The sequence below is a fragment of the Microbispora sp. H10830 genome (genome assembly GCF_014161375.1).
Classification (GTDB): Bacteria; Actinomycetota; Actinomycetes; order Streptosporangiales; family Streptosporangiaceae; genus Microbispora; species Microbispora catharanthi.
Genome location: NZ_JABBWX010000002.1, coordinates 787,601 through 897,408 on the forward strand (window position 1 = coordinate 787,601; position 109,808 = coordinate 897,408).

General features: G+C 70.9%; 115 protein-coding genes and 3 tRNA genes (2 of these 118 running past the window's edge). 55 read left to right on the top strand and 63 right to left on the bottom strand.

Annotation, left to right across the window (positions count from 1 at the left end; genetic code table 11):
• The 9 genes from HHX35_RS08565 to HHX35_RS08605 all read right to left on the bottom strand — a co-directional run.
• Positions 1–295 carry the 5' portion of a helix-turn-helix domain-containing protein gene (locus tag HHX35_RS08565; protein WP_182898275.1) on the bottom strand. Its footprint begins 245 nt before the window's first position, so only the first 295 of its 540 coding nucleotides appear in the window; it begins with the start codon at positions 293–295; the stop codon falls past the left edge of the window.
• Positions 296–353: 58 nt separating this feature from the next.
• Positions 354–1,094: an amino acid ABC transporter ATP-binding protein gene (locus tag HHX35_RS08570; RefSeq protein ID WP_182898276.1), complete on the bottom strand. Its 741-nt coding sequence runs from the start codon at positions 1,092–1,094 to the stop codon at positions 354–356.
• Complete coding sequence (locus HHX35_RS08575) at positions 1,091–1,930, bottom strand: amino acid ABC transporter permease (protein ID WP_182898277.1); 840 nt, start codon at positions 1,928–1,930, stop codon at positions 1,091–1,093. Before HHX35_RS08575 ends, HHX35_RS08570 begins: the two co-directional genes overlap by 4 nt.
• Positions 1,927–2,820: an ABC transporter substrate-binding protein gene (locus HHX35_RS08580; RefSeq protein WP_182898278.1), complete on the bottom strand. Its 894-nt coding sequence runs from the start codon at positions 2,818–2,820 to the stop codon at positions 1,927–1,929. The genes HHX35_RS08575 and HHX35_RS08580 overlap by 4 nt, the downstream gene beginning before the upstream one ends.
• 110 nt (positions 2,821–2,930) lie before the next feature.
• Positions 2,931–3,413, bottom strand: a complete 483-nt coding sequence (locus tag HHX35_RS08585) for a MarR family winged helix-turn-helix transcriptional regulator (protein WP_139578947.1) — start codon at positions 3,411–3,413, stop codon at positions 2,931–2,933.
• A gap of 35 nt (positions 3,414–3,448) precedes the next feature.
• Positions 3,449–4,270: a YceI family protein gene (locus HHX35_RS08590; protein WP_182898279.1), complete on the bottom strand. Its 822-nt coding sequence runs from the start codon at positions 4,268–4,270 to the stop codon at positions 3,449–3,451.
• Positions 4,267–6,846, bottom strand: coding sequence for an MFS transporter (locus HHX35_RS08595; RefSeq protein WP_182898280.1), 2,580 nt, complete (start codon positions 6,844–6,846; stop codon positions 4,267–4,269). Before HHX35_RS08595 ends, HHX35_RS08590 begins: the two co-directional genes overlap by 4 nt.
• Before the next feature lie 162 nt (positions 6,847–7,008).
• Complete coding sequence (locus HHX35_RS08600; RefSeq protein ID WP_139578945.1) at positions 7,009–7,500, bottom strand: YajQ family cyclic di-GMP-binding protein; 492 nt, start codon at positions 7,498–7,500, stop codon at positions 7,009–7,011.
• A gap of 54 nt (positions 7,501–7,554) precedes the next feature.
• On the bottom strand, positions 7,555–8,034 hold the full coding sequence (locus HHX35_RS08605; RefSeq protein WP_310738960.1) for a GNAT family N-acetyltransferase: 480 nt from the start codon (positions 8,032–8,034) through the stop codon (positions 7,555–7,557).
• Positions 8,035–8,183: 149 nt separating this feature from the next.
• Here HHX35_RS08605 and HHX35_RS08610 point away from each other — a divergent pair.
• Positions 8,184–8,268, top strand: a tRNA-Tyr gene (locus HHX35_RS08610).
• 439 nt (positions 8,269–8,707) lie between these two features.
• Positions 8,708–8,881, top strand: a complete 174-nt coding sequence (locus HHX35_RS08615; protein WP_182898281.1) for a hypothetical protein — start codon at positions 8,708–8,710, stop codon at positions 8,879–8,881.
• Between the two features lie 143 nt (positions 8,882–9,024).
• Here the strand turns inward: HHX35_RS08615 and arsM are convergent, their stop codons facing one another.
• From arsM to HHX35_RS08640, 5 genes are all read right to left on the bottom strand, one after another.
• Positions 9,025–10,272, bottom strand: coding sequence for an arsenite methyltransferase (gene arsM / locus HHX35_RS08620; protein ID WP_182898282.1), 1,248 nt, complete (start codon positions 10,270–10,272; stop codon positions 9,025–9,027).
• Between the two features lie 11 nt (positions 10,273–10,283).
• The gene (locus HHX35_RS08625) at positions 10,284–10,619 is read right to left on the bottom strand and encodes a helix-turn-helix transcriptional regulator (protein ID WP_182898283.1); all 336 of its coding nucleotides are present in this window, start codon (positions 10,617–10,619) and stop codon (positions 10,284–10,286) included.
• 90 nt (positions 10,620–10,709) lie between these two features.
• Complete coding sequence (locus HHX35_RS08630; RefSeq protein ID WP_182898284.1) at positions 10,710–11,117, bottom strand: arsenate reductase ArsC; 408 nt, start codon at positions 11,115–11,117, stop codon at positions 10,710–10,712.
• Positions 11,118–11,148: 31 nt separating this feature from the next.
• Complete coding sequence (locus HHX35_RS08635) at positions 11,149–11,892, bottom strand: MIP/aquaporin family protein (protein WP_182898285.1); 744 nt, start codon at positions 11,890–11,892, stop codon at positions 11,149–11,151.
• Positions 11,889–12,278 (bottom strand): metalloregulator ArsR/SmtB family transcription factor, encoded by a 390-nt coding sequence (locus tag HHX35_RS08640; RefSeq protein ID WP_182898286.1) that lies wholly within the window; start codon positions 12,276–12,278, stop codon positions 11,889–11,891. The genes HHX35_RS08635 and HHX35_RS08640 overlap by 4 nt, the downstream gene beginning before the upstream one ends.
• A gap of 124 nt (positions 12,279–12,402) precedes the next feature.
• Here HHX35_RS08640 and HHX35_RS08645 point away from each other — a divergent pair, with 124 nt between their 5' ends.
• The 4 genes from HHX35_RS08645 to HHX35_RS08660 all read left to right on the top strand — a co-directional run bounded on the left by HHX35_RS08645 (position 12,403) and on the right by HHX35_RS08660 (position 15,652).
• Positions 12,403–12,858, top strand: a complete 456-nt coding sequence (locus HHX35_RS08645; RefSeq protein WP_182898287.1) for an ArsI/CadI family heavy metal resistance metalloenzyme — start codon at positions 12,403–12,405, stop codon at positions 12,856–12,858.
• Positions 12,859–12,925: 67 nt separating this feature from the next.
• Positions 12,926–13,207 (top strand): GNAT family N-acetyltransferase, encoded by a 282-nt coding sequence (locus HHX35_RS45095; protein ID WP_396779930.1) that lies wholly within the window; start codon positions 12,926–12,928, stop codon positions 13,205–13,207.
• A gap of 399 nt (positions 13,208–13,606) precedes the next feature.
• Complete coding sequence (locus HHX35_RS08655; RefSeq protein ID WP_259404844.1) at positions 13,607–15,052, top strand: MFS transporter; 1,446 nt, start codon at positions 13,607–13,609, stop codon at positions 15,050–15,052.
• A gap of 57 nt (positions 15,053–15,109) precedes the next feature.
• Positions 15,110–15,652 (top strand): GNAT family N-acetyltransferase, encoded by a 543-nt coding sequence (locus HHX35_RS08660; RefSeq protein WP_182898290.1) that lies wholly within the window; start codon positions 15,110–15,112, stop codon positions 15,650–15,652.
• 265 nt (positions 15,653–15,917) lie between these two features.
• On the opposite strand, the gene HHX35_RS08665 is transcribed toward HHX35_RS08660, so the two are convergent.
• Positions 15,918–17,066 (bottom strand): NAD(P)/FAD-dependent oxidoreductase, encoded by a 1,149-nt coding sequence (locus tag HHX35_RS08665; protein WP_182898291.1) that lies wholly within the window; start codon positions 17,064–17,066, stop codon positions 15,918–15,920.
• Positions 17,067–17,236: 170 nt separating this feature from the next.
• On the opposite strand from HHX35_RS08665, the gene HHX35_RS08670 reads away from it, so the two are divergent.
• Positions 17,237–17,833 carry a TetR/AcrR family transcriptional regulator gene (locus tag HHX35_RS08670; protein ID WP_182898292.1) on the top strand — a complete coding sequence of 199 codons (597 nt, stop codon included), beginning with the start codon at positions 17,237–17,239 and terminating at the stop codon, positions 17,831–17,833.
• Between the two features lie 658 nt (positions 17,834–18,491).
• Complete coding sequence (locus HHX35_RS08675; RefSeq protein ID WP_182898293.1) at positions 18,492–19,496, top strand: serine hydrolase; 1,005 nt, start codon at positions 18,492–18,494, stop codon at positions 19,494–19,496.
• A 4-nt stretch (positions 19,497–19,500) separates the two neighbouring features.
• On the opposite strand, the gene HHX35_RS08680 is transcribed toward HHX35_RS08675, so the two are convergent.
• The 3 genes from HHX35_RS08680 to HHX35_RS08690 are packed head-to-tail and all read right to left on the bottom strand — an operon-like array spanning position 19,501 to position 21,639.
• The gene (locus tag HHX35_RS08680) at positions 19,501–20,724 is read right to left on the bottom strand and encodes an erythromycin esterase family protein (protein ID WP_220505125.1); all 1,224 of its coding nucleotides are present in this window, start codon (positions 20,722–20,724) and stop codon (positions 19,501–19,503) included.
• 6 nt (positions 20,725–20,730) lie between these two features.
• On the bottom strand, positions 20,731–21,255 hold the full coding sequence (locus HHX35_RS08685) for a GNAT family N-acetyltransferase (protein WP_310738963.1): 525 nt from the start codon (positions 21,253–21,255) through the stop codon (positions 20,731–20,733).
• Positions 21,256–21,267: 12 nt separating this feature from the next.
• Positions 21,268–21,639 (bottom strand): helix-turn-helix transcriptional regulator, encoded by a 372-nt coding sequence (locus tag HHX35_RS08690; protein WP_182898294.1) that lies wholly within the window; start codon positions 21,637–21,639, stop codon positions 21,268–21,270.
• 70 nt (positions 21,640–21,709) lie between these two features.
• Between HHX35_RS08690 and HHX35_RS08695 the strand changes: the two genes are divergently transcribed.
• Positions 21,710–22,168 (top strand): ArsI/CadI family heavy metal resistance metalloenzyme, encoded by a 459-nt coding sequence (locus HHX35_RS08695; RefSeq protein WP_182898295.1) that lies wholly within the window; start codon positions 21,710–21,712, stop codon positions 22,166–22,168.
• Here HHX35_RS08695 and HHX35_RS08700 read toward each other — a convergent pair.
• The 3 genes from HHX35_RS08700 to HHX35_RS08710 are packed head-to-tail and all read right to left on the bottom strand — an operon-like array spanning position 22,149 to position 26,854.
• Positions 22,149–24,431, bottom strand: coding sequence for a hypothetical protein (locus tag HHX35_RS08700; RefSeq protein ID WP_182898296.1), 2,283 nt, complete (start codon positions 24,429–24,431; stop codon positions 22,149–22,151). The genes HHX35_RS08695 and HHX35_RS08700 overlap by 20 nt on opposite strands.
• Positions 24,428–25,414 (bottom strand): hypothetical protein, encoded by a 987-nt coding sequence (locus HHX35_RS08705; RefSeq protein WP_139579889.1) that lies wholly within the window; start codon positions 25,412–25,414, stop codon positions 24,428–24,430. Before HHX35_RS08705 ends, HHX35_RS08700 begins: the two co-directional genes overlap by 4 nt.
• Before the next feature lie 9 nt (positions 25,415–25,423).
• Positions 25,424–26,854, bottom strand: a complete 1,431-nt coding sequence (locus HHX35_RS08710) for a hypothetical protein (RefSeq protein WP_182898297.1) — start codon at positions 26,852–26,854, stop codon at positions 25,424–25,426.
• A 218-nt stretch (positions 26,855–27,072) separates the two neighbouring features.
• Between HHX35_RS08710 and HHX35_RS08715 the strand changes: the two genes are divergently transcribed.
• Both HHX35_RS08715 and HHX35_RS08720 read left to right on the top strand, forming a co-directional pair.
• The gene (locus tag HHX35_RS08715; protein ID WP_182898298.1) at positions 27,073–28,476 is read left to right on the top strand and encodes a DUF4407 domain-containing protein; all 1,404 of its coding nucleotides are present in this window, start codon (positions 27,073–27,075) and stop codon (positions 28,474–28,476) included.
• Positions 28,466–29,833 carry a protein kinase domain-containing protein gene (locus HHX35_RS08720; RefSeq protein ID WP_182898299.1) on the top strand — a complete coding sequence of 456 codons (1,368 nt, stop codon included), beginning with the start codon at positions 28,466–28,468 and terminating at the stop codon, positions 29,831–29,833. Before HHX35_RS08715 ends, HHX35_RS08720 begins: the two co-directional genes overlap by 11 nt.
• Before the next feature lie 114 nt (positions 29,834–29,947).
• Here the strand turns inward: HHX35_RS08720 and HHX35_RS08725 are convergent, their stop codons facing one another.
• The 5 genes from HHX35_RS08725 to HHX35_RS08745 form a co-directional block, all read right to left on the bottom strand.
• Positions 29,948–30,670 carry a hypothetical protein gene (locus HHX35_RS08725; protein ID WP_220505126.1) on the bottom strand — a complete coding sequence of 241 codons (723 nt, stop codon included), beginning with the start codon at positions 30,668–30,670 and terminating at the stop codon, positions 29,948–29,950.
• Between the two features lie 78 nt (positions 30,671–30,748).
• A complete protein-coding gene (locus tag HHX35_RS08730; RefSeq protein ID WP_182898300.1) occupies positions 30,749–31,318 on the bottom strand; it encodes a TetR/AcrR family transcriptional regulator in 570 nt (189 codons plus the stop codon).
• A gap of 38 nt (positions 31,319–31,356) precedes the next feature.
• A complete protein-coding gene (locus tag HHX35_RS08735; RefSeq protein WP_182898301.1) occupies positions 31,357–32,331 on the bottom strand; it encodes a C4-dicarboxylate transporter in 975 nt (324 codons plus the stop codon).
• A gap of 112 nt (positions 32,332–32,443) precedes the next feature.
• Positions 32,444–33,058 carry a cadmium resistance transporter gene (locus tag HHX35_RS08740; protein ID WP_182898302.1) on the bottom strand — a complete coding sequence of 205 codons (615 nt, stop codon included), beginning with the start codon at positions 33,056–33,058 and terminating at the stop codon, positions 32,444–32,446.
• A 34-nt stretch (positions 33,059–33,092) separates the two neighbouring features.
• Complete coding sequence (locus tag HHX35_RS08745; RefSeq protein ID WP_182898303.1) at positions 33,093–34,181, bottom strand: serine hydrolase; 1,089 nt, start codon at positions 34,179–34,181, stop codon at positions 33,093–33,095.
• Positions 34,182–34,288: 107 nt separating this feature from the next.
• On the opposite strand from HHX35_RS08745, the gene HHX35_RS08750 reads away from it, so the two are divergent.
• The 7 genes from HHX35_RS08750 to HHX35_RS08780 all read left to right on the top strand — a co-directional run bounded on the left by HHX35_RS08750 (position 34,289) and on the right by HHX35_RS08780 (position 43,109).
• Positions 34,289–34,579, top strand: a complete 291-nt coding sequence (locus HHX35_RS08750; protein WP_182898304.1) for a DUF1707 domain-containing protein — start codon at positions 34,289–34,291, stop codon at positions 34,577–34,579.
• 9 nt (positions 34,580–34,588) lie between these two features.
• Positions 34,589–34,954, top strand: a complete 366-nt coding sequence (locus HHX35_RS08755; RefSeq protein ID WP_182898305.1) for a DUF2809 domain-containing protein — start codon at positions 34,589–34,591, stop codon at positions 34,952–34,954.
• A 3-nt stretch (positions 34,955–34,957) separates the two neighbouring features.
• Entirely contained in the window at positions 34,958–37,978 is a 3,021-nt protein-coding gene (locus HHX35_RS08760; protein ID WP_182898306.1) for a glycosyl hydrolase 115 family protein, read from the top strand.
• An 85-nt stretch (positions 37,979–38,063) separates the two neighbouring features.
• Positions 38,064–38,747, top strand: a complete 684-nt coding sequence (pnuC, locus tag HHX35_RS08765; RefSeq protein WP_220505127.1) for a nicotinamide riboside transporter PnuC — start codon at positions 38,064–38,066, stop codon at positions 38,745–38,747.
• Positions 38,744–39,856 carry an AAA family ATPase gene (locus tag HHX35_RS08770; protein ID WP_182898307.1) on the top strand — a complete coding sequence of 371 codons (1,113 nt, stop codon included), beginning with the start codon at positions 38,744–38,746 and terminating at the stop codon, positions 39,854–39,856. The genes pnuC and HHX35_RS08770 overlap by 4 nt, the downstream gene beginning before the upstream one ends.
• Before the next feature lie 121 nt (positions 39,857–39,977).
• Positions 39,978–40,889, top strand: coding sequence for a class A beta-lactamase (gene bla, locus HHX35_RS08775; protein WP_182898308.1), 912 nt, complete (start codon positions 39,978–39,980; stop codon positions 40,887–40,889).
• 72 nt (positions 40,890–40,961) lie between these two features.
• A complete protein-coding gene (locus HHX35_RS08780; RefSeq protein WP_310738965.1) occupies positions 40,962–43,109 on the top strand; it encodes a transglycosylase domain-containing protein in 2,148 nt (715 codons plus the stop codon).
• A 10-nt stretch (positions 43,110–43,119) separates the two neighbouring features.
• On the opposite strand, the gene HHX35_RS08785 is transcribed toward HHX35_RS08780, so the two are convergent.
• Entirely contained in the window at positions 43,120–43,461 is a 342-nt protein-coding gene (locus tag HHX35_RS08785) for an STAS domain-containing protein (protein ID WP_182898309.1), read from the bottom strand.
• 211 nt (positions 43,462–43,672) lie between these two features.
• Here HHX35_RS08785 and HHX35_RS08790 point away from each other — a divergent pair, with 211 nt between their 5' ends.
• Positions 43,673–44,200, top strand: coding sequence for a C40 family peptidase (locus tag HHX35_RS08790; protein WP_182898310.1), 528 nt, complete (start codon positions 43,673–43,675; stop codon positions 44,198–44,200).
• 29 nt (positions 44,201–44,229) lie between these two features.
• Positions 44,230–47,532 carry a BTAD domain-containing putative transcriptional regulator gene (locus tag HHX35_RS08795; protein WP_310738984.1) on the top strand — a complete coding sequence of 1,101 codons (3,303 nt, stop codon included), beginning with the start codon at positions 44,230–44,232 and terminating at the stop codon, positions 47,530–47,532.
• Here HHX35_RS08795 and HHX35_RS08800 read toward each other — a convergent pair.
• Positions 47,513–48,133 (bottom strand): hemerythrin domain-containing protein, encoded by a 621-nt coding sequence (locus HHX35_RS08800; protein WP_139579904.1) that lies wholly within the window; start codon positions 48,131–48,133, stop codon positions 47,513–47,515. The two genes, HHX35_RS08795 and HHX35_RS08800, sit on opposite strands and share 20 nt — an antisense overlap.
• Positions 48,134–48,278: 145 nt before the next feature.
• On the opposite strand from HHX35_RS08800, the gene HHX35_RS08805 reads away from it, so the two are divergent.
• From HHX35_RS08805 to HHX35_RS44550, 10 genes are all read left to right on the top strand, one after another.
• Positions 48,279–48,488 carry a transposase gene (locus tag HHX35_RS08805; protein WP_079313798.1) on the top strand — a complete coding sequence of 70 codons (210 nt, stop codon included), beginning with the start codon at positions 48,279–48,281 and terminating at the stop codon, positions 48,486–48,488.
• A 59-nt stretch (positions 48,489–48,547) separates the two neighbouring features.
• The gene (locus tag HHX35_RS08810; protein WP_182898312.1) at positions 48,548–48,991 is read left to right on the top strand and encodes a hypothetical protein; all 444 of its coding nucleotides are present in this window, start codon (positions 48,548–48,550) and stop codon (positions 48,989–48,991) included.
• Positions 48,992–49,083: 92 nt separating this feature from the next.
• Positions 49,084–49,156: transfer RNA gene (locus HHX35_RS08815), tRNA-Thr, on the top strand.
• A gap of 179 nt (positions 49,157–49,335) precedes the next feature.
• Positions 49,336–49,409, top strand: a tRNA-Met gene (locus HHX35_RS08820).
• 80 nt (positions 49,410–49,489) lie between these two features.
• The gene (gene rpmG, locus HHX35_RS08825; RefSeq protein ID WP_030510782.1) at positions 49,490–49,654 is read left to right on the top strand and encodes a 50S ribosomal protein L33; all 165 of its coding nucleotides are present in this window, start codon (positions 49,490–49,492) and stop codon (positions 49,652–49,654) included.
• 149 nt (positions 49,655–49,803) lie between these two features.
• On the top strand, positions 49,804–50,253 hold the full coding sequence (locus tag HHX35_RS08830) for a MaoC family dehydratase N-terminal domain-containing protein (protein WP_182898313.1): 450 nt from the start codon (positions 49,804–49,806) through the stop codon (positions 50,251–50,253).
• 2 nt (positions 50,254–50,255) lie between these two features.
• Positions 50,256–50,684, top strand: coding sequence for a MaoC family dehydratase (locus tag HHX35_RS08835; protein ID WP_182898314.1), 429 nt, complete (start codon positions 50,256–50,258; stop codon positions 50,682–50,684).
• Between the two features lie 70 nt (positions 50,685–50,754).
• Complete coding sequence (locus HHX35_RS08840) at positions 50,755–51,108, top strand: hypothetical protein (protein WP_182898315.1); 354 nt, start codon at positions 50,755–50,757, stop codon at positions 51,106–51,108.
• 40 nt (positions 51,109–51,148) lie between these two features.
• Complete coding sequence (locus HHX35_RS08845; RefSeq protein WP_182898316.1) at positions 51,149–52,213, top strand: UDP-N-acetylmuramate dehydrogenase; 1,065 nt, start codon at positions 51,149–51,151, stop codon at positions 52,211–52,213.
• A gap of 213 nt (positions 52,214–52,426) precedes the next feature.
• Positions 52,427–52,996: a TMEM165/GDT1 family protein gene (locus HHX35_RS44550; RefSeq protein ID WP_139579911.1), complete on the top strand. Its 570-nt coding sequence runs from the start codon at positions 52,427–52,429 to the stop codon at positions 52,994–52,996.
• Positions 52,997–53,022: 26 nt separating this feature from the next.
• Here HHX35_RS44550 and HHX35_RS44555 read toward each other — a convergent pair whose 3' ends face one another.
• Together HHX35_RS44555 and HHX35_RS08860 are read right to left on the bottom strand one after the other, a co-directional pair.
• Positions 53,023–55,887 (bottom strand): AAA family ATPase, encoded by a 2,865-nt coding sequence (locus tag HHX35_RS44555; protein WP_310738966.1) that lies wholly within the window; start codon positions 55,885–55,887, stop codon positions 53,023–53,025.
• A 132-nt stretch (positions 55,888–56,019) separates the two neighbouring features.
• On the bottom strand, positions 56,020–56,187 hold the full coding sequence (locus HHX35_RS08860; RefSeq protein ID WP_182898318.1) for a hypothetical protein: 168 nt from the start codon (positions 56,185–56,187) through the stop codon (positions 56,020–56,022).
• A 368-nt stretch (positions 56,188–56,555) separates the two neighbouring features.
• Here HHX35_RS08860 and HHX35_RS08865 point away from each other — a divergent pair, with 368 nt between their 5' ends.
• From HHX35_RS08865 to HHX35_RS08880, 4 genes are all read left to right on the top strand, one after another.
• Positions 56,556–57,116: a CGNR zinc finger domain-containing protein gene (locus HHX35_RS08865; protein ID WP_182898319.1), complete on the top strand. Its 561-nt coding sequence runs from the start codon at positions 56,556–56,558 to the stop codon at positions 57,114–57,116.
• 80 nt (positions 57,117–57,196) lie between these two features.
• On the top strand, positions 57,197–58,135 hold the full coding sequence (deoC, locus tag HHX35_RS08870) for a deoxyribose-phosphate aldolase (RefSeq protein WP_139579913.1): 939 nt from the start codon (positions 57,197–57,199) through the stop codon (positions 58,133–58,135).
• 15 nt (positions 58,136–58,150) lie between these two features.
• Positions 58,151–59,578, top strand: a complete 1,428-nt coding sequence (locus HHX35_RS08875) for an aldehyde dehydrogenase family protein (RefSeq protein WP_182898320.1) — start codon at positions 58,151–58,153, stop codon at positions 59,576–59,578.
• A 212-nt stretch (positions 59,579–59,790) separates the two neighbouring features.
• Positions 59,791–60,666, top strand: a complete 876-nt coding sequence (locus HHX35_RS08880; protein ID WP_182898321.1) for an aldehyde dehydrogenase — start codon at positions 59,791–59,793, stop codon at positions 60,664–60,666.
• On the opposite strand, the gene rho is transcribed toward HHX35_RS08880, so the two are convergent.
• On the bottom strand, positions 60,663–61,805 hold the full coding sequence (gene rho, locus HHX35_RS08885) for a transcription termination factor Rho (RefSeq protein ID WP_182898322.1): 1,143 nt from the start codon (positions 61,803–61,805) through the stop codon (positions 60,663–60,665). The genes HHX35_RS08880 and rho overlap by 4 nt on opposite strands.
• Positions 61,806–62,129: 324 nt before the next feature.
• A complete protein-coding gene (locus tag HHX35_RS08890) occupies positions 62,130–62,708 on the bottom strand; it encodes a hypothetical protein (protein WP_182898323.1) in 579 nt (192 codons plus the stop codon).
• A 172-nt stretch (positions 62,709–62,880) separates the two neighbouring features.
• Here HHX35_RS08890 and HHX35_RS08895 point away from each other — a divergent pair, with 172 nt between their 5' ends.
• Both HHX35_RS08895 and lipB read left to right on the top strand, forming a co-directional pair.
• Positions 62,881–63,096: a PspC domain-containing protein gene (locus HHX35_RS08895; RefSeq protein WP_030510798.1), complete on the top strand. Its 216-nt coding sequence runs from the start codon at positions 62,881–62,883 to the stop codon at positions 63,094–63,096.
• A 52-nt stretch (positions 63,097–63,148) separates the two neighbouring features.
• A complete protein-coding gene (gene lipB / locus HHX35_RS08900) occupies positions 63,149–63,787 on the top strand; it encodes a lipoyl(octanoyl) transferase LipB (RefSeq protein ID WP_182898324.1) in 639 nt (212 codons plus the stop codon).
• A 133-nt stretch (positions 63,788–63,920) separates the two neighbouring features.
• Here the strand turns inward: lipB and HHX35_RS08905 are convergent, their stop codons facing one another.
• Together HHX35_RS08905 and HHX35_RS08910 are read right to left on the bottom strand one after the other, a co-directional pair.
• Positions 63,921–65,480, bottom strand: coding sequence for an amino acid permease (locus tag HHX35_RS08905; RefSeq protein ID WP_182898325.1), 1,560 nt, complete (start codon positions 65,478–65,480; stop codon positions 63,921–63,923).
• 11 nt (positions 65,481–65,491) lie between these two features.
• A complete protein-coding gene (locus HHX35_RS08910) occupies positions 65,492–66,409 on the bottom strand; it encodes a choline/ethanolamine kinase family protein (RefSeq protein WP_182898326.1) in 918 nt (305 codons plus the stop codon).
• A 72-nt stretch (positions 66,410–66,481) separates the two neighbouring features.
• Here HHX35_RS08910 and HHX35_RS08915 point away from each other — a divergent pair, with 72 nt between their 5' ends.
• Positions 66,482–68,905, top strand: a complete 2,424-nt coding sequence (locus tag HHX35_RS08915) for an FAD-dependent oxidoreductase (RefSeq protein WP_182898327.1) — start codon at positions 66,482–66,484, stop codon at positions 68,903–68,905.
• Positions 68,906–68,909: 4 nt separating this feature from the next.
• On the opposite strand, the gene HHX35_RS08920 is transcribed toward HHX35_RS08915, so the two are convergent.
• Positions 68,910–69,788, bottom strand: coding sequence for a sugar kinase (locus tag HHX35_RS08920; RefSeq protein ID WP_182898328.1), 879 nt, complete (start codon positions 69,786–69,788; stop codon positions 68,910–68,912).
• A 67-nt stretch (positions 69,789–69,855) separates the two neighbouring features.
• Positions 69,856–70,401: a type 1 glutamine amidotransferase domain-containing protein gene (locus HHX35_RS08925; RefSeq protein WP_182898329.1), complete on the bottom strand. Its 546-nt coding sequence runs from the start codon at positions 70,399–70,401 to the stop codon at positions 69,856–69,858.
• 91 nt (positions 70,402–70,492) lie between these two features.
• Here HHX35_RS08925 and HHX35_RS08930 point away from each other — a divergent pair, with 91 nt between their 5' ends.
• Positions 70,493–71,263: a DUF72 domain-containing protein gene (locus tag HHX35_RS08930; RefSeq protein ID WP_139579926.1), complete on the top strand. Its 771-nt coding sequence runs from the start codon at positions 70,493–70,495 to the stop codon at positions 71,261–71,263.
• A gap of 34 nt (positions 71,264–71,297) precedes the next feature.
• Here the strand turns inward: HHX35_RS08930 and HHX35_RS08935 are convergent, their stop codons facing one another.
• Positions 71,298–71,846 carry a hypothetical protein gene (locus tag HHX35_RS08935; protein ID WP_182898330.1) on the bottom strand — a complete coding sequence of 183 codons (549 nt, stop codon included), beginning with the start codon at positions 71,844–71,846 and terminating at the stop codon, positions 71,298–71,300.
• Positions 71,847–72,069: 223 nt separating this feature from the next.
• Here HHX35_RS08935 and glnII point away from each other — a divergent pair, with 223 nt between their 5' ends.
• From glnII to HHX35_RS08965, 6 genes are all read left to right on the top strand, one after another.
• Complete coding sequence (glnII, locus tag HHX35_RS08940; RefSeq protein ID WP_182898331.1) at positions 72,070–73,083, top strand: glutamine synthetase; 1,014 nt, start codon at positions 72,070–72,072, stop codon at positions 73,081–73,083.
• A gap of 83 nt (positions 73,084–73,166) precedes the next feature.
• The gene (locus HHX35_RS08945) at positions 73,167–74,180 is read left to right on the top strand and encodes a glycerophosphodiester phosphodiesterase (RefSeq protein ID WP_310738968.1); all 1,014 of its coding nucleotides are present in this window, start codon (positions 73,167–73,169) and stop codon (positions 74,178–74,180) included.
• A gap of 135 nt (positions 74,181–74,315) precedes the next feature.
• On the top strand, positions 74,316–75,239 hold the full coding sequence (locus HHX35_RS08950) for a metal ABC transporter substrate-binding protein (RefSeq protein WP_310738969.1): 924 nt from the start codon (positions 74,316–74,318) through the stop codon (positions 75,237–75,239).
• Entirely contained in the window at positions 75,236–75,997 is a 762-nt protein-coding gene (locus tag HHX35_RS08955) for a metal ABC transporter ATP-binding protein (protein WP_182898333.1), read from the top strand. The genes HHX35_RS08950 and HHX35_RS08955 overlap by 4 nt, the downstream gene beginning before the upstream one ends.
• The gene (locus HHX35_RS08960; RefSeq protein WP_182898334.1) at positions 75,994–76,875 is read left to right on the top strand and encodes a metal ABC transporter permease; all 882 of its coding nucleotides are present in this window, start codon (positions 75,994–75,996) and stop codon (positions 76,873–76,875) included. The genes HHX35_RS08955 and HHX35_RS08960 overlap by 4 nt, the downstream gene beginning before the upstream one ends.
• Positions 76,872–77,699, top strand: coding sequence for a metal ABC transporter permease (locus HHX35_RS08965; protein ID WP_139579933.1), 828 nt, complete (start codon positions 76,872–76,874; stop codon positions 77,697–77,699). The genes HHX35_RS08960 and HHX35_RS08965 overlap by 4 nt, the downstream gene beginning before the upstream one ends.
• 17 nt (positions 77,700–77,716) lie before the next feature.
• Here the strand turns inward: HHX35_RS08965 and HHX35_RS08970 are convergent, their stop codons facing one another.
• The 3 genes from HHX35_RS08970 to HHX35_RS08980 all read right to left on the bottom strand — a co-directional run bounded on the left by HHX35_RS08970 (position 77,717) and on the right by HHX35_RS08980 (position 80,119).
• Positions 77,717–78,898, bottom strand: a complete 1,182-nt coding sequence (locus HHX35_RS08970; protein ID WP_182898335.1) for a zinc-dependent alcohol dehydrogenase — start codon at positions 78,896–78,898, stop codon at positions 77,717–77,719.
• Positions 78,899–78,948: 50 nt separating this feature from the next.
• Complete coding sequence (locus HHX35_RS08975) at positions 78,949–79,224, bottom strand: isoamylase early set domain-containing protein (protein WP_182898336.1); 276 nt, start codon at positions 79,222–79,224, stop codon at positions 78,949–78,951.
• Positions 79,225–79,300: 76 nt separating this feature from the next.
• The gene (locus HHX35_RS08980; protein ID WP_310738970.1) at positions 79,301–80,119 is read right to left on the bottom strand and encodes an SAM-dependent methyltransferase; all 819 of its coding nucleotides are present in this window, start codon (positions 80,117–80,119) and stop codon (positions 79,301–79,303) included.
• Positions 80,120–80,291: 172 nt separating this feature from the next.
• Here HHX35_RS08980 and HHX35_RS08985 point away from each other — a divergent pair, with 172 nt between their 5' ends.
• Positions 80,292–81,281: a zinc-binding dehydrogenase gene (locus HHX35_RS08985; protein WP_182898337.1), complete on the top strand. Its 990-nt coding sequence runs from the start codon at positions 80,292–80,294 to the stop codon at positions 81,279–81,281.
• A 6-nt stretch (positions 81,282–81,287) separates the two neighbouring features.
• Here HHX35_RS08985 and HHX35_RS08990 read toward each other — a convergent pair whose 3' ends face one another.
• The 3 genes from HHX35_RS08990 to HHX35_RS09000 form a co-directional block, all read right to left on the bottom strand.
• Positions 81,288–82,346, bottom strand: coding sequence for a sulfite oxidase (locus tag HHX35_RS08990; RefSeq protein WP_182898338.1), 1,059 nt, complete (start codon positions 82,344–82,346; stop codon positions 81,288–81,290).
• Positions 82,347–82,382: 36 nt separating this feature from the next.
• Positions 82,383–82,547: a hypothetical protein gene (locus HHX35_RS08995; protein WP_182898339.1), complete on the bottom strand. Its 165-nt coding sequence runs from the start codon at positions 82,545–82,547 to the stop codon at positions 82,383–82,385.
• Between the two features lie 94 nt (positions 82,548–82,641).
• Positions 82,642–82,977 (bottom strand): helix-turn-helix transcriptional regulator, encoded by a 336-nt coding sequence (locus HHX35_RS09000; protein WP_182898340.1) that lies wholly within the window; start codon positions 82,975–82,977, stop codon positions 82,642–82,644.
• A gap of 91 nt (positions 82,978–83,068) precedes the next feature.
• On the opposite strand from HHX35_RS09000, the gene HHX35_RS09005 reads away from it, so the two are divergent.
• The 3 genes from HHX35_RS09005 to HHX35_RS09015 are packed head-to-tail and all read left to right on the top strand — an operon-like array spanning position 83,069 to position 85,920.
• Entirely contained in the window at positions 83,069–84,166 is a 1,098-nt protein-coding gene (locus HHX35_RS09005) for an NADH:flavin oxidoreductase/NADH oxidase (protein ID WP_182898341.1), read from the top strand.
• Positions 84,167–84,195: 29 nt separating this feature from the next.
• Positions 84,196–85,161: an LLM class F420-dependent oxidoreductase gene (locus tag HHX35_RS09010; RefSeq protein WP_182898342.1), complete on the top strand. Its 966-nt coding sequence runs from the start codon at positions 84,196–84,198 to the stop codon at positions 85,159–85,161.
• A gap of 45 nt (positions 85,162–85,206) precedes the next feature.
• Positions 85,207–85,920, top strand: coding sequence for a dienelactone hydrolase family protein (locus tag HHX35_RS09015; protein WP_182898343.1), 714 nt, complete (start codon positions 85,207–85,209; stop codon positions 85,918–85,920).
• On the opposite strand, the gene HHX35_RS09020 is transcribed toward HHX35_RS09015, so the two are convergent.
• The gene (locus HHX35_RS09020) at positions 85,902–86,861 is read right to left on the bottom strand and encodes a sulfite exporter TauE/SafE family protein (protein ID WP_310738971.1); all 960 of its coding nucleotides are present in this window, start codon (positions 86,859–86,861) and stop codon (positions 85,902–85,904) included. The genes HHX35_RS09015 and HHX35_RS09020 overlap by 19 nt on opposite strands.
• Positions 86,862–87,146: 285 nt before the next feature.
• Here HHX35_RS09020 and HHX35_RS09025 point away from each other — a divergent pair, with 285 nt between their 5' ends.
• The 6 genes from HHX35_RS09025 to hypF all read left to right on the top strand — a co-directional run bounded on the left by HHX35_RS09025 (position 87,147) and on the right by hypF (position 95,544).
• Complete coding sequence (locus HHX35_RS09025; RefSeq protein ID WP_310738972.1) at positions 87,147–88,088, top strand: ROK family protein; 942 nt, start codon at positions 87,147–87,149, stop codon at positions 88,086–88,088.
• Positions 88,089–88,122: 34 nt separating this feature from the next.
• The gene (locus tag HHX35_RS09030; protein ID WP_182898344.1) at positions 88,123–90,093 is read left to right on the top strand and encodes a cellulase family glycosylhydrolase; all 1,971 of its coding nucleotides are present in this window, start codon (positions 88,123–88,125) and stop codon (positions 90,091–90,093) included.
• Between the two features lie 173 nt (positions 90,094–90,266).
• The gene (locus HHX35_RS44560) at positions 90,267–91,883 is read left to right on the top strand and encodes a SpoIIE family protein phosphatase (protein ID WP_182898345.1); all 1,617 of its coding nucleotides are present in this window, start codon (positions 90,267–90,269) and stop codon (positions 91,881–91,883) included.
• Complete coding sequence (locus HHX35_RS09040) at positions 91,883–92,944, top strand: B12-binding domain-containing protein (RefSeq protein ID WP_182898474.1); 1,062 nt, start codon at positions 91,883–91,885, stop codon at positions 92,942–92,944. The genes HHX35_RS44560 and HHX35_RS09040 overlap by 1 nt, the downstream gene beginning before the upstream one ends.
• The gene (locus HHX35_RS09045) at positions 92,944–93,270 is read left to right on the top strand and encodes an STAS domain-containing protein (RefSeq protein ID WP_182898346.1); all 327 of its coding nucleotides are present in this window, start codon (positions 92,944–92,946) and stop codon (positions 93,268–93,270) included. The genes HHX35_RS09040 and HHX35_RS09045 overlap by 1 nt, the downstream gene beginning before the upstream one ends.
• A gap of 12 nt (positions 93,271–93,282) precedes the next feature.
• The gene (hypF, locus tag HHX35_RS09050) at positions 93,283–95,544 is read left to right on the top strand and encodes a carbamoyltransferase HypF (protein WP_182898347.1); all 2,262 of its coding nucleotides are present in this window, start codon (positions 93,283–93,285) and stop codon (positions 95,542–95,544) included.
• 8 nt (positions 95,545–95,552) lie between these two features.
• Here the strand turns inward: hypF and soxR are convergent, their stop codons facing one another.
• Complete coding sequence (soxR, locus tag HHX35_RS09055; protein WP_182898348.1) at positions 95,553–96,020, bottom strand: redox-sensitive transcriptional activator SoxR; 468 nt, start codon at positions 96,018–96,020, stop codon at positions 95,553–95,555.
• An 80-nt stretch (positions 96,021–96,100) separates the two neighbouring features.
• Here soxR and HHX35_RS09060 point away from each other — a divergent pair, with 80 nt between their 5' ends.
• Positions 96,101–97,573, top strand: coding sequence for an MFS transporter (locus HHX35_RS09060; protein ID WP_310738974.1), 1,473 nt, complete (start codon positions 96,101–96,103; stop codon positions 97,571–97,573).
• 2 nt (positions 97,574–97,575) lie between these two features.
• Here HHX35_RS09060 and HHX35_RS09065 read toward each other — a convergent pair whose 3' ends face one another.
• From HHX35_RS09065 to HHX35_RS09145, 18 genes are all read right to left on the bottom strand, one after another.
• Complete coding sequence (locus HHX35_RS09065) at positions 97,576–97,899, bottom strand: hypothetical protein (RefSeq protein ID WP_182898349.1); 324 nt, start codon at positions 97,897–97,899, stop codon at positions 97,576–97,578.
• Positions 97,900–97,917: 18 nt separating this feature from the next.
• Positions 97,918–99,000 (bottom strand): hydrogenase expression/formation protein HypE, encoded by a 1,083-nt coding sequence (hypE, locus tag HHX35_RS09070; RefSeq protein WP_310738975.1) that lies wholly within the window; start codon positions 98,998–99,000, stop codon positions 97,918–97,920.
• A complete protein-coding gene (gene hypD / locus HHX35_RS09075; protein ID WP_182898350.1) occupies positions 98,997–100,121 on the bottom strand; it encodes a hydrogenase formation protein HypD in 1,125 nt (374 codons plus the stop codon). Before hypD ends, hypE begins: the two co-directional genes overlap by 4 nt.
• Positions 100,122–100,127: 6 nt before the next feature.
• Complete coding sequence (locus HHX35_RS09080; RefSeq protein ID WP_352241253.1) at positions 100,128–100,376, bottom strand: HypC/HybG/HupF family hydrogenase formation chaperone; 249 nt, start codon at positions 100,374–100,376, stop codon at positions 100,128–100,130.
• On the bottom strand, positions 100,351–100,758 hold the full coding sequence (locus HHX35_RS09085) for a hydrogenase maturation nickel metallochaperone HypA (RefSeq protein WP_182898351.1): 408 nt from the start codon (positions 100,756–100,758) through the stop codon (positions 100,351–100,353). The genes HHX35_RS09080 and HHX35_RS09085 overlap by 26 nt, the downstream gene beginning before the upstream one ends.
• Before the next feature lie 5 nt (positions 100,759–100,763).
• Positions 100,764–100,868 carry a DUF6893 family small protein gene (locus tag HHX35_RS45100; protein ID WP_396779912.1) on the bottom strand — a complete coding sequence of 35 codons (105 nt, stop codon included), beginning with the start codon at positions 100,866–100,868 and terminating at the stop codon, positions 100,764–100,766.
• On the bottom strand, positions 100,862–101,377 hold the full coding sequence (locus HHX35_RS09090) for a hydrogenase maturation protease (protein ID WP_182898352.1): 516 nt from the start codon (positions 101,375–101,377) through the stop codon (positions 100,862–100,864). Before HHX35_RS09090 ends, HHX35_RS45100 begins: the two co-directional genes overlap by 7 nt.
• The gene (locus tag HHX35_RS09095) at positions 101,374–102,651 is read right to left on the bottom strand and encodes a hypothetical protein (protein ID WP_310738977.1); all 1,278 of its coding nucleotides are present in this window, start codon (positions 102,649–102,651) and stop codon (positions 101,374–101,376) included. Before HHX35_RS09095 ends, HHX35_RS09090 begins: the two co-directional genes overlap by 4 nt.
• Positions 102,648–103,283 carry a DUF6084 family protein gene (locus HHX35_RS09100; RefSeq protein WP_182898353.1) on the bottom strand — a complete coding sequence of 212 codons (636 nt, stop codon included), beginning with the start codon at positions 103,281–103,283 and terminating at the stop codon, positions 102,648–102,650. Before HHX35_RS09100 ends, HHX35_RS09095 begins: the two co-directional genes overlap by 4 nt.
• A gap of 2 nt (positions 103,284–103,285) precedes the next feature.
• Positions 103,286–103,897: a DUF5947 family protein gene (locus HHX35_RS09105; protein WP_182898354.1), complete on the bottom strand. Its 612-nt coding sequence runs from the start codon at positions 103,895–103,897 to the stop codon at positions 103,286–103,288.
• The gene (locus HHX35_RS09110) at positions 103,894–104,376 is read right to left on the bottom strand and encodes a NifU family protein (RefSeq protein WP_182898355.1); all 483 of its coding nucleotides are present in this window, start codon (positions 104,374–104,376) and stop codon (positions 103,894–103,896) included. The genes HHX35_RS09105 and HHX35_RS09110 overlap by 4 nt, the downstream gene beginning before the upstream one ends.
• Positions 104,373–106,148: a nickel-dependent hydrogenase large subunit gene (locus HHX35_RS09115; protein ID WP_182898356.1), complete on the bottom strand. Its 1,776-nt coding sequence runs from the start codon at positions 106,146–106,148 to the stop codon at positions 104,373–104,375. The genes HHX35_RS09110 and HHX35_RS09115 overlap by 4 nt, the downstream gene beginning before the upstream one ends.
• 2 nt (positions 106,149–106,150) lie before the next feature.
• Positions 106,151–107,203 (bottom strand): hydrogenase expression protein HypE, encoded by a 1,053-nt coding sequence (locus tag HHX35_RS09120; protein WP_182898357.1) that lies wholly within the window; start codon positions 107,201–107,203, stop codon positions 106,151–106,153.
• Positions 107,190–107,879 (bottom strand): SIS domain-containing protein, encoded by a 690-nt coding sequence (locus HHX35_RS09125; protein WP_310738979.1) that lies wholly within the window; start codon positions 107,877–107,879, stop codon positions 107,190–107,192. The genes HHX35_RS09120 and HHX35_RS09125 overlap by 14 nt, the downstream gene beginning before the upstream one ends.
• A complete protein-coding gene (locus tag HHX35_RS09130) occupies positions 107,876–108,085 on the bottom strand; it encodes a HypC/HybG/HupF family hydrogenase formation chaperone (RefSeq protein WP_182898358.1) in 210 nt (69 codons plus the stop codon). The genes HHX35_RS09125 and HHX35_RS09130 overlap by 4 nt, the downstream gene beginning before the upstream one ends.
• On the bottom strand, positions 108,082–108,666 hold the full coding sequence (locus HHX35_RS09135) for an SIS domain-containing protein (RefSeq protein ID WP_310738980.1): 585 nt from the start codon (positions 108,664–108,666) through the stop codon (positions 108,082–108,084). The genes HHX35_RS09130 and HHX35_RS09135 overlap by 4 nt, the downstream gene beginning before the upstream one ends.
• Before the next feature lie 221 nt (positions 108,667–108,887).
• On the bottom strand, positions 108,888–109,160 hold the full coding sequence (locus HHX35_RS09140; RefSeq protein WP_139579959.1) for a GlsB/YeaQ/YmgE family stress response membrane protein: 273 nt from the start codon (positions 109,158–109,160) through the stop codon (positions 108,888–108,890).
• Positions 109,161–109,236: 76 nt separating this feature from the next.
• On the bottom strand, positions 109,237–109,808 hold the 3' portion of the coding sequence (locus tag HHX35_RS09145; RefSeq protein WP_182898360.1) for a response regulator transcription factor. 79 nt of this gene lie beyond the right edge of the window; the window shows 572 of its 651 coding nt (coding positions 80–651); the start codon falls outside the window, past its right edge; the stop codon is at positions 109,237–109,239.

Sequence of the window (109,808 nt, forward strand, 5' to 3'; positions counted from 1 at the left end):
GCCGGTCGAGGGAGCTGAGCAGGGTGCGCGCCGCGTCGTCGCCGGCGCGGCGCATCACCTGCGGTTCGTACAGCGGCGTCCGGGTGAGGTCGGCGAAGGACAGGTCGAGCGCCTCGGCCAGCCCCGCCAGCACCTCGACCGTGGGGTTGGCCAGCCCGCGCTCGATCTGCGACAGCAACGCCTTGCTGAAGCCGGAGCGGTCCGCCAGGTCGCGGATGCTGAGCCCGCGCGTGTGCCGCGCGTGCCGCACGTTGCTCGCGATCGCCGCCCGCACCTGCTCCGAGAGCGCGCCCACCCCGCCCATCCCCCTTGTCGAAGTACGCCATTGTTCCACGAAGGGGGCGCTCCGGGCGTCAGACGCCGGGGTGCAGCACGCGGCTCAGGAACTCGCGGGTCCGCTCGTGCCGCGGGTCGGCGATGACCTGCTCGGGCGGCCCGTCCTCGACGATCACGCCGCCGTCCATGAACACCACGCGGTCGGCCACCTCGCGGGCGAATCCCATCTCGTGGGTGACGACGAGCATGGTCATGCCGTCCTCCGCGAGCTTCCGCATGACCGACAGCACGTCGCCGACCAGCTCGGGGTCGAGGGCGGAGGTCGGCTCGTCGAACAGCATCAGCGAGGGGTTCATGGCGAGCGCGCGGGCGATCGCCACACGCTGCTGCTGGCCGCCGGACAGCTGGGGCGGGTAGGCGTCGATCTTCTCCAGCAGGCCGACCTTCTCCAGGTTCTCCCGGGCGACGCGGTCGCACTCGCCCTTGCTCCGCTTGAGCACCCGCTCCTGGGCGATCGTGACGTTGCGCCGCACGGTCAGGTGGGGGAACAGGTTGAACTGCTGGAACACCATGCCGACGTGCCGCCGGGCGGTGTCGATGTCGACGTCGGGGTCGGTCAGATCGACGCCGTCCACGACCACCGTGCCGGAAGTCGGCTGCTCCAGCAGGTTCACGCAGCGCAGCAGCGTGGACTTGCCCGAGCCGGACGGCCCGATCACGCAGACGACCTGGCCGCTCTCGACCGTGAAGTCGATGCCGCGCAGCACTTCGAGGCTGCCGAACGACTTGTGCAGGTTCCTGATCTCGACGGTGCTCATCGGCCCGCTCCCTGACGCGCTTCCAGCCGCCTCGCGACGTACCCGAGGGGAATCGTGATCAGCAGGTAGGTCAGACCGGTCGCGAGGATCGGCGTGGGGTTGGCGTACGTGGAGGACTGGTCGTTGCCGAACTTCGCCAGCTCCACCTGGGCGGCCGTGACGCCGAGGATCAGCACCAGCGAGGAGTCCTTCAGCAGCATGACGAGCTGGTTGGTGAGCGGCGGCAGCACGATCCGGATCGCCTGCGGGATGACGATCGACACCATCGCCCGCATGTGCGGCATGCCGAGCGACCGCGCCGCCTCCATCTGCCCCTTCGGCACCGCCTGGATGCCCGCCCGGAAGTTCTCCGCCATGTACGCCGCCGAGACGACGCCGAGCCCCAGCGCGGCGCTGCCGTACACGCCGCCGGGCAGCTCGAAGCCGGGGAACGCCAGCGGGAGGCTGCCGATCATCAGGAAGATGAGCAGGATCGGCAGGCCACGGAAGATCTCGATGTAGATCACCGACAGCCACCGGTAGGGCGCGACCGAGGACAGCCGCATCAGGGCCAGCACCAGACCCAGGACGAAGCCGAGGGCGAAGCCCGACAGCGTGTAGATCACGGTGTTGCGCAACGCCACCGTGAACAGGTCGGGCAGGCCCTCGCCGGCGACCTTGAGGTTGAGGAACGACTCGCCGATCGCCTTCCAGTCGGCCAGCGCGACCAGGACGACGAGGATCACCACCAGTACGGCGTACTGGATGACCCTGCTGATGCGCTGCTTCTTGCGCGGGCTGAGCCCCTTGCGGGGCTCAGCCGGGGAGGGCGCCTGCTGCTCGCTCACAACACTCATGATCCGGCGGCGGGCGACTCGGTTCCGGTCTCGGCACCCGAACCACCGCCCGACGCGCCGCCGGGCTCGGTGCCGAACCACTTCTTGTAGATCTCGTTGTAGGTGCCGTCGGACTTGGCGGCGGCGAGGACCTCGTCGACGACCTTCTTGAGCGCCGTGTTGTCCTTCTTCATGCCGATGCCGTACTGCTCACCGGTGTCGAGGCTGGCGACCTGCTCGAACTTGGCGCCGACGTCGGACTTCTTCAGCCAGGTCAGCACGACCGGGAGGTCCTGCACGATCACGTCCGCCTGACCGGTCTGCAGGCCGAGCAGCTCCTTGGGCGAGTCGGCGAACTCGATCGGGTCGAGGCCCTGCTTCTTGACGTAGTCGAGGCCGGTCGTGGACGCCTGCGCGCCCAGCTTGAGGTTCTTGGCCTTGACGTCGTCGAGCGAGGTGATCCCGCTGCCCTTCTTGGCCATCAGCGCCTGGGTGGCGTCGAAGTACGGCTCGGAGAAGAGCAGGTTCTGCTGCCGCTCGGGAGTGATCGTCATACCGGCGGCGGCCACGTCGCACTTGCGGGCGTTCAGGGCGGCGCCGCTCTTGATCGCCGCGAAGTCGATGTCCACGATGTCCTGGGTCACGCCCAGCTTCTTCGCGACCAGGTCGACGATGTCCACGTCGAACCCGACGACCTTGTCGCCCTGGTTGAACTGGAACGGCTCGTACGGGATGTTCGTGCAGGTCGTGATCTTTCCGGCGTTCACGAGGGCGACACCGCCGGGGGCGGCCGAGGCCGTCGCCGTGCCCGAGTCGGCGGAGTCGCTCCCGCAGGCGGTGACGGTCAGCGTCGCCGCCAGCGCCACCGCCCCGATGCTCGCCGCTTTCCGATAGGTGGACCAGGGAGCCACACCGGCCTCCTTGCTGTGGTGCGAAAACGTCTGAGGCGCAGTTTAAGCGTCCCTTATGACGGTTTGGCCACCGCATGGAACGGAGGGAGTAACGCCTGTTACCTCTGGTGTCAGGGTTGCATGCCTTCGGTGAGCATGTTGAAGCGTTCGAGCATGCGCGCGAGCAGCCGTACGTCCTCCTCCGGCCAGGCGGCCAGCAGCGTGCGCAGCTGGCCCTCGCGCGCGACCCGCGCGTCGTCGAGCCGCCTGCGGCCCTCGGGAGTGAGGGCCAGCAGGTGAGCCCGGCCGTCCTCCGGGTCGGGGCTGCGGCTGATCAGCCCCAGCTCCTCCAGCACCTTGAGCTGGCGGCTGATCGTCGCCCGGCCGACCCGCAGGTAGGCGGCCAGGTCACTGGACCGCATCGGCGAGCTCTGGTCGATGCGGACCAGCAGGCCGTACGCGCCGGGGTCCAGCTCGGGATGCACCTTGCGCCCCATCCCCGCGGAGAACGCCTTGGCGCGCCGGAGCAGGATGGCGAGCTGCCGCTCGACCGCGCAGTACGCCTCGCGTTCGCCGGCCGTGGGCGGTCGGGGAGCGATGTCCGCCTCCGTCATGGCCTGCCTCCTCCTGACTGCGTGTGGCAGGGGGTCTACCCGCGCACCGCCTGGATGTCCAGCTCTACTTTCAGTGTCGCGCCGATCAGCGAGATCCCCGCCTGGACGACCTGGTTGTAGGTCATCGCGAAGTCCTCGCGGCGCAACTCCGTGACCGCGCGGAACGCCGCCCGCAGCCCGCCCCACAGGTCCGGGCCCGTGCCGAGGTAGGTCATGTCGAGATCGACCGGGCGGCTGACGCCGCTCAGCGTCAGCACGCCGTGCACCGTCCACCGGTCCGGGCCCGCCGGCGACAGCCCGGTGCTCCGGTAGGAGATCACCGGGTGCACCGGGACGTCGAGGAAGTCCGCGGAACGCAGGTGATCATCGCGCATCCGGCTGCCCGTGTCGATGGACTCGGCGACGATCTCGGCGACCACGGACGACTCCTCCGGCGTGGCGCCCATCTCGATCCGGCCGGAGAACTCGGTGAACCGCCCCTGCACGCTGCTGAGGCCGAGGTGCCGGGCCGTGGCCGAGATCTTCGAGTGTTCCGGGTCGATCGTCCACACGCCGGGCGGCGGAAGCTCGGTGCCGCCCTGCCGGGCCAGCACCAGCGTGCCGGCCTCGGCGGCGCCCGAGGCGGTCGCGATCGCGGTGGACGCGGCGGGCGCGTACCCGATCGCGGTCGCGACCACCGTGTAGACCCCCGGCGGCAGCGGGGCGGTGACGACCTGCCCGTCGGTGTCCGCCTCCGCCCGCGCCACCTGATGGCCGGTCGTGTCCGTCACCGTGACGACCGCGTGCTGCACGGCCCAGCCGTCCTTGCTCCTGACCAGGGCGTGCAATCCCCTGGGGACCGTCTGGGAGACGCTCATCGCTCGTGTCCCAGCCACACGTCGTAAGGCTCGTCGCCCTGGCCGCCCAGGTTCAGCGTGCTCGCCACGGGCGGGTAGCCGCTCGCGACGATGGTGTACTGCCCGCCGGTCAGGTCGGTGAAGGCGTACTCGCCGTCCTCGCCGGTGGTCGCCACGCCCACCACGTTGCCTGCGGCGTCGAGCAGCGTGACCCTCGCGTCGGCCAGCGGCACGCCGTCCTTGACGCGGACCGTGCCCCGCACCCGCGCGCCGGGCAGCAGCACGACGTCATGCCGGGTCTGGCCGGTGCCCAGCACCTCGATCGGAACGGCGGCCGGACGGTAGGCCGCGCCGCTGACCGTGAGCGTGTAGGTGCCGGCCACGATGCCGGAGAAGGAGAAGCCGCCCTCGGCGTCGGTCGAGCTCGTGGCCACGACCTCGCCGCGCACGTCTGTCACGACGACCACCGCCTCGGCGACCGGCGTCCCGTCGACGCCGCGCACGGTGCCGACGAGCCGGCCCGAGGCCGCGAGCACCATGTCGAAGTCGACCGGCTGGTCGCCCACGACCAGCGTCGCGACCTGCGGCTCCCGGTCGCCCGCCGACGCGATCAGCACGTACGTCCCGCCGCCCGGCGTCTGGAGCGCGTAGCCCCCGTCGTCCCGGGTGACCGTACGGCCGAGCTGGTGGCCGCGCACGTCGATCAGCGTGAGCGTGGCGCGGCCCACGGGCACGCCGTCCTGGCCCTTGACGAACCCGCTGATGCTCACGCCGCCCGGCTCGTGCGTCTCCATGGCGAGCGCGGCGTACGGCTGGGCCTGCGTGGCGGTGAGGACCTGTGCGTTCAGGGGCTGCGGGTTCAGAGGCTGTGCGTTCAGGGGCTGCGTGGCGGAGTGGCCGTTCGGCGAGGCGAACTCGGCCTCGGCCATGATCGGCCGCTGCGTGTCGCGCTGTTGCCTGTCGCGCTGGGCGTGGCGTCCGGTCACGGCGCCGTTCCGCTGGCGGGCGATCTCGGGGTCGAGGGTCTCGTCGGTCTCCTGCGCGCCGGCGCTGACCGTGATCGCGCTGGTCCGCAGCGGGACTTCCTTGATGAACAGCACGGCGATCAGCGCGAGGAGGGTGAGCGGCGCCGCGTAGAGGAACAGGTCGCCGATGCCGTGGCCGTACGCGCTCTCCACCGCCGTGCGGATCGGGGCGGGCAGCGCCGAGAGCTTCGGGATCGCGCCGCTCTCCTGGCCGGTGCCATGGACGCCCAGCGCGGCCAGGGCGTCCGCCAGGTAGCGCTTGACGCGGTCGCCCATCAGGGCGCCGAGGGCCGAGACGCCGATCGCGCCGCCGAGGGAGCGGAAGAACGAGACCACCGAGCTGCCCGCGCCCAGGTCCTCCGCGCGCACCTGGTTCTGCACGGCGAGAACGAGGTTCTGCTGGCTCATGCCGATGCCGACGCCGACGCAGAACATGAATATCGCGACGAGCCAGTAGTCGGTGTCGTACCGCAACGTGCCCATCAGGGCGAACCCGGCGGTGAGGAAGAAGGTTCCGGAGACCAGGAAGACCTTCCAGTGGCCGGTGCGGGTGATGATCTGCCCGGAGACCGTGGAGGAGATCGCCAGGCCGAGGATCATCGGCAGCGTCATCAGGCCGGCCACCGTGGGCGTCTCGCCCCGGGCGAGCTGGAAGTACTGGCTGAGGAAGGTCGTGCCGCCGAACATCGCGACGCCGACCAGCACGCTGGCGACCACGCTGAGGCTGACCGTCCGGATTCTGAACAGGCGCAGCGGGACGATGGGCTCGCTCACCTTGGACTCGACCACGAGGAAGAGCACCGCGAGCACGACCGCGCCGCCGACCATCGCGCCGGTCTGCCACGACAGCCAGTCGTACTTGTTGCCGGCGAAGGAGACCCAGATCAGCAGCAGCGAGACCGCGGCGGCGATGAGGACCGCGCCGCCCCAGTCGATGCGCACGTCGCGCTTGAGCACCGGCAGGTGGAGGGTCTTCTGCAGCACGATCAGCGAGAGGATCGCGAACGGCACGCCGACGTAGAAGCACCAGCGCCAGCCGAGCCACGAGGTGTCGACGATCAGCCCGCCGATGAGCGGGCCGCCGATCGTGGCGACGGCGAACACAGCGCCCAGGTAGCCGGAGTAGCGGCCGCGTTCCCGCGGCGAGATCATCGCCGCCATGATGACCTGCGCGAGGGCGGTGAGGCCGCCGACGCCGAGGCCCTGGACGACCCGTGCCGTGATCAGCATCGATGGGTTCTGCGACAGGCCGGCGATGGCGGAGCCGATCACGTACACGATCAGCCCGAGCTGGATCAGCAGCTTCTTGCTGAACAGGTCGGACAGCTTGCCCCAGATCGGCGTCGAGACCGTCGCCGCGAGCAGGGTCGCGGTGATCACCCAGGTGTAGGTCGTCTCGTCCGCGTGCAGTTCGGCCGTGATCGTGGGGAGCGCGTTCGACACGACGGTCGACGACAGGATCGCGACGAACATCCCCAGCATCAGGCCCGAGAGCGCCTCCAGGATCTCCCGGTGCGTCATCGCGGGGGCCGCCGTGCCTGGCGGCGTCTCCCGCGTCATCGCATTCGCCATCGAAGTCCTTCCCCGTGTGATCAAACTTAGTTTCCCTAAGCAATCATATGCCTATCGTTGCTTCGGGCAACCAAATGGTCACGGTTTGGGGCTTCCGGAAATGACGAAGGCCCTGAACCCGCAGGTCAGGGCCTTTCCGTCAGTGTCGCGCTGTGACGCGTATCACCGATAGTTGACGAACTGAAGGGCGATGTCGAGGTCCTTGCCCTTGAGCAGGGAGATCACCTCCTGGAGGTCGTCCTTCTTCTTGGAGCTGACCCGGAGCTCCTCGCCCTGGATCTGCGCCTTCACGCCCTTCGGGCCCTCGTCCCGGATGAGCTTGGAGATCTTCTTGGCGTTCTCCTGGTCGATGCCCTCCTTGAGGGACACCACTAGGCGGTACTCCTTGCCGGACAGCTTCGGCTCGCCCGCCTCCAGGATCTTGAGGGACAGGTTGCGCTTGACGATCTTCTCCTTGAAGACGTCGAGAACCGCGTTGGCCCGCTCCTCGCTGTTCGCCTTGATCTCGATGTCCTTCTGCCCCGACCAGGAGATGCTCGCGCCCGTACCCTTGAAGTCGAAGCGGTGCCCGACCTCCTTGACCGTCTGGTTCAGGGCGTTGTCGACCTCCTGCCGGTCGATCTTGCTCACCACGTCGAAACTGCTGTCGGCCATCGGTGTCCGTGTCCTCTCTCCGTTACCCTTCGAGATTAGTGGGCCCCGATGTGATCAGAGGTCTTTCCTCATGACGACGCGGGGCGCCACCTCTATGCCGAGGGCCCGCTCGTGCTCGACCAGTGTGGTGAGTTCCGGCCCCCAGTCGTGGGGTTGTACGACCCGGAAGCCGCGCCGGGCGTACCAGGGGGCGTTCCACGGCACGTCCCGGAACGTCGTCAGCGTCACCGCGGCAGTAGAGGCCCGCGCGGCCGCCTTGGAGACGGCATCGAGAAGCCGGGTTCCGATCCCCTGGTTGCCGTGATCGGGGTGTACGGCGATCTGCTCGAGGTGGGTAAGGCCGTCGACCACCCCGAGCAGGGCGAACCCCACCGGCGGCCGGCCGGCCACGACGACACGCCTGGGGTCGTCGCACTCTTCGACGACCGTGGTGCCCGGTGGGAAGACGATGCCGAGCGGCACGAACATCCCGTCCGCCGCTCTCTCGATCTCCGCAAGGGCCGCGAGATCCGCCGGCTCGGCCTGTCTGATCACCGTCCCACTATGGCCGGTGCTCTGCCGCGCCCGCTTCCGAGTTTTCGGGACCCTCTGCCGATCATGTGAGGGGCGAGCCGGAACCCATGTCACGTGCACCCGGGAAGTCCGCTATTCTTCTACCTGTCGCCGCAGCGAGCGGAAGACAAGGCAGGTTGCCCGAGTGGCCAAAGGGAGCGGTCTGTAAAACCGTCGGCTCAGCCTACCCAGGTTCGAACCCTGGACCTGCCACCAGCAGGAAAAGTGGCCCCTGATCAGCAGAGATGCCGGTCGGGGGCTTCTTCGTTTCTTGATCCGTGAGTACCCCTGACTCCCCCCTGCTCCCCGCAAGATATGGCACGGGTGTGGCACGCGATCAAGCCTGGAACCCCGCGCGGACGCGCACGTCTCGCCTCCCTGATCATCCCGTCTGCTGGGCTTGCCTGGGTCGTGGCGGGCGGGATGATCAGCCTTCCACCTCAGCCAGCTACGGCCCTGGCCCAGGCGCGGGCGATCACCCCGGAGCCGAGGCCCCCGCCGGAGGCATTACTATCCGGGCGCTGCGGACCGCTACTCTCGAAGAGCCACCACATGGCACGCCGCACGTACCTGCGGCATTTGGATCGCGCCAGCTGACATGGACGCAGGCGCACTCGGACGTGGGGGCGACAGTTCGTCCGAGGACGGAGTCCTTATGCCGATCGATGTGGTGGTCTGCATGGTCATCCTGGTAGTTGTCGCGCTCGTAGCCGTCGCAGCCTTGGCGGCGATCTTCTCTAAGAAGGCCGTGCGGCGTAAGGCTGCCATGGGGGTGCTGGATCGTTTGCTGTCCGCGCTCGTGGAACTCCTGCGAGGGCGCGCGGTGTAGATGCGCGGCCCGAGCCGCCGCCGTCCGGGACCGGCCCCCAGGCCGCACGCCCGGACGGCGGGCGGGCGAGGCGCCGCGTTGCGGCGGCGCGTCGCGCCGCCGCCTTGATTCCTATGAGCACAATTCGGCAGCACAATCGGTGGTCACAAGCCTGTGACGGTGCTGCGGCGTTCGATGAAGACGACGTCGCGCCAGCGGTCGTGGTGGCGGCCGACCTGGTGGCGGATGCCGACGACGCGGAAGCCGGCCTTCTCGTGGAGGCGCAGGCTGGCGGTGTTCTCGGGGAAGACGCCCGACTGGATGGTCCAGATGCCCTCGGCCTCGGTGGACTGGATCAGGGCGTTCAGCAGCGCCAGCCCGACTCCGCGGCCACCGTGGTCGGGGTGGACGTACACGGAGTGCTCGACCACTCCGGCGTAGACGCATCGGTCGGAGACTGTACTGGCGGCGACCCAGCCGATTACCTGGCCGGTGGAGGCGTCTACGGCGACATGCCGGTGGGACGGCAGCTTCGCGGCGTCGAACGCTTCCCAGGCCGGTGCCGTGGTCTCGAAGCTGGCGTTGCCGCCGTCGAGACCGGCCTGGTAGATGACGAGGACCTGGGCGGCGTCAGCCTCCTGCATGGGGCGGATGGTGACGCCGGGCGGGGCGGAGGGCTTGGACCCCTGGACGATCGCCGAGTGCAGGCCACCGGTCGCGGCGTGGGTGCGCGTGATCGTGTACGTGGTGAACCCGGTCTCTGCGAGCAGGGCGCGGTACTCGGCTTCCGTGAGGGTGCCGACCGAGCAGCCGACGAGGTGTTCGGCCTCGGCGCGCTGGGCGGGGTCGAGTCCGTCGTCGGCGATGACATCGGAGACGCCGAGCCTGCCGCCGGGCTTGAGCACGCGGAATGCCTCGGCGAGCACACGGGGTTTGTCGGCGGACAGGTTGATCACGCAGTTGGAGATGATGACGTCCACGCTGCCGTCGGGGAGCGGGATGTCCTCGATGTTGCCGTGCAGGAACTCGACGTTGGTCGCTCCGGCCTCGGTGGCATTGGCCCTGGCCAGTTCGATCATCTCGGGGGTGGCGTCCAGGCCGTACGCCTTGCCGGTCGGGCCGACTCTGCGGGCCGACAGCAGGACGTCGATGCCGCCGCCCGATCCCAGGTCGAGGACGGTTTCGCCGGGCTGGAGGTCGGCGACGGCGACCGGGTTGCCGCATCCCAGGCTGGCCCGCAGGGCTCCGTCGGGCAGGCCGGTGGTGTCGTCGTAGCCGGCCGCGCCGAAGCAGCCGTCGGTGAACTCCTGCGGCTCGCAGTCGATGACCTGTTTGCCTGCCTGGGCGGCTTTGGCCAGTTCGCCGTAGTGGTTGACGACACCGGCTCTGACTGCTTCCACGTTCTCGGACATGTCTTCTCCCTTCAGCAGGGCGGCGCAGGGTCGGGAACGGGGCGGCCCATGACGACGTCGGCGGCGGTGGGAAAGCACTCCACGCAGGCGTCGTTGATCCGGTACAGGCTGGCCGTCCCGCGATGCTCGACCAGGACGAACCCCACCTCGGCCAGTACCTTCAAGTGCGCGGAGACGGTCGATTGCCCGACTTCGACGGCCTCCACGATCTCCTTGACCGCCATCGGCGTCTGGGCGCGGGCGAGCAGGGTCACGATCTGGATGCGTGTGGCGTCGGCCAGGGCTTTGAACCAACTGGCGTACTCGGCGGCGGTGGCCCGGTCGAGCGGCCTCGTTTCCTCATTCATCGTTCATCGACGATAAACGATGAAGTGCCTGTTGCGGAAGAACGAGAAACCGGCCCGGCGGATGCCGGGCCGGTCTGAGATGACGTCGTTCTAGTGGGCGGGGACGAGTTCGGCGAGCAGGTCGCGTACGCGGCGGTCGATCTCGTCGCGGATCGGACGGACCTGGTCGATGGGCTTGCCTGCGGGGTCGTCAAGCTGCCAATCGAGGTAGCGCTTGCCGGGGAAGATCGGGCAGGCGTCCCCGCAGCCCATGGTGATGACGACGTCGGCGGCCTGGACGGCCTCGGTCGTCAGCGGCTTGGGGAACTCCTTGGACAGGTCGAGACCGAGTTCGTTCATGACGGCGATCACGGCAGGGTTGATCGTGTCGGCCGGGGCCGATCCAGCGGACCGGACTCGTACCCGACCGGCGGCGTGGTGGTCGAGCAGGGCGGCGGCCATCTGGGAGCGTCCGGCGTTGTGCACGCAGACGAACAGCACCTCGGGGATGTCGGACATGTGGGCTCCTTGACGGGCTCAGCGGCAGGGGTCAGGACGAGTGCGGCACGACGACGTCATGGTCACGGTCGTCCTGACGGGCATCGGCTCCGGCCGTGCCGAATGCGGGATACAGGGCGACGGCGATGACGGCTCCGACGAGGGCGCCGAGCAGTTGGGCGGCGACGAACGCGGCAATGGAGGACGGGGCGATCCCGGCGAAGGTGTCGGAGAAGCCTCGGGCGATCGTCACGGCAGGGTTGGCGAAGCTGGTGGAGCTGGTGAACCAGTACGCGGCCCCGATGTACGCGCCGACGAGCGGCGGGGCCAGATGTGCGCGGCCCTGTCGGGCCAGGGCGACGATGAGCGCGACCAGGCCGGCAGTGGCGACGACCTCGCCGAGCCACAGCGACGGGCCCGACCGAACGTGCGTGGAGGCGGTCACGGGGGGCAGGGCGAACATGAGGTTGGCCAGCACTGCCCCGGCGATGCCTCCGGCGACCTGGGCGGGCAGGTAGGCGACGACCTCGCGGGCGGTCAGCCCGCTCCGGTCGCGGCGTCCGAGCAGCCAGTCGACCAGGGAGACAACCGGGTTGAGGTGCGCGCCGGAGATCGGCCCGACCAGGATGATGATGACCGGCAGAGCAGCCGCGGTGGCCGCGCTGTTGGCCAGCAGTTGTACCCCGACGTCCTGGGACAGGCGTACGGCCATCACGCCCGACCCGATCACCACGGCGACGAGCAGGCCGGTCCCGAGGAACTCGGCGAAAGCCCGCCGTCCGATGCTCGCGGTCACGCCGTACCGGCGAGGACGGGCGACGCCGGGCCGATCAGGGCCGACATGCGGGCCAGAACTTCGGGCTTGATCCAGTAGTACACCCACGTGCCCCGGCGCTCGGAGTCGATGAGCCCGGCCTGCTTGAGGACCTTGAGGTGATGGCTGATCGTCGGCGGGGTCAGGTCGAAAGCCGCCGTCAGGTCACACACACAGGTCTCGCCGCCCTCGTGGCAGGCGATCAGCGACAAAAGGCGCAGCCGTACGGGATCGGCGATCGCCTTGAACAACGGGGCCAGCTCGGCGGCCTCACTCTCCGACAACGGCTCGCACGCCAGCGGGGCACAGCACGCCGAACCGGACACGTTCACGCCTGCGTCGATGATCGGCAGCTCTTGCTTCGACATACCTCTAATTTGACACAGGTCTAGGCAAGGGCACAAACTCCGGGTATCCGTTGATTAGAAGTTCATCGAAGCAGGCGGGTATGGCTTCGGCTGCCTGTCGCTTCACGGCCAAGGGAGGACACCCATGTCCCGTGTTCAACTCGCTCTGCGCGTCGCCGACCTGGAAGGTTCGATCGCGTTCTACTCCAAGCTGTTCGGTGTCGAGCCCGCCAAGCGGCGGCCCGGCTACGCCAACTTCGCCATCGCCGAGCCCCCGCTGAAGCTCGTCCTGCTGGAGGGTGAGGCGGGCGAGCCGACGCGGATGGACCACCTCGGCGTCGAGGTCGAGGACACCGCGCAGGTCACGGCGGCGACCGAGCGGCTGAAGGAGGCCGGCCTGGCGACCTTCGAGGAGAACGACACCACCTGCTGTTACGCCCTTCAGGACAAGGTGTGGGTCCACGGTCCCGGGAACGAGCCCTGGGAGGTGTACGTGGTCAAGGCCGACGCCGACACCCTCACCAAGGAGGCTGACTCCGTCTGCTGCGCCACCGACGACGCCGAAAAGGAGACGGTGAGCGCGGGTAAGTCCTGCTGCTAGGCAAGACGGAAGACGCCCGGCGATCATCACTAACCTCGGGCTTTCGCGGCGAAAGCCCGAGGCTAACCTGACCTACGGCTGTGCGCCCACCGCCTTCGTCGAGGCCGTCGTGGTGGCCGCCGCGTACCGCCGTAGAGGCGTAGCCACCGCGATCATGCGCCGGCTCCTCAATGATGCTCGATCTGCCGGATGCAACAAGGTGCAGCTCCTGTCCCACAAGCGTCACGCCACCGATGGTGCTCACCACCTCTACACCTCGCTGGGCTTCGAGCCGGAAGCGGAGGGCTTTCGGCTCTATCTCCGAGAGGTTCCTGCCGCCGTTCAGGCCGCCAGGCTGACACAGCGCTGAGCGCCGCTCCCGAGAACGCCAAACAAAGGACCCCGGAACGCTTTCGGGGTCCCAACCAACTGTGTGGCAGGTATCTCACACCGCCAGGGCGTCATCGATCCTCCGGTCGGCGTCGAGGCACTTCATATGAACCCGCAGGAGGACGTCGACGCTGGGCTCGGCTACGTCGGAGGCCGAGACTCCAGAGGTGTGAACGACTCTGAACGCGCCCGGGACATATGAAGCGAACTGCATGGGCTGTCGGCCTGTGGACTTCGTCGCGAGGGCCGATTCCCGCCAGTTTTTGAGCAAGGGGAGCGGAAGCATGGGTGCCCGATGGCGTGCGGCCTTGGAGAAGCCGGGCGTTCGATCGGGTGCCCCGGGAGGGCCCGTCCTTGCCGGGGAGAACGGGGGAGTTCGATGCGGCCGAGGTTGCCCGGGGGCGGGCCGGGGGGACGGGGATGGGTGATCATCCTGTCGGCCCAGTTCGTGATCATGTTAGACGCGTCGATCGTCACCGTCGCGCTGCCGGACATCCAGCATGAGCTCGGCTTTTCCGCGTCAGGTGTGCAGGCCGTCGTCACCGCCTACAACGTCGCTTTCGGGGGTGCGCTCATACTCGGGGGCAGGTTGGGGGACATTTTCGGGCGGCGCCGCTTCTTCATCCTGGGCATGGTCGGGTTCGCCTCGTCCTCGTTGCTGTGCGGCCTGTCCGTGGACGCCGCCATGCTCGTGGCCTGCCGTGTCCTGCAGGGCTTCTCGGCGGCGGTCATCGCTCCGACCGCGTTGGCCCTGCTGGCCGATTTGTTTCCTGAGGGGGCGGCGAGGGCCAGGGCGATGAGCAGGTTCGGCATCGCCATCGTGCTGGGATTTGTCGGCGGTCTGGTGCTCAGCGGGCTGCTGGTGGACTCGCTGGGCTGGCAGAGCGTTTTTTACGTCACGGTCCCGGTCGGCGCACTGGTGGCGGTGTTGATCCCCCGTCTCATCCCGCCCGCTCCGTCGGCTCCGGGACGCGGCCGGCTCGATGTGCTGGGCGCGGTACTGATCACCGTGGGGGTCGCGCTGGTCGTCGTCGCGCCCACCCAGGGAAGCGCCCGGGGATGGACATCTCCTCAGTGCGTCGTCTCCTTAGTCGCCGGGCTCTGCGTGCTGGTGCTCTTTCTCCTCGTGGAACGCCGTCACCCGGACCCGTTGGTCCGTCTCGGGCTGTTCCGGTCGGGCATGCTGCGGGCCGCCAATGTCGTGACGCTGGCCTCGGGGCTGCTGTCCGGTTCGGCGTATCTTCTGGTCACCCTGTACCTGCAGGAGGTCATGGGCTGTACGCCCGTGCAGGTGGGGCTCATCGTGGCGCCCATCGGTCTCGTGAACGTCGGGTTCGGCATGGTCCTCGGACGGCTGATCCCGCGTGTCGGCCTGGCGGCGTCGCTCACCGGCGCGACCGTGTCCGCCGGCCTGCTCGTTGCCCTGGTCGCCTCGCAGGTGGCGGTGGCGCAGAACCTGGTGCTGTTCGGAATCGTGCTGTTTCCCCTGGGCATGTCGATCCTCGCCACCACGGTCGGCTCCACCCTCGCGGCCACGGCGGGGGTCACACCTCGGGAGCAGGGCCTGGCGGCGGGTGTGCGGCAGACCTCCTTCCAACTCGGCATCGCCCTCGGTGTCGCCGGGCTGCTGTCGCTGGCGTCCAGCCGGACCAGCGTGATGGAAGGGGAGGGCATCGCGCACAGGCAGGCCCTGGCAGCCGGGTACCAGACTGCCCTGTACGTGCTCGCCGTACTGGTGCTCATGGCGGCAATCGTCACGTTCGCGGAGGTGCGTAACCACAAGAAGGCGGCCGCTATCCCTCGTGCGCCTGCGACAACCACCTGACTGCCGGAGGCGACCTTTCTCTCTGGTCCTGTCGGAGGGGTCTGTCAGGCTGGGGCCATGACGCGCGAGGGTGTTCCGGTGTTCCTTCAGATCACGGACGGACGGGAGATGTCTCCCGACCTGCGGCGGGAGTTGCTCGAGTGCTGGGTCACGGTGACCAACGCCGGGGGCGCGGCCGGCTTCCCCTTTCCTCCTGTCACCTTCGATGAGGTCGCGGTGGTGGCCGATCAGCTCATCGCCGGCCTCGATCCGGAGCGCAGCCGGTTCCTCCTGGCCCACGTCCATGGGTCGCTTGCCGGCTGGCTGAACGTACGCAGGAACACCGACCCGCTGATCGCTCACTGGGGCACGGTTCATCACGTCCAGACACACACGAAGTTTCGTAGCAGGGGCATCGGTGCCGCGCTGATGCGCCAGGTGCGGCATGTGGCCCGGGAAGAGATGGGCCTCGAGCAACTTCACCTCGCCGCCCGAGGCGGTGTGGGCCTCGAAGACTTCTATGGGCGGCTCGGTTGGAAGGAGATCGGCCGCTGGCCCAATGCGCTACGGCTCGCCCCCGGCGATGATCGCGACGAGATCCTCATGATGCTTGAGCTCTGACCACGTGTACGGCATCGGCTCAGTTCGCTGTTTCCCTTTCGGGAAGCTCGATGGGACGGCGAGCGCTCCTCATTCCCGCGAGTGCGGTGAGGAGGGACGGTGGTGCGCCGGCTGCGAAGGATGCGGCCAGGGTGAGTCGTCCTATGAGCAGTCCCTCGGGAGCCTCGGGCCTTGTCCGCCGACGTGTAGGCCGTGGTGAGGACCGGAGCGACGAACAGCCCTGCAAAGCCGACCGGCAAGGACAGCGCGAGAGGTCAAGCGCCTGTCATTGCTGGGCGTGACCCGACGGCTCGAGGTCGTCGGGGTCGGGCACGGCCAGGAGGAACTCGGCGCCGTGTTCGAGCATCTGGGCTGTTTCGGCCGAGCGCGGGAGCATCGATTTCTCGTAGCTGCGTACGGCGTCGTCGATGGTGGAGGAGTGGACGAGTGCGAGCGCCAGTTCACCGGCGTCGAGCATGGCGAGGTTGACGCCGACACCCAGCGGCGGCATGAGGTGTGCGGCATCACCGAGGAGCGTCACGCTGGGCGAGTGCTCCCATGTGTGCGGCACCGGCAGGGCAAAGAGCGGACGATCGACGTAGGCGCCGTCGTTGTCGGTGATCATCTGGCGCAGTCGTGGCGACCAGGCCGCGTACTCGCGGAGTAGATGCGCGCGGATGCCCTCGGTGTCCTCGGGGCGAAGCCCGTTCGCCGCGATCCAGTCCACGGGGACGCGCCGCATGACGTAGACCCGCATGTGGCCGCCGCTGTTCCGCTGTGCGAAGAGGCCACGCTCCCCGTCGGCGGCGTGGGCGCTGCCCCTCCCGACCAGTTCGGAAAGCTCGGGGTGCGCGTTGTCCATGTCGTCGAACCACGCCTCGAGGAAGCTGACCCCGACGTAGCGCGGTGTCGCGGGCGACACCGCGGCGCGGACGCGGGAGAAGGCGCCGTCCGCACCGATCACTAGATCCGCCTCGGCGGCCGTTCCGTCGGTGAACGTCAACGTTCGCGGCCCGCCGGCCGGGCCGCTCACTGACTCGAGGGTGCGTCCCCACTGAACCGTCCCCGCGGCGAGCGAGCGCAGCAGGAGATCGCGAAGCTGTCCGCGGTCGATCTCGGGGCTGACCCTTTCGCCCTCGTCCGGCAGATGGTGGGTAAGAACGCGTCCGGCTGAATCCATGCGCCGCATTTCCTGCCCCTCGAACCTGGCGAGCGCGAAGAACTCCTCCAGCAGGCCCGCTTCACGGAGCGCGAGCTGGCCGTCTTCCTCGTGCAGGTCGAGCGAGCCTCCCTGGTCGCGGGAGTCCGCATCCGGATCCCGGTCGTACACCGTCACCGGAATGCCGTGCTGCTGCAGGATGCGTGCGCACGTGAGGCCTCCCGGGCCGGCGCCGATGATGCTGATCCGCGCGTTCGCGGGTGTCGGAGAGTTCACGGTGGATTCCCTTCGTCGTCGGGTTCCCGGCGACGCCTCGGCGCGGCGACGACCGGTGCCGCGCCCCCATGGGACGGCAACCCCTGTGGAGACCACCAAAGCAGAAGCGAGTCAAAAAGTGCAACCGATACAGTTTCTGTCTCAGTCCAGTTCTGGAGTACAGTGACGCCATGCCCGACTCTCCGACCGTTGGCCGTCGCGAGCGCAAGAAGGCCGCGACGAGGCAGGCCATCGCCGACGCCGCCCTGGAGCTCTTCCTGGAGCACGGTTTCGAACGAGTGAGCGTCCGCGATGTCGCCGAGAGGGCCGATGTGTCGACGACGACCCTCTTCGCGCACTTTCCGAGCAAAGAGGCGCTGGTCTTCGACCGCGAGGAGGAAGTCGAGGCGGCGCTGACCGCCGCCGTGCGTGAACGGCCCAAGGACCAGAGCGTGATCGAGGCGCTCCGCGCCCACGCGCTGGAGTCCTGGGTGCGGACCGTGTCGGATCCTCGTCTGCGGGAGTTCCACACACTGGTGGACCGGACGCCCGCGCTGCGCGATTACGCGGAGCGCATGTGGATGCGACACGCGGCCGCCCTCGGCGCCGTGATCGCGGAGGAAGTCGGGCGGGAGGCGGATGATCTCGCATGTTCGGCTCTCGCGCGGTTCGTCCTGGAAATCCCGACTCTGGTCCACGGCCGGCACGATCCGCGCGCGGCTGTGGAGACGGTGTTCGACCTGCTGATCCACGGCTGGCGGTCACAGTGCGATTCGGGACTGAGGTAGTGAGGTCTTCCCCCGGTAGCGCGTTCCAGCGAATAAGGGAAAACCGCGCCGATCGACGTTTGTGGTGCCGGTGAACGGAAAACAGCCCCCCGGAAGAATGGTCCGTCGGGCATTCTCGAACTCAATCAATTCGAGAAATGTCTGAATTCGGGACAGTGGTACGTTTCGTGGGGGAGAAAATGCCCAAGTGTCCTAATGTTGTTGGGTTCCTTATGCTTGGCACCGCGCTGTCCGGTGGGGCCATACCCTTGGGCACTCCCGCAATCGCCGCGTCCGCCGGGGGCGCCGTCGTGACCGGCCTCGACGTCGATCACCCGGTCGTACGCGATCACGCCCGAGCGCATGGGCGCCATCGCGTCAAGCAGCGGCAGTCGGAGCGTGAGCGGCAGCGCCAACGGCAGAACCTGCTCCGCGACGTCACGCTTGCCCTTACACCGATGCAGAAGGGTGGGACGGATTCGCGGGCTCTGCCGTACAACTGGCAAAAGCGGACACGACCGCGAACTCCTCCAGCGATCAGAACAGCCTGTCGGACATCGCGAACCGGCCCGCCCAGAAATCGGACTCCCTGGCCACCGGCGACACGAGCCATTCCACGCAGAAATCGGACCCACCGGCCACGTCATCGGCACCGGAGGGTGATGCCGCCGGTGCGGAGATGCTGGCGTACCTGCGGGATCTGGCGGCGAAGAAGCAGTTCACCGGCTCGGCGCTGGTCGTACGGCGTGGGCGGGTGCTGGCTCGCTTCGCCGCCGGCGAGGCCGACGAGAAGAAACACATCCCCAACCGGCTGGACACGGTCTACCGGATCGCCTCGGTCACCAAGCAGTTCACCTCGATGATCGTGCTGAAGCTGCGCGACCGTGGGCTGCTCGGCCTGGACGACCGGATCTGTCCGTATCTCGTGCCGGGATACATCGACGCCTGCCCGACGGCGTGGCGGCCCATCACGATCCGCGAGATCCTCACGCACACCTCGGGCATCCCCGACATCCAGCAGCTGCCCGGCTTCTATGCCAAGCTCTCTCAGCCGACCACGACCCGCAAGCTCATCCAGCGGTTCGTGAACCTGCCGCTGGACTTCAAGCCCGGCACGAGCTGGAAGTACAGCAACTCCGGCTACATCCTGGCCGGGGCGATCATCCAGTCGGTGACGCACAAGCCCTACGGCACCGTGCTGCACGACGAGATCACCGGCCCGCTGCACCTCGAGCACACCGGTTACAGCAGGGGGAATCCGCCCGACGGGTACGCGAAGGGCTACTTCACGCTCGGACAGCCCGCCCCACCCATCAACGGCTCCGAGGCGTTCTCCGCGACCGGCATCTACTCCACCATCGACGACATCGCCCGCTGGGACCGGGCGTTCGGCTCGTACACGGTCGCGCCACCCGCCACGGTCAAGCAGGCGTTCACGCCGCAGGCGAAGTGCCCTTCCACCGGCTGCCTCAACCTGCCGTCGAGCGCGTACGCCTTCGGCTGGCTCGTCGACCGGCTCCAGGGGCACCGGCTCCGGTATCACCCGGGTCTCCTCCAGGGCTACGCGGCGAGCAACATGTACCTGCCCGATGACGACATCGAGGTGGTCCTGCTCAGCAACGTGCAGGACACCGATACCGCCGGCATCGCCCGCCACCTCGCCACGCTGGCCCTCGGTCTCTGAGAATCTACAGAGGGGTGGAGCCGGTGGTCTCGGGCACGAAGGCGATGCCGTCGAAGTGCTCGACGAGCACCGTGGACATGTAGCTGAGTTTGTGGGTGAACCGCCTCGCCACCGCCCCGTAGCCACGCATGTGGAGGGGCTCGCCGAGCCACCGGGCCACGGCCTCCGGCCGTGGCCCGCTCCGCAGATCGATCACGTGATCACCCGGATGAGCGGTGGCCAGGCGAGCCTCCACGATCGTCGGTCTCCGGACGAGCGGGACGCGGAAGGTGACCGGAGGCTTGGCCGGGTCCACCTTTCCGAATCGTGGCCGGCGGGCCCGGAACCGGCCCGTTCCGAAGAGCACGCCGAGTGCGTAGTACGCCTCACCATGGCGCTGCCTGAGGTGCAGACCCATCGCGGGCACCGACCCGCCGCTGTGGCTGCCCTTCATGATGTGGCCGTTGTGCGCCCAGAGGGCGACCTTGGCGTCCGGGTCGGACAGGAGCAGGTCCACGTTGTCGGCGAGAAAGCGGTCACGGGCGACGCTCACGGTCTGTGCGGGGTCCGAGTGCCGGAGCGGCCGGCTCGCGAGGTCGGCGCACTGGCGCACGATCCGCGCATGCGCCGGCGCCTCAAACGGGACGGAGGCGCCGGCCAGGAAGTCCTCCACGCGGCGGGCGTCGGCTTCGATCCGCCGGTCGAGCGGTGGGCCGACGCCCAGGCGCTTCCCGGCGAGGGGAGCGAGGGGGTCGAGCAGGCCCGGCGCGTCATCGCCGAGGTAGGTACGCAGGGCGTCCAGCGATGTCGCCGGATACTGCGGGTCGATCCCCACGAACCGTACCTTCCGCGCGGCGGTGCGGTTGTGGTCGCGCAGCCACTCGACGACCGTCAGCATCTCCGCCGTGTGCAACGTCCAGAAGCCCAGCCCGGCGAGAGCTTCGACCGGATCGCCGGAGCCGCCCTGCACGTAGTCGTCCACCTCTGTGGATGCCGAGGCGCTGGCCTCCACCGCGAGCGTCGTGAAGCCCAGTTCCTCGACCAGGAACTCCAGCAACCGGTGCCTGATCAGGAAGAATTCCCGGCTGCCATGCGTGGCCTCGCCGAGCCCCACCACCCGCACGCCGTCCAGTGCGGCGCGGAACGGCGCCAGGTCGGCGGTTCCTGCGCCCGGTTTCAGGCCGTTCAGGGGTATCGCTCGCGCCCTGAGCCACGCCGCCACCTCGTCCTCGGTCGTCGTGCCGGACACGGTGGGTCAGCGACCCGTGACGGTGCTGCGGCGTTCGAGGAGGACGACGTCGCGCCAGCGGTCGTGGTGGCGGCCGATGTGGTGGCGGGTGCCGACGACGCGGAAGCCGGCCTTCTCGTGCAGGCGCAGGCTGGGGGTGTTCTCGGGGAAGATGCCCGACTGGATGGTCCAGATGCCCGCGGCCTCGGTGGACTGGATGAGGGTGCTCAACAGCGCCAGTCCGACTCCGCGGCCACCGTGATCGGGGTGGACGTACACGGAGTGCTCGACCACGCCGGCGTAGACGCAGCGGGAGGAGACGGCGCTGACGGCGATCCAGCCGACGACCTCCCCGCTGACGGCGTCGGCGGCGACGTGCCGGTGGAGTGGCAGCTTCGCGGCGTCGAACGCCTGCCAGGTCGGTGCCGTGGTCTCGAAACTGGCGTTTCCGCCGTCGAGACCGGCCTGGTAGATGGCGAGGACCTGCGCCGCGTCGGTCTCCCGCATGGGGCGGATGAGGATGGCTCTCACCCTGTCGACATGCTCGGACACGTGCTCCTCCAATCAGCGTCGCGCTGTCTCGGCGAAGGCGTTCGATGCGGGCGTGAGCAGGGCCGACATGCGGGCCAGTGCGGCGGGGTCGATCCAGTAGTAGACCCAGGTGCCCCGGCGCTCGGAGTCGATGAGCCCGGCCTGCTTGAGGACCTTGAGGTGATGGCTGATCGTCGGCGGGGTGAGGTCGAAGGCCGCCGTCAGGTCGCACACGCACGTCTCACCGCCCTCGTGGCAGGCGATCAGCGACAGCAGGCGCAGCCGTACGGGATCGGCGACGGCCTTGAACAGTGGCGCGAGCCCGGCGGCCTCGCTCTCGGACAGCGGCGCGCAGCCCAGCGGCGCGCAACAGGCATCGACGATCGGCAGCTCTTGCTTCGACACACCTCTAATTTGACATCAATCTATGCAAGCTCGCAAACTGCGGGCATCCTGTGATCACAAGGAGGGCTTCATGTCCCGTGTCCAGCTCGCTCTGCGCGTCGCCGACCTGGAGGGTTCGATCGCGTTCTACTCCAAGCTGTTCGGCGTCGAGCCCGCCAAGCGGCGGCCCGGTTACGCCAACTTCGCCGTCGCAGAGCCGCCGCTCAAGCTGGTCCTCCTGGAGGGCGAGCCGGGGGAGCCGACGCGGATGGACCACCTCGGCGTCGAGGTCGAGGACGACGCCCAGGTCACGGCGGCGACCGAACGCCTGAAGGAGGCCGGCCTGGCCACCTTCGAGGAGAACGACACCACCTGCTGTTACGCGCTGCAGGACAAGGTGTGGGTGCACGGCCCCGGCGGCGAGCCCTGGGAGGTGTACGTGGTGAAGGCCGACAGCCCCACAGCCGGCAGCCTCACGATCGGCACCGTCCCCGAGGAGGCCGGCTCCGCCTGCTGCGCCACCGAGACGGTCACCGGCGGTGACGCCTGATCGTTCCGCCGAGCCGGGCGGGCCGCCACATCAGCAGCACCACCGCCACGAAGGCGAGGGCGACCACCACGAAGAAGAGGACGTACGGGAAGGGGGCTTTCCCTTCCGGCTCTTCCACGGATGTCGGTTCCTCCACCGGGGCGATGCGATCGACGAGGTCCTTCGCGGCCGGCTTGGGGTCGCCTTGGGGCGCGTGCCCGAGATCGGTCGCTCCGGCGACCTGGAGCAGGTCCTGCCGCATCGGTTCGTCCGCCGCGCGGTTGACGAGCACGACCAGCCTGCGCTGTGGAAGCGGCAGGTCCCGCGGCGCGGAGCGCTGGTAGCCCTCGACGGCGCTCACGCTCTCGGGCACGATCGCGGCGTCGGCGCCGCCCTCGGCCAGCCGACGCGAGATCTCCGGGGCCGGCACGGTAACCAGCCGTACGCCGCGATCGGTCAGCGCACGCAGCTGCTCCCCGCCGATCGTGTTGCGGATGAGGATGTCGTCGCCCTCGCCGGGGTGGTCGAGGAACCTCCCCGGCTTGACGCCGTCCCTGACGAGCAGGACGTCGGTGCTCGTCACCCGAAGGTCCGCCAGCTCACTGAGGCCCCGTGCCTGCAGGGCCTCCCGTACGTCCCTGCCGGAGTACTGACCGCCGCTGACCGACTCGAGGACGTCGAGGTCGTACGCGATGGTCACGGCCGGCACACCGGCGGGCGGCGTGACGCTCGTGGGATCGATCGTCGCGATGGCCGGGGCGTAGCCGTCGCGGCGGAGCCTCTCGGCGAAGGCCTCGGCGGCGTACCGCTGGTCGGCGGGCGCCTGGACGACCACCGTCGGCGGCGCAGGGGCGAGGGCTTCCGGTGGGGATTCGCCGGCGTCGCCCAGGGTCAGGAACACGGCCACGACGGCCACCGCGGCGAGCGCGGCCGTGCCCGTAAGGATCACCGCGAGGCGCACTCGCCGGTCCGGAGCCCGCCAGGTCCGCCGGCGCTCGGCGGTAGGCGTGCCCATGAGGGAGGCGAGCTTCTGCCGCACGACATCCGGCGTGCTCGGCGAGCAGATGAGGGCGTCGGCGGCGTCCTGGCTGGACTGCCTCCACATCTCCTCGGCCGGGAAAGCCGCCTCCACGAGCCGCGCGTAGAGCCGTGTCGCGTCACTTCGGGGATCGATCACACTGCGAAAGCAGTTGCGCTGGAGCAGCACCCTCTGGAGGTGCTGCCGGGTGGTGGGGCTCGTGCCCGAGCGAGCCAGATCCTCGACCGCGGCACGGACGTCCTTCGCGTACGCGAGCGCGTCGGCCAGCGCCTCGGTGTAGGCGTTTCCCGCACCGTTCCGGTACGCCACCGTGGTGTCCGTGGGGGCCACAGTGTCGACGGAGCTCACGGGTAGAGCGGGAGGAGGGCTGGGCGGGGAGTGATCCGGCTCGGGTTCGGGCTCCGGCGCCCCGGAACCGGACTGCTCGACCAGCTGGAGCACCTTGGGCCGGTCCTTCTCGATCGACAGCGGCTCGGTCTGCCGGGCGAGCCTGGCGATCATCTCCGTCGCCGGGACGTCGGACCGCGTGTAGAACTGGTGGCAGAGTTTCGAGGGCGTCTGGTCGAGGACGCTGTCGGCCGCGCGTCCCCAGACCACCGTCTGCGCCCCTTCGGGGGCATACCGCGCGAACGACAGCTTGATGCTGTGCTCGCTTGTGCTGCTGGTCCAGGTGGCGGCGGTGAACCTGGTCCGCGTCCCGTACGGCAGCAGCGCCGCGACGGTGTCCGCGAATCGCAGCCGATCGATCATGGGGACGGTGTCGGCGCCGATCACGCACACGGGCCGGCCGTTCAGCAGCAGCGCCGCGGCGGAGAGCGTGTCCGGCCCGGGTGCCATCGCCTCCGGGTCGTACGGCGGCACGGCCACGGTCAGCGGAGGCCGCGGCTCCAGCGGCAACGCGGCGAAGGCGGTGTAGAGCGCCGTGTACGACACCGGCTGGTCGACGAGCTGCTCGTACGGCACGTAGAACCACCGGGTGTAGGCGATCTTGCGGTTGGCGAAGTCGCGGTGACCCGACCACTCCCGGATCGCCAGAACCAGGTAGTGGGAGATCTGCCCGTTCTCGCTGATCCTCGCGGTGCCGATCGTCACCTGGGGCAGGTCGCCGGCGGTGCTCGCGGTGTAGCGGTGCCTGAGCTTGTCGAACACCCCGCGATCGAGCCGCCCGTCGCTCCACTCCAGCAGGCCGTATTCGTCGTAGCTGCCGGGCCGCTTGCCTTCCAGCGCCCACTCGAAACCGATCACCGTGGACCGCCGGCGGCGAGGCGCCGACCGAGCCACAGCATGGGCTCGACGACGTTGATGGGATGGACCTGCCCCCGGATCCGCAGCTCCCTGCCCGCCTCGGGCAGCAGGTTCTGGTAGTCGTTCCGGTCGAACGTCTTCGTGTGCGGCCGTACGTAGAAGCCGATCGACGAGGTGACGAAGAACTCGACGCGGGTGCGGTGGAAGAACTGGTCCAGGGCGTTGACGACCATGTCCGCGTTGCCGCTGGCGGACACCTCGCACAGCGCCCGGAACAGGTCGCGGGCGTCCTCGCTGGTCACCCGGGGGAATCCGTACTCGTCGTCGGGCGCGGAGTCGAGCAGGTGCAGCTTCTCCGCGGTCTCGAGCACGCGGGGGTCGTCGAACTTGGTGATGCAGACCGCGACGTGATGGGGGAGCATCCCGTCCCGCAGCTCTCCGGTCTCGAGCATCTTCTCGGCGAGGCGGGTGAGCGGCGGGTGCAGGTGGTCGAAGGCGTCACCGAGCTCGAACTCCCGGATGGGGTCGAAGAGGAAGACCAGGCCCCTGCTCTTCACCAGGTTGTCCATCAGGCGCCCGCGCAGGTCGTCGCCCACCCCGGAGCCGTTCCCCGTGTGGAGGGGACCGGCGCTGAACAGACCGCCCGGCGCGTCGACCATGCTGATGCCGATCTTCAGCGGTGGGGTGGGCCGGGCTTTGCGGAGCCACCGGCGCTCCTGCCGCCCGGCCGGCCCGACCAGCGTCCAGCGGTAGTGCTCCAGGCTCTGGCTCGCCTCCGGGAAGATCTTCCCGTTCGACAACGCGTTCGTTCTCTCGATGAGGTAGTCGGACGAGGCGGCGTCGGAGCCGATGATCTTCCAGTCGTCCTTCCGCCGCATCAGCGCGATGTTCAGGGCGGCCAGAAGCGTGGTCTTGCCGCTGCCGGGGGCGCCCCACATGGCGATGTCGTGGGCCGGTGGTCCCTGCGCAGGGTCGGACTGCATGGTCTGGTCTCACTCCGTCTCGTCGAGGAGGGGGAACGGGATGGGGCGGGCGTCGGGCGCGGCCAGTCCCAGGTCTGCGGCCAGCCCCCGGATGTCGAGGGCGTCGAGATGCGCGAGCGCGTTCGCGCCGAGCCGACGCCAGGCCGGGTGCGCGGAGGTGTCCTGGCGGTCGCAGATCGCGGCGAGCACGGTGTCCGGCCGGCTCTGGACGCGGCCCAGGAGTAACCGCCAGTCGTGCGGGCGCGGGCAGGGCAGGATCAGCGACCGGTTCGTACGCGCCGGGTGCGGCGGGCGGTCGCCGACCGTGAGCAGGACCGTGCGCACCTGCTCCGACGTCGCGAGCCGCCGGGCCACGGCGTCCAGCATGTCCTCCACCTGGGCGGCGTGCGGATAGTAGGGGTAGCCCTCGGTGATCGTGCCGCGCTCCTCCAGCCACTCCAGGGCGGCCAGCGCGCGCTCGGGCGTGGCCTGCCACGCGGCGACCTCCACCGGATGCTCTCCGGCCGACCGGTGGTCGTAGGAGTGCGCGCCGTACGCCACGAGGGAGACCCGCAGGAGGCCCGCGAGCTCGGCGGACAGATGACTGACCATCTGGCGTACTCGGCTCAGGCGCTCCTCCACCTTCGCGTCGGGCCCGCACACCTCCACCGCGCAGATCAGGTGCGCCGGCCCGGCCTTGGGCGGCAGCTGCGACGGCGCCGCCGCCACGAGGTCGCTCCAGCCGCGCGGGTCCCGGGCCAGCTCGGGCACGCCGGTGAATCGCACCTTCCCCGGTCGCACCAGCTCGGCCGTCAGCAGGTAACGGCCGGGGGTGAGCCTGGCGCTGTGCACCGACAGCAGCCTGGGCTCCCGGCCCTGCCAGGTGACCACGGCGAACGCGGTGCCGTACTCGTCGCCGGGCTCGCACCGCACGGGCACCTCGGCCCGGGTCCCGGGAAGGGTGCCGATCGGGAACAACTGCTTGCTTCCCAGCCGCAGCCGCCCGCTCGCGTGGTCGGCACGCAACACGACCAGGTCGTACGACCGTGACAGCGGGTCGGAGGCCAGGACATCCTCGACGATCGCGATGACCGGCCCGTCACAGGGGAGAACGGCGGCGGGCCGCACCTCGCCCAGCCAGCCGAGTGCCCGGTTGGCCTCCGCGCCGTCAGGAAACGAGCAGACGAGGACGACCTCGTCGGCGGAGAGCAGGTCGGCGGCCCGGAGCACGGCCTGCCGGGAGGACTCGTGCCCCCATTCCTGCTCGGAGTCGGAGGTCAGGTCCTCCCATGACGACGACCAGTAGTGGCAGCGAGGCCTGCCGTTGTCGTCCCGGTGGATGCGGAAGACGGTCATGCCGTCGGCGGCGACCTCCACGACGGTGAGGCGGCCGGTGGCGGTGAGCCCCGCAACGGCTCGGGCGACGGCCTTGCGAAGCAGAGCCTTGTCGGGCTCTGACACGGATCCTCCGTTGATTGTCCTACTCGTCGCCCCCGTCCCCCTATATCCGAACTAGCGGGTAACAACGAAAAGACGACTTGTCATAACGGTAGGGTTCTTGTTGTGTCGATGCGTCGAATCATTCTCAGTTTCCCGCAATCTTACGGCGGGGATCTACGATAGCCCGAGTCTCGAGCGTTATGCCACGTTCCAATATGTGCGCGTAGGCGAGGAGAAACATGAGGCGGTTTCTGATTGCGCTGTCCGGAGCGCGGCCTGAGGTGCTCGAACGGTGTCCGAGCGAGTACGGCAAGTTCGAGGGCATCGGCGGAGCGGTGCTCACGACGGCCGTCCTCGCGGTCGTCTCGATGACGTTCGCCCTCAACAGCGCCCTGGGCGTCAACGTCGTCCTGGCCGTCCTCGCCGCGCTGGTCTGGGGCCTGATGATCCTGAGCCTCGACCGCTGGCTGGTCAGCACGATGAAGGCGGACGCCCCCCGTCGCTGGCCGCTGGCCGTTCCGCGCGTTCTCATGGCGCTCCTGCTCGGATTCGTCATCTCCACGCCATTAGTGCTCCAGATCTTCCGGTCCGAAATCGATGCCCAAATCGTCCAGATCAAGCAGCAGCGTGCGGACACCTTCGCCGCGCAGCAGCAGCAGGGCAACGTCGGCAAGGACGTCGGCCAGCTCCGCAAAGAGGTGGCGGACCTGGAGAAAGTCATCTCCTCCGGTGGTGACGTGCCGATCGACACCGGGCAGGACCCGAACGTCAAGGCGCTGACCGCCGAGCGCGCCAAACAGCAGAAGCTGGCCGACAAGCACTACAACGAGTGGCAGTGCCAGCTGTACGGAGGACCGTCGTGTCCGAAGAAGGGCGACGGCCCTCTCGCCCAGGACAGCCGGCGCGCGTACGAGAAGGACAAGCGGCGGATCGACCTGATCAACCGGCAGATCGAGGACCGGAAGCGGGAGCTGAACGCCGGCAGCGAGGAGGCCAAGCAGGCCCGCCTCGCGAGCGCGCAGGACGCCCTGCCCAAGGCGAAGGCGCAGCTCGACGCCGGGATCAAGCGGCAGGCGGACCTCCAGGCGTCCTTCGACGCGGAGAACATGGCGACCAACGGCCTGCTCATCCGCATCCAGGCGCTCAACGAGGTGACCGGCAAGGACAGCAGCCTCGGCGTCACCCGCCTGCTGCTGTTCCTGCTGTTCCTCCTCATCGAGTGCCTGCCGGTCACGATCAAGCTGATGCAGCGGCCGGGCAACTACGAGAAGGTCCTCGCGCTGGCCGAGAAGCACGAGTTCCGGGACGCGCGGGGCACCTTCGCCTCGCCGGGCGCCTTCACCTCGCAGGGCACGGGCGGCCCCGGGACACCTGCCTCGCTTCCGGGCCGCTCGCAGGACGTCTGGCGCATCTGGTCCCGTACCGGCGAAACCGGGCCCCAACCGGTCGTCACCGTCCCCGAGGACGGCGCGGCGTACCGGGGACCCACCGGCACCCGCGCGGAGACCGTCGGCGAGACCGACGTGTACGACTCGATGGAGGACCAGGAACTGAGGCGGATGCCGGACGCCAGGACCATGCGGGTTCCTCGGACCGGCGCCGAACGCCCCGGCGGTGTCGAGCTGCTGCCCGATGACGACTGACGCTCCGATGGCGCGCCCGAGGCGGGTGATCAAGAATCGTTACGAGCTGAGGTCCCAGCTCGGCCGCGGCGGCATGGGTACGGTCTGGCTCGCGATGGACAGGATGCTCGGCCGGCTCGTCGCGCTCAAGGAGGTCCTGCTCACGCCGTACGGCGAGGGTCTCGAGATCCAGCGGGCGAGGGCCCTGCGCGAGGCCCGGTCGCTGGCCCGGATCAGACATCCCGCGATCGCCGAGATCTACGACGTCTTCGAGGAGGGCGGCTCGCCGTGGATCGTCATGATCTACGTCGAGGGCGGCTCCCTGGACGACCTGATCCGGCGGCGGGCGCTGTCCGAGCGCGAGATCGCCGCCTTGGGCCGCGACGTGCTGGCCGGGCTGACGGCCGCACACGCCGCGCATGTGCTGCACCGTGACGTCAAGCCGGCCAACATCGTGGTGGGCCACGGCGGAAAGGTGGTGCTCGTCGACTTCGGCATCGCGCAGATCGTCGGCGAGAGCGGGCTCACGTCGCACAGCATCATGCTCGGCACCACGGAGTTCATGGCGCCGGAGCGGATCGAGGCGCGTGCGGTGGGACCCGCCGCCGACCTGTGGTCGCTCGGCGTCACCTTCTTCTGCGCGCTGGAAGGCTACTCGCCCTTCCGGCGGGACAACGCCTACGCGACCGTGCACGCCGTCTGCAACGACGACCTTCCGCCGCCTCGCCGCCGCGGGCCGCTGTACGACGTGATCGCGGGGCTGCTCAGGAAGGACCCCGCGCTCCGGATGGGGGCGGCCGAACTCGACCGCCGGTTGGCGGTGATCGCCGCCCCGCCTCGGCTGGAGCCGCCGGTCGAGAGGCCGCGGTCCAAGCCGCCGGTCGAGAGGCCGCGACCCCAGCAGCAGCCCCCCCGGCCGCCGTCGCCGCACACTTCCTTACGCGGTGCGGCCGCGGCGCTCGCCGCGATGGCGCCCGACGCCGCCGGGCGGGCGTTGGAGGCCATGGCCGGCGATCCGGCCCGGGCGGCCGGTGTGCTGGGCCTGCTGCCGTCCGACCAGGCCGGGCGGGTGGTCGGTCACATGACCGCGGGGGGAGCGGCCGCGCTGCTGCGGCAGCTGCCCGCGAGCCGGGGCGCGAGCATCCTGGCGGACGTCCCCGACCGGGTCGCCGCGGACATCCTCAACGCGCTCGGCGTCACCCCCGCCGCGGTCCGGCTGGTCGAGGCGATGACGACCCGGCGGGCCCGGCAGGTGCTGGAGTACGTGCCGCCGCCGGTCACCGCGGCCCTGCTCCGGGCGACCACGGACGGCCGCGCAGAGCGCCTTCTGTCCGGGCTCAGCCCCGCCGTACGCGCCCAGATCGCCATCACCGAGTGATCCCTGCGACTGATCCCTGCGACACGCCCTTGACCTCGAAGGAGTAGGTGAGCGTGCCGCCGGGGGCGCCCGGCGTGCTGATTTCTCGCTTACGTGACGGGCGGTCTGTCCGTCTCAGGAAACGGTGATGTCTTCGAGGCGGACCGACACGACGAGGGGGTCGGGGACCCTGGCGTTGTTCTCGTCGCGGCCGTAGATCATTCGGGTGGCCGGGATGACCAGCCCCGACACCTCCCGATGGCCGGAGATGTAGTGCGCGCTCGGCACGCCGCCGGCGACGTCCACGGTGTAGTCGCGGCGGCGGAGCAGGCCGTCGGCGTCGACGTACAGGACCTGCTCGGCGCTGTGCGTGGCGATGTCCGAGGGATAGGTCACCTTCAGCCGGCGGAACTTCTCGCCGTCCTCGGCCCACGGCTCGATCTCCTCGGTCCGTACGCCCGGGAACGTCAGGGAGATCGGCTCGGTCAGGTAGGTCCACATGGCGTAGCCGGTGAAGTAGGCGAGTTGCGGCGCGTTCCAGGGTGTCGTCAGTTCGTGTCCGGCGAAGGACGCACGCGGGTTCCGCAGTTCCTCGACCACCTCGCCCTCGGTCGTCTCGATCGCGATGCGGTCCGGGGTGAACGCGGTGCGCCGGCCCTCGCCCAGGAAGGGCGTGTGGCTGGTGAACTGGCGGTGCAGGTCGACGGTCACCGTGACGTCGTCGACGGCGCCGGGGTGTCCCTTCAACGGCCACAGGGCGCCGTCGGAGAACTGCCGGGCCGAGATGCGCTGGGCTTCCCGCCATCGGGCCGGGCCGCCGTGGGCCTCCAGCACGGTCGTCAGCAGGTCGGTCATCATGGGCTCCCTATGAAGGTGACTGGTCATCTTAAAGTCGTGAAAATTGCCCGCAGGCGCCGGCCGGGCTTCCCGGTGAGGTCAGGCGCGCAACGCGTCGAGGGCGATCTCGAGCTGCTCCGCGACGACGGACTGATCGCCGATGGTCTTGGCGCGCAGGGTGGCGCCCTCGAACGAGTCGATCAGGAAGGCCGCCAGCGTCCTCGCCGGACGGGCCGAGGTGATCTCGCCGGCCTCCTGGCCCTCGCGCACCGTGCGGGCCACGTCCTCGGTCCAGTCCTCGAGGATCTCGCGGACCGCCGTACGCACCTGGTCTCCGGCGCTGCTGCTCTCGCTGGCGAAGGTGCCGAGGAGGCAGCCGAACTCCACGCCGGTGGCGCGGGTGCGGTCGACCATGGCGACGAAGTGGCCGCGCAGCCGCTCCAGGGCGGGCCCGTCACCGCTGAGCACGGCGAAGTTCGCGCCGCGGGCGTAGCGCCGCACGATCTCGACGGCGAGCGCCTGCTTGCTTTCGAAGTGGTTGTAGAACGACCCCTTGGGGACGCCCGCGGCGCTGGTGATGTCCTGCACGCTCGCGCCGTTGAACCCCTGGCGGCGGAACACGTCCTCGGCGCTCTCGACCAGCTTGTTCTTCACGCTTACCCGAGGCATGGCTTCAATATGACCGTTCGTCTTGGAGTTGTCAAAAATCAGGCGGGCTGGACCTGTTCCGCGTGGCGGCGGCGCGGCAGGCGGAGCAGGGCGAGCGAGCGGACCGCGATGCCGCCGATGATCGCCGTCGCGGACGCCACCACGAGCCAGCCGAGCGTCGTGTGCGGTGCCGACGGGGTGAGTGTCAGCAGGCGCACGCCGTAGGTCGCGCTCGCCGCCGTGGTGAAGGTGAAGGCCCAGAAGCCGATCACGAACGGGATGTGCGCGTACCTGCGGAGCAGGAACAGATGGGGCAGGAGCAGGGCGGCGAGGGTGCCGAGCAGCACCTCGTGCACGGTGTTCAGCTGCGGGCCCGCGATCGCCCACCAGGCGTTGCCCGCGACGGCGGGCGGCGCCGAGAAGATCGCGAGCGTCGGCATGAGCGGCCCGGGCAGCTCGGGGCCGGTGGCGAACCGCACGAGGAGGACGGCGCCGATCAGCAGCCAGAAGAGGATGCCCGCGGAGAACAGCGCGGTGGCCGCCCCCCGGTGGCCGATGGTCGCGAGGGACTGCGCGCCGATGAGCGAGGCCGCGACGGTCGGGAGGAGATACCCGCCGTGCAGCGTCGCGGACTGGCGCGGCGTGGTGAGCATCGAGGCGACGAACCACGCGCCGAACGCCGCCGCGATCGCGAGCATCGTCCAGACGAGCGCGGCCCCGACGCCCGGGAGGTACGTCGTGAGGTGGGCCGCGAGGAGCGAGCCGGTGGTGGGGGCGAGCGCGGCGAACGGCCCGAGGACCGGATGCCGCAGGTCCTCGGCGATGTCGCCGAGGCGGGTGACCCTCGCGCCATACCGGGCCAGGGTGCCGGCCCACAGTGCCGCCGCCGCCACCCAGAGGGCCTCGCCGACCGCGGGTGGAGCGCCGAGCGCGGGGCCGGCCGCCGTCCAGGTGCCCGCGAGTCCAGAGAGTCCGAAGCCGATGCCGAGGGTGTTGAGGGGGAGCCGGGTGGGGACCGGCGTCGTGCTGGCCATGGTCGGCCTTCTTTCTTCTCGTGCTTCCCGCGCTCTGGGGCGAGCGGCCGAGGGGAAACAATATGACCGGTCGTCTTAAATTGTCAACGCCGCTCCCCTCAAGGCGCAGAGTTCAGAGGAGGGCGATCAGACGGCCGACGACCCCGGATTCGAGCACGATCAGCGCGCCGATCCCGACGAAGACGAGCGGGACGAGCCAGTGCCCGAACCGCTCGGCGAACTCGACGACCTTCTTGTGCGAGCCCAGCCAGGACCCGGCCGCGCACCAGACGGCCACGAGGACGGCGAACACGACCACGGTGAGCAGGGTCGCCGCCGGCCCGATGGTGCGGAACAGCGGCGTGTAGACGGAGACGTTGTCCGCGCCGTTGGCGACGGTGATGCTCGCGACCGACAGCACGCCGGTGGCCACCGGCGCCGAAGGGGGATCGTCCCCGCCTGACGCCCGTAGCGCCGCGACCAGTCCGCGTACGCCGAGGGCGAGCGGAACCAGGCCGAGCAGGCCGACCCACCGGTCCGGGATGACGGCGAGACCGAGGGCGGCGACGCCCGACACGACGACGAGCGCGGCGATGCCGGCGTACTGGCCGGTGACGATCTGCCAGGGGCGCGGCCGGCCCTTCGCGCGCGCCGACAGGAACAGCACGGTCAGGATGACGACGTCGTCGACGTTGGTGCCCGCGAAGACCGCGCAGGCGGTGCCGAGCGTGGCCGCGATGCCGTCCATGGCCGGTCAGCATAGGAGTTCACGAGTGGTGTGGTCAGCGGGGGCAGAACTCGGCGGTGATCGCCCGGGTGGTGACGGCGGTCTGGTCGACCCAGGAGCCGTTGAGGGCCAACGCCATGGTGTGCCGCCCGCCGCGGGTGCCGGCCACCCAGGTCAGCGAGCCGTCCATGGTCCCGGCGCCGCCGTACACGGTGACGCCGCAGGGCGTGGTGGCGATCACCGTGCCCAGGCCGTACCGGAAGGTGTCGCTCTGGGGGAAGGAGCCGGGTGTCGGCGTCAGCATCGTGTCCAGCAGTCCGCGCGGCAGCAGCCGCCCGGCCAGCAGGGCCGAGACGAAGCGGTTGAGGTCGCCCACCGTGGAGATCATGTCGCCGTCGCCCGCGGAGGTGGTCGGGTTGAAGACGGTGACGTCCTTGAGGTCGGGCCGGGCGGGGTCGGGCTTGACGTACCCGTGCAGGTGCGGCCCGCGCACCCAGGGCGAACACCCGGGGAAGTACGTGTCCTTCAGGCCGAGCGGGCGCAGCACGCTCTCGGTGATCACCTGGGCGTACGGCCGGCCGGTGATCTTTTCCATCACCAGGGCGAGCAGGCTGTAGTTGGTGTTGGAATACTTCCAGGAAGCGCCCGGCCGGAACGCCGGCGGGTGGCGCCCGGCCGCGTCGGCGAACTCCCGCGGTGTGAAGCAGTGGGCGGGGTCCTTCTCGGCGAGCCGCTCGACCTGGGGATCCTCCGTGTAGTCGTAGAGCCCGCTGGTATGGGCGAGCAGCATGCGCATCGTGATCGCGCCGGCGTTCCTCACCACGCCGGGGAGGACCTCCGCGAGGGGAGTGTCGAGCCGGAGACGGCCCTCCGCGACGAGCCGCAGGATCGCGGTGGCCACGAAGGTCTTGGTGATGCTGGCGATCCTGAACCGCATGTCCGCGCTGGGCGGCCGGTGCGCCACGACGTCCGCGACACCGCTGGACAGGTTCCGCACCACGCCGTCGTCGCGGGACTGCGCGAGCGCGCCCGGCGAACCCTGCCGTACGGCGTTGTCCAGGACCTGCCGCAGGCCGTCCCCGCCCGCACCCGAAACGAGCGCGAGGACGACAGCCGCATGAACGGCGACGCGCGATCGGCGCATGCACCCAAACTAACGTGACACACCGAATATTTCGGTCAGGCGAGGATTGTGATTACGGATATGCGTGCCTGGCGAGGGCCAAAAACCGATTACCACACTGCTCGGTCGTGAGCGACCAGGCGGAATCACGCGCCGGAGACCGGGACAGGGACCGTGTCGCCGAGAGGCTGCGCGCCGCCGTCGGCGAGGGCCGCATCACCCTCGACGAGCTGACCGAACGGCTCGACCGCGTGTACACCGCGCGCACGTCCAGCTGCACCTGGCGGACGGCCGTGGTGGACTTCCGCGCCGCCCGACCCGGACGGCGTCGTGCTGCGGTTGTCCGGGCACACCGGCGGCGACATCTGAATGCGTTACCACCGAATCCCCTGACGATCGAAAATGCGGATTCCCGATAGGGTGCCCGGATGCCGCATCGCCGACTCGCCGCGCTGGCCGCCGCCGTGGTGGTCGTGGCCGCCGGTCTGGCGGTCCGGGCGCTGCTGCCGGGCGCGGTCGCCAAGTATGCGGGCGACCTCCTCTACACCCTTCTCGTGTACGCGCTGGTCGTCGTGGCCGCGCCGCGCGCCCGGCCCTTGGCGGTGGCGGCCGTGGCGCTCGGGGTGAGCTGGCTGGTCGAGTTCGCCCAGCTCACCGGAGTGCCGGCCGCACTGTCGGCACACAGCACGCTGGCACGGCTGGTGCTCGGCACGACGTTCAACGCCCCCGACCTGTTCTGGTACGCGGTGGGCGCCGCCGTCGGATACGCCATTCAATCGCTTCGCACGAGATAACCATTGACCGCCTACATCGCCTTCACGCCGGGCGCCGGCCGGTTCCCTCTCGTCGCGCGGGGCAGGGCGGCCCCGATCGTCGTCAGCGCGAGCGACTTCCCCGGCGTCACCCGGGTCGTGGGCGACCTGCAGGCCGACGTGGAACGGGTCACCGGAGTGAGGCCCGCGGTCTTCACCGACACCGTGCCGAAGACCGGCGAGGTGGTGCTGGTCGGCACGATCGGGAAGAGCCCGCTCATCGACGGTCTGATCAAGGCGGGCAAGCTCGACGTACGCGGCATCGCGGGTAAGTGGGAGACGTCCCTGGAGCAGGTCGTGCGGAACCCGCTGCCGGGCGTGCGCCGCGCGTTCGTCATCGCGGGCAGCGACCAGCGGGGCACGATCTACGGCGCCTACGACGTGTCGAGGGAGATCGGCGTCTCGCCCTGGTACTGGTGGGACGACGTCCCGGCCCGCCACCGCGACGCGCTGTACGTCCTGCCGGGGCGGCACAGCCAGGGCACGCCGAAGGTCAGGTACCGCGGCTTCTTCGTCAACGACGAGAACCCGGCGCTCGGCACGTGGGCGCCCAGGTTCTTCGGCCCCGGCCTAGCTCCCGGCTACGAGGGCGGCTTCACCAGCAGGTTCTACGCCAGGGTCTTCGAGGTCATGCTCCGCCTCAAGGCCAACTATCTGTGGCCTGCGGTGTGGGGCCGGGCGTTCGCCGAGGACGACCCGGACAACCACACGATGGCCAGTCGGTACGGCGTGGTCATGGGCACCTCGCACGAGGCGCCGATGATGCGCGGCATCGAGGAGTGGAACCGGCACGCCGTGGCCGCCGTACGCGACGGCCAGGGGAACATCGTCACCCCCGGCCACGACCCGTACGGCGGGACCGGCGAGTGGAGCTTCCGCCGCAACGGCGAGGCGATCGAGAGGTACTGGGCCGACGGCATCCGCCGGATGAAGGAGCAGGGCTTCGAGGGCGTGGTCACGCTCGGCATGCGCGGCAACGGCGACGTCGGACTGCCCGACGGCGACGGCATCGACCTCATGAAGAGCATCCTGGCCGCACAGCGGGACATCCTCGCGAAGGAGAGCGGGGCCGACATCACGAGGATCCCGCAGGTCCAGACCCTCTACAAGGAGGTCCAGCGCTACTGGGACCAGGGCATGCGCCCGCCGGACGACGTGACGGTCGTCTTCTGCGACGACAACTGGGGCAACATGCGCAAGCTGCCCGACCGGTCGCTGCCGGAGCGGCCCGGCGGCTACGGCATCTACTACCACTTCGACTACGTCGGCGCCGGGCGCAACTACAAGTGGGTCGACACGACCAACCTGGCCAACACCTGGGAGCAGCTCAACCTCGCCTACACCTACGGCGTGGACCGGCTGTGGGTGGTGAACACCGGCGACATGAAGAACCAGGAGCTTCCGCTCCAGTTCTTCCTCGACTACGCCTGGGACCCCGGCCGTTGGCCGCTGGAGCGGCTCGGCGAGTGGCGGCGCGCGTACGCCGCGCAGAACTTCGGCCCGGAACCGGCCGACGACATCGCCGAGGTGCTCGACGAGTACGGCCGGCTGCAGTCGCGGCGCAAGCCGGAGCTGCTCAACCGGAAGATCACCGTCGATCCGGCCAAGGACCTCGCCACCGACTCCTCCGCCGTCGTCGACGACGACCGGGCGACGCCGTTCAGCCTCACGGCCTACCAGGAGATGGACCGGGTCACGGCGGAGTGGCAGCGGCTCGCGGCGAAGGCCGACAAGATCCGCGAGGCCCTGCCCGCGGGCTGTGACGACGCCTTCTACCAGCTCGTCTACTACGAGGTGAAGGCGAGCGCCAACCTGTACGAGCTGCGCAGGGCGCAGTTCACCAACCTGCTGTACGCCCGGCAGGGGAGGGCGGCGACCAACCGGATGGCCGACCTCGCGCAGGCCGGGTTCGACGAGGATCAGGCCATGTCGGCGTACTACAACGAGACGCTCGCGGGCGGGAAGTGGAACGGCTTCCAGACCCAGCCCAAGATCGGCTACGGGGACGTCGAGCGGTATGGCCCCAACGCGCCCTGGCAGCAGCCCGAGCTGAACGACGTGGCGCTGCCCGACGCCCTCTACCCGCACCTCAAGAGGATCGAGGTGCCCCAGGCGGCCGACATGGGCGTCGCGATCGACGGCTCGGACGCGTGGTGGCCCGCGGAGACGTCACCGGCCGTGCTGCCGGCGTTCAGCCCCTACCAGACCGCGCCGGGGCAGTACATCGAGGTGTTCAACCGGGGCGCGACGCCCTTCGACTACTCGGTCACGCCGTCCGCGCCGTGGGTGAGCGTCACGCCCGCCGCCGGGAGGGTGACCGACCAGGTGCGCGCGGACGTACGCGTCGACTGGTCCCGCGCGCCGGAGGGCACGTCCGAGGTGCCGATCACGGTGACGGGCCCGTCGGGCGCGCGGGTGGTGGTCAAGGCCGTCATCCAGAAGCCCGCCGGCCTGCGGGTGAAGGGCTTCGCCGAGGCCGGCGGGTACGTCGCGATCGAGGCCGCCCACTACACCCGGGCCGTGGACGCCGCCGGGGCCGGGTGGAAGGTCGTCCCCGGCATCGGCCGCACCGGTGATGGAGTCATCCCGTGGCCCGTCACCGCCCCGAGCCGCGCTCCCGGCGGCGACGGCGCGCGTCTGGAGTACACGATGACGTTGACGAGCGGCGGGCCGGTGAAGGTCTCGGCGTATCTGTCCCCGCGCAACAACGTGCTGCCGGCCGAGGGCCTGCGCTACGCCGTCTCGATCGACGACGGCGCGCCGCAGGTGGTGAACGTCACCAAGGCCACCGGAGCCGACGACACCACGATGAACGCGCAGTGGGCGCGCAACACCTCCGACAACGCGAACGTGACCACGACGACCCACACGATCAGCGGGCCGGGCGTGCACACGCTGAAGTTCTGGATGGTCGACCCGACCGTGGTCGTGCAGCGGTTCGTGGTGGACACCGGCGGCGTGATCCCGAGCTACCTCGGCCCGCCGGAGAGTCACCACGTCGGGTGACCTCCCGATGACCGAGGCGGCCCCCGTTTTACCGGCACGGGGGCCGCCTCTCTATCCCTGATCGCGATCTGTTGTTATCGTCACATTGACGATTAAGGAGGTCGTGGTGGCGCTGACCGATCTGCTTGGGCCCCTCCTGGAGCCCGCCATCACCCTGGGCGGCGTGTCGACGAGCTGGGCCGAGTTGCTCGGGTTCGCGACAGGGGCGCTCACCGTCTGGCTGGTGGTCCGCCAGCACGTCTGGAACTGGCCGATCGGCGTCGCGAACGTCGTCCTGCTCGGTCTCGTCTTCCTGGCCGTCGGCCTGTACGCCGACGCGGCCCTGCAGATCGTCTATGTGCTCCTCGGCCTGTACGGCTGGTGGCAGTGGCTGTACGGCGGGGCCGGGCGGACCACGCTCACGGTCACCAGGACCGGCCGCGCGGAGTGGGGATGGCTCGTGCTCGGGGGCGCCGCGGTGACCGCGCTGCTCACCGCCGCACTGGCGACCTGGACCAACTCGGCCGTCCCGTTCTGGGACGCCCTGACGACCGCGCTGTCGCTCATGGCGACCTACGGCCAGTGCCGCAAGCGGGTGGAGTCGTGGTGGCTGTGGATCGCGGTCGACCTGGTCTACATCCCCCTCTACGCGTACAAGGACCTCTACCTCACCAGCGTGCTCTACGTGCTGTTCCTCGCGCTGTGCGTGGCCGGGCTGCTCGCCTGGCGGCGCGACTCCGCCGCCCGGCCCGCTCCCGCCCCTGACGGTGGCGCGGCGGTGACGCGATGAGCGCCCGATACGCGCACGGACTGGTGATCGGCAAGTTCTACCCTCCGCACGCCGGCCACCACCACCTCGTCGACACCGCCGCCGAGCGGTGCGCGCTGGTCACGGTGGTCGTCGCCGCCAGCAGCGTGGAGAGCGTCCCGCTCGCCCTCCGTGCGGCGTGGCTGCGCGAGGCGCACCCGCAGCCCCACGTGGTGGTGGCGCCGGTGGTGGACGACATCGAGATCGACTACGACGACCCGGGGATCTGGGCCGCGCACGTCGAGGTCTTCCGGCACGCGCTGGCGCTGGCCCACGGTGGCCTCGCGCCGGCCGTCGACGCCGTCTTCTCCTCCGAGGCGTACGGGCCCGAGCTGGCCCGCAGGTTCGGCGGCGCGCACGTGGCGGTCGATCCGGACAGGATCCGCTATCCGGTCAGCGGGACGATGGTCCGCGACGATCCGGTGGCCGCGTGGCCCTGGCTGAGCCCGGCCGTGCGCGCCCACCTCGCCTGGCGGGTGGTCGTCGTCGGGGCCGAGTCCACCGGCACCACCACGCTCGCCCGCGCGCTGGCCGCGCACTACGCCGCGCGCGGCGGAGTCTGGGCGGCGACCCGGTGGGTGCCCGAGTACGGCAGGACGTACTGCGAGGAGAAGCTCGCGGCGGCCCGCCGGGCGGCCAAGGCCGCGGGGGCGCAGGAACCGTGGCTGGACGACCTGGAGTGGGAGCCGGAGGAGTTCACGCTGATCGCCCACCGGCAGCTCGACTGGGAGGAGGCGGCGGCGCGGACGGGGTCGCCGGTGCTGTTCTGCGACACCGACGCGCTCGCCACCGCGCTGTGGCACGAGCGCTATCTCGGCACGGTCGGTCCCGAGGTCCTGCGGGTCCACGAACGGGCCCGGCACGACCTGTGGATCCACACGTCCGTGGACGGCGTGCCGTTCGAGCAGGACGGCTGGCGCGACGGCGAGCACGTGCGGCACGGCATGGACCGCCGCCTGCGCGCGGAGCTGGCCGATCGCGGGCTCCCGCACGTCGTCGTCTCCGGGCCGCCCGAGGAGCGGCTGACCGCCGCCGCGCGGGCCGTCGACGATCTCGTCGCGGCCGGTCGCCGGTTCGCCCCGCCGTTATGAGCTGGGTCGATACGAGAACCCATATCGATCGAGGGTCCATATGAATATTGGACATGTTCTGAACACTTTGCTTTGCTCCTGCGTCTAACGCCCCTGTGACGGACGAGAGCAAGGACATGCCATGCCACGGACACTGCCGGTTACGCTGAAAGTCGCCACGATCACGGCCTCCCTCCTGGCCGGCGCCGTTCCCGCGACCACCGCCACCGCCACCGCCGCCGCCGCGCCCCGGACGGACGTGGCCGCCGCGCTGCGCGCGCTGGAGACGTCGTTCAAGGGCCGCATCGGCGCGTACGCGATCGACACGGCGACGGGGAAGACGATCGGCTATCGGGCGGGCGAGCGGTTCGCGCTGGCGTCCACCTTCAAGGCGGTGGCCGCGGGCGCGGTGCTGGCCAGGACGACCGACCGGGAGCTGACGCGGAAGGTCGTCCATTGGAAGGCCGGCGAGGTGAAGCCGAACTCGCCGGAGACCGGCAAGCACGTGAAGGACGGCATGACCCTCGCCGAGCTGTGCCGGGCGGCGATCATCTACAGCGACAACACCGCGGGGAACATGCTGCTGAAGCGGATCGGCGGGCCGCAGGGCCTCACCCGCTACTTCCGCACGCTCAAGGACCCGGTGTCCCGGCTGGACCGCTGGGAGACCGAGCTCAACGACTGGTCGCCCAAGGAGAAGCGCGACACCACCACGCCCGCGGCCGTCGCCCGCGACCTGAGCGCGCTCACGACCGGCGACGCGCTCGGCGCGAAGGACCGATCCCGGCTGATCGGGTGGCTGCGCGACAACACGACCGGGGACGCGCGCATCCGCGCCGGGCTGCCCACGACGTGGATCGTCGGCGACAAGACCGGCACCGGCGGCACGTACGGCACCGCCAACGACATCGCCGTCGTCTGGCCGGCCAAGGACGCCGCTCCGATCGTCATGGCGATCTACACCAACCGCCGGGCGGCCGACGGCGCCACCGACGACAAGGTGATCGCCCAGACGGCGACCGTGCTCGCGCGCGGCCTCGGCCGGCTCTCGTAAATACCGCGTTATGGGGCCGACCGCGCTTTACGGCCCCATAACCTTGTCTATAGCCATTTGGGGGAGGATCCTGTGAACGCCACGGGGAAGGTGCTGCGTCTGGCCGCCATGGGAGCGGCGGCGGGCGTGCTGGTCGCGGGGATCGCGCTGCCGGCGGTGGGAGGCGCGGGCGTCGGGCTGGTGTCGGCCGTCGAGGACGTGGGCCTCGAGCCCCGGGACCTCGCCGAGCCTCCGCTTGCGCAGGTGTCGGTCGTGCAGGACGTGAAGGGCCGCGAGATCGCCCGGTTCTGGGAGCAGTACCGCGAGGTCGTCCCGCTCGACCAGATCGCGGGCATCATGAAGACGGCCATCATCTCGATCGAGGACTACCGGTTCTACGAGCACGGCCCGATCGACATCGAGGGCACCCTCCGCGCTCTGGCGAAGAACCTGCAGTCGGGCGGGGTGGCCCAGGGCGGCTCCTCCATCACCCAGCAGTACGTCAAGCAGGTGCTGCTCAACGCCGCCCAGACCGAGGCGGAGAAGAACAAGGCACTGGAGGCGAGCTACGCCCGCAAGCTCAACGAGCTGCGCTACGCGATGGGCGTGGAGAAGAAGTACTCCAAGGACCAGATCCTGGAGAAGTACCTCAACATCGCCTACTTCGGCGCGGGCGCGTACGGCGTCGAGGCGGCGGCCAAGCGGTTCTTCGGGGTCGACGCGAGCAAGCTGACGCTGCCGCAGGCGGCGACGCTGGCGGGAGCGGTGCAGGACCCCAACGCCACCGACCCCAACCTGGGCAAGACCAGCCGCGACCGCTTGCTGAAGCGGCGCAACGTCGTGCTCGACCGGATGGCCGAGCTCGGGAAGATCACCAAGGCTCAGGCGGCCGAGGCGAAGAAGGCCAAGCTCGGCTACAAGGGGACCCCGCTGCCCGGCGGCTGCGAGTCGAGCAGGTATCCGTACTTCTGCGTCTATGTGCGCAACGAGATCCTCAGCAATCCCGACTTCGGCAAGACGGCCAAGCAGCGCCTGGCGTTCCTCAACCGCGGCGGCCTGACCATCAAGACCACGATCGACCCCGCGATGCAGGCCGCCGCCGACAAGGCGATCAGGAAGTGGGTCCACCCGTCCGACAACCCCGTGGCCGCCGAGGCGCTGGTCCAGCCCGGCACCGGGGCGATCAAGGCGATGGCCGCGAGCCGTCCGTACGGGACGCGCAAGAGCAGGAACGAGATGTCCTACAACCTCGTGGCCGACGCCGCGCACGGCGGTGGCATCGGCTTCCAGGCCGGCTCGACCTTCAAGACGTTCACCCTGCTCACCGCGCTGAAGCAGGGCATGAAGATCAGCGACGGGTTCAGCGCGGGCGCCGGCTACACCGCGCCGGCCTATGCGACGTTCAAGAACTGCGCGGGCAAGCCCATCGGCGACCCGGGCCATACGGTCACCAACGACGAGGGGTCGCCCGGCTGGCTGACCCTGCAGACCGGCACCTGGCACTCGGTCAACACGTTCTTCATGATGCTGGAGCAGCGGGTCGGGCTCTGCGAGGTGATCAAGACGGCCAAGTCGCTGGGCATCCACCGCTCCGACGGCAACCCGCTCAGTGAGTTCGAGACGTTCACACTCGGCATCAACGAGATGGACCCCGTGACCGTCGCCAACGCCTACGCCGCGATCGGCGCGCGCGGCAAGTACTGCGCGCCGATGGCGATCACGCAGATCACCGAGAGCACCGGCAAGACCACGGACTTCACGCCCAAGTGCCGTCAGGCCCTCGACCCCGAGGTGGCGGACGCGGCGGCGCACGTGCTGACCGGTGTCCTGACCAAGGGCACGATGGCGGCGGTCGGCGGCATCGGGCGTGACGCGGCGGGCAAGACCGGGACCAACGACGAGTCCTCCTCCGCCTGGTTCGCCGGGTTCACCCCCGACCTCGCCGGCGCGGTCAGCCTGGGCGACCCCCGTGGCACGTCGAAGTACAAGCTGAACGGCGTGACGATCGGCGGTCGTTACTACGGCTCGGTGTTCGGCGCCAGCGTCCCCGGGCCGATCTGGAAGGACACCATGCTGGGCGCGCTGCGCGGCGTGCCGGCGACGGACTTCGCGCCCGTCGACACTGAGCGGTTCGGCGGCTGCGGCGACAGCTGCCGGGGCCTGGTGTCCGTGACGCCTCCGACGGGGGGCGACGGTCCGACGGGAGGCGGCGACTCTCCGGTGACGGTCCTGCCCAACTGATCCTGCCCGATCAGCCGGAGTCGTCCAGCGCGTCGGCCGTGTCCAGGACGCGGAACAGCCGGGTCAGGTTCGTCCAGCGGAGGATCCGCAGCACCTGGCCGGCCGGCGCGATGAGGGCGAGGTCGCCGTTCCTGTCGCGCAGGTTGTGCACCAGGCGCACGAGCAGCCCCACGCCCGTGGTGTCGATGAACCGCACCTCGCTGAGGTCGATGGCCAGCCACGGTCCGTGGGCCTCGATCTGGGTGAGCAGCGGCTCGCGCAGGTGCCGCACCGCGTGGAGATCCAGCTCTCCGCGCAGCCCGAGCACCCACCAGCGGGTGGGGGCCGGGGGTTGTGCCGTCCACGTCTCCACGGTGGTTCCCCTCGCTCTCCTTGGCGCCGGGGACCACCGGGGGGAGCGGGACGGGGAGGTCCGGGGCGACCGGCGAAGCGCTTCGATCGACGCGCCGAGTGACCGTACGAGCTGAGCCGTACTCAGGGTAACAATCCCCCTCCGGTGCGTCGATCGGGTGAGGCAAAGCTTCCATGGTCAGGAAAGAGACGAGTGGCTATCGTCACGATCCATGGGGGTTAAGCGCGCGCTCAGGCGTCGGCTGGTTCTGATCGGGGGGATCGTCGCGCTGGCCGCGGCGGGATCCGCGCCGCTCAACGAGGAGCTGTCCAAGGCCGTCGCCGTCGCGTACGCCGCCCAGGGGGCTCTGCCGTACTCGTGGGGCGGGGGACACGCGACGCGGCCGGGGCCGTCGAAGGGGACCTGCCGGGGGTACAGCGGCTCGGTCACGCCCTGCCCGGCGAACCGGACGCGCGGCTTCGACTGCTCGGGGTTCACCCGATGGGTGTACGACCTGGCGTTCGGCGACGACGTGCTCGGTCCGGGCAACACCGACGATCACATCGGCCGGCTGCGCCGGGTCGGCGTGCCGCAACCCGGCGACCTGGTCTTCTACGGCAGGCGCGGCAGAACCCACCACGTCGGGGTGTATGTCGGAGGCGGCAAGATGATCAACGCGTTCGCCACCGGGACGCGCATCCGCATGGACGACGTGTCCGTGCTGGATGACCTGCTCGGGTACTACCACTACCGAACCTGATCCCTATGCTTGCCCCCGTTATGGCAAAAGTGCGGGTTTTGGGGCGAATCACGGCGGAAGTCGACGGGCGCCCCGCGGACCTCGGGACCTCGCTCCAGCGCGCCGTGCTGGCCCGGCTGGTCTGCGCCCAGGGACACGTGGTGTCGACCGACCGGTTCGTCGACGACCTGTGGAGGGGCCAGCCTCCGCCGCGCGCGCTGGGCGCGCTCCAGGTCTACGTCTCCAATCTGCGGCGGGCACTGGAGCCGGGCCGCGCCCCCCGCGCCGCCGCCCGCGTGCTGGTCAGCGTCCCACCCGGCTATCGGCTGGCGCTGGAGCCCGGCGACGTGGACGCCTGGCGCTTCCCCCGGCTGGTCGAGTCCGCCGCCGGCCTGCTCAACGAGGGGCGGCACGCGCGGGCGCTCGAGGTCGTGGACGAGGCGCTGGCGCTGTGGACCGGCCAGGCGTACGCGGAGTTCGGCGAGGAGGAGTGGGCCGTCCCCGAGGTGGTCCACCTGGACGAGCTCCGGGCGGTCGCGGTGGAGTATCGCGCCGAGGCCGGGCTCGCACTCGGCCGCCACGCCGAGGTCGTCCCCGAGCTGGAGCGTCACCTCACCGCCCATCCCCTGCGCGAGAACGCCGTACGGTTGCTCGCGCTCGCCTATTACCGGGCCGGGCGGCAGGGGGAGGCGCTGGCGGTCCTGCGCAGGACGCGCGACCTGCTCGCCGACCAGCTCGGCGTCGATCCCGGGCCCGCCCTGCGCGCGCTGGAGGCGGACATCCTCGCGCAGGCCGAGTCGCTCGACGCGATCCCCGTGGTCCGGGCGGCCTCTGCGCGCGTGGTCCCCGCCCCGCCGCCCGCCCAGGAATCCGTCCAGGAGCCCGTCCGCATGGTCGGCCGTACGGCCGAGCTGTCCCGGCTGGCCGCCGCGGCGGAGCGGGCCCGGGCCGGTTTCCGCATCGCGTGGCTCGGCGGCGAGGCGGGCTCGGGCAAGAGCACCCTGGCCGACGCGCTCGTGCGACGCCTGGCGGCCGGCGGCTGGCAGACCGTGGTCGGGCGCTGCCCCGAGACGATCGGCGGCGTCCCGCCCGCATGGGCGTGGAGCGAGGTGCTGCGAGAGCTGTCCGCGACCTGCCCGCCCGAACCCGGGTCCGCGGCCCGGCTGGCGCCCCTGCTGACCGACGACGCCGCGCCCGTGGGCCAGTTCTGGCTGGCGCGGGCGGCCGGCGACTATCTGGAGGGCGTGCCGGGTCCGCTGCTGATCGTGCTGGAGGACGTGCACCGGGCCGACGAGGAGACCCTCCAGCTCCTGCGCCACCTGGCCGGCCGCCTGGCGCGGACGCCGGTCCTCGTCCTGCTGACACACCGGCCGGCCGAGGCCGGCGACGACCTGACGGCCACCGGGGCGGCGCTCGCCGTGCAGGCGGTGGAGAACATCACCCTGGGCGGCCTCGGCGAACGCGAGGTGGCCAGGCTGCTCGCCGAACGTTCCGGCACGGAGGTCGACGAGGCCACGGTGCGCACGGTCACCGAGCGGAGCGGCGGCAACCCGCTGTTCGTGACCGAGACGGCCCGGCTGCTCGCGGTGGACGGCCCGTCGGCGGCCCACGCGCTGCCGCCCGGCGTGCGCGACCTCATCCGCAGGCGTCTCGCCCGGCTGCCCGCGACGGCCCAGACGACGTTGCGCAACGCCGCGGTTCTCGGCCGGGAGGCCGACGCGGACGTGCTGATCGCCATGCCGGGAGCCGACGAGGAGACCGTGCTCGACGGCCTGGAGGCGGGCGTGCTGTCCGGCCTGCTGGAGGAGCCGCGCCCCGGCCGCGTCCGGTTCGCCCACGTGCTCGTCCGCGAGACGCTGTACGAGGACATCCCGCGGCTGCGCCGTACGCGGATGCACGGCAAGGTCCTGGCGGCGCTCGAGCGGGTCCGCCCCGGCGACGTGGGGGCGCTCGGGCACCACGCGCTCGCCGCCGCGACCACCGCGACCGCCCTCACCGCGGCCGATTACGCGGCGCGGGCCGCCGGGCAGGCGACCGCGCTGTACGCGCACAAGGAGGCGGCGGCGCTGCTGGAGGGCGCGCTGGGCGCACTCGACCTGGTGAGCGGAGGGGCCGGCGACGCGTCCCGGGACGTCCGCCTCGACCTCCTGTGCCGCCTGGTGTCCGCGCAGTCGCACGCGGGCGACGTGATCACCGCGGTGCGCAACCGGACGAAGGCGCTCGCGGTGGCCCGTCAGACGGGGGATCGCGGCGCGGTGGCGCGGGCGGTGTCGTCGCTCGACGCGCCGGTCATCTGGACCATCCAGCCCGACCGCGCGCTCGACGCCGATCTCGTCGGGGCGATCGAGGAGTCGCTGCCCGCGGAGGCAGGGGAGCTGCGCTGCCGGATGCTCGTCGCCCTCTGCCACGCGCTCGAAGGACACGACGCGGAGCGCATCGAGGCGGCGAGTGCGGAGGCGCTGGCGATCGCGGACGCCCTCGGCGACCTCCGCCTGCGGTGCATGGCGCTCAACGGCCGCTACTGGGTCTGCCTGACCCCGGACAGGCGGGACGACCTGGAGACGCTCGGGCACGATCTGCTGGCCGCCTCGGCCACCGCCGGGCTCCTCGGCTACCAGACGCTCGGCCACTTCTCGCTGCTCATGGTCGCGCTCAGCCGCAACGACTGGACCACGGCCCGCCGGCACGCCGACAAGGCCATGGAGCTGTCGACGAGCGGCCAGCTCGGCCTGGCCCTCGGCATCCTCGCCTTCCTCGACGCCCTGCACCTGCTGGTCAGGGGAGAGTTCGAGCGGGCCGAGAGCGTCTACACGCAGCTCGGGGAGCGGCTGGCCGGCACCGGTGACGCCAACGGCGCGATGGTGGGGACGGTCGGCCGCTTCGTGGTCAAGCTGGCCGCGGGACGGGTCCACGAGTCGGTGGAGGAGCTCGCCGCTCTGTGGGAACGCCTGCCGCAGGACGCGGGCGAGCTGTACACGCGGGCGCTCGCCGGGGCCGGCCGCCTGGAGGAGGCCCGCGTGGTGTGGGCCTCCGCGCGCGTCCCCCGCCAGGACTACTACTGGCTCGTGTTCATGTCTCTGCGTGCGGACAACGCGATCGCGCTCGGCCATCGGGGGGCGGCCGAGGAGTGCTACCGCCTGCTGCTGTCGTCCGACGGCGAGCTGGCCGGCCTGCACTCGGGCTCGGTCACGCTCGGGCCGGTCGCCCACACGCTCGGCGACCTCGCGGCGTTCCTGGGCCGGCCCGGCGACGCCGAGGCCCACTATCTGCGGGCCGCCGAGGTCGCCCGGCAGGTCGGCTCCCCGCACTGGGAGGAGGCCGCCCGCCGGGCGCTCACGCGGCACCGAAGATGAGCCGCTCGCGGCGGAGGTGGGCGCGGCGCATCAGCGCCAGCATGACGACCAGGACGGGCCCGGCCAGCTTGCGCAGCTCCGCCAGCTCCTCCGGCCGCGCGTGCTGCTCGATCCTGGGCAGCTCGAAGCGCACGTCGCCGCCCTTGCGGACGTGCTGCTCCATCACTTCCCAGTCCTTGCCGGAGACGTGCCGCATGATGATCGGGAAGATCGTGCGCTCCTCCTCCTGGATGTGCTCGTCGAGCAGGTCGGCCAGCCGGCGCAGCGGCTTGGCCAGCTCGGCCGGGTCGCCCGCGACCGCCTGGATCTCCTCAAGCAGCGGGTCGAGCTCGGAGTGGTCCTCGCTCAGCTCGCTCAGGTCGATCTCGGCGCCCGCCGAGCGGACGAGCAGCGGCCACAGGTGGTCGTCCTCCGCCTTGTGGTGGTGGTGGATGCCGCGGCACAGCTTGGTCGCGTACTCGCGGATGGCGGCGGCGCGATCCGGGCCGCACGGCTGCCGGCCCGCGGCGATCTCGGCGGTGACGTCGGCCAGGCGCCGGGAGTCGGTGCGCATCGCCCGGTGCGCGATGCGGAAGCCCAGCAGGTTGGGGGTGTCGGACATCGGAAGACCCTTCGTGAACGTGGGGAACGGTGGTGCGTCACGCTCACTGTGCGGCCCGGCACTTGGGGTCGATTAAGACCCTACTTAAGACGATTCCCATGGGACGGGAGATAGACGTGGGGAGAAGCAGATAGCTTGTTCCCCTATGGACAGCCGATGGGTGGGACCGGACGGATACGAGATCGTCCCCGCGTACCGCCGCGACCGCCAGGTGCTGCGGGTGCGGCGCAACGGTCAGGTGGTCGCCGACTGCCTCTCGGTCGAGGAGGTCGCCCGGTATGTCGACCTCGCCGACCTCTGCGAGGTGATCCCGCTGCCCGTCAGGGCCGGCGACGCCCGTACGGCCGTCAAATAGCCTGGTCACAGGCGTAACGGCGGCGGGCCCTGGGCACTCAGAGTGCCGAGGGGGAATCGATGCGCCTGCCTGTCCGTCTGCCTGTCTGTCTGCCTGTCTGTCTGCCTGTCACCGTCACCGCGCTCTGCGTCGCCGCCGGCGGCTGCGGGGCGGCGCCCACGGGCCCCCCGGCAGAGACGCCGGTGTACGTGCTCAACCTCCAGAACTCCGAGCGGGGCAGGGCCGAGCAGCGGCCGGCGAACCTCGTGCTCTCGGAGTTCAGCACGATGAGCGGGGTCACCTGGCGGAGCTGGGGGCCGACCCGGGCGACCGGCGCGGGCAGGCTCAGCGGCACGTGGTGCCTGCCCGAGTGCGCGGACGCGCCGTACGCCGCCACGGTGACGTTGAGCAGCGTGATCCCGGTCAAGGGCAAGGGGTACTTCAGCCGGTACGCGGTCACGGCCGACGTGGCCGTCCGGCACCGTCCCGAGGCCGATCTGTCCGGGGTGCTGCCGACGCCCTGAGCCGCGCGCCGGAGGGAGATTCGAATTCGCGCGCACCGCCGTGGCCGTGTATGGTTACACCTGTCCGCAGCGCGAGAGCGGCAGGCGGACCCGCCCCTATAGCTCAGTCGGCAGAGCGTCTCCATGGTAAGGAGAAGGTCAACGGTTCGATTCCGTTTGGGGGCTCTAGCCGGAAAGTCCTATCCAAGCAGCGTTTCTGACTGAGCGCTGCAGGGTGGGGCTTTCGGCTTGGTGGGGATGCCTCATCCTCGCCGAAAGACCGATCTCGATCATGGCTGATCCCGATGCGCGAATAGCCGTACAGGTCGGGTATCCTTGCGTGGCCGGATCCAGTTTCCGGCCGAGGCGGAGTAGCTCAGTCAGGCAGAGCAAGCGGCTCATAATCGCTGTGTCGCCGGTTCAAGTCCGGCCTCCGCTACTACCCTGCCGGGTCACCTGCACAAGGCGACCCAGGTGTGGGTTTGTCCAGTAGTCCCGAACGCAGAAAGGCACTCCCACGTGGCTGCCGCAGACGTTAGGCCGAAGATCACGCTGGCCTGCCAGGAGTGCAAGCACCGCAACTACATCACGCGGAAGAACCGGCGCAACGACCCGGATCGGCTTGAGCTGAAGAAGTACTGCCCCAACTGCAAGACGCACCGGGCGCACCGCGAGACCCGCTAGACCACGGCACGGATCGCACGCACTTCCGACACCGGCGTTCCCTAGGGGGGCGCCGGTTTGTCGTGTCCGGCGCGGTGCGGGCCGGTGTCCGCCGGCGTGGGTCTGTTACCGTACGGCCTACCCAGCTCATCTCTAAGGAGCCCGGCCCGATGCCTTTGAACCGCGATTTCGTCGGGCGGACGTACGAGTCGTCCGCGCCCTACGAGGTCAGCCGCGTGAAGATCAGCGAGTTCGCCACCGCGATCGGCGACTCCAACCCGATCTACCACGACAGGCGGGCCGCCGTGGCGGCCGGGCACCCGGACGTCGTCGCGCCGCCCACGTTCCCCATCGTGTTCAGCCTCTTCGGGACCGGTGACGCGCTCGCCGACCCCGACCTCGGGCTCAACTTCGCGATGGTCGTGCACGGCGAGCAGAGGTTCGAGTACGAGCGGCCCATCCACGCGGGCGACGAGCTGGTGTGCACCTCGACCGTCGCCGAGATCCGCAGCGTCGGCCGCAACGAGTTCCTGACCCTGTGCAGCGACGTCTCGACCACCTCTGGTGAGCTGGTCTGCCGGACGTACAACATCATCGTCGAGCGGGGAGGGGCGGCCTGATCATGGCGGCGACGGTCAAGTACGACGAGGTGGAGACCGGCCAGGAGATCCCGGCCGTCGAATACCGGGTCCGCCGGGTGGACCTGGTGAGGTACGCCGGCGCCTCGGGCGACTTCAACCCCATCCACTGGAACGAGCGGCACGCGAAGGCAGTCGGCCTGCCCGACGTCATCGCGCACGGCATGTACACGATGGCGCAGGGCGGCCGGTTCGTGACGGACTGGGCGGGCGACCCCGGCGCGGTGGTGGAGTACGGCGTCCGGTTCTCCTCCATGGTCGTGGTGCCGGACGACGACAACGGCGCGACGATTACGATCAGCGGGGTCGTCGAGGACAAGCGCGAGGACAAGCGCGTCGTCGTGGCGCTGACCGCGAGGTCGGGCGACGCCCGCGTCCTGTCCAAGGCCCGCGCGGTGGTCCAGCTCTCCTGAGCGCCCTCTCCTGGCCGGTCTTCCCCGACCGGCCCGATTGGTCGTGGCGGTGCCGGGTAGCGGTCGGATCGTGAACGAGCGAGACATCGAAGCGAAGAACGAGCCGGTCACCACCCAGCGGGAGCACGGCGACGTCGCCGGCGTCGCCGCGGAGACCCAGGACCCCGGCAAGGCCGGCGACGCCCACGGCGGCGCGTTGCCGCGCCCGCGGGCGCAGAACGCCAGGGAGGCCGCCGGAGCCGCGGGTCCGGAAGAGATCACCGAGGTCAAGCGGGACGTCGCTCCCGGCGGGACGATCGAGACCGCGCTGACCCCCTCGGGCGAGCCGTCGGTGGTCGCCTCCCAGCTCCTGTGGGACGGCAGTTCGGCCACGTCGAGGGTCGACGAGTCGATCGCCGAGGCGGAACGCGAGGACCGCGGATAGCTATCCTGTTCGTCGGGATGTTCCGGGTGCGAGGAGACCGATGGCTGACCGGTTGGCAGGGGTGCCGCTCGCCCCGTACACCACGCTGCGTACGGGCGGACCGGCCCGGGCGTTCACGCAGGCGCGGACGCAGGACGAGCTGGTCGCGATCGTGGCCGAGGCCGACCATGAGGGCGAGCCCGTGCTGGTGCTCGGCGGCGGCAGCAACCTCGTGGTCTCCGACGACGGGTTCGACGGGCTCGTGGTGCGCGTCGCCACCCGGGGCGTCGACGTGACGGCCCCGAGTTCAGAGGCGGGGACCGGGCGCGCGCTGGTCACCGTGCAGGCGGGGGAGGACTGGGACGCCCTGGTCGCCCGCTGCGTGGCCGAGGGCTGGTCGGGGGTCGAGTGCCTGTCGGGCATACCCGGGCTGGTGGGCTCCACCCCGATCCAGAACGTCGGCGCGTACGGGCAGGACGTCTCCCAGACCGTCGCCGCCGTCCGCGTGTACGACCGGGCGACCGGCGAGGTGGGGGACCTCACGGCGGCCGAGTGCGGCTTCGCCTACCGGCACAGCGCGTTCAAGCACGACCCCGGCCGGCACATGGTGCTGGCCGTCACCTACGCCCTGGAGCGCTCGCCGCTGTCGGGGCCCGTGGCCTACAAGGAACTGGCCGCGCGCCTCGGCGTGGAGATCGGCGCGCGGGTGCCGCTGGCCGACGCGCGGGAGGCGGTGCTGGAGCTGCGGCGGGGCAAGGGCATGGTGCTCGACCCCGACGACCCGGACACGCGCAGCGCGGGGTCGTTCTTCACCAACCCCGTGCTCGGCCCGGAGGAGGCGGCGGCCCTGGCCCTGCGGGCCCCCGGCCATCCGCGCTGGGACATGCCCGACGGCACGGTCAAGATCCCGGCGGCGTGGCTGATCGAGAACGCCGGGTTCCCCAAGGGCTACGAGAAGGGCCGGGTCCGCATCTCGACCAAGCACACGCTGGCCCTCACCAACCCCTCCGGCGAGGCGGGCGCGGCCGAACTGCTGGCGCTGGCCCGCGAGGTGCGCGACGGCGTGCACGAGAAGTTCGGGGTGCGGCTCGTCAACGAGCCCGTGCTGGTGGGAGTAAGCCTTTAGCTCGGTTAAACTGGGACAACACCGAAGGGGAGTAGTCCGAAATCCACTGATCGACACACTGGCGGTTCGTCCGCCCGGTCGTGGAGCCCTCGTGGCGGACGAGACCTTCGGCCCGACAGTCATGATCACATGCTGCCGGGCCGAAGTCGTGCCCGAACTCCCCGGGTGTCGTACGGCGGCCCGGTCGCATCTCCCCTGTAGGAAGGCGACCCCGTGCAAGCCCTCTGGATCTCCCTCGTCGTCATCTTCGTGGCCGAGCTGGGCGACAAGAGCCAGCTCATGGCCCTGACGTTCGCGACCCGGTTCAAGACGGGGCCGGTGCTGGCCGGCATCACCGCCGCGACCGCGCTCGTCCACCTCGTCAGCGTCGGCGTCGGCAGGGTCGTCGGCGACGCCCTCCCCACCACCGCGATCTCGATCGTCGCGGGCCTCGCGTTCCTCGCCTTCGCGGCGTGGACGCTGCGCGGCGACGAGCTCACCGAGGAGGAGAAGGGCAAGGCGGCCCGGACCACCCGCAACGCGTTCATCGCCGTCGCCGTGGCGTTCTTCCTCAGCGAGCTGGGCGACAAGACCATGCTCGCCACCATCACGCTGGCCACCCAGCACGGCTGGTTCGGCACGTGGGTCGGCTCGACCGTGGGCATGGTCGCCGCCGACGCGCTGGCCATCCTGGTCGGCCGGTTCCTCGGCTCGCGCCTGCCCGAGAAGTGGATCAAGTATGGCGCGGCCGCCGCGTTCGCCGTCTTCGGCGTGCTGCTGCTGGCCGAGCCCCTGATCGCCTGAGTCTCGCTCGCCTGACGCTCGTTCGCCTAATCGAGGAGGGACAGGCGGTGGGCCGCGGCGGCCGCCTCGCCCCGGGTCGACACGCCCAGCTTGGGCAGGATGTTCGACACGTGCACGCTGACGGTCTTGGCCGAGATGAACAGCTCGGCCGCGATGTCCCGGTTGCTGCGCCCGGCCGCGACCAGGCGCAACACCTCCAGCTCGCGGGGGGTCAGGTCGGCCTGCCGTACGGGCTCGGACGGCGTGGCGTCGGAGAGAGGAGAGCCGACGCGGCGGGCCAGCGTCTCGATCTGGGTGACCAGGGGGGTGGCGCGCAGCGCGACCGCGAGCGGGCAGGCCTCGCGCAGACGTGCCGAGGCCCCCTCGCGGTCGCCGCTCGCGGCGGCCGCCACGGCGCCGTGCAGCAGCGCCTTGGCCCGGACGTGCGGACGGCCCAGCCGCCGCCACGCCTCGGCCGCCGCGTCGAACTCGCCCCTGTAGACCAGCCCGAACGCCTCGTTAACCGGCCCGTCGCCCAGGTTGACGGCCAGACGGTCGCCCAGCTCCCGCACACGGGCCACCCGGTCGGGGGCGACCGGAGCCGCCGCGTCGCAGACGTACCGGACCGAGGCGAGCAACCGCCCGGCGAGCATGGCCTTGCGCGACAGCGGCGGGTCGTCCAGCGCCGTCTCCAGGACAGCCAGGGCCTGTAGCGGCTCGCCGCGCAGCAGGTGCCAGGCGAGGACCAGGCGGGTGTTGTTCGTCCACTCCTGCGTCTGCTCGTCGCGGTGCGGGGAGAAGGCGCCGACCTCGGTGAGGATGTCCTGCGCGAGGTCCTCCTCGTCGCGCGCGATCGCGATGTCCGCGCGGACCCGCAGCATGTGCCACCGGTTGCGCAGGGTCGGCCCCATCGTCAGGGACCGCTCGATGACCTCGACGGCCTCGTCCCAGCGGCCGAGCGACTCCAGCGCCTCCGCCCGGTTGTTGGCGATGAACACCCCGTGCTGGCGGAACCTGCCGTACCGCCGGGCGAGCTTCTCACCCTTGAGCGCGAGCGCCACGGCCTCCTCGGAACGGCCGAGGTTGTCGAGGGCGTCGACGTTGTTCGCCAGGGCGCGCAGGATGATCCGCGGTGTGTCGAGCCGGGTCCCGATGGCCAGGGCGCGCTCGTTCATCGCGAACGCCGTCTCCAGGTCGCCGTCGATGGAGTGGCCGAGCGCGAGGTTGATCAGGAGGTCGGCCTCCTGGGCCTCGTCGCCCGTCTCACGGGCGATGCGCAGCGCCTCCTGCGTGAGCGCCGTGCCCTCGACGATCTCGTCCGAATTGATCAGCACCGTGCCCAGCCGGGTCAGCACGAGGGCGCGAACGTCGCCCGGCTGCGGGACCAGGCGTTCGGCGCGCCGCAGCTCCTCAAGCCCGCCGGGCTTGCCCTTCTGAATCTTGATGTTCGCCAAGCGGACCAGCAGTTCGGCCACCCGCTCGGGGGAGGTCCGCTCGTCCAGTTCGGCGAGCGCGCCGCGCACGTACTTCTGGCTCTGCTCCATGTCGCCGCTGACGTAGGCCGCCTCGGAGGCCCGCTCGAGCACCGTGCAGTGGTCGTGGCCGATGCGCTCGGCGGCGTCGGGGACCTTGTCCCACAGCGTCAGCACGCGTTCGAGGAGCTGGATCTGCTCGGTGTAGGCGAACGACTTGGCCGCCTTCTCGGCCGCCTCCCAGGCCGAGATCAGCGCCCACAGGTCGTCGCGGGCGGAGTACCAGTGGTGGGCGATCTCGATGGCCGCCCGGCCCGGGGGCACCAGGGCGCGGTCGCGGTCGATCTCCTCGGCGTACCGCGCGTGCATCCGCGCGTGCTCGCCGGGCAGCAGCTCGTCGTGGACCGCCTCGCGGATCAGGGCGTGCCGGAACGCGTACGCCCCGCCGTCGGCCACCTGCAGCACGTTGGCCGCGATGGCCGGCCGCAGCGCGTTCTCCAAGTCCACGTCGGACAGGCCGCTGACCGCCGCGAGCAGGTCGTGCCCGACGCGTACGCCACCGGCGGCGGCGATCCGGAGCACCCGCTGGCTCTCCTCGGGCAGCCGCTCCACCGAGCCGATGATCAGGTCGTGCAGCGAGTCGGGGAACGAGCAGTCGTCGCCGCAGTCGAGCAGCGCCTCCACGAACAGCGGGATGCCGCCGCTGCGGTCGAAGACCCGGTCCACCTTGGCGAACTCGGGGGTCACCCCGAGGATGCCGGCCATCTGCGCGGCGACCTCGTCCTGCGTGAAGCGGGGCAGGTCCACCCGCACCACGCCGTCGACCCGGCCCAGCTCGGCCAGCACCGGCCGCAGGGGATGGGTGCGGTGCAGCTCGTCCGACCGGTACGTCATCACCACCAGGACGGGAGCCGACTTGAGGTTGCGGCTGAGGAAGGCGATGAGGTCCCGGCTGGAGCGGTCGGCCCAGTGGATGTCCTCGATGACGAGCACCACCGGCCGCCGCTCGGCGAGGCGCTCGAGCAGGGCGAGGATCAGCTCGAACAGCCGGGCGCGGGCCGACTCGGTCTCCCCGTCGCCACTCGGCTCGCCGAACTCGGGCAGCAGCCTGGCCAGGTCGCGGGCGGCGCCGTCGGGCAGCAGGGCGGCGACCTCGGCCGCGCCGCACTCCCGGACGAGCTGCCGCAGCGCGGCGGTGAACGGCGCGTAGGCCAGGCCCTCGGCGGACAGCTCCACGCAGCCCCCGACAAGCACGTGGGCGCCGTCCTGCGCGGCCTGCTCGGCGAACCGGCCGGCGAGGCGGGTCTTCCCCACGCCCGCCTCGCCGCCGATGAGCACCGCCGCGGTGGTCTGCTTACGGGCCTGGTCGTAGGCCTCGCTCAGGGTTTCCAGCTCCGCGCCCCGCCCGACGAAAACGGGGCTCACCGCCCGGCGTGTCATGTCGTCAAGCATGTCATGACCCTTTGCGTGGCTTCGCCTGGTTTTCCGGTCAGACCTATGTGGCCGGTGGGGCTCACGGCGGCTGAAAGGCCCGGCCGGGAGGGAGGCTCCGGCCGGGCCTTCGTACGCGTTTCATGAGGTGCGGAGCTTGCCGAAGGCCGCACGCAGCCGGCGCTGGCCGGACCGCTGCTGAGCCTTCCTGCCGGCCTGCGCCTGCCGGGCGAGGCGGTGGTCGGCGGCCTCCTCCTGAAGCTCGGCCGCCCGGCTGATCATTACCTGGTACTGCAGTTCGGGACCCATCTCGGTGTCTCCTTGTTTCGGATCTCTTTCCGTACTCCTCAAGGTTCGGTCTAAGGCGTGGTGCGGCACATCGGGCGGATGCCCTATCTCTGCACGGCTCTGCGGCGTAGGACTCCGAGGGGACTCCTAAGGCGGCTAAGGCGATGCCTTAGGACTCCCGCCACGCCCCCTCATATGCGATCAAGCGGACACCCACGCTTCCGCACGCGCAGCGCAGGTAGATCACCAGCCCTACCGAGGTCGAGTGCGCGGAGAGGATCTCCCGCTGCACTGCCGGACCGCAGACATCACACGCCTTCAGATCCATGCCCGGCCTCCGATGCGAGCCGTAATTTCAGTGGGTGAGAAATTAGATTACAGTTGGGAGTATGACGAGAACCAGCCCCACCGAGGTGACCGGTTACCGCAACGACGGCGTGGGCACCGCCGTGGCCTTGGTCAACGTCGTCACCACAGGTGGCCGCGACGCCTCCGCCGAAACGTTGCGGGCACTGCTGGCCTCGTACAACTTCAAGGTGGACGAGCTGCTGACCGAGGACGAGACACAGATGCTGCGCGACTGGGCCCTGCGGCTCCGGCCGGTGTTCGCCGAGGTCGACCAGGCACTGGCGATCGACCTGCTCAACGCCCTGATGGTCGAGGCGCCCATGCGTCCGCACATCTCCGACCACGGCTTGGGGCCGCACCTGCACTATGGCCCGCCGGGGGCGGCGCTCGTCGACCGCGTGAAGGCCAACACGGCGGTCGGCCTCGCCTTCGTGATCTGCGAGTACGGCGCGGGGCGCCTGGGCGTCTGCCTCGACGCCGGGTGCGAGCGTGTCTACGCCGACATCGCGCGGGGGCCCCGCAGGCGCTACTGCTCCAAGGCCTGTCTGAACCGGAACACGGTGGCCGCCTTCCGCGCTCGCCAGACCCCCACCTCCACCTGAGCCGCGGCCAGGATCAAGCGTCCCGGTTCCCGGGTTTGGAATCATTCCTCGTGGTCGGGGATGCTGGTCTCGTGCCAACTATGACTACTCCGCTCGCGGAGGTCGCCTCCTCACCCTCGACGCTGCGGGCGTTCCTGCACGGCCTTCCCGGGGTCGACAGGGTCGGGGCGGACGCCCGGGCCGCGATGCTGGGCACGCGATCCATCAAGACGACCGCCAAGAAGCAGGCCATCGACATGGCCATCGGAATGGTCGACCTCACCACCCTGGAAGGCGCGGACACCCCCGGCAAGGTCAGGGCGATGTGCGCCAAGGCGGTGCGGCCCGACCCCGCCGACGCGTCGGTGCCGCCGGTCGCCGCCGTCTGCGTGTACCCCGACCTGGTGGCGACCGCCGTCGAGGCGCTGGCCGGGTCCGGCGTGAAGGTGGCGTCCGTCGCCACGTCGTTCCCCAGCGGCCGGTCCTCCCTGGAGGTGAAGGTCGCCGAGACGTCCCTCGCCGTGGCCGCCGGAGCGGCCGAGATCGACATGGTCATCGACCGCGGCGCGTTCCTCGCCGGCGACTACCTCAAGGTGTACGAGGAGATCGTCGCCACCAAGGAAGCCTGTGCCGACGCGCATCTGAAGGTGATCCTGGAGACCGGCGAGCTCGCGACGTACGACAACGTGCGGCGGGCCTCCTGGCTCGCGATGATCGCCGGGGCGGACTTCATCAAGACCTCGACCGGCAAGGTGTCGCCTGCCGCGACGCTCCCGGTGACGCTCGTCATGCTGGAGGCCGTGCGGGACTTCCTCGCCGCGACCGGCCGCAAGGTGGGCGTGAAGCCCGCGGGCGGCATCCGCACCACCAAGGACGCGATCAAGTATCTGGTGCTGGTCAACGAGACCGCCGGGCCGGACTGGCTGGACCCCGACTGGTTCCGCCTCGGCGCCTCCTCGCTGCTGAACGACCTGCTCATGCAGCGGCAGAAGATGGCCACCGGCCGGTACGCCGGTCCCGACTACTTCACGCTGGACTGAGGGCTGGACTGAGGCATGTTCGAATACGCACCCGCACCCGAGTCGCGGGACATCGTCGACATCCGGCCGTCGTACGGCCTGTTCATCAACGGCGAGTGGGTCGAGCCGCAGGGCGAGGGACGCCACAAGACCGTCAACCCGGCCACCGAGGAGGTGCTCGCGGAGGTCGCGTGGGCGGGGGAGGCCGACGTCGACCGCGCGGTCCAGGCCGCGGCCAAGGCGTTCCCCGTGTGGTCGGCCATGCCGGGCGCGGAGCGGGCCAAGTACCTGTTCCGGATCGCCCGGATCATCCAGGAACGGGCGCGTGAGCTGGCCGTCCTGGAGACGCTCGACAACGGCAAGCCGATCAGGGAGTCCCGCGACGTGGACCTCCCGCTGGTCGCCGCCCACTTCTTCTACTACGCCGGCTGGGCCGACAAGCTGGCCCACGCCGGGTTCGGGCCCGACCCGCGTCCGCTGGGCGTGGCCGGGCAGGTCATCCCGTGGAACTTCCCGCTGCTCATGCTGGCCTGGAAGATCGCGCCCGCGCTGGCCTGCGGCAACACGGTCGTGCTCAAGCCGGCCGAGACCACGCCGCTGACCGCGCTGGCGTTCGCCGACATCTGCCGCCAGGCCGATCTGCCGCCGGGGGTCGTGAACATCGTCACCGGCGCGGGCGAGACGGGTGCCGCGCTCGTGAATCACCCCGGTGTGGACAAGGTCGCCTTCACCGGCTCGACCGAGGTCGGCCGTCTCATCGCCAGGAGCCTCGCGGGGACCCGCAAGAAGCTCACCCTGGAGCTCGGCGGCAAGGCCGCCAACATCGTGTTCGAGGACGCGCCGCTGGACCAGGCCGTCGAGGGCATCGTCAACGGGATCTTCTTCAACCAGGGCCACGTCTGCTGCGCCGGGTCGCGGCTGCTGGTGCAGGAGTCGATCGCCGCCGACCTGCTGGAGGCGCTCAAGCGGCGCCTCGGCACGCTGAGGCTCGGCGACCCGCTGGACAAGAACACCGACATCGGCGCGATCAACTCGGCCGAGCAGCTCGCCAAGATCCGCGAGCTTTCGGAGGCCGGGGAGGCCGAGGGCGCCGAGCGGTGGTCGCCCGCCTGCCCGATCCCCGAGCGCGGCTACTGGTTCCCGCCCACCGTCTTCACGGGTGTGGCCCAGTCGCACCGCATCGCCCGGGAGGAGATCTTCGGGCCGGTGCTGTCGGTGCTGACCTTCCGCACCCCCGCCGAGGCGGTGGAGAAGGCCAACAACACGCCGTACGGGCTGTCGGCGGGCGTGTGGACCGAGAAGGGCTCGCGCATGCTGTGGATGGCGTCCCGGCTGCGGGCCGGCGTCGTCTGGTCCAACACGTTCAACCGATTCGATCCGGCCTCGCCGTTCGGCGGCTACAAGGAGTCGGGCTACGGCCGCGAGGGTGGGCGACACGGTTTGGAGGCCTACCTTGCGGTGTGATCATTCCTCCGGCCGCCCGTCCGGCAGATGTGACGACGGGCAGCGCCGCCGCCTGGTGCGCCGGGCCCGCGCGGGGGCCGGCGAGGGCTTCTCCCGGGGCCGCCGCTCCCGTCGCTTCGCCGTACGGCACGGCTGGTTCGCGCACCGCGGCGGCGTGTGCCGGTGCGGCCAGACCTATCAGCCGGCCCGTCCTCTGGAGATTGGAACCTTCGATGAGTGAGCGCACCGAACGGTTGAGCGTGCGCAAGACGTACAAGCTGTTCATCGGCGGCGCGTTCCCGCGTTCGGAGAGCGGAAGGTCGTATGTCGTGACCTCCTCCAAGGGCGACTTCCTCGCCAACGCGGCCAGGGCCTCGCGCAAGGACGCCAGGGACGCGGTCTCGGCCGCGCGGAAGGCGTTCTCGGGCTGGTCGGGCGCCACGGCGTACAACAGGGGCCAGATCCTGTACCGGATCGCCGAGATGCTGGAGGGCCGCCGCGCCCAGTTCGCCGCCGAGGTCGCCGACGCCGACGGCGTCTCCGCGAAGAAGGCGGGCGAGCTGGTGGACGCCGCGGTGGACCGGCTGGTCTGGTACGCGGGCTGGTCCGACAAGATCGGCGCGGTCCTCGGGTCGGCCAATCCGGTGGCCGGGCCGTACTTCAACCTGTCGAGCCCGGAGCCGACCGGTGTGGTCGCGGTGGTGGCCCCGCCGGCGGGACCGCTGCTGGGACTGGTCAGTGTGATCGCGCCGGTGATCGTGACCGGCAACACCTGCGTGGTGGTCGCCTCCGAGCGCGCGCCGCTGCCGGCGATCACGCTGGCCGAGGTGCTGGCGACCTCCGACCTGCCGGGCGGGGTGGTGAACATCCTCACCGGCTCGGCCGCCGAGATCGCCCCCTGGCTCGCGGGCCACATGGACGTCAACGGCATCGACCTGACGGGCGCTGATTCCGAGCTGGCCGTCACGTGTGAGGAACTGGCCGCGGAGAACCTCAAGCGGGTGCTCCGGCCGCCGGCCGATCGCGTGGACTGGCTCGCCGAGCCCGGCATCGAGCGGATGACGGCGTTCCTGGAGACCAAGACCGTCTGGCATCCGATCGGGATCTAGCCCTTCGCCAGGGCCAGGAGGAGTTCGGCGTTCGAGCCGGTGTTCTTCAGCGTGGTGAGGAAGCGTTCGAACCCCTCCTGGTCCTGCAACGCCCGGCGCAGCCGCCAGATGAGCGGCTGCTCCGTCGGGTGGAGCAGCAGTTCCTCGCGGCGCGTGCCGGAGGCGACGACGTCGACGGCGGGGAAGACGCGGCGGTCGGCCAGGCTCCGGCTCAGCTTCAGCTCCATGTTGCCGGTGCTCTTGAACTCCTCGAAGAGGTTGTCGTCCATCTTCGAGCCGGTCTCGACCAGGGCGGTGGCGATGATCGTGAGCGAGCCGCCGTCCTCGATGTTGCGGGCGGCGCCGAGCACCTTCTTGGGCTGGTGCAGGGCCCCGGCGTCCATGCCGCCCGTCAGCAGACGCCCGCCGCTCGGCGCGGCCATGTTGTACGCCCTGCCGAGGCGGGTGATCGAGTCGATGAGCACGACCACGTCGCGGCCCGTCTCCACGAGCCGCTTGGCCCGCTCGACGGCGAGTTCGGCCGCGGTGATGTGGTCCTGCGGCGCACGGTCGAAGGTCGAGGCGACCACCTCGGCCCGGACCGACTCGCGCATGTCGGTGACCTCCTCGGGCCGCTCGTCCACCAGGACGACGATGAGGTGGCATTCGGGGTGGTTGGTCGTGATCGCGTTGGCGACGGCCTTGAGGAACATCGTCTTGCCGGCCTTCGGCGGGGCGACGATCAGGCCGCGCTGGCCCTTGCCGATCGGCGCGAACAGGTCGATGACCCGCGTGGCCAGCACGTTGCGCGTCGTCTCCAGGCGCAGCCGCTCGTCGGGGTAGATCGGCACGAGGTCGGTGAAGTGCGGCCGCGCGGTGTCGACGGGCGCGCCGTTCACGACCGTGACGGCGGTGAGCACGCCGTTCTCGGCGGTGCCGCGGACGTGGTCGCCGCGGCGCAGGTCGAGCGCGTCCGCGAGCGCGGCCGGGACGGTCACGTCCTTCGGGCCGGGCAGGTAGCCGTTCGTACGGATGACCGTGTTCCTACCCGACCGGTCGAGCAGGCCGGTGACCTCGGTGGTTCGGATGTTCTTCGTACGGGCCGGCGTGGTGCGGGAGACGCTGCGCGGCTTGGGAACGCTGAGAGTGGTGGTGGTCATGGGACTCCTCGGTCTGGGATACATGGGTGCACGCTGATGCGGGAACGTCCGGTCCGGCCGGAGGGGAGCGGGAGGGATCGAGGACCGCGACGAAGGCCCGGCGGAGCGGGCTTCGCGACGACCGGAGGTTCCTCCCGGCGCAGCGTCTCAGTGCATGTCGGCCTGTGCTGCTTCGACCGGTGACTGAGAGATGCTCACGGAATACGTGCGACGCGCGCATGGGCTCATCAGCGTTGACTGGAGGTCATCGGACCGCGGAGCCAGAACCATACGGCTTGTCGCTGACTATAACAGGCTCACTTGATTCGGCAATTCCCTTGAGAGCTATCGGGCCTGGAGGGCGTCGAGCGCCACGGCCATGGCGATGACCAGGCGGCGGTCGAGGCGCGGGTCGCGGATCTCGATGGCGTACCGGTCGCGCAGGCCCCACCTGCGGTCCACCGAGAAGGCGATCGAGGCGCCGATGCTGAAGTCGAAGTGGTAGGGCAGCCACTCCAGCGAGTCGGAGAACCGGCGCAGCAGGGCGACCGCCAGGTGCCGCTCCTGCCCGGTCAGCGTCGGCAGTCCCGGCTGCTGGAGGTGCCAGGTCGAGCGGAGCAGCGACCGGCCGAAATCCTTGCGGAACGTCCCGATGGGGTTGCCCGCGTCGTCCACCACGTCGTACTCGCCGGCGAGGTCGAGGACCTTGCGCGCCTTGAACCCGGCCAGCGTCGCCTGCCGGGACTCGTCGGTGTAGAGCGTCACCTGCTCCTTGAGCGCCATCCGCTTCTGCTCGGCGAAGGCCACGGCCTCGCCTTCCGAACCGTCGGGGAGAGCCACATGGACGACGTACCTGTTCACCATCATGGTGATTTTCTGGCGCAGGTACAGGCGGGTCTGTGCCTGCAGGGCCGCTATATCCATATGAGACTCCAAGGACGGTCTTTTGCCTTCTATATGCCCTCTTCCCGAAGAAGATCACCAGCGGGATACCCCTGAATTGGCGCTGTCTGGGGATCAGGGTTTTCTCAGGGTTCCTCGTGGAACGTGGTGTCCATGGCCGTCCGTTGAACCGGATGACGAAAGGAGCCGATCGATGTACCGATCGAGACAGCACAAGATCATCGCTGGCGTCTGCGGAGGGATCGCGGACCGGTACGGCATGTCGCCGACGGTCGTGCGGGTGCTGTTCCTGCTGTCCTGCATCTTGCCGGGTCCGCAGTTCGTGGCCTACCTCATCATGTGGGTGCTGTTCCCCAAGGCCCCGGCCGCGTCCGCCCCGGGCTACGACTACTCGTACGGGCGCAGGTAGGCGGCACGGGGCCGTGCGGGCCCGTTTATGCTCGCATCAGGAGAGGTGAGCGATGATGCGGCAACGGCCCCTGACGCTGGTCCAGGACGAACTGGTCGACTACGAGAAGGCCATGGAGCGCATGGCCGCGCTGGTCGAGGAACGGCAGGACGACGCGCGGCCCGACACGTTGTGGCTGCTCAGCCACCCGCCGGTCTTCACGGTCGGCAAGCGGACGCTGGAGACCCACCTGCCCGACCCGGCGGCCGGCATCCCCGTGGTGCCGACCGGCCGCGGCGGCCAGCTCACCTATCACGGGCCCGGGCAGCTCGTCGGCTATCTCATCGTGAAGCTGCGGGCCGGCGAGGGCGTGGTCGACTACATCCGCGAGGTCGAGCTGCGGCTGGTCGAGGCGCTGGGCAAGATCGGCGTCCCGGCCGAGCGGCGCGACACCCCGCCTGGGTCGGAGCTGCTCACGGGCGTGTGGACCCGGGACACCGGGCGGAAGATCGTCTCGATCGGCATGCGGTCGAGCCGGTCGGTCACCAGCCACGGCTTCGCGCTCAACGTGGACGGCGACCTCACGCCGTGGGACCTCGCGGTGCCCTGCGGCATGCCCGACGTGGAGATGACCTCGATCGCCCGCGAGCTCGGGCGGGCCTCCATGGAGGAGACCCGCCGCTTGGTCGCGGAGGCGTTCGAGGCCTCCTGACGCCGGCGGTCACAGAGCCCCGGCCGCGCTCTCGCCCCGCGAGGCTCAGTGCCTCGAACGGCGTGCGCCCATCGTTGTCGATCACCAGACGACGTACGGCCCGCCGGGGTGGGGCGGGCCGTACACGGGGAGATCAGGCCACGGGCTCGGGCTCGCCGACACCGTCGCCGACGTCGTCGACCGTACGGCGGGGCCCGGCGAACCAGTGCTTGGCCGACAGGTGCCACCACAGGGCGATGCCGATGAGCACGGCGCCCACGGCGATGGGGGCGTAGTTCACCGACGTCCAGGTGAAGTCCTTGTTGCCCGGCACGCCCGCGGGGGCGATGGGCAGGATGAAGTAGATCGAGATGATCGCGATCTCGATCACGGCGATCCAGGACAGCGCCTTGTACTTGCGCCCGAGGGTCCACGGCCCGGGCTGGAAGGAGTCGCCGGCGCGCAGGCGCAGCCAGATCGGGATGAGGAACGCGAGGTAGAGCCCGATCACCGCGATGGACACCACGGCGAGGAACGCCACGGGGGTCGTCGTGCCCTCGGGCGCGTAGAGCGCGGGCAGTGTGATCAGCAGCGCGACCCCGCAACCGCCGATGATCGCGTTGACCGGCGTGCGGTTGCGGTCGACCTTCGACCACAGCCGCCAGCCCGGCACCGCGCCGTCGCGGGAGAACGCGTACGTCATCCGCGACATCGAGGTCACGCAGCTCATGCCGCAGAAGAACTGCCCGACCGTGGAGATGCCGAAGATGACGGTGGCGAGGGTGGACGAAAGCGACGAGGTGAAGATGGCCCCGACGAAGCCGCCCTCGGCGTCGACGGCGCCCACGTTCGTGGCCGCGAACAGGAACGACAGCAGCAGGATCCAGCCGCCGATCGCGGAGTAGAAGATCGACTGCCACAGTCCCTTGGCCGCCGTGCGGGCCGCGCCGTGGGTCTCCTCCGACACGTGGGCGCAGGCGTCGAAGCCGGTGATCGTGTACTGCGTGAGCAGGAAGCCCAGCGGCAGCACGTACAGCCAGAACGCCGGACCCGAGCCGCCGTCGCCGAAACCGGAGTGGTTGAAGGTCTCGAACAGGAAGCCCACGCTCTGGTGCTTCGACGGGCCGAAGATCAGGATCAGCACGACGGCCGCCGCGCCGAACACGTGCCACCACACCGAGACGTTCTGCAGCAGTGAGATCAGGCGGTGGCTGAAGATGTTGATCAACGCGTGCAGCACCAGGACGATCGCGAACAGCAGGAACGTCTGCCGCAGCGCGTTGCCGTTCGCCCAGGAGTCGCTGAACCGGCCGATCGTGATGTTCAGGAACGTCGCGCAGCCGTAGTCGACCGACGCGGTCACCGCGATCAGGCCGATCAGGTTGAGCCAGCCGGTGAACCAGCCGTGGACCGGCCTGCCCAGCTTCGCGGCCCACCAGTAGATGCCGCCCGCCGTGGGGTACGCGGAGACCAGCTCCGCCATGCAGAACCCGATGATCAGGATGAACGCCGAGATCAGCGGCCAGCCGATCGAGATCGCAAGGGGCCCGCCGTTGTTCCACGCCTGGCTGAAGGTGGTGAAACACCCGGCCAGGATCGAGATGATGGAGAAGGAGATCGCGAAGTTGGAGAACCCGCTCCAGGTGCGGGCCAGTTCCTGCTTGTAGCCGAGTTCCGCTAGTCGTTTGGCGTCGTCGTCGAGGGCTTGCGCCACTGAGGCCTCCTCTAACTGGTGCGGAGTTTCCGGACGCCGTCGAGCAGGCGTCCGAAGCGTGGATCCCCGAGGTCGCGTACGGCTTGGGCGAACTTGTCGGCGGCCTCGGCGGAGTAGTCGAATCCGGGCAGGGCCCCGCCGCGGACCAGCCCCTCGTGGATGACGAACCAGAGCGTCCAGGTGAGGTTGGACATGATCAGGTTCAGCCGCACCCGGGGGACGTGCCCGTCGTCTCCGAAGTAGGCCCGCGTGAGCCGTACGACCTGGTCGGGGTCGAAGTCGGACTCGGCGGCGATGTCCCCCAGCTCGAAACAGGGGTCGTTGTCGCCGGAGAGCTGGTAGTCGACGATCCGGACGCCGTCGCCGGTGGCGATCAGGTTCTCGGCCAGCAGGTCGTTGTGGCAGGGGACCGTGGGAAGCGGGCGCCGGGCCAGCGCCGCCTCGATGTCGGCCGCGACCGGCAGCACGTTCTCGTATCCGGCGGGAAGGGCCAGGCCGTGGGCACGGCACCGCGCCACGTACTCCCGGAGCTTGTCGAAGATCGAGAAGTCGTTGCCGAAGCGGGGGCCGGCGTGCAGGCGGCGGCAGGCGTCCGCCACCTCCTCGATCCGCGCGGCCACGGCCGGGGCGTCGAGGGTGACCCCCTCGACGTACTCCAGGAGGAGGACGCCCGGCAGCACGTGGACGACGCGGGGGCCGATCCCGGACGACGCCGCGGCGACCGTGTTGGCGATCTCCTGGTCGAGCGGGATGCCGAGTCCGGTCTCGGCGATGCGCGGGTCGAGCACCCGCAGGAGCCAGCGGTCGCCGTCCTCGCTGTCGACCCTGGCGATGTGGTGGCTGAGCCCGCCCTTGATCGTCGTGAAGGTCAGCGGCCGCCCGGCCCAGGCCGTGACGAGATCCATTGCGTCTGCGACGGGATCTGGCATGCCCGGCTCCTTTTGGTCTACCTTCAGACCATTGATCCGATTGTCTGGGCCGGGTGTTACAGGACGGTACCGATGTCGCAACTTCCCGCAGACGCCCGCGCCGTCGTCATCGGCGGCGGAGTGGCCGGATGCAGCGTCGCCTATCACCTCGCCCGGCTCGGCTGGACCGACGTGGTCCTGGTCGAGCGGCACGACCTCACCGAGGGCACGACCTGGCACTCCGCCGGCTTCGTCGGCCAGCTCAGGTCCACCGTCACGCAGACCCGCATGATCATGTACTCGGCCGGTCTCTATCCGGAGTTGCGCGAGCTGACCGGGCTCGATCCGGGCTGGCACGGCGTGGGCGGCCTGCGCCTGGCCACCACCCCCGAGCGCATGGAGGAACTGCTGCGCCAGGCCGGGGCCGCCGAGACGTACGGGCTCGACCTGGAGGTGCTCGACCCCCGGGGCACGCTCGACCGGCTGCCGCTGCTGGAGGTGGGCGACGTCCTCGGGGCGCTGTGGCTGCCCGGGGACGGGTGGCTCGACCCGGCCCGGCTCGGTCACGCCCTGGCCGAGGGCGCCCGCACGCTCGGCGTACGGATCTTCACCGGAGTGGAGGTCACCGGTGTCGACGTCCACGACGGCCGCGTGACCGCCGTACGGCTGCGCGGCGAGGACGGCGACCACGTCGTGCGCACGGAGACCGTCGTCAACGCGGCGGGGGCGGCGGCCGGGGTGGTCGGCCGGATGGCCGGGGCCGACATCCCGATCGTGCCGATCAAGCACCAGTACGTGGTGACCCCGGCGTCCGGTGTCCCTGCGGACACGCCGACCGTCCGGGACCCGGACAACATCGTGTACTTCCGCGAGGAGGACGGCGGCATCCTCGTGGGCGGCTACATCAGGAGCCCGCAGGTCTGGGACGCCGACCGGCCTCTGTCCGAGCCCCGCACCCTCTTCGCGCCCGACATGGCGAAGTTCCGCGAGTCGTGGGGCTCGGCGGTCCGCCGGGTGCCGTCACTGAAGCCGGTCGGGGACGGCGACGACCCGGCGGCGTTCCGCAGGGTCGTGCACGGACCGGAGGCGTTCACGCCCGACGGTGAGTTCCTGCTGGGGGAGACCGCGGTCGCCGGGCTGTGGGTGGCGGCCGGCTTCTGCGTGCACGGCCTGGCCGCCGCCGGCGGCGTGGGCAAGGTCATGGCCGAGTGGATCGTCGAGGGCGCTCCCGAATATGACGTCTTCGGCATGGACGTGCGCCGTTTCGGGGGGCATGCCCGATCCGCACGCTGGGCCCGCGCCCGCGCCCTGGACTCCTACAGCACGTACTACGACATCGTCTATCCCGGTGAGCAGCGCACCGCCGCCCGGCCGCTGCGCCGTTCGCCTGCCTGGGTGCGGCACGAGGCGCTGGGCGCGTCCTTCGGCGAGAAGGCCGGTTGGGAGCGGGTCGACTGGTACCCGCCCACGTCGGACGCCGAGACTGTACGGACCGAACGGCCGAGGGGCTGGGCGGGCCGCATATGGTCTCCCGCGATTCGCGAGGAGTGCCTGGCGCCGCGGGACGCCGCGGGACTGTTCGATCAGACGTCCTTCGCCAAGCTGGAAATATCCGGATCTGTCGCCGACCTGGAACGGCTCGCGGGTAACACGCTGGACCGGCCGGTCGGCTCGGTCGTCTACACCCAGTTGCTCAACCGGCGCGGCGGCGTCGAGGCGGACGTGACCGTGACCCGGCTGGCGGAGGACCGGTTCCGCCTCGTCACCGGCACCGCGTTCGGGGTCCACGACGCCGCGCTGCTGCGCCGTCACGGGCTCGCGGTCGCCGATGTCACCTCCGCCTACGCGTGCTACTGCCTGTGGGGGCCTCGCGCGTACGAGATCCTGGCGTCGCTGACCGGCGACGACCTGACCTTCGGCTACCTGCGGGCCGCCGAGATCGGCGTCGGGCACGTCCCGGTGCTCGCCCAGCGGGTCACGTTCGTGGGCGAGTTCGGCTGGGAGCTCTACTGCCCGGCCGAGTACGGGCTGACGCTGTGGGACGCCCTCATGGAGGCGGGCCTGCCGCACGGCATGCGGCCGGCGGGCTACCGCGCGCTCGACTCGCTGCGGCTGGAGAAGGGCTACCGCGTCTGGGGCCTCGACGTCACGCCCGAGACCACCCCGCTGGAGGCCGGGCTCGGCTTCGCCGTACGGCCGGAGCGCCGGGCCGCCCTGCCACGTCCCCGTACGGCGCTGCGCTGCCTGGTGCTCGACGACGAGCGTGACGTCTGCCTGGGGGGCGAGCCCGTCCGGCTCGACGGCCGTCCGGTATCCCGCGTGACCAGCGGCGGGTTCGGCCACCGGGTCGGCCGCTCGATCGCGTACGCCTATCTGCCGGTCACGGTGGGGCCCGGCGAACGCGTCGAGGTGGGCGTCAACGGCCGCCGCGTGGGCGCCACCGTCACCCGTGAGCCGCTCTACGACCCGGACGGCTCCCGCGTCAAGGCCGAGCCCTGGGCGGCAGCCGGCGGATGACCGGTCACGGGGGCAGCTCGCCGCGGGTGGGCAGGCCCTGCCAGGAGCTGTGGCTGGCGACCGCGAAGGCGGCCACCGAGATGCCGCGCTTGAGGCGGTCCGACGGGTGCAGCCCGTCCAGGATCGCGCTGAGGTAGCCCGCGACGAACGCGCCGCCGACCTCGGAGGGATCGACCGCGGTCACGGGGGCGGCCTGGGTGTCGTAGCGCAGGCCCTCGATGGTGGCGCTGGCTCCCTTGGCGCCCCGGGTCACGACCAGTTCGGGCGTGGACGCGAGCACGGGCTCCACGAGCATGAGCTCGTCCTGGGTCGCGAAGAGCACGTCGGCCGAGGCGGCGAGCTCCGTGAGCCCCTGCCGGGCCTCCTCCACGCTCTGCCACAGGTTCGCGCGGTGGTTGACGTCCACGGAGACGAGCACGCCGGCGTCCCTGGCGATCTTGACGGCATGGTGGACGGCGCTCCAGGCGAGGCCGCTCAGCCCGAGGGTGACGCCGGTGACGTGCAGGATCCGCGCCGACTGGACGGCCTCACCGGGCACGTCGCCGGTCGACAGGTGCGACCCGGCCGAACCCTCCCGGTAGTGGACGGCGTGCGACGAACGGCCGATGCGCCGCTGGCGGAGGATCAGCCCGGTCGCCGCGGTCTCGTCCACGCGTACGTGGGAGACGTCCACGCCTTCGCCGCGCAGCACGGTCAGCGTGCGCATGCCCAGTTCGTCGGCGCTGACCCGGCCCAGCCAGCTCACCGTGTGGCCGAGCCGGGCCAGGCCGACCGCCGTCGTCAGCTCGGGCCCCTCCACGTCGAGGCGGATGGTCATGTCATGCCGGAGCCGGTCGCCGGAGACGACGCCCAATGCCTCTCCGAGCGTGAAAACCTCGGTCATGCCGTAAGTCCGCGGGATCGCACCCGGAAAGCATGACAGAGCCTGATCCGCCCGGGAAAGTCCTCGCTCAGGCGCCGAACGCGTCCACGGCGGCCTGGCAGAAGGCCTTCAGGTCGTCCGGCTTCCGGCTGGTCACCAGGGTGTTCGGGCCACCCGTGCAGACCATGACCTCCTGGTCCACCCAGGTCGCCCCCGCGTTGCGCAGGTCGGTCTGGAGGCTGGGCCACGAGGTCAGCGTGCGCCCGCGCACCACGTCGGCCTCCACGAGGGTCCACGGCGCGTGGCAGATCGCCGCGACCGGCTTGCCCGCGTCGAAGAACTCCTTGACGAACCGTACGGCCTCCGGCCGCATCCGCAGGAAGTCGGGGTTGGCGACCCCGCCGGGGAGGACCAGCCCGTCGAATTCGGCGGCGGAGACCTCCCCGGCCACGGCGTCCACGGGGAAGGTGCCGGCCTTGTCGAGGTGGTTGAACGCCTGGATCTCCCCGCGCTCCACCGAGACCAGCCTCGGCGTGCCGCCCGCCTGCTGGACGGCCTGCCACGGCTCGGTGAGCTCGACCTGCTCGACCCCTTCGGGGGCGACGAGGAATGCGATCGTCTTGCCCTGGATCATCGTGCTCCCCTTTCGTCGCGTTTTTGCTTGTTCTTGACGTCGCGTGCCCCGTTGACCGCGATCTATGCCGTCCGCTGGGTAGGGGAGGGACATGCCCGTGCTGGTGGGGACCTCTGGGTGGCAGTACGCCGACTGGCGCGACCTCGTCTACGGCGGCGTACCCCAGCGACTGTGGCTGGAGAGCTACGGCGAGATCTTCGCCACGGTCGAGAACAACAACGCCTTCTATCGGCTGCCGAAGCGGGAGACGTTCGAGTCGTGGCGGGAGCGCACGCCGCCCGACTTCGTCATGGCGGTCAAGGCCAGCCGCTTCCTGACGCACATCAAGCGGCTGAAGGACCCGGAGGAGCCGGTCGAGCGGCTGATGGGCGTGGCCGAGGGCCTCGGCCGGAAGCTGGGGCCCATCCTGCTGCAACTGCCGCCGACCCTGCAGGTGGACGCCGGGCGGCTGCGGGCCTGCCTGGCCCGGTTTCCGCGTGCCGTACGGGTCGCCGTCGAGCCGCGGCACGCCTCGTGGTGGACCGACGAGATCCGCGCCCTGCTGACCGAGTTCGGGGCGGCGTTGTGCTGGGCGGACCGGCTCGGCCGGCCGGCCGGGCCCCTGTGGCGTACGGCCGACTGGGTCTACCTGCGCTTCCACGAGGGAGGGGCGGAACCCTGGCCCAACTACGGGCGGCGTGCGCTGCGCAGTTGGGTGGACCGCCTGGGGGACGTGCCGGACGCCTACGTCTACTTCAACAACGACCCCGGTGGCGCCGCCGTGCGCAACGCGATCACGTTCGCGGAGCTGGCGTGCGCGCAGGGGCGGGACGTCAGCAGGGCTCGGCTCCCCGAGCGGGCCCCCGAGCCCGTCCGGTCATGACCGGACGGGCGAGTGTCACCCCCGGCATGACGGATCAGGCGCGGCGCTCGTCGGACGCGTGACGCCCGCCCGCCACCAGCTGGTCGGGGGACGACTGCTGGGCGGGTACGGAGAGGCGGTTGTGCGGTGCGGTGGGACGCTCGGCCCGCTCCGCGCGCTCGGCCCGGTCGTCGACGCCGTCGCGGTCCCGGTCGACCTTCGGATACTGCTTGGTGACGGGCTCGGCGGCCGGGGCGGACGCCGAGGTGGCCGAGGTCGTCGAGGTCGTCGAGGTCGTCTCGAGACGGCGCTCCAGGTCGCGCTTCTCGGCCTCCAGGCGGGACACGCGGTCCCGCTCCGCCAGGCGCGTCTCACGCATCCGGCGGCGCTTGACGGCGGCACGGCGCATGCCGCCGGTGATGAGCAGCAGGCCGGCGACGAACACGGCGGCGGTCACGACGCCGGCGATGAACAGCTCGAACGGGCTGAGATTGAACGTACGGTCCAGGACCGTGATCGGCATGGTGTTCGCGGTGTCGTTGACCGACACCTCGATGACGGCCGCCGCCGCGATCAGGATCAGAAGCAGGCCCAATAAGACCATCTGCCCTCACTCCCAAATACTGGTTGCCGTGCGGTTGCGATTCGTGGACGCTTCTCCGACTGCCCGCAGGGACGCGGATCATGTGCGTCGGGTCACAGCAGGGCCAAGGCAAAGGATGCGCGTTAACACCGTGTTCACAAACGGGCAAAAGCTACGAAATCCCAGAACGGCAATCTCGACGTGGCGGACGAACGCCAGGCCGCCTCGTTCGAAAGGGATCGACGTGACCTACAAGGCCGAGTACATCTGGATCGACGGCACGGAGCCGACCGCGAAGCTCCGCTCCAAGACCAAGGTCCTTGCCGACGGCGCCGAGCCGCCGCTGTGGGGCTTCGACGGGTCCAGCACCAACCAGGCCACCGGTCACTCCTCCGACTTGGTGCTCAAGCCGGTGTTCACCTGCCCCGACCCGATCCGCGGCGGTGACAACGTGCTGGTCATGTGCGAGGTCCTGCACACCGACATGACCCCGCACGCCAGCAACACCCGCGCCCCGCTCGTCGAGGTGGCCGAGCGGTTCGCCGAGCAGGACTCGTGGTTCGGCATCGAGCAGGAGTACACCTTCTTCAAGGAGGGCCGCCCGCTCGGCTTCCCGCTGGGCGGCTTCCCCGCCCCGCAGGGCGGCTACTACTGCGGGGTCGGCGCCGACGAGGTGTTCGGCCGTGACATCGTCGAGCTGCACCTCGACCGCTGCCTGGCCGCCGGCCTCGCGATCTCCGGCATCAACGCCGAGGTCATGCCCGGCCAGTGGGAGTTCCAGGTGGGGCCCGCGGGTCCGCTGGAGGTCGGCGACCACATGTGGGTCGCCCGCTGGCTGCTCTACCGCACCGCCGAGGAGTTCGACGTCGCCGCCACGCTCGACCCGAAGCCGGTGAAGGGCGACTGGAACGGCGCGGGCGCGCACACCAACTTCTCCACCAAGGCCATGCGTGAGGGTTACGACCCGATCATCACCGCGTGCGAGGCCCTGGCCGACAACGCCATGGAGCACGTCAAGAACTACGGCCACGGCATCGAGGACCGCCTCACCGGCCACCACGAGACCGCCCCGTGGGACAAGTTCAGCTACGGCGTCTCCGACCGCGGCGCCTCGGTCCGCATCCCGTGGCAGGTCGAGGTGGACAAGAAGGGCTACATCGAGGACCGGCGCCCCAACGCCAACGTCGACCCCTACGTCGTCGCCCGCCTGATGGTCGACACCTGCTGCACCGCTCTGGAGAAGGCCGGCCAGGTCTGATCCACGAGGCACCGACGGTTCCCCCGTCCTCGTACGGCTCCCGCGTCCCGGCGCGGGAGCCGTACGTGTATACGGTGGCCGCTGTGTCACACAAGACCGGACCCGTCGTCATCGGCCACCGGGGCGCCAGCGCCCTGCGGCCCGAGCACACGCTGTCGTCGTACGAGACGGCGATCGCGCTCGGGGCCGACTACATCGAGCCCGACCTGGTCTCCACCAAGGACCACGTCCTGGTGGCCCGCCACGAGAACGAGATCTCGGGGACCACCGACGTGGCGAGCCACCCCGAGTTCGCCGGCCGCCGCACGACCAAGACCATCGACGGCGTTGCGGTCACCGGCTGGTTCACCGAGGACTTCACACTCGACGAACTGCGCACGCTGCGGGCCGTCGAGCGCATCCCCGACCTGCGCCCCGGCAACGCCGCCTTCGACGGCCTGGCCCCGATCCCGACGTTCGACGAGGTCGTGGAGCTGGCCAGGCGGCACGGCGTGGGCGTGTATCCGGAGACCAAGCACCCCACCTACTTCGCCTCCATCGGCCTGCCGCTGGAGGGGCCGCTGCTCGACGTGCTGGGCCGGCACGGCTGGCGCGACCGGCACGACCCGGTCTTCATCCAGTCGTTCGAAGCGGCCAACCTGCGCGAGCTGCGCGGGAAGACCCGGCTGCCGCTGATCCAGCTCGTCGGCGGCTCCGGCGCCCCGTACGACCGGATGGTCACGCCCGATGGGCTCGCGGAGGTCGCGACGTACGCGGACGGCATCGGCGTGGCGACCTCGCGGGTCGTCCCCACGGGACCCGACGGCCGCCTCCTCGCCCCCACGACGCTGGTGCGGGACGCTCACCGGGCCGGGCTCGACGTGCACGTGTGGACCGTGCGCGACGAGAACGCCCAGCTCCCGGCCGACTTCAGGCGAGGCGACCCGGCCTCTCCTGCGTACGCGCGGGCGACCGGCGACGTGATGGGCTGGCTGGCGATGCTCTACGACCTCGGCGTGGACGGCGTCTTCGCCGACAACCCCGGCACGGCCCGGGCCGTGCTGTCCGCGACGTCCACGGCCGCACGGACGAAGGCGGCGATCTCAGGCCGGGGGTAGCGCCCTCGTGTCCGGCCGGGTCGTGATCGTCAGGCCGAAGTGTCCTAAGTTGACAATGATTTTCATTTGCGAGACATTTGGAAGGGATGTTTCCCCTGATGCACTGACTTTGATATGCCGACTCGAGGATTCGTCGTGCTCTCGCCGCTCGCCCGTACGTTGTCGTCCGCCGCCCTGCTCGTGCTGTTCGCCGCCGGGTGCGGCGGCGGGGACAGGCCCCCTTCCCCTTCCGATCCGGCCCAGCCGCTGAAGGTGGTGGCGACCACCACGCAGGTGGCCGACTTCGCCCGCAACGTCGGTGGCGACCGGGTCAGGGTCCACCAGTTGCTCAAGCCGAACGTCGATCCCCACGACTACGAGCCGTCCCCGGCGGACATGCAGGCCATCGCCGAGGCCGACGTGCTCGTCAAGAACGGGGTGGACCTGGAGAGATGGCTGGACGAGACGATCTCGGCCGCCGGTTTCGACGGGCCGGTCGTCGACGCCTCCCGGGGCGTACGGATCCGCAACGGCGATCCGCACATCTGGCACAACCCGCTGAACGTCAAGACGATGGCCGCCACGATCGAGAAGGGGTTCGCCGCCGCGGATCCGGGCGACGCCGCGGCCTACCAGGCCAACCGGGTGGCGTACGACGCGAAGCTGGACGCGCTCGACGGCGAGATCGCCAAGAAGATCGAGTCGATCCCCGCCGACCGGCGCAAGCTCGTGACCAACCACGACGCCTTCGGCTACTACCTCGACCGTTACAAGCTGACGTTCGTCGGCTCGATCATCCCGAGCTTCGACACCTCGGCCGAGCTGTCCGCCAAGCAGGTGTCCGACCTCGTCGCCAAGATCAAGGCGACCGGGGTGGCCGCGATCTTCTCGGAGGCGTCGCTGCCGCCCAAGACGGCCGAGGCGATCGGCCGGGAGGCCGGAGTGACCGTCGTGGCCGGGGAGGACGCGCTGTACGGCGACTCGCTGGGCCCCGAGGGGTCGGCCGGTGCGACCTACCTGCAAATGGAGGAGCACAATACCGACACCATCGTCAACGCGTTGAGGGGGACCGCCGCATGAGCGAGCGCGCGCCGACCCTGGTGCTCGACCGGGCGAGCGTGGCCTACGGCGACGTCCCGGTCCTGGAAGAACTGGACGGCGTCGTCCACGAGGGCGAGGCCGTGGCGCTGATCGGTCCGAACGGCGCCGGGAAGTCCACGTTCATCAAGGCGCTGCTCGGCCTGGTGCCGGTCGTGCGCGGCCGGATCGAGGTGCTGGGCCGGCCCCCGGCGCAGGCCCGCCGCGACGTCGCCTACGTGCCGCAGGCCGACACGCTCGACCCGGACTTCCCGGTGTCGGTCGAGCAGGTGGTGATGATGGGCCGCTACCGGCGGATCGGCTGGCTGCGCCGCCCCTCCGCCGCCGACCGGGCCGAGGTGGCCGACGCCCTGGAGCGGGTCGGGCTGGCCGGGCGGGCCCGCGACCGGTTCGGCACGCTGTCGGGCGGGCAGCGCCAGCGGGTGCTGCTGGCCAGGGCCATCGCCGCCAAGCCGCGGATGCTGCTGCTCGACGAGCCGTTCAACGGCGTGGACGCGGTCAGCCAGCACGCGTTGCTGGAGGCGATCGGTGCGCTGAAGGCGCAGGGCGCCTCCGTCGTCGTCAGCACCCACGACCTCGCCATCGCGCACCTCGCCTGCGACGAGGTGTGCCTGCTCAACCGGCACCAGTTCGGGTTCGGCCCGACCGGCGACGTGCTGACGCCCGAGCGGCTGCGCGCGACGTACGGCGGGCACGCGCTCGAACTGCGCGGCGACCGCGTGATCGTGACCCAGACATGATTCTCTTCGAACCCTTCCACCTGCCGTTCATGGCCCGCGCGCTGGTCGAACTGGTCGTCCTCGGCGCGCTCGCGGGCACGGTCGGCGTGCTGGTGCTGTTGCGCCGGCTCGCCTTCGTCAGCGACACCCTGACGCACACCGTCTTTCCCGGAGTGGTCATCGGCCACCTCATGGCCGGAGACGGCGGCATCTTCTGGGGCGCGCTGGCCGCCGGGGTCCTCACGGCCGTCCTGCTCACGCTGCTCACCCAGCGCCGCCGGGTGAGCGAGGACGCCGCGCTCGCCATGCTGCTGACGACGCTGTTCGCGGTCGGCGTGGTGCTGGTGTCGCGGCAGACGGGCTTCACCTCCGACCTCACCGCGTTCCTGTTCGGGCGGGTGCTGACGGTCACCGAGGCGCAGCTCGCGCAGACCGCCGTCGTGGCGGTCGTGGTCGTGGCGTTGCTGGCGGTGCTGCGGCGGCCGCTGCTGCTGCGCGCCTTCGACCCCGAGGGCGCCCAGGCGGCCGGTGTGCGCGTGGGCCTGCTCGACCTCGTGCTGAACGTCGCGGTCGCGCTGGTCGTCGTGGCCGCCGTCAAGGCGGTCGGCACGGTCCTCGTGATCGCGCTGCTCATCGTGCCGGCCGCGGCGGCGCGCAGCCTGTCGGACCGGCTCGCGGTCATCGTGCCGCTGGCCTGCCTCGTCGGCGCGGCCGCCGGGTGGCTCGGGCTCGTCGTGAGCTACGAGGCGTCGGTCGGATACGGCGTCAGGCTCGCCTCCGGCGCGACCGTGGTGCTCGTCCTGGTGGCGATGTACGGCCTGGCCCACGCCGCCGGGTTCGTCCGCAGGAAGGCGGGCCTGAGCCGGGCCCGCCGCCGCTCGGTCCTGGAGGCGGCGTGAACTGGCTCGACTCCACCGTCCACCGGGCCCTCGTCGAGGCCGTCCTGGTCGGCGCCCTGGGAGGGGTGGTCGGGGTCTTCGTGATCGCGCGGCGGCTGCCGTTCTTCACGATGGCCCTGACGCACGCGACGTTCCCCGGCATCGTCGTCGCCGCCCTGCTCGGGGTGAACCTCTACCTCGGCGGTGGGCTGTTCGGGCTGCTGGTGGTCGCCGCCGTCCTCGTGTTCGGCCGGGGCCGGGGGCAGGACTTCACCACGGCCACCGGCATCGCGCTGTCGGGCGGCTTCGCGCTCGGCGTGGTGCTGGTGTCGGCCCAGGACGGCTTCACCAAGGACCTGGCGGCCTACACGGTGGGCGACGTCCTCGCCGTCGGCACGGGCGACCTGGTGGCGACCACCGCCGTCGCCGCGGGCGTGCTGCTCCTGCTCGCCCTGGTGGGCAAGGAACTGCTGCTCGCGGCGTTCGACCCGGTGGGGGCGGCGGCGCTCGGGCTGCCCACCGTGCTGCTGGACTTCGCGCTGCTCGCGGTCGTCGAGGTGACCGTGGTCGCCACGGTGCCCGCGCTGGGGACGATCCTCGCCGTGGCGCTGATCGTGGGCCCGGCCGCGACCGCCCGCCTGCTCACCGACAGGCTCGCGCCGCTGTTCCCGCTCGCCGCCGCGATCGGGGTCGCGTGCGCCCTTGCGGGCGTGTGGGTCTCCACGCAGTGGAACGTCGCGACCGGGGCCTCCATCGCCCTGTTCGTGGGTCTGGTGTTCGGGGCGGTCTTCCTCGGCACCGCCGTACGCGGCCGGGTCAGGCGGGCCGCGGCCGTCAGGGCTTGATCGTCAGAGCTTGATCGTCAGGGCTTGAGCAGCACCTTGATCGCGCCGTCCTCCTTCTTCTGGAAGATCTCGTAGCCGTGCGGGGCCTGGTCGAGCGGCAGGCGGTGGGTCGCCAGGTCCTCGACCCCCAGGGGATCGCCGTCGCCGGTGAGGAGCGGCATGAGATCGTCCACCCACCGCTTGACGTGAGCCTGGCCCATCCTGAGCGTGACGCCCTTGTCGAACAGCTGCAGCATGGGCATGGGGTCGGTCATCCCGCCGTACACACCGCTGATCGAGATCGTGCCGCCGCGGCGTACGGTCTCGATGGCGTCCTGCAGGGCGGCGAGCCGGTCGAGGCCGGCCCGGGTCATCATGGCGGCGGCGGCCTTGTCGGGCAGCATCCCGGTGACCGTCTGGGCGAGCTTGCCCACGGTGTAGCCGTGCGCCTCCATGCCGACGGCGTCGATCACCGAGTCGGTGCCCCGGCCTCCGGTCATCGACCGGATCGCCTCGGGCACCTCGTCGGTCTCGTTCCCGTCGATCACCTCGATGCCGTGCCGCCGGGCCATCTCCAGGCGTTCGGGGACGATGTCCACGCCGATCACCCGGTAGCCGCGGTGGCGTGCGATGCGGGCGGACATCTGCCCGATCGGGCCGAGGCCGAAGACCGTGACGCTGCCGCCGTCGGGCACCTCGGCCCACTCGACGGCCTGCCAGGAGGTGGGCAGCACGTCGGAGAGGTAGACGAACCTCTCATCCGGCGGCCCGTGCGGCACCTTGATCGGCCCGAAGTGCGCCTGCGGGACGCGCAGGTATTGCGCCTGGCCGCCGGGCACCTCGCCGTACAGCTTCGTGTAGCCGAAGAGCGCGGCGCCCGTGTCGTACTCACGGACCTGGGTGGTCTCACACTGGGCGTACAACGCGCGGTCGCACATGTAGCAGTGGCCGCACGAGATGTTGAACGGGATCACGACGCGGTCGCCGGGGGAGATGTGGGTGACCTCCGCGCCGACCTCCTCGACGATGCCCATCGGCTCGTGGCCGAGGACGTCGCCCTCGCCGATGAACGGGCCGAGCACCTCGTAGAGGTGCAGATCGGAGCCGCAGATCGCGGTCGTGGTGACCCGGATGATCGCGTCGGTGGGTTCCTTGATGGCCGGGTCGGGGACCTCCTCCACCCGTACGTCGCGCTTGCCGTGCCAGGTAACTGCCTTCATGGTCTCCCCGTATGCCCTGCTTCCGGCGGGGGAAACGGTGTCCCTGTCTGTCAGAGGTGCAGCACGCTGCCCTGGTCGTCCACCTGGTCGGCGTTGTCGTCGTCGAACCACACGCCGCCCGTCGCGAGGTAGCGGAACCGGTGCGCGCCGGGCGGGAGGATCACCGACACGGTACGGGTGCCGTTCCTGCGCCGCAGCAGTTCGTGGCGGCCGGGCAGCCACTCGTTGAAGTCGCCCACCACGCTGACCGTCCCCGAGGGCTCGTCAACGGGCAGGGTGAAAGTGATTCGGGTCTTCTGCCCGAACAGCCTGGTGCGCTTGAGCATGCCGCATAGCCTGGCGTATCACACCTAAAGGAAGAAACAAGTACACACAGGACGTAACACAATATTCACGGCCTTTTCAGAGCGCGTGCCCGACCCCGCAGAGGAACCACGTGGGCAGGTGGCGACGGGCCTGCCGGGCGAGCAGGTTCTCGTCGTCGGGCCGCCAGTCGTCGAGCGGGACGAGCCCCGGTTCGATGAGCTGGAAACCGTCGAACAGCTCGTGGATCTGCTCGCGGCTCCGCAGCGTGACACCGCTGCTGGCCTGCCGGTAGACGGCCGCCCCCTCGCGGGCGTCGCCGGCCCGTTCCTCGTCGGTGACGTGCGACAGCACGAGGTGGCTTCCCGGGGCGACGGACTCCCTGAGGCGGGCCACGAGCTCCGTCGGCTTGTCGTCGTCGGAGAGGAAGTGCACCACGGCCACGAGCAGGATCGCGACCGGCTCCGCGAGGTCGATCACCGACCGCAGCTCCGGCTCGGCCAGGATCTCCTCGGGGCGCCGCAGGTCCCCCTGCACGGTGACGGTGGTGGCGGCGGTGCCCGACAACAGGGCCCGGGAGTGCGCGAGTACGACCGGGTCGTTGTCCACGTACGCCACCCGGACGCCGGGGTCCATCTCGTGTGCCACCTCGTGGACGCTGCCCTCGGTCGGCAGCCCGGTGCCGATGTCCACGAACTGCCGGATCCCGGCCTCGGCCACCAGGTGGCGTACGGCCCGGCGCAGGAAGGCGCGGTTGCGGCGGGCGAGCGCGGGGGCCTCGGGCGCGACCTGCATGACCCGCTCGGCGGCTTCCCGGTCGGCCGCGAAATTGTCCTTTCCGCCGAGAAAGTAGTTGTACATGCGCGCGGGATTGGGGACGCGCGCATCGATACCGGGTGGCGGCGCGTCATCAGCCACGCAACATCTCCTCACTCACGGTAGTAAAGAGGACTTGGTGCGAGCATAAGGGCCGCCGGGAAAAAACCCAACGAAGAACGCCATAACTCTGTGACTCCACCTATCGGGCCGCGGGAGACCTAGGACCATCGTCCGATGTGGGGGCGTGGTTCGGAGCTCTATAACGGGACACATGTACGCCATTCGACTTCACGCCTTCGGTCCCGTCGAGAATCTCGTCTACGAGGAGGTCGAGGATCCCGAGCCGGGGCCCGGCCAGGTCCGCGTGGCCGTACGGGCGGCGGGGGTGCACCTGGTCGACACCACGTTGCGGGCCGGGAAGTACGCCGGCGGCCCGATCCCCGTCCCCGACCTGCCCACGATCCCCGGCCGGGAGGTCGCCGGGGTCGTCGACGCCGTCGGCCCGGGGGCCGATCCCGGCCTGGTCGGCAGGCGGGTGGTGACCCACCTCGGCATGGCTCCCGGCGGCTATGCCGAACTGGCCGTACGGGACGCCTCGGCGATCCACGAGATCCCGGACGGTCTCGGGTACGGCGAGGCGGTGGCGATGATCGGCACCGGCCGGACGACCATGGGCATCCTCGACGTCGCGGAGATCCGGGCGGACGACGTCGTCCTGGTGACGGCGGCGGCCGGGGGCATCGGCAACCTGCTCGTGCAGGCGGCGGTGGGGGCCGGCGCCACGGTCGTCGGGCTCGCGGGCGGCGAGGAGAAGACCCGCCGGGTGCTGACGCTGGGGGCACACCACGCCGTCGACTACACCGCTCCCGGCTGGCCCGACGAGGTGAGGGCGCTTCTCGGCGACCGGGAGATCACGCTGGCGCTCGACGGCGTCGGTGGGGACCTCGGGCGCACGACCCTGGAGTTGCTCGGCGTCGGCGGCAGGATCGTGCTGTTCGGCTGGGCGGACGCGCAGGGCGGCCCGACCGCGCTGACCACGGAGGACCTGTACGCGCGCGGCATCACCGCGGCGGTGGCCGTCGGCCCCCGGGTGCTGAAGCGGCCGGGCGGCCTGCGGGGCCTGGAGGAGCGGGCGCTGGCGGCCGCGGGGTCGGGCGCGCTGGTCCCGCTGGTGCAGAGCTTCCCGCTCAAGGACGCCGCCGCCGCGCACGCCGCCCTGGAGACCCGCGCGACCACGGGCAAGGTGGTGCTCGTCCCCTGAGCCCCGTCAGGCCACGAGCACGGGGTGGGGGAGCACCGAGTTGTGGCAGTAGCCGAGGTCGTTCCAGGGGGTGGCCTCGGGCTGAGAGCGGCCGTGCTCGTCGGTGGCCCGCACTCGCACGACATGCGCGCCGGGGGAGGGATCCCAGGGGAACCGCCAGCGGGTCCAGACGCCCGCGAGGTCGGGCCCGTCGAGGGCGGCAGGCCGCCAGGGGCCGTCGTCGATCCGGTAGTCGACGGCGGCGACGCGGTCCTCCCCTGCGTACGCCCGGCCGCGGATCGTCTGCGGGCCTGGGGGCAGTCGCCCGGGCCAGGGCAGCTCGACCAGGCTCGCGACCGGCGTGGAGGTGATCGGCGCGGCCGGCCGGCCGGGGGCGACGACCACGTAGTCCTCGGTGTTCCACGGCACGCGCAGCGGCCCGTCGGACACCTCGATCCGGCCCACCCACTTGATGCTCGCCGCGCCGAGCCAGCCGGAGACCACCACGCGGGCGGGGAAGCCGTGGTCGGGCGGCAGGATCTCGCCGTTCATGGCGAGCACGAGCAGGGTGTCGGGGGCCAGGGCCTTGGCGAGGGGCATCGGGCGGCGCCCGCGCGCCTCGTCGAGCCCTTCCGGCATCACCTCGACGGCGGCGTCCGTCAGGCCCGCCGGTTCGAGCAGGTCGCGCAGCGGGATCCCGGTCCACTCGGCGGTCGCGATCGCGCCGCGGCCCCATTGCACCCCGCCGAAGCGGTGGCCGTGCTCCGCGCCGAAGAGGGCGCGCCGGTTGCCCGCGCACTCCAGCGTGCGGACGACGGACACGAGCGGAAACCGGCGCCACAGGTCGTCGTAGGTGTAACGGACGGTGCGGCGCACACCGCCGCCCTCGACGCGCAGCGTCCAGGTTCTCGCGTCGAGACGGGGGGTCGGGGCGTGGTTGCGGACGAAGAAACGGTCAAGGGGAGTGAGCAGGCCCGGCAGGCGGTCGGGCCGGGTGCCGTAGTCGAGGCCGGTGCCCGCGTCCTCCATGAGGGCGCCGATGACCGGCTTCACCACCGCCGTGCGGATGTCGCGTGTCGTACGCATCGGCCCTTCCCTTCCGGACCGACGCGGTGACGGCCGTCAGCCCAGGTCGTGGCTCGCCCGCTGGGCCTGACGCTGCGCCCAGGACGCGAGGCGCGACCAGCGCCTGGCCGCGACCAGGCGGCTGGCGACGCGTGCGTTGTCGGCCTCGCGGTGCAACTCGGTGACGCGCTCGGTGGCCAGGGAGTAGTCGTAGAACATCATTACCGTCCAGGTCGCCGTTGTAACTGTCTTAAATTTCTTTGGCAGTTACCAAGGTACGGCAAAGGGGCGTAACTGGTCAAGTTGATTTGGGCAGTTACGAGAGCCTGGCCCGCTGGGCGTCGTACGCGGTGACCACGGTGTCGAGCAGGCCGGGGAAGAGGGCGTCGAGGTCCTCGCGGCGCAGGGAGCTCATCTTCGCCGTCCCCCGGTAGACCTGCCTGATCACGCCCGCCTCGCGGAGCACCCGGAAGTGATGGGTGGTCGTCGACTTGCTGACCGCGAGGTCGATCGCCGAGCAGGAGGACTCGCCGCCGGCGGCAAGGAAGCGCACCACCTGCAGGCGTACGGGGTCGGAGAGCGCGTGCAGCACGTCCTCCAGCCGGATCTCGGACCGGTCCGGATGGTCGAGCGTCCGGGGCTGAGGGGTCATCGGGCCTCCTCTTGTACGAAGGTCTTCGTAGTTTGACACATGGCGTACTACGAGAGCTATCGTACAAGGGTCCCGATGAGAGGAGCGCGGCGTGAGCGCGTTGTTCGAGCCCCTGACCCTGCGGAACCTGACCATTCCCAACCGCGCCTGGATGTCGCCGATGTGCCAGTACAGCGCGGCCGTGGAGGGGCCGGGGCAGGGCGTGCCCACCGACTGGCATCTCACCCATCTCGGCTCCCGGGCGGTGGGCGGGGCCGGGCTGATCATGGTCGAGGCCACCGCCGTGTCCCCCGAGGGCCGGATCAGCCCCGCCGACCTGGGGCTGTGGAACGAGCGCCAACAAGCACAGTTCGGCCGCATCACCCGGTTCCTCACCGAGCACGGCGCGGTGCCCGGCATCCAGCTCGCCCACGCCGGGCGCAAGGCGTCCACCGACCGTCCGTGGCGCGGCGGCGCGCCGGTCGGCCCCGACGACCACGGCTGGCGGCCGGTCGCGCCCAGCCCGATCCCGTTCGACGAGGGCCACCCGGTGCCGGACGAGCTGAGCGAGGCGGACATCCGGCGGCTGGTGGACGGCTTCGCGGCGGCCGCGCGCCGCGCGCTCGCGGCCGGCTTCCGGGTGGTGGAGATCCACGGCGCCCACGGCTACCTGATCCACGAGTTCCTGTCGCCGTTCAGCAACCGGCGCACCGACGCGTACGGCGGCTCCTTCGCCGGCCGCGCCCGCTTCGCGCTGGAGGTGGTCGACGCGGTGCGCGCCGAGTGGCCGGACGAGCTGCCGGTGTTCTTCCGGGTCTCGGCCACCGACTGGCTGAGCGAGAACCCCGAGGACCCCCGCGAGGGCTGGACGGCCGACGACACCGTGCGGCTGGCCAAGGAGCTGCTCGCCCACGGAGTGGACCTGCTCGACGTCTCGACGGGCGGCAACGCGCCGAAGGCCCGGATCCCCGTGGAGCCGGGATATCAGGTGCCGTTCGCGGCCCGGGTGAAGGCGGAGACCGATCTGCCCACGTCGGCCGTCGGCCTCATCACCGAGCCGCGCCAGGCGGAGGAGATCGTCGCCTCCGGGCGGGCCGACGCGGTCATGCTCGGCCGTGAGCTGCTGCGCAACCCCTACTGGCCGAACCTCGCGGCGCGCGAGCTGGGGGCGGCCGGGCGCCGGCCCGACCAGTACCACCGCGCCGTCTGACTGGCGCGGACATGGGTAGGGGTGGCCGTATGGCAGAGATCGGTTTCACCCTTATGTGCGAGCAGACGCCCGCGAAGGAGCTGGTGGAGGACGCGGTCACCGCCGAGCGCGTGGGCTTCGACTACGCGGTCATCTCCGACCACTACTTCCCGTGGCTGGAGGAGATGGGCCACTCTCCGTACGCCTGGTCGGTGCTGGGCGCGGCGGCGCAGGCCACCGAACGGCTGCCGCTGATGACATACGTGACGTGCCCGATCATGCGCTATCACCCGGCGGTGGTGGCGCAGAAGGCGGCCACGATGGGAGCGCTCAGCGACGGCCGCTTCACCCTCGGCGTGGGCGCGGGCGAGAACCTGAACGAGCACGTGGTGGGGCACGGCTGGCCGCCGGTCAACACCCGGCACGAGATGTTCCGCGAGGCCATCGAGGTCATCAAGGAGCTCTTCCAGGGCGGTTACCGCAACTACCGCGGCGAGTACTTCGACATCGACTCGGCCCGGCTGTTCGACCTGCCGGAACGGCCGGTGCCCATCGCGGTCGCCGCGTCCGGCGAGCAGTCGGTGGACATCGCGGCCGAGCTCGCCGACGGCCTCGTGGCGACCGACCCGGACGGGTCGCTGGTGGAGAAGTTCGCCGCGTCCGGCGGCGAGGGCAAGCCCGTCTACGGCCAGCTGGCCGTCTGCTACGACCCTGACAAGGACGCCGCGGTCGAGCGGGCGCACCGCCTGTGGCGCTGGTCGGTGGCAGGCTGGAAGGTCATGTCGGAGCTGCCCGCGCCGGTCAACTTCGCCGCCGCGACCGAGACCGTACGGCCGGAGGACGTGGCGGAGAAGGTGCCCTGCGGCGCGGACGTCGGCGCCGTGGTCGAGGCCGTGCGGCAGTACACCGAGGCCGGTTTCACCCACCTCGCGATCGTGCAGGTCGGACGGGAGCGCCAGCGGGAGTTCTTCGAGTGGTCGGAGAAGGAACTGCTTCCCGCGCTGCGCGACCTGTAGGACGCGACGCGTATGATCGCCGTCGGCACGCGGATGGGAGGAACGATGCCCGAGCGCACGCAGACGGTGACGATCGCGGACGGCGGCTTCGACCTGCGCCTGTGGATTCCGGAGCGGGGGAGCGGCCCGGGGCTGCTGCTGATCCCGGAGATCTGGGGCGTGAGCGACTACATCAGGGCGGTCGCCGCCGACCTCGCCGAGCTCGGTTACGTCGTGGGCGTGCCGGACCTGTTCTGGCGGCTGCGGCCCGGCTGGGCGGCCGCTCACGACGAGGAGGGGCTGCGCGCCTCGCTGGAGCTGTCGGCGGATCTGGACCCTGAGAAGGCCGCGGACGACTGCGCCGCCGCGCTGGCCGCGCTCGCGGCCCGGCCCGAGGTGACGGGCGGGACCGGCGCGCTCGGTTTCTGCCTCGGCGGCTCGCTGGCCTACGCGGTCGCGGCCGGCGCCGGCGGGAGCGGCCTGTCGGCCGTGGTGTCCTTCTACGGCTCGGCCGTGCCGGACGCGCCGCAGCTGATGGGCGACGTCCGCTGCCCGATCCAGTTCCACTTCGGCGGCCGGGACCCCTACATCCCCCGCGACAGGGTGGCGGTCGTGGAGGAGGCGGCGGCCGGACGGCCGAACGTGGAGGTCCACGTCCAGGAGGAGGCCGGCCACGCCTTCCACAACTTCTTCGCGCCGATGTTCCACAACCCGGAGGCGGGCCGTACGGCGTGGGGGCTGGCCATGGACTTCCTGCGCCGTCACCTCCCGGCGGCCTGAGCCTCCCGCCTCCAGGGGAGCGCGGGCAGTCCGCACCGCACACGCAGGACCATCCAGAAGGCCGGGGCGAGCAGCAGCACGGCGACCAGCGCCCAGACGGTCTGGGTGTTGCCGGCGCCGAACATCTTCAGCGCCGACGCGAGCAGCACGAACGCCAGGACGCGGCGGATCAGCCCGCCGGGGGCGCGCGAGGAGATCCGCGAGCCGAGGTAGACGCCGGGGATGGAGCCCACCAGCAGCGCGACCGTGACCGACAGCGTGAACTCGCCGAACAGCAGGTGTCCGAGCGCGGCCGACATGACGAGCGGCACGGCCTGGACCAGGTCGGTCCCGACCAGCTGGTTGGCCTTCAACGCGGGGTAGAGCGCCAGCAGGGCCACGATGATGAGTGAGCCTGAGCCGACCGAGGTGAGGCCGACCACCAGCCCGCCGACGGCCCCCACCAGCGCGGTCGGCAGCGGCCGTACGGTGACGGAGGGCATCTCGGTCGCGGCCGGTTCGCCGGGGGCGGCGGTGCGGCGGCCGGTCGCGGGGGTGCGGCCCTCGGCGCGGTCGCGCATCGCGAGGTAGCCGCGCACGGCCAGGCCCCCGGCCGCGATGAGCAGGGCGATGCCGAGGCCCTTCTGGATCACCTCCTGCACGGCCTCGCCCTTGCCCAGGGCGCGGGCGATGAGCACTCCGCAGAACGCCGCGGGGACCGAGCCGGCGCACAGCCAGGCGACGAGCCGCAGGTTGACCGTCCCCCGGCGCAGGTGCACGAGGCTGCCCACCGGTTTCATGACGGCGGCGGCGACGAGGTCGCTGGAGACGGCGGCGAGGGGCGGCACGCCGAAGAAGGTCACGAGCATGGGCGTCATCAGGGCGCCGCCGCCCATGCCGGTGAGGCCGACGACGACGGCGACCAGGAACGAGCCGATCGCCATGGTGTAGTCGAAATGCACCCGCTAACCCTACCTAACCCATCGGAATTATGGATACCCCCCTGCCGTGGTGAACCTTTCTCCGCTGAACCGGTTCGGCCGATCCGTCGCGGCCTACCCCGCGACGGGCCGCTCACCCGTGCCAGGCTGCGCTTTCTCGCCCCGGTCGGGACTCGTGAAGGTCGCGAGGGGGTCATGCCGGTGATCGCCCGTTGACGTGGTGGTCGCCCACCGAATACCTTGGCCGGACCTTATCCGGTTAAGTGGCGCGTTCGTCAGGCACGAGGCGGGAGTCAGCGTGGTTGAGTGGCCGGGGACCCGGCGATGACCGTCCTCGCGGTGGACATCGGCGGCACGAAGTTCGCGGCCGCGGCCGTCGCGCCCGACGGCGAGATGCTGGCCCGCGCCGAGGTGCCGCTGCGCGGCCCGGGATCGGCCGACCGGACGCTGTCGGAGGTCGTGGGCCGGATCACCGAGCGCGTGCCGCCCGCCCGCCTCGACGGGATCGGGGTCGGCTCGGCCGGGCCGCTCGACCCGCGCAGGGGCACCGTCAGCCCGGTGAACATCCCGGCCTGGCGCGAGTTCCCGCTGGTGGACACGCTCGGCGAGGTGCTGCCCGGCCGGCCTGTACGGCTCGCGGGCGACGCCCAGTGCATGGCGCTCGGGGAGTGGTGGCGCGGCCTGAGCGAGGACGGTGCGGCGCGGAGCCGGGCCATGCTCGGCATGGTGGTCTCCACCGGCGTCGGCGGGGGCTTCGTCCTCGACGGCGTGCCGTACGTCGGCCCGACCGGCAACGCCGGGCACATCGGCCACATCACGGTCGACCCCGGCGGCGAGCCGTGCCCCTGCGGCGGCGTCGGCTGCGTCGAGACCATCGCGAGCGGGCCCGGCATGGTCCGGTGGGCCGCCGCGAACGGCTGGACCGGTGCGGACGCGCGGGCGCTGGCCGCCGACGCCCGGGCCGGGCACCCCACCGCCACACTCGCCTTCCGGCGCGCGGCCGGCGCGCTGGCCACCGCCGTGCTCACGGCGTCCGCCCTGTTCGACCTCGACCACGTCGTCATCGGAGGGGGCGTGGCCGCTGCGGGGCCGATCCTGTTCGACCCGCTCAGGCAGGCGATCGAGAGGAACGCCGGGCTCGGCTTCCTGCGGCGCCTGCGGGTGGACCCGACCTCCCTGGGCCGCGACGCCGGGCTGTTCGGCGCCGCCGCCCTCGTCCTGTTGCAGGACGACGACCCGGGCACCTGATCGGCCCGGGCCTCCCCGACCACAAGGAGCGTCGATGAGAGGACTGCGTACGGCTGCCGTGTTGGCCGCCGTGCTCGCGGGGCTGACGGCCGCGCCGGCCACGGCGAGCGCCGCGACCGGGGATTCCGGCTTCGTCAAACGCGCGGGCGCCCACCTCACGCTGAACGGCAAGCCCTTCCGCTTCGCCGGAACCAACAACTACTACCTGATGTACAAGTCGCACGCGATGGTGGACGACGTGTTCGCCCGCGCGAAGGCCGCCGACCTGTCCGTGATCCGCAACTGGGGGTCGCTGGACATCGGCGGCCAGGACGGGTCCGACTCCATCCAGGGCAAGGCGGACGGCGTCTACTTCCACTACTGGGATGGGAGTGAGCCTGCCTACAACGACGGGGCGGACGGCCTGGAGCACCTCGACTACGTGCTGTGGAAGGCCAGGCAGTCCGGGATCAAGCTGGTCATCCCGTTCGTCAACAACTGGAACGCCTATGGCGGCATGGACCAGTACGTCCGCTGGGCCAAGGGCCGGTATCACGACGACTTCTACACGAACCCGACGATAAAGGGCTGGTTCAAGGACTGGATCAGCCACCTGCTCAACCGGGTCAACACGCTGACCGGCGTCGCCTACAAGGACGACCCCACGATCATGGCCTGGGAGCTGGCCAACGAACCCCGGTGCAAGGGGTCGGGCAACTATCCGACCTCGCCCGGCTGCACCACGGCCACCGTCACGGCCTGGGCGGACGAGATGTCCCGGCACATCAAGTCGGTGGACGCCAGGCACCTGGTGGGCGCGGGTGACGAGGGCTTCTACTGCACCGATCCCGGTGGCTCCGACTGGACCGACAACTGCGGCGAGGGCGTGGACACCGTCGCACTGGCGAAGCTGCCGAAGATGGACCTGATGTCCCTGCACCTCTATCCGGACGGATGGGGCAAGGACGCCGCCTGGGGGACGACCTGGATCAAGAAGCACCTCGCCGACGGCCGCAGGATCGGCAAGCCGGTGATGCTCGGCGAGTTCGGCCTGCTGAGCAAGGCCGAGCGCAACCCCGTCTACCGGGAGTGGACGGACGCGTTCGTGTCCGGCGGCGGGGCGGGCTTCCTGTACTGGCTGATCGCGGGCACGCAGGACGACGGCACGCTTTATCCCGACTACGACGGCTTCACCGTCTACTGCCCCGGCCCGGTGTGCACGACGATCACCAACGCCTCGGCGGCGATCCGCGGCAGGCCGCCGCTCTTCCCGCCGGTGGCCGACGACGACACGGCCGTCACGACCTTCGGCACGCCGGTCACGGTGAACGCCACCGCCAACGACATCGCGTACCTCGCCAGGATCAGGCCGGAGACGCTCGACCTCGACCCGGCCACGGCGGGCCGTCAGGCGAGCCTGACGGTGACCGGAGGCACGTTCACCGCCGACGCGTCGGGGACGGTCGCCTTCACCCCCGCGGAGGGCTTCAGCGGCCGGGCCACGGCGACCTACCGGGTGCGTGACAGCCTGCTGCGGTGGTCCGGCACCGCCACGATCACGGTGACCGTCAAGCCCGACCCGGGCGCGGCGATCAGGCTGTTCTCCTTCGAGGACGGCGTGCAGGGCTGGGCGCCCGGCGACTGGCAGAGCGACGCCGGCGCGGTCGCGCAGTCCGCCGAGTGGGCCACCGACGGCACCCACGGGCTGCGGGTGGACGCGACCGGCGGCGGCTGGTTCGGCGCGGCCTTCCCCGAGCCCGTCGATCTGTCGGCCAAGGGCACGCTGAAGTACGACATCAAAACGGGGGCCGCGGGCACCTCGACCAGTGTCGCGCTGCAGACCGGCTCCGGCTGGGCCTGGTGCCAGTCCACCTGGGGCTGGCAGAACCAGGACGGCACGGGGACGGTGGAGATCGACCTCACCTCGGCGATGTCCTGCACGACGGATGACCTCAAGGACGTGCGTGGCATGTTCGTCTGGGCGAGCCCCGGCACCTTCCACATCGACAACATCCGGGCCGAGTAGGGGGGCGGAGCAGGCCCCGGCGCGGCGCGCCGGGGCCGCAGCCGTCCCCCCGCCGTCCCCGCCGCGGGCCGGAACACGACCCCCGTCCATCGTCATCCTGCCGATTTCGGGGCAAAGGTAGTCTGGAGCGACGAACAGGAATCGGGGGACGCGGCCATGACGGGAACGCACGGGTGAAAGGCGCCGCAGGTTCGGCCGACCTGGTCCCCGACCTCATGGCGGCGCTGCTCGAAGGCAGCGGCGAGGGCATCGTGCTGTGCGACGCGGACGGCGTCGTGACGCTGGCCAACGCGGCGGCGGCCCGCCTGGTGCCGGGGGTCGAGCCGTGCCTGCCCGCACCCGCGCCGCTCGACTCCGTCCCGTCGGCCCCCGAGGGCCGGACCGTGATCCACGGCGGCCGGGCGATCCGGATTCGCGCGGAGGCGGTCAGCGGCGGCCGGCTCGCCTGGTACCTCACCGACCTGAGCGCGGCGCGGCGCACCGAGTTCCTGCTGGAGGCCGGCCGTCGCCTGTCCGCCTCGCTCAACCCGCACCGGTGCGCCCGGGCCGCGACGGAGCTGGGCGCCGAATTCCTGTCCGACATGGCGATCGTGCTGCTGCCGCCCACCTCCCGCCGCCGGATGGAGTGGGTGCGTGCCGTCTCCGGCCGGTACGGCCCGGAGGAGGGCGCCCTGCCGGCCGCGGCGGCGGCGGAGGTGCCCGGCCTGACCGACGCGCTCGCGGGCCTGCGGCACGGCGTCGCAGGACAACAGGACCCGGGCGGCGCGCCGGACTGGCTGCTGCCGGAGGGGTTCGGTCCGGCCGGCCACCTGCTGGTGCTCCCGCTGCCCGGCAACGGCGTGCCCGCCGGGGCGATCGCGCTCGCCCGCCGCGCCGGACGGCCGCCGTTCGACGACGACGACCAGGTGATGGCGCGCGACCTCGCCACCCGGGCCGGTGCCGCGATCTCGGCGGCATCCCTGTTCCGGGAGCAGAGCACGATCAACGCCATCCTGAGCGGCGACCTGCTGCCGCCCGAGCTGCCGGAGATCGAGGGCATGCGGCTGGCCGGCCGGCTGCGGGCCTCGCAGCAGGCGGGAGCCATCGGCGGCGACTTCTACGACGTCTACCTGCCCGACCCGGCGCCCGACAGCGGGATCGTGGAACGGCCGCCGCTGGTCATCCTGGGCGACGTCTGCGGCAAGGGCGCCCGCGCGGCGGTCCTGGCCGGTCAGGTCCGTCACAGCCTGCGTACGCTGCTGCTCCTGGAAAGCCGTCCCGACCGGCTGCTCGAACTGCTCAACCGGTCGCTGCTCGCCTCCCCGTCGCCGAACTCCTACGTCACGATGATCCTCGCGGCGCTGCGGACCGCACCCGGCGATCACGTGCTGGTGGACCTGGCCGTGGCCGGGCACCCGGCGCCGCTGGTCCTGCGCCGGGACGGCACGGTGGAGGAGGTCGCGGTCCGGGGTTCCATCCTCGGCGCGTTGAAGAAGATCGCCCTGCGGCCCGTCACGCTCGACCTGGCGCCCGGCGAGGTGTGCCTGCTGTACAGCGACGGCATCACCGAGGCGTTCGGCGGCCCGAGCGGCCGGGAGATGTTCGGCGAGGAACGGCTGAAGGAGGCGCTGGCGACCTGCGCCGGAATGCCGGTCGAGGCCCTGGTGGAGCGGCTGGAGCAGCTCAGCACCGAGTGGCTGGGCGGCGGCCCGGGCGGCGGCGCGGGCGGCGGCGCGGGCGGCGGCGCGCAGCAGGACGACCGCGCCCTGCTCGCCGTACGCGCGGGGACGGGACGGACGGAGACATCGTGATGACTCAGGACCTGGAGGCCGCCACCGGGCGCTACCTGGACCTGATCGGCCGGGCCGACGAGTACGGCGCGGTCGACCTGGTCCTGGGCCTGATCGACGAGGGCGTCCCCGCCGAGGACGTGCTGCTGCGGATCGTCGCCCCGGGCCAGCGCCGGGTGGGCGAGCTGTGGGCGTCGAACGAGTGGTCGGTGGCGCGCGAGCACGGAGCGACCGCGGTCAGCGAGCGCGTGGTGGCCGCCGTCAGCGGGCGCGTCCGGCCCACGGCGACCCGCGGCCGGGTGGCCGTCGCCTGCGCCGACGGCGAATATCACGCGCTGCCCACCCGCATCATGGCGGAGGTGCTGCGGCTGCGGGGATGGCACGTCGACTTCCTGGGGGCCAGCGTGCCCGGCCCGCACCTGATCACACACCTGCACCAGACCGGGCCCGAGGTGGTCGCGCTCGGCTGCACGCTGCCGACCCGGCTGCCCCGCGCGCACGCCACCATCGCGGCCTGCCAGGCCGTGGGCATCCCCGTGCTGGCCGGCGGGGCCGGGTTCGGCGTCGACGGCCGCTTCGCCCGCCTGCTCGGCGCGGACGCGTGGGCGCCCACCGCCGACGCGGCGGCCGACCGGCTCGCCGCCGGGCTGCCGTCCTTCCCCGCCGCCCACGACGGCCACGGCGACGCCCCGGTTCATCTCGGTGGCGAGGAGTACGCGTACCTGACCCGGCACCGCGCCGACCTGCTGGCCCGCGTCATGGACACGCTCAAGGAGGCGTACGCCCCGATGGGCGGCTACAGCGCGCGGCAACTGGAGCACACCGCCGAGGATCTCGGTTACATCGCCGACTTCCTGATCGCCGCGGTGTACGTCCACGACGCCGCGCTGTTCACCGATTTCGTCACCTGGACCTGCCAGGTGCTGCTGGCCAGGAAGGTGCCTGCGGAGTCCGTCGTGCTCGGGCTGCGTGTTTTCCATGATGTACTCACAGACTGCCCCCACGCCCGGGCGCTGCTGAACGAGGGCGTCGCCGCGGCACAGATGTGCTGTGCGGATCAGCGAACAGAGACGAGCGTCTGATGCAGGACACGCCCCCGTTGCAGGTCGAGTCGCTCACTCCCGAGCCCGGCGCGGCACGCCTGGTGATGACCGGTGAGCTCGACTACACCACCGCGCAGGACGCGTCCGCCGAGGTGGCCAAGACGCTTGCAGAAGGCGTCGACGTGCTCGAATTCGACCTGGCGGGGCTGAACTTCATCGACTCATCGGGCATGGCCGTCGTGATGAACGCCTACAGTGACGCGGAGGAGCGCGGGACGGCCTTCCGGATCGTCGCCCTCACCCCCTACCTGCGCCATCTGATCGAGGTCGTCGCCCTCGACGACGTGCTCGACCTTCCCAACTGAGACAATGGGCGGGTGAGCAGGCGTGCCGTCGCCGTCCGGGTCGAGGGGATCGTGCAGGGGGTCGGCTTCCGGCCCTTCGTGTACGGCCTGGCAATGCGGCTCGGCCTCGCCGGGCTGGTCGGCAACGACGAGCGCGGAGTCTTCATCGAGGTCGAGGGCGGCAGCGCGCCGGTCGAGGAGTTCCTCGCCGCGCTGACCGGCGACCCGCCGCCGCTGGCGGTCATCGAGCGGATCAGCACGGGCCCCGCGCCTGTCACCGGCCGCAGGACCTTCGTGATCGCGCCGAGCGCGGCCGGCGGGGACCGGCACGCGCTCGTCTCGCCGGACACGGCGACCTGCGACGCCTGCCTGCGCGACCTGACCGACCCGGCCGACCGCAGGTGCGGCTACGCCTTCACCAACTGCACCGGCTGCGGCCCGCGCTTCACCATCGTCCGCGACGTGCCCTACGACCGGGCCAACACGACGATGGCCGGTTTCCCGATGTGCGCGGACTGCGCCCGGGAATACCACGACCCCGCCGACCGGCGCTTCCACGCCCAGCCCGTGTGCTGCCCCGCCTGCGGGCCCCGGCTGCGCTTCGTCGGCCCCGACGGCGGCGACGACCCGCTGGAGCGGGCCGTGAGGCTGCTGCGGGAGGGCGGAGTGCTGGCGGTCAAGGGACTCGGCGGCTATCACCTGGCGGCGCTCGCGGCGGACGAGCCCGCCGTGGCGGCGCTGCGGTCGCGCAAGCATCGCGAGGACAAGCCCTTCGCGGTGATGGCGGGCGACGTGGCCGCGGTGCGGCGGCTGTGCGTGGTGGACCCGGCCGAGGAGCGCCTGCTGACCGGTTGCGCCCGCCCCGTCGTGCTGCTGCGGCGCCTGCCCGGCGCGCCCGTCGCGCCGTCCGTAGCACCGGGCAACCGGTGGCTGGGCGTGCTGCTGCCCTACACCCCGCTGCACCATCTGCTGCTCCGGGCGCTGGGCCGGCCCATCGTGCTGACCAGCGGCAACGTCTCCGACGAGCCCATCGCCTACCGGGACGACGACGCTCTGGAACGGCTCGGCGGCATCGCCGACGCCTTCCTCACCCACGACCGCCCCATCCACATCCGTACGGACGACTCGGTCGTACGGGTCTTCCGGGGCCGCGACCTGCCGATCAGGCGGTCGCGGGGATACGTGCCGCACCCGCTGCCGCTCGCCCGGACGGCCCGCCGGCCCGTGCTCGCCTGCGGCGCCGAGCTGAAGCACACGTTCTGCCTGGCCAAGGATGACCGTGCGTTCGTCTCCCACCACATCGGCGACCTGGAGAACTACGAGACCCTGCGGTCGTTCACCGAGGGCGTCGAGCACTTCCGGAGGTTGTTCGACATCACGCCCGAGGTGGTCGCCCACGACCTGCACCCCGAATATCTGTCCACGAAGTGGGCCCTCGAGCAGGACGCGGACCTCATCGGCGTGCAGCACCACCACGCCCACGTCGCCTCCTGCCTGGCCGACAACGGCGTCGCCGGGCCGGTCGCAGGGGTGGCCTTCGACGGCCTCGGCTACGGCTCGGACGGCACGTTGTGGGGCGGCGAGTTCCTCGTCGCCGACCTGGCCGGCTTCGAACGGGCGGGCCACCTGACGCCGGTGCCGATGCCCGGGGGCGCGACCGCGATCCGGCAGCCCTGGCGCATGGCGGCCGCTTACCTCGATCTCGCCTACGACGGAGACGTCCCCGAGGACCTGGACGTCGTACGCCGCAACACCGGGCAGTGGGCGGCCGTCGTCGCGCTGGCCCGCCGGGGCGGGAACGCGCCCCCCACCTCCAGCATGGGCCGCCTGTTCGACGCGGTGGCGGCGATCGCGGGCGTCCGCGACACGATCACCTACGAGGGCCAGGCGGCGGTCGAGTTCGAGCAGCTCGCCGACCCCGCGGTGGACGACGCCTATCCCTACGGCCTCGTTCCCTCGGGCACGCGGTTCGCCGTCCCGGGTGCGGAGCTGGTCCGCGCGGTCGCCGACGACCTGCGCGCGGGTGTCCCGCGCGACGTCGTCGCCGCACGGTTCCACAACGCCGTGGCCGGGATCGTGGCCGCCGGATGCGCGTGGATCCGTCACGCCACGGGCCTGTCCACGGTGGCCCTGTCGGGCGGCGTGTTCCAGAACCTGCTGCTGCTCGGCCGGGCCGTGACCCTGCTGGAGGAGCGCGGCTTCACGGTGCTCACCCACCACCGCGTCCCCCCGAACGACGGCGGGGTCAGCCTCGGTCAGGCCGCCGTCGCCGCCGCCCGCGACCGTCGCTCTTGACCGTCATCTCAGTCGGGGTCCGCGGGAAGGGGGTCGAGCCGGTGCGCGCCGGGGCCCTGGCTCGCCAGCTCGTCGTACGGATTGAGCAACCGGCAGGCGCTCATGGAGACGCAGCCGCACCCGATGCAGTTCGTGAGCTCGCGCTGGAGCCGTTCGAGAGCGGCGCGGCGCATCTCCAGGTCGGCGGACCAGGTACGCGCGATGCGTTCCCACTCACGCCTGGTGGGCCTGCGGTCATGGGGGAGGTCTCGGAAGACCTCCGCCACGTCCCGCAGCGGGATGCCCAGCCGCTTCGCCACCTGGATGAGCGACACGCGGCGGATCATGTGCCGGGAGTAGCGCCGCTGGTTCCCCGCCGTCCGCTGGGAGAAGATCAGCCCCTGCGCTTCGTAGAAGCGCAGGGCGCTGACGGCGACCCCCGTACGTCGCGACACCTCGCCGACTGTCAGCAGATCGGCCGGATTCAGCTTCGCCATCGAGGTCCTCCCAAAAAGCTTGACCTCAACTTAACTTGAGGTTCCAGGATGGTGCCCACCGACGAATCGGGGAGGACGTTGTGAGCACCATCAGCATCGCCGCACGACATGCGGGACGGGTGAGCCCGCCGGTGACCGCCGCCACCGTGCTGCTCGGCGTCCTGGCGCTGGCCATGTCGATCGCGGGCACCGCGGTGGCGGTCCCGCGCATCGGGGGCGATCTGGGTGTGTCGGCGGGGTCCCTGCAGTGGGTGGTCGCCGGCTACAACCTGACCTTCGCGGCGTTCACGCTCGTGTGCGGCTCGCTGGCCGACCTTTTTGGCCGCCGCCGCGTCTTCACCCTCGGTGCGGCGCTGTTCACGGTGGCGGCGCTGGTCAGCGCGGTCGCGGACGGCATCTGGGTGCTGAACGCGGCACGGCTGCTGGCCGGAGTGGGGGCCGCCGGGATGATGGCGGCGGGCGGCGCGATCCTGGCGGCGACGTTCGAGGGCGCGGCGCGTACGCGTGCCTTCGCCGGGATGGGCACCATGGCGGGCGTCGGCATCGCGATCGGCCCGAGCCTGTCGGGCTGGCTGGTCGGCGAGTTCGGCTGGCGTGGCACCTTCGGCGTGAACGTCGCCGTCGGCCTGCTGGTCCTGGCGGGCAGCAGATTCGCCCCCGAGTCGCGAGCCGCCGAACGCCCGCGCGTGGACCGCGCCGGGGTCGCGACCTTCGTCGGCGGGCTGGCCCTGCTGATGTTCGGCGTCATGCGGGGGCCCGAGCAGGGCTGGGGCGCGGCGCCGGTGCTCGGCGCGCTGGCGGCGGGAGCCGTACTGCTGGTGGCCTTCGCCCTGGTGGAACGCCGCAGCGATCGCCCGGTCCTGGACCTGACGCTGGTAGGGAACGCGTCGTTCATGGGCTGGTGCCTGGGGACCCTGGCGACCTCGGTCGGCTTCCTGGGCGTGCTGGTCTTCCTGCCCACCTACGTGCAGGGCGTGAACGGAGTCTCGGCGAGCGAGGCGGGCGTGATGATGCTCATGCTGACCGCCCCTGTCCTGGTCGTCCCGCCGCTGGGCGGCCGGCTGGTGACCCGCGGCGTGCCCGGACGCGCTCTGATCACCGTGGCGCTGGCCCTGATCGCGGCGGGCAACGCCTGGCTGACCGTGCTTCACCCGGGGATCGGGACGCTCGCGCTGCTCGGCCCGTTGCTGCTGATCGGCGTCGGGATGGGACTGTCGTTCGGGATCACCGACGGCCAGGCCATGAATGTCGTCGAACCCGACCGCGTCGGAGTGGCGGCGGGATTCCTCAACACTGTGCGTGGCACGGCAGAGGCCTTGGTCATCGCGGTGTTCGGCGCGGTGCTGGTCAGTGTCATCGGCGCCGAGACCGGCTCAGCCGTCGCGGCGGCACGAATCGCCGCGGGCGACGTCGCCGCTCACGAACAGGCCGCGTTCACCGATGGGTGGCGGGTGACCCTCTACGGCGTCGCTCTGCTCACCGCACTCGGCGGCGCTGCCGTGTTCTACATGCTTCGGACGCGCCGCCCCCACCAGGACCAGCCGACGGGCTAGTCCTAGCCGCCCTGGTCGCCCGCGGGCAGCGGCGGGCTCTCCTCGTCGATGGGCCCCTCCGGTGCGATGCCGGTGGAGTCCTCGAGGGTCGAGCGGCCGTGCGGGCGGTCGGTCTCGCCCTTCACGCCCGCCTGGTCACGGCCGGGTTCCTGCTTCTGCTTGGCGAGCTCCTCACCGCCCCGGGTGAGGGTCTCGCCCGCGGTCACGCCCGTCTCCTCCTCGGCGGACGGCTTGCGCCCGGGTCCGGGCTCGCCCGCGGCCTCCGGCCGGAACGCCAGGTCGCCCGCTCGCTTGGCCTCGGTGTCCGGTCGTTCGGTTTCACTCATGATGAAGTCACCTCCCGGTCAGCAGATCCGCGGCAGCGGGTCGCCGACCAGCACGTCGATGATCCGGGTGCCGCCGAAGGCGGTCTTCAGCAGCACCAGGCCCGGGGGGTCGTCCCGGACGCTGCCGACGATCGCGGCGCCCTCGCCGAGCGGGTGACCCCGCAGCGCGGCGAGCGCGGATTCGGCCGCGTCCCCGTCCACGACCGCGACCATCCGGCCCTCGCAGGCGACGTAGAGCGGGTCGATGCCCAGCAGCTCACAGGCCCCGCGTACGGCCGGCCGTACGGGCACGGCGTCCTCCTCGACCACGACGGCGACACCGGCGGCGCGGGCGATCTCGTTCAGTATCGTCGCGACGCCGCCCCGGGTCGCGTCCCGCAGGCACCGCACTCCCTCGCCGACAGCGGCCTGGAGGGCGGCGATCAGGCCGTTGAGGGGAGCGGTGTCCGACGTCACGTCGGCCTCGATGTCCAGCTCGCCCCGCGCCAGCATGATCGTGACACCGTGCTCGCCGACCGGGCCGGACACGAGGACGGCGTCGCCGGGACGGGCGTGTGCGACGCCGAGGCGCGCGTCCCGCTCCAGCAGTCCCACGCCGGCCGTGGTGACGTAGCAGCCGTCGGCCTTGCCGCGCTGCACCACCTTGGTGTCCCCGGTCACGATCGACACCTCCGCCGCCGCGGCGGCCCGCGCCATCGACGCGCTGATGCGCCGCAGATCCTCGACCGGGAACCCCTCCTCGAGGACGAAGCCGGCCGACAGGTACAGCGGCCGGGCCCCGCACACCGACAGGTCGTTCACGGTCCCGTTGACGGCGAGGTCGCCGATGTCGCCGCCGGGGAAGAACAGCGGGGAGACCACGTAGCAGTCGGTCGTGAACGCGAGCCGCGCGCCGCCCGCGCCGAACACCGCGCCGTCCTCCAGCGGCTCGAGCAGCGGGTTGCGGAACGCGTCGAGGAAGACCGCCTCGATCAGCGTCTGGGTCGCCTTGCCGCCGGCGCCGTGGGCCATCGTGATGCGCTCCTCGCGCACGCGGGCCTTCCGCTGCCGGGCGCGGTCGATGCGTTCGAGAACCTGCTGCTCACGGGTCGTCTCTGTCACCGGGTCGCCTCCCTCACCCGCTGGCGGGAGAACCGGCCGAAGTTGTAGTAGGCCGCGCAGGCGCCCTCGGACGACACCATGCAGGTGCCGATCGGCGTCTCCGGCGTGCAGGCCGTGCCGAACACCTTGCACTCCCACGGCTTGAGCACGCCCTTGAGCACCTCGCCGCATTGGCAGGCCTTGGGGTCGGCCACCCGGTTGCCGGGTATGTCGAACAGCCGCTCCGCGTCGTACGCCGCGTACTTCTCGCGCATGCGCAGCGCCGAGTGGGAGATGAAGCCCAAGCCGCGCCACTCGAAGTAGGGCCGCAGCTCCATCACCTCGTTGACGGCCCGCAGGGCACGGATGTTGCCCGCCCACGGCACGACCCGGGCGTACTGGTTCTCGACCTCCGACCGGCCCTCGGTGAGCTGGAGCAGCAGCATGTAGACCGACTGGAGGATGTCCAGCGGCTCGAAACCCGCCACGACCAGCGGCTTGCCGTAGCCGCGGGCGATGAACTCGTACGGCCGGCAGCCGATGATCGTGGAGACGTGGCCGGGCCCGATGAAGCCGTCGAGACGGAGGTCGGGCGAGTCCAGGATCGCCTTGATCGCGGGGATGATCGTCACGTGGTTGCAGAAGACCGAGAAGTTGCGCACGCCCTCGGCCGCCGCGCGCAGCACGGTCATGGCGGTCGACGGCGCGGTGGTCTCGAACCCGATGGCCATGAAGACCACCTGGCGGTCCGGTTCGCGCCGGGCGATCTTCAGGGCGTCGAGCGGCGAGTAGACCATGCGGATGTCGGCGCCCTGGGCCGTGGAGTCGAAGAACGACCCGCGCCCGCCCGGCACCCGCATCATGTCCCCGAACGACGTCATGATCACGTCCGGCCGTTCCGCGATGTGGATCGCGTCGTCCACGCGGCCCATCGGGATCACGCAGACCGGGCATCCGGGGCCGTGCACCAGCGTGATCGTCTCGGGCAGGTAGTCCTCCAGACCGTGCTTGTAGATGGTGTGGGTGTGGCCGCCGCACACCTCCATGAACTTGTATCTCCGGCCCGGCTCGCACAGGCTCGCGATCCTGGCGGACAGCGCCCGCGCCTTGTCCGCGTCGCGGTACTCGTCGACGAAGCGCATGGGTCCTCACCTCTCTATGGACGAGTCACGCAGCGCGGCCAGTTCGTCCTCGTACGCCTGGCCGATGCCCTCAAGGAACTCCAGCGCGGCCCTGGCCTCGGCCTCGTCGATCTTCGACAGCGCGAAGCCGACGTGGATCAGGACCCAGTCGCCGGGCCGCAGGGGCTGCCCGTCGAGCAGGCCGATGTTGACGGCCCGCCGGACCCCGCTCACGTCGACCCTGGCGAGGTCAGTCTGGTCGGGCGGAATCTCCACGATTTCGCCCGGAATACCCAGGCACATAGGACGCCTCCGCAGTGATGTCGGGGTCGAGCTGGATGGATTCGAGGACGAGGCTGTCGCCGCCCTCGGTGTCGACGTCGATCCCGCCGCACAATCCGCAGATCGTGAGCGGGTCGGCGCACATCGCGGAGTGCCCGCAGCCCCGGCAGATGAGCCGTGCGGGCTCGATGACCAGGTCGAGCGTCGCGCCCTCGGCGACCGTGCCGGCGGAGGCCAGGCAGAAGGCCTGGTCGAGGGCGTGCGGGGCGATGCGCAGCAGCGCGCCCGCCCGCACCCGGGCGCGGCGCACCCGCCTGCCGGCGGCCCGGCGCTCGACGGCGTCGACCACGGCCTCGGCGATCCCGAACTCGTGCATCGGGGTCACATCCTTCTGATCCGCAAATAGCGTCGGATGTCGGGCAGCGACTGGACGACCAACACGGCCAGCCCGGCAGCAAGCAGAACGAAGACCAGGCGTTTCACCATCGCCGCTCCTCCTCCTCCGTGACCTCCGGGAACTCCTGTGCGAACTCCTCCGCGAACTCCTGTGCGATCAGTTCGAGCACGAGGCCGGCGGCCTCGGGGACGGCCGCCGCGACCGGCGGGCTCAGGTCCATCCCCGGCGTCACGTCGGCGGGCTCGCAGCCGACCAGCAGGACTCTGCCGCCCCGCGGGAGATCGAGGCCGGAGGCCAGCGTGAGCACCGCGTCGGGGGTCATCGCGTGCGCGTCCACGAAGGCCGGCGCCGCTTCCGGGAGGGTGGGCTCCAGGACGCTGAGCGTGCCGGGGGCACGTCCCGCCGGGATCGCGTCCACGAGGATCGTGAGGTCGTATCCCGAGGTCAGCTCGTAGGCGAGATGGATGCCCCGGATGCCGAAGTCGCCGACCTCCACGCCGTCGGGCACCCCGGTGGCGGCGAGGCGGCGGGCCACCGCCACGCCGAAACCGTCGTCGCCGAGGAAGACGTTGCCCACACCGGCCACCAAGGTTCTCATGCGGGTTCCACCTCGTCCGGCGCGAAGTAGAGGAAGCGTCCCTGCTCGCGTTGGAGATCGGAACCGGGATCGCCCTCCAGCGTGACGGCCAGGTGGCGCAGCCCGTCCACGTCGAGGAACACCGCCTCGACCCGGGCGATCCGCCCGGCCAGGAACATGTCGTGCGCGTCCGCGCGACGGTGGCCGGGCCGCAGCCGCACCCGGCTCCCCCTGGCGATCCGCACCCCGGCCACGGTCACGGCGTCGTCCTCAGGTGTCGTCCTGGTGGGGACCTCCAGGTGACGAATGGCGCCGTGGAGGCGTTCGAGCAGTTCCGGCGGCAGGTCGGCGGCCCGTTCGAGGATCTCGGCGGCGCGCGGGTCGGTGACCCGGGCCTCCCGCTTCTCCTCCTCGGTCAGGGTCAGCGTGCGCAGCGTGAGCAGTTCGTCGATCTCGGTCGAGTCGAACAGGTCGCCGGGGCTCTCCGGGGCGATGGCCGGGTGGTCGTACAGGATGATCGGCGAGGACAGCACGACGTCGCGGCGGCCGGGCTCGCCCACCAGGACCGGCCAGGTGTTCTCGTTGTGGCACTGCCGCGCCGCCGCCTCGGCCCACATCGGCGGGTCGAGCAGCGAGACGAAGGCCCCTCCGCTCACCCCGATCAGCAGGTGGGCGGCGACCAGCGAGCGGCGCAGGGCCTCCTCGCGCGGCGCGTCCGCCCGCTCCCAGTGGGCCGTGTTCTCCACCTCGACCCGCAGGCGGACCAGCCTGTACGGCCCGGGCAGCCGTTCGGCGGAGATCCGCATCTCCGCGTCGAGCTGCTGGTGCTCGCAGACGATCCGGCCGGTCCGCTCCCCGCCGGGGCCGGCGATGTTCTCGATGACGCGGTCGCCGGGCACCCGGACCTCGATCGTGCGCCGCCCACTCGTCACGTGTGTCAAGCTCAGCCCGGTCCTGGCCTCCCGCTCGGTGGCCTCGTCGAAGCTGAGGTAGTCGCGCCCGCCGACGGTCAGCTTCGGCACGGGCCAGTAGCCGTCGTCCTCCTCATGCTCGACCGTCCTGCTCCTGACGTGCAGGAACCGCAGGCGCAGGTCGAGCTGGGCCTCGCCGGGGGCCTCCAGCAGGCACTCGGTCACGCTGCCCGACGGCTCGCCGGGGTAGTTCGGCGGCACGAGCACGCCGAACTGCCAGCGCATGCGGTTCTTGGCGGCCGAGGCGCGGTAGGGGTAGAGCAGGTAGCCCTCGTACAGCACGGCGTCCGCGACGCGGCGGGCCGCCTCCATCGGCGCGGTCACCGGCCCGCCTCCTTCATGAGCAGCTCGATCGCCTCATCGACGGTCGCGAGCACGCGTTCGGACTTGAAGCGGAGGACCTCGCGCACGGTGTCGCGGCGCAGCCGCAGCCACCCGGAGCCGGGGAAGGCGGTGTCGATCGTCTCGCGCCACACCGCGACCGGCAGGCGGTGGCGGGTCTCACAGTGCCAGGGGATCTGCCGCATGCTCACCCCGCCGCCGGAGCGGGCCAGCACGGTCCCGCTGAACAGCAGCAGCAGCGGGATCTCGCCGTCGTCCAAGGAGGCGAAGTATCGGCCCGCGGCCACCTCCAGGTCGTAGCCGCACGGCACGGTCACGTCGATCTCCGTGCTCGCGGTGAAGGCGGGCACCATCGCCTGCGCCATGGCGAACTGCACCGGCCGCAGCGTGTCACCCCACCGGGCCGGCTCGCCGAACAGGTCCGCCAGCAACGCCGCCTCCTGCGGCCCGTACGGCCTGCGGCGCGGCTCGATCCTGATCTGGCAGCGCAGCGCGATGGCGTGGACGCCCTCGGGGGAGGGGTCGGTGACGCGCAGGCGGAAGACGAGCGTGGGCGAGGCCGCGTACGGCTCGGGCCGGGCGCCCAGGCAGTCGAAGCGGAGATCACCGTCCAAGTTCAGCCCCTTTCAACGATGCGGGCCCGCCGGCGCAGGGCGGCGAAGAAGCCGTCGATGGCCTCCCACGCCTCCCGCCCGCCGCCGAAGCCCTTCCAATGCAGTCGTACGAGGCCGACGAGCCGGTAGCAGGCGTCGATCGGCACGAGATGGCAGGAGAACGACCCGTCGGGAGCCCGGTCCACCAGCAGCGCCTCGACGTCGGGCTCGGCGTCCGCCAGCGCCGGGTTGGCCGCGAGCACCCGCTCCCAGGTCGCGAGCGGGAGCAGCGACTCGGTCGCCCCGGCCGGGCTGGGATAGAAGGCCACGGTCCGGCCGAGTGAGGAGTTGTGGAAGAAGAATGCCGTACGCACCGGGATGCCCAGGTCGTCCCAGTCGGCGGGGGAGACCTGGAAGGACGGCGCGTAGAGGAAGCGGTCGGGCACGGTCCGATACCGTCCCTGGCCCGGCCGGACGAACAGCAGGCGGCAGCCCCGGCAGACGCACATCAACGCCCGGGTCTCCAGGTCGACGACATGCCCGTGCTCGCCCTCCAGGAGTTCGGCGCACATCTCGCACCGCTCGGCCCGCTCGGCCCGGGCCGGTTCGCGGAAGCGGCGCAGGCCGGTGCTCATGCCGGGCGCCTGCCGATCTGCAGCAGGGGCACGGCGCTCTCGACGTCCACCCGCGCCACCTCGGGGGCCACCCGGGCGATGGCGCGCTCGATCGACTCGGTGACGGCGCTCCGCGACGAGGGGCAGCCGCAGGCCCCCTCCAGACGTAGTCGTACGACGCCGCCCTCCACGCTCAGCAGCTCGGCCCCGTGACCGTGAGGGTGGCCGTCGAGCGCGGCCCGCACCCGCTCGGCGGTGGTCAGCGGGTGCAGGTCGTGCAGCACGAGCAGGCCCGAGACCAGCGGGTCCTCCGCCAGACCGCGCAACGCGCCGGCCGCCCCGGCCTCGGTGACGATCGCCATGACGCGTTCGAGGCCCGCGCCGTACAGGCCGACGATCTCCCGCAGGAGTTCCTCCGCCGTGGCACGGGCTTCCGAGCCCACCAGCGCGCCGAGCAGCCGCTCGATCCGCTCGCCCGACACGGCCACGTCGTACGTCATGGCGTCCCCGTGAACGCGTGCGGGCTGTGCACCACGCGCAGCTGCCTGCCCCGGCCGAGGTACATGTGGACGCCGCAGGGCAGGCACGGGTCGAAGCTGCGGACGGTGCGCATGATGTCGATGCCCTTGAAGCTCTCCGGCGGGTTCTCCTCGAAGATCGGGGTGTTCTGCACCGCGTCCTCGTACGGCCCCGGGGTGCCGTTGAAGTCGCGCACGCTGGCGTTCCACGGCGTCGGCGGGTACGGGTGGTAGTTGGCGATCTTGCCGTCCCTGATCACCATGTGGTGCGACAGGACGCCCCGAACGGCCTCGGTGAAGCCGCAGGAGACCGCCTCGTCGGGCACGGTGAACGGCGACCACGTCTGGGTGTGCCCCTGGCGGACCTCGCCCAGCGCCTGCTCCGCGAAGTGCAGCGCGCACGCGGCGGCGTACGCCTGGAAGTACGTCCTGGCCCGGTTGCGCTCGATGGCGTTGGACAGCAACTCCCCGTTGCGCCGGGGAATCCGCCACTCGAACGTCTTTTCCGGCCGGGTCGCCGTCCTCGGCAGGTTGATCTCCACGCTGTGGCCGGTGGACCGGACGTAGCCGATGTCCACCAGGCCCGACAGGGCGGTGACCCACAGACGGGCGAGCGGCCCGCCGCCGGTGTCGAGCGCGAGCAGGTTCTGCCCGTCGAACCAGCGCGGCGACATCACCCAGCTGTACTTGTCGGTGAAGTCGCGCTTCTGCGGATGCGGGATCGTGTGCTGGTTCCACGGATGGCGGATGTCCACCGGGTTGCCCAGCGGGTCCTCGGTGACGAACGGCTCCCTGTCGGCCCAGTCGTCGTAGTAGGAGCTGCCCAGCAGGATGCGGATGCCGAGGTTGATGTCCACCAGGTCGTTGGTGACGAGTTCCCCGTCCACCACGATCCCTGGGCTGACGAACATCCTCCGGCCCCAGTCGTTCATGTTCCGGTAGTCGAAGTCGCAGTGCTCGGGGTCCTGGAAGCTGCCCCAGCAGCCGAGCGTCACCCGCCGCCGGCCCACCTGCTCATAGCCGGGCATCGCGTCGTAGATGAAGTCGAACAGATCGTCGTGCATCGGGACGACCCGCTTCATGAACTCGACGTACCGCATCAGCCGGGTGAGGTAGTCGGTGAACACCTGCACGGTCGCGACCGTCCCGATCCCACCGGGGTAGAGCGTGGAGGGGTGCACATGCCTGCCCTCCATCAGGCAGAACATCTCCCGGGTGGTGCGGCTCATCGCCAGCGCCTCGCGGTAGAACTCGCCCTCCAGCGGGTTCAGCGAGCGCATGATGTCGGCGATCGTGCGATATCCGTGGTCGGCCGCGTGCGGGGCCTCGGTGCGCTCGGCCTGCGCCAGCACACCCGGGTTGGTCTCGCGGACCATCTTCTCGCAGTAGTCGACCCCGACCAGGTTCTCCTGGAAGATGTTGTGGTCGAACATGTACTCGGCCGCCTCGCCGAGATTGATCATCCACTCGCCGATGTGCGGCGGGCGCACGCCGTACGCCATGTTCTGGGCGTAGACCGAGCAGGTCGCGTGGTTGTCGCCGCAGATCCCGCAGATGCGGCTGGTGATGAAGTGCGCGTCGCGCGGGTCCTTGCCCTTCATGAAGATGCTGTAGCCGCGGAACACCGACGAGGTGCTGTAGCACTCGGCGACCTCGCGGTTGGCGAAGTCGACCTTCGCGTAGATGCCGAGACTCCCGACGATCCTGGTGATCGGATCCCAGGCCATCTCGACCAGTTCGCGTTCCCGCGTCATCGCTAACTCCAGGGGGCCTTGTAACCGGTGAGCAGCTCGCGGCCCTTCTTGTGCCACTTCGGCTCTTTGTCGACCGTCTTGAACGTGATGCTGCGCAGCGTCCGGATCACCGTGCCGTACGCCGCGCTCGCGGTCGAGGAGACGCGGGCGCCGGGCGGCTCGTCCATGAACGGCATGAACTTGTCGGGGAAGCCGGGCATCGTGCAGGCGATGCAGATGCCGCCCACGTTGGGGCAGCCGCCGATGCCGTTGATCCAGCCGCGCTTGGGCACGTTGCACTTCACGACCGGCCCCCAGCAGCCGATCTTCACCAGGCACTTCGGCGAGCCGTACTCGGTGGCGAACTGGCCCTGCTCGTAGTAGCCCGCCCGGTCGCAGCCCTCGTGCACGGTCTGGCCGAACAGCCACGTGGGGCGCAGCATGTGATCCAGCGGGATCATCGGCGCCTGCCCGGCGAGCTGGTAGAGCAGGTAGAGGATCGTCTCCGACAGGTTGTCCGGGTGGATCGGGCAGCCGGGCACGTTGACGATGGGCAGCCCTGCCTTCGACCGCCAGTCCCAGCCCAGGTAGTCGGCCACGCCCATCGCCCCGGTCGGGTTGCCCGCCATCGCGTGGATGCCGCCGTACGTCGCGCAGGTGCCGGCGGCGAGCACGGCGGTCGCCTTGGGCGCGAGACGGTCGAGCCACTCGCTGGTGGTCATCGGCTGGCCGGTGTCGGGGTTGTTGCCGAACCCGCACCAGTAGCCCTCGCGCTTGATCGACTCGTTGGGGATCGATCCCTCGATGACCAGCACGAACGGGTCGAGCTCACCCCGGTCGGCCTTGAAGTACCACTCGATGAAGGTGTCGGCGCCCTGCATCGGCCCGCATTCGAAGTCGATCAGCGGCCAGTGGACCGCGATCTCGGGCAGGCCGGGCAGCGCACCGAGCACGATCTCCTCGATGCTCGGCTGGGTCGCGGCCGTGAGCGCGACCGAGTCGCCGTCGCAGCTCAGCCCGGCGTTTATCCACAGGATGTGGACGACGGGCTCCTTCTGTCCGTCAGGCGCCGTCATCGCTGTCACCAGCTTCCATGCGGGTCAAGGCCTGTTGGGTGAGCTCCCAGAGCGCGTGGTAGACGGTGGTCTGGGCCTCCTGGATGCGGTGGACCGAGGCCGAGGGCACCACGAACAGGTGGTCGATGGTGCCGAGCTCGGCCATCTGGCCACCGCTGTAGCCGGCCAGCCCGACCGTGAGCATGCCGCGCCTGTCGGCCTCCTCGAACGCGGCGATGAGGTTGCGCGAGTTACCGCTGGTGGACAGGCCCAGTGCGATGTCTCCCGCGAAGGCGGACGCGGCGAGCTGCCGGGCGAAGACCACCTCGAAGCCGATGTCGTTGGCCAGCGCCGTCACGACCGCGATGTCGGCCGTGAGGGCGAACGCGGGGAGGGGCCGCGCGGTCCCGCCGGTGTTCATGAAGCCGGGGTTCATGAAGAGCGTGGCCACGTCCTGGGCGTCGGTCGAGCTGCCCCCGTTGCCGAAGGCGAACAGCCGGGCTCCCGCCGCGAACGCCGCCGCCATCGCCTCGGCACAGGCGGCGATCCGCTCCCCGTCGCGCTCCAGCACCGTCCGGCGCAGGGTGACGATCTCGTCGACCTTCTCCACCGTCGACTCGCGTACGGAGGTCATCACCGCGTCGAGGTCCGTGGACCCCGAGTAGAGGAAGGGGTACAGCGCCTCGATGTCGCTCACTGCCTCATCTCCCTCATGACCGCGATGGCCTCCTTGGCGTGGACCAGGATGGTGTCGCCGGGCGCGGCCTCCACCAGGGCGACGCTGACCACCTCCCGGCCCCGGGCGGTGTCGACGAGGGCGAGGTCCCGCTCCAGGAGCCGTACGACGGTCACCGCGACGGCCTCGTCCGAGCAGGTGACGCATGTCTCGTCGTGGCAGTTCATGGGATGACCCGTGGATCCAGCACGCCGGGCTGCTCGAAGAACACGTGCACCAGCTCCCAGAGGATGTGGTAGGTGGTGACGTGCACTTCCTTGACCACGCGGGGATCGGCGGAGCGGGCGATCAGGACGTGGTCGACGGCCGGGCTGCGGCCGATCGGGCCGCCGTCGTCGCCGCCGGTCAGCGCCAGCGTGAGCAGGCCGAGCCGGTGCGCCGTCTCCAGGCCTCTGAGCACGTTCCCGCAGCCGCCGTCGGAAGAGACGCCCAGCGCGATGTCCTGCGGCGCGGCGAGACGGCGAAGCTGGTGGGCGAAGACCTCCTCCAGGCCCGCGGTCGCGGCCACCCCCGTGATCGTCGCCACGTCGCTCGTGAGCGAGAACGACGGCAGCGCCCGTTTGCCCACGATCACCGGATGGACGAACTCCACCGAGATGTGCTGGGCGTCGGTGGCGGCCTCACCGTTGCCGAAGACGATGAGCCTGCCGCCGCCGTGGAAGCGCGTCGCCATCGCGTGGCAGGCCCTGGCCACCACGTCGGCCTCGTCGGCAAGGCCGAGCGCCGGCCCCACACGACGAGCGAACACCTCCGGAACACGTGCAAGGACCGCCTGGTCCATCGCGGACCACTTCCCCCGGATCGTTCCCGCGGACCGCTGCTTCCCTCAGGAAAGCCCCTGGTTAACGACCGTACGCCGAGCCGTGACGGGGGGAATCAATAGATGTCGGTGATTTCGCAAAGACCACTACAGTCCGGGCACGCCGATGGCCCCGGTCCGAGAGCCGGGGCCATCGGCGGAGCGAGGACCTACCCGACGCTTCTGCGGCGGTACAACGCCACCGCGGCCGTGACGCCGACGGCGGCGAGGGCCACCTGGATGATCAGTTCGATCCAGTCGATCCCGGGAGTGGTGGCGACTCCCAGGCCCCGGGCGATCGCCGAGCCGATGAGGGCCGCGATGATACCGATGACCACGGTCAGCCAGATAGGGATGGCCTGGCGCCCGGGAACGACCAGCCGGCCGAGAGCGCCGATGATGAGTCCGATGATTATGGCGGAGATGATGCCGCTGACGGCCATACTGCCACCCTCCTTGTGTTCGGCTGCCTGCCTTCTGCCCAGGCAAAACCGGACAAAACGCGATAAAACGGGACGATCAGGGCTGTGCGATGCGGTTCTCCCAGGCCCAGGCCGCGACCTCGACCCGGTTGCGCAGGCCGAGCTTGGCCTGGATGCCGGCCACGTGGCTCTTGACCGTGCTCAGCGAGATGAACAGCTCGGCCGCGATCTCCTGGTTCGTACGGCCCCGGGCGACGGCCCGGACGACCTCCAGCTCCCGGTTGGAGAGCGGATGGTCCGCCCCGCCGGAGGCGGGCAGCTGAGCCGTCAGGTGGCGCAGCAGCCGCAGGGTGACCGACGGGGAGACCAGGGCGTCACCCTGGTGGGCGGCCCGCACGGCCTCCACGAGCAGGGCGGGGCCGCAGTCCTTGAGTACGAAGCCGGTCGCACCCGCCCGCAACGCGCCGTAGACGTACTCGTCCAGGTCGAACGTGGTGACCACGACCACCCGCAGCGGGTCGGGGACGCCGGGCCCGGCCAGGGCGCGGGTGACCTCGATGCCGTCGAGCCGGGGCATGCGCACGTCCACCAGGCACACGTCGGGCCGCAGCCGCCGGGCCGCCTCCACGGCCTCGGCGCCGTCGGCCGCCTCGGCGACCACCTCGATGT

Bases quoted from the DNA above. Each gene is read 5' to 3' on its own strand.
- HHX35_RS08570 (WP_182898276.1), bottom strand. From the start codon at position 1,094: ATGAGCACCGTCGAGATCAGGAACCTGCACAAGTCGTTCGGCAGCCTC.
- HHX35_RS08575 (WP_182898277.1), bottom strand. From the start codon at position 1,930: ATGAGTGTTGTGAGCGAGCAGCAGGCGCCCTCCCCGGCTGAGCCCCGC.
- HHX35_RS08585 (WP_139578947.1), bottom strand. From the start codon at position 3,413: ATGACGGAGGCGGACATCGCTCCCCGACCGCCCACGGCCGGCGAACGC.
- HHX35_RS08590 (WP_182898279.1), bottom strand. From the start codon at position 4,270: ATGAGCGTCTCCCAGACGGTCCCCAGGGGATTGCACGCCCTGGTCAGG.
- HHX35_RS08595 (WP_182898280.1), bottom strand. From the start codon at position 6,846: ATGGCGAATGCGATGACGCGGGAGACGCCGCCAGGCACGGCGGCCCCC.
- HHX35_RS08600 (WP_139578945.1), bottom strand. From the start codon at position 7,500: ATGGCCGACAGCAGTTTCGACGTGGTGAGCAAGATCGACCGGCAGGAG.
- HHX35_RS08615 (WP_182898281.1), top strand. From the start codon at position 8,708: ATGCCGATCGATGTGGTGGTCTGCATGGTCATCCTGGTAGTTGTCGCG.
- arsM (WP_182898282.1), bottom strand. From the start codon at position 10,272: ATGTCCGAGAACGTGGAAGCAGTCAGAGCCGGTGTCGTCAACCACTAC.
- HHX35_RS08625 (WP_182898283.1), bottom strand. From the start codon at position 10,619: ATGAATGAGGAAACGAGGCCGCTCGACCGGGCCACCGCCGCCGAGTAC.
- HHX35_RS08630 (WP_182898284.1), bottom strand. From the start codon at position 11,117: ATGTCCGACATCCCCGAGGTGCTGTTCGTCTGCGTGCACAACGCCGGA.
- HHX35_RS08640 (WP_182898286.1), bottom strand. From the start codon at position 12,278: ATGTCGAAGCAAGAGCTGCCGATCATCGACGCAGGCGTGAACGTGTCC.
- HHX35_RS08645 (WP_182898287.1), top strand. From the start codon at position 12,403: ATGTCCCGTGTTCAACTCGCTCTGCGCGTCGCCGACCTGGAAGGTTCG.
- HHX35_RS08655 (WP_259404844.1), top strand. From the start codon at position 13,607: ATGCGGCCGAGGTTGCCCGGGGGCGGGCCGGGGGGACGGGGATGGGTG.
- HHX35_RS08660 (WP_182898290.1), top strand. From the start codon at position 15,110: ATGACGCGCGAGGGTGTTCCGGTGTTCCTTCAGATCACGGACGGACGG.
- HHX35_RS08670 (WP_182898292.1), top strand. From the start codon at position 17,237: ATGCCCGACTCTCCGACCGTTGGCCGTCGCGAGCGCAAGAAGGCCGCG.
- HHX35_RS08675 (WP_182898293.1), top strand. From the start codon at position 18,492: ATGCTGGCGTACCTGCGGGATCTGGCGGCGAAGAAGCAGTTCACCGGC.
- HHX35_RS08695 (WP_182898295.1), top strand. From the start codon at position 21,710: ATGTCCCGTGTCCAGCTCGCTCTGCGCGTCGCCGACCTGGAGGGTTCG.
- HHX35_RS08705 (WP_139579889.1), bottom strand. From the start codon at position 25,414: ATGCAGTCCGACCCTGCGCAGGGACCACCGGCCCACGACATCGCCATG.
- HHX35_RS08715 (WP_182898298.1), top strand. From the start codon at position 27,073: ATGAGGCGGTTTCTGATTGCGCTGTCCGGAGCGCGGCCTGAGGTGCTC.
- HHX35_RS08720 (WP_182898299.1), top strand. From the start codon at position 28,466: ATGACGACTGACGCTCCGATGGCGCGCCCGAGGCGGGTGATCAAGAAT.
- HHX35_RS08725 (WP_220505126.1), bottom strand. From the start codon at position 30,670: ATGATGACCGACCTGCTGACGACCGTGCTGGAGGCCCACGGCGGCCCG.
- HHX35_RS08730 (WP_182898300.1), bottom strand. From the start codon at position 31,318: ATGCCTCGGGTAAGCGTGAAGAACAAGCTGGTCGAGAGCGCCGAGGAC.
- HHX35_RS08735 (WP_182898301.1), bottom strand. From the start codon at position 32,331: ATGGCCAGCACGACGCCGGTCCCCACCCGGCTCCCCCTCAACACCCTC.
- HHX35_RS08740 (WP_182898302.1), bottom strand. From the start codon at position 33,058: ATGGACGGCATCGCGGCCACGCTCGGCACCGCCTGCGCGGTCTTCGCG.
- HHX35_RS08745 (WP_182898303.1), bottom strand. From the start codon at position 34,181: ATGCGCCGATCGCGCGTCGCCGTTCATGCGGCTGTCGTCCTCGCGCTC.
- HHX35_RS08755 (WP_182898305.1), top strand. From the start codon at position 34,589: ATGCCGCATCGCCGACTCGCCGCGCTGGCCGCCGCCGTGGTGGTCGTG.
- HHX35_RS08770 (WP_182898307.1), top strand. From the start codon at position 38,744: ATGAGCGCCCGATACGCGCACGGACTGGTGATCGGCAAGTTCTACCCT.
- bla (WP_182898308.1), top strand. From the start codon at position 39,978: ATGCCACGGACACTGCCGGTTACGCTGAAAGTCGCCACGATCACGGCC.
- HHX35_RS08790 (WP_182898310.1), top strand. From the start codon at position 43,673: ATGGGGGTTAAGCGCGCGCTCAGGCGTCGGCTGGTTCTGATCGGGGGG.
- HHX35_RS08800 (WP_139579904.1), bottom strand. From the start codon at position 48,133: ATGTCCGACACCCCCAACCTGCTGGGCTTCCGCATCGCGCACCGGGCG.
- HHX35_RS08805 (WP_079313798.1), top strand. From the start codon at position 48,279: ATGGACAGCCGATGGGTGGGACCGGACGGATACGAGATCGTCCCCGCG.
- HHX35_RS08810 (WP_182898312.1), top strand. From the start codon at position 48,548: ATGCGCCTGCCTGTCCGTCTGCCTGTCTGTCTGCCTGTCTGTCTGCCT.
- HHX35_RS08830 (WP_182898313.1), top strand. From the start codon at position 49,804: ATGCCTTTGAACCGCGATTTCGTCGGGCGGACGTACGAGTCGTCCGCG.
- HHX35_RS08835 (WP_182898314.1), top strand. From the start codon at position 50,256: ATGGCGGCGACGGTCAAGTACGACGAGGTGGAGACCGGCCAGGAGATC.
- HHX35_RS08845 (WP_182898316.1), top strand. From the start codon at position 51,149: ATGGCTGACCGGTTGGCAGGGGTGCCGCTCGCCCCGTACACCACGCTG.
- HHX35_RS44555 (WP_310738966.1), bottom strand. From the start codon at position 55,887: ATGACACGCCGGGCGGTGAGCCCCGTTTTCGTCGGGCGGGGCGCGGAG.
- HHX35_RS08860 (WP_182898318.1), bottom strand. From the start codon at position 56,187: ATGGGTCCCGAACTGCAGTACCAGGTAATGATCAGCCGGGCGGCCGAG.
- HHX35_RS08865 (WP_182898319.1), top strand. From the start codon at position 56,556: ATGACGAGAACCAGCCCCACCGAGGTGACCGGTTACCGCAACGACGGC.
- deoC (WP_139579913.1), top strand. From the start codon at position 57,197: ATGACTACTCCGCTCGCGGAGGTCGCCTCCTCACCCTCGACGCTGCGG.
- HHX35_RS08875 (WP_182898320.1), top strand. From the start codon at position 58,151: ATGTTCGAATACGCACCCGCACCCGAGTCGCGGGACATCGTCGACATC.
- HHX35_RS08880 (WP_182898321.1), top strand. From the start codon at position 59,791: ATGAGTGAGCGCACCGAACGGTTGAGCGTGCGCAAGACGTACAAGCTG.
- rho (WP_182898322.1), bottom strand. From the start codon at position 61,805: ATGACCACCACCACTCTCAGCGTTCCCAAGCCGCGCAGCGTCTCCCGC.
- HHX35_RS08890 (WP_182898323.1), bottom strand. From the start codon at position 62,708: ATGGATATAGCGGCCCTGCAGGCACAGACCCGCCTGTACCTGCGCCAG.
- HHX35_RS08895 (WP_030510798.1), top strand. From the start codon at position 62,881: ATGTACCGATCGAGACAGCACAAGATCATCGCTGGCGTCTGCGGAGGG.
- lipB (WP_182898324.1), top strand. From the start codon at position 63,149: ATGATGCGGCAACGGCCCCTGACGCTGGTCCAGGACGAACTGGTCGAC.
- HHX35_RS08910 (WP_182898326.1), bottom strand. From the start codon at position 66,409: ATGCCAGATCCCGTCGCAGACGCAATGGATCTCGTCACGGCCTGGGCC.
- HHX35_RS08915 (WP_182898327.1), top strand. From the start codon at position 66,482: ATGTCGCAACTTCCCGCAGACGCCCGCGCCGTCGTCATCGGCGGCGGA.
- HHX35_RS08920 (WP_182898328.1), bottom strand. From the start codon at position 69,788: ATGACCGAGGTTTTCACGCTCGGAGAGGCATTGGGCGTCGTCTCCGGC.
- HHX35_RS08925 (WP_182898329.1), bottom strand. From the start codon at position 70,401: ATGATCCAGGGCAAGACGATCGCATTCCTCGTCGCCCCCGAAGGGGTC.
- HHX35_RS08930 (WP_139579926.1), top strand. From the start codon at position 70,493: ATGCCCGTGCTGGTGGGGACCTCTGGGTGGCAGTACGCCGACTGGCGC.
- HHX35_RS08935 (WP_182898330.1), bottom strand. From the start codon at position 71,846: ATGGTCTTATTGGGCCTGCTTCTGATCCTGATCGCGGCGGCGGCCGTC.
- HHX35_RS08955 (WP_182898333.1), top strand. From the start codon at position 75,236: ATGAGCGAGCGCGCGCCGACCCTGGTGCTCGACCGGGCGAGCGTGGCC.
- HHX35_RS08960 (WP_182898334.1), top strand. From the start codon at position 75,994: ATGATTCTCTTCGAACCCTTCCACCTGCCGTTCATGGCCCGCGCGCTG.
- HHX35_RS08970 (WP_182898335.1), bottom strand. From the start codon at position 78,898: ATGAAGGCAGTTACCTGGCACGGCAAGCGCGACGTACGGGTGGAGGAG.
- HHX35_RS08975 (WP_182898336.1), bottom strand. From the start codon at position 79,224: ATGCTCAAGCGCACCAGGCTGTTCGGGCAGAAGACCCGAATCACTTTC.
- HHX35_RS08985 (WP_182898337.1), top strand. From the start codon at position 80,292: ATGTACGCCATTCGACTTCACGCCTTCGGTCCCGTCGAGAATCTCGTC.
- HHX35_RS08990 (WP_182898338.1), bottom strand. From the start codon at position 82,346: ATGCGTACGACACGCGACATCCGCACGGCGGTGGTGAAGCCGGTCATC.
- HHX35_RS08995 (WP_182898339.1), bottom strand. From the start codon at position 82,547: ATGATGTTCTACGACTACTCCCTGGCCACCGAGCGCGTCACCGAGTTG.
- HHX35_RS09000 (WP_182898340.1), bottom strand. From the start codon at position 82,977: ATGACCCCTCAGCCCCGGACGCTCGACCATCCGGACCGGTCCGAGATC.
- HHX35_RS09010 (WP_182898342.1), top strand. From the start codon at position 84,196: ATGGCAGAGATCGGTTTCACCCTTATGTGCGAGCAGACGCCCGCGAAG.
- HHX35_RS09015 (WP_182898343.1), top strand. From the start codon at position 85,207: ATGCCCGAGCGCACGCAGACGGTGACGATCGCGGACGGCGGCTTCGAC.
- HHX35_RS09030 (WP_182898344.1), top strand. From the start codon at position 88,123: ATGAGAGGACTGCGTACGGCTGCCGTGTTGGCCGCCGTGCTCGCGGGG.
- HHX35_RS09040 (WP_182898474.1), top strand. From the start codon at position 91,883: ATGACTCAGGACCTGGAGGCCGCCACCGGGCGCTACCTGGACCTGATC.
- HHX35_RS09045 (WP_182898346.1), top strand. From the start codon at position 92,944: ATGCAGGACACGCCCCCGTTGCAGGTCGAGTCGCTCACTCCCGAGCCC.
- soxR (WP_182898348.1), bottom strand. From the start codon at position 96,020: ATGGCGAAGCTGAATCCGGCCGATCTGCTGACAGTCGGCGAGGTGTCG.
- HHX35_RS09065 (WP_182898349.1), bottom strand. From the start codon at position 97,899: ATGAGTGAAACCGAACGACCGGACACCGAGGCCAAGCGAGCGGGCGAC.
- hypD (WP_182898350.1), bottom strand. From the start codon at position 100,121: ATGCGCTTCGTCGACGAGTACCGCGACGCGGACAAGGCGCGGGCGCTG.
- HHX35_RS09085 (WP_182898351.1), bottom strand. From the start codon at position 100,758: ATGCACGAGTTCGGGATCGCCGAGGCCGTGGTCGACGCCGTCGAGCGC.
- HHX35_RS45100 (WP_396779912.1), bottom strand. From the start codon at position 100,868: ATGGTGAAACGCCTGGTCTTCGTTCTGCTTGCTGCCGGGCTGGCCGTG.
- HHX35_RS09090 (WP_182898352.1), bottom strand. From the start codon at position 101,377: ATGAGAACCTTGGTGGCCGGTGTGGGCAACGTCTTCCTCGGCGACGAC.
- HHX35_RS09105 (WP_182898354.1), bottom strand. From the start codon at position 103,897: ATGAGCACCGGCCTGCGCCGCTTCCGCGAACCGGCCCGGGCCGAGCGG.
- HHX35_RS09110 (WP_182898355.1), bottom strand. From the start codon at position 104,376: ATGACGTACGACGTGGCCGTGTCGGGCGAGCGGATCGAGCGGCTGCTC.
- HHX35_RS09115 (WP_182898356.1), bottom strand. From the start codon at position 106,148: ATGACGCGGGAACGCGAACTGGTCGAGATGGCCTGGGATCCGATCACC.
- HHX35_RS09120 (WP_182898357.1), bottom strand. From the start codon at position 107,203: ATGACGGCGCCTGACGGACAGAAGGAGCCCGTCGTCCACATCCTGTGG.
- HHX35_RS09130 (WP_182898358.1), bottom strand. From the start codon at position 108,085: ATGAACTGCCACGACGAGACATGCGTCACCTGCTCGGACGAGGCCGTC.
- HHX35_RS09140 (WP_139579959.1), bottom strand. From the start codon at position 109,160: ATGGCCGTCAGCGGCATCATCTCCGCCATAATCATCGGACTCATCATC.